This is a genomic window from Chryseobacterium pyrolae (genome assembly GCF_025153485.1).
Taxonomy (GTDB): domain Bacteria; phylum Bacteroidota; class Bacteroidia; order Flavobacteriales; family Weeksellaceae; genus Chryseobacterium; species Chryseobacterium antibioticum.
The window spans coordinates 1-115343 of the sequence record NZ_JANZQH010000003.1 but is presented as its reverse complement, the minus strand read 5'-3'; the positions used below and the strand labels follow the sequence as shown (position 1 = coordinate 115343).

Sequence of the window (115343 nt, the reverse complement as noted above, 5' to 3'; positions counted from 1 at the left end):
AGTCCATTTTTTAAGTTTCTTAACTACACGAATTGCTTCACTGTTGAAGTCGCCATTTGGAGATTTCTCTTCAATGGTAACTCCGGAAACAGTTCCGTCTCTTTCTACAACGAACTTCAGTTTCGCCTTAAGTGTACCTTCACCTCCTTCCATTAGAGAAGTATCAAAATTTTCCCCTAGGAACTTTCTCAATGAAGCCATACCTCCAGGATATTCTGCAGACTGGTCTACATCTTTGTAGATCTCATTAGGGTTATTTGTTTTTACTTCCGCTGTACTGGCTTTGTTACCAGTAGACGGTGGTGGTGGCGGTGGTGTATAAGCCGGAGCTTTAACCCCCTCCTGATTATTCAAACCAGTCGTCGTTTCTAACTGCTTAGAAATTGGTGGCGGTGGTGTTTCAATCTTCGGAGCTTTAACAGGCTCAGGAACTACGTTCTGAATAACCTCAATTTTTTCCTCTTCTTTTGGAGGAGGTGGTGGAGGTGGTTCTTCTTCTTTTGGCTGCTCAATGATTGGATCTTCTTCAATAATGTTTACTAAATCTGCCTTCACTTCTTGCTTAGGTGGTTCAGTAAGTCTCTTAATGGTAAGATAAATAAAAGGAGACAAAGCCGCAACGAGGAATAATGCTGTTCCAAGAACAAAAGATTTTGTCAAAAGTCTTGGATACTGATGTCTAAGATCATAGGCACCATATTCCTTGTTTCTATTTTCAAATACAATCTCATCTAAAGTAAGATTCTGATTGTATACATTTTCATCTGCCATAGATTTACAGTTTTATGGTTAAATTACTTTGTAGCTGGTGTAGCCGCAGCTCCATTATTCCCAACTCTCTTATCATAAATAGCTTTTTCCCAAGGCTTCACATCGGTTACCCCGTACTGCTCACTTTTGGTAATGGCCATTTCGTCAAGAATATCTACAAAGTTCTTATATACAGCATCGTCAGTCGGCTTGATAATAACAGTAAATTTTGTTTTATCTGCTGCGCCTGCTTTTGCTTTCTCAATTATTTTTCTAATCCCTTCTCTATCGAAAGTAGTCTCATTAAGATTCTGATCAGTTAAAGATGTAGGATCTTGCTGATGCCAAAAAATCTTATTGTCTTTACCCAATAATAAAGAAATTGAGTTAGAAAGTTTAATTTCTGTTGGAGGTGGTTTCGGCTGATCCTCTTTAGGTTTTGCCGGAAGTCCCAAATCCATTACATTCGGTTTGCTAAATGTGGTTGTGAACATAAAGAAGGTAATCAATAGAAAACCCAAGTCCACCATTGGAGTCATATCTACTCTGGTATTCTGCTTCTTGGAACGTACCTTGCCGCCTTTGCCGCCTTTTTCCTGTACTTGTACTTCTGCCATTTCTAAATGATATTATTATGGTTTACCTTCTTGTGATGTAATCAACCAGAATTTAAGAAAATCAATATCTCTTAAACCTTCAAACAGGCTTTTAACTTTAGGGTACTCCGTTGTAACGTCTCCTTTGATCGCTAATTTGTAATCAGGATTTACGCTTAAACTTTGTTTTACCCATTCTACTAACTGCTTATTTGTACTATCCATAGGAATCCCGGTAGGACTCTTAAAACTTTTCTGCTCCTCATCTGACAAATCGAGATAGCCTTTCAGTTGGTTCATAGGAACCCCAATTGCTTGTACTTTTTGAAATGCAGCTTTTTCCTGGTTGGTAAAAGTCATATTATACTTTTGACCCATTTTTTCTAAAAGCTGTAATCTCTCTGATGCATTCTCTACTGGTTGGAAATAAAATTTCCCATCCGGAGTAGCGTTGATGGTCATCAAACTCGCATCAGGAAGTAACTTCTCTGATATTGAAGATGGCGGTTTAATCTGCTCCACGTCAGGTTTTTTAAACTGAGTGGTCAATATAAAGAACGTAAGTAGTAGGAAGGCAACGTCACACATTGCCGTCATATCCGTCACTACTCCATGTCTTTTTGGTTTGACTCTCGCCATGTTTTGAATTATTTTTTAATTAAACTTCACTTCTTTTATTGCTAATGCAAATATCTTGCTAAAATTCTTAGTTGAATTCAGCGAAAGACTGCTGGATGCTCATTGCGATCTCATCGATCTTGTAAGTCAGTCCATCAATTCTAGATGTAAAGTAGTTGTAAAGGATAATTGCAATAGCAGAAGTACCAATACCTAATGCAGTGTTGATCAATGCTTCAGAAATACCTGTAGAAAGTGCAGCAGCATCTGGAGTACCACCACCTGAACCTAATGCAAAGAATGCTTTGATCATCCCGATTACTGTTCCTAAAAGTGCGATCAATGTAGCTACAGTACCTAAAGTAGAAAGAATCATCATGTTCTTTTCAAGCATTGGCATCTCAAGAGTTGTAGCCTCTTCGATAGCTTTGTTAAGAGCTACCATTTTTTGCTCTTTATTTAATGTAGTATCGTGAGAAAGTGCTTTGTAAGTAGTAAGACCTTCTTTCACTACGTTACCTACAGATCCTTGTTGTCTGTCACACTCTTCTAAAGCTTCATCAACCTTGTTTTGGTTTAGTAAGCTTCTTACCTGTACTACGAAGTTGTCTAAGTTTCCTTTTCCTGCAGCCTTACCTAGTACGAAATGTCTTTCAAAAGAGAAAACGATTACAGTAATCATGAAAGTAATCAAGATTGGTACGATAACCCCTCCTTTGTAGATAATCCCTAAAAACGATTCCGGGTGAATGTCTTTTCCATCAACACTAGAGAAAGCTACAGAACCACTACCTAGTTTTTCTGCGTCTTTAAAGTTTCCTGGGCTCCCAAGAACAAATAAATAAATACAAACTCCTATAACGAATAAAATAGGAATAATAACAGCCGGGTTTAAACCTCCTGCTTTTCTAGCAACTACTTGCTCATCATTTTTTGAAACATTCATTTCCATATTTAACTAAATTATATTGTTTTAAAATTTTACAGGGTGTAAATTAAAGGCAAAATTAATTAAAATGCAAGAGTCTTAAATAAACATTTTGCATTTTTATGATAAAGAAATTTTAATACGATTTCGATATAGTAATTTTTTTTAATTATTTTATTTATTTTTCCCAATTTTAACATTTGTGTTAGAAATTTAAAAAAATAAGACCTCCATTTTTTTTAATTTGCCAATGTTAAGTTTCTTTTAAATTACGATATTCACAATACGGTGATGCACGACGATGATTTTTTTAGGTGTTTTACCTTCCAAAATAGGCTGCACCTTTTCATCTGAAATCACCAAATCCTCTACCTCCTTCGCTGATAATTGAGCAGAAAGTGAAATTTTGAACTTCATTTTACCGTTTACACTTACCGGATACTCGATTTCATCCTCTACCAGGTAATCTTCATTTAATATAGGAAATTTTTCAAATTCAACAGATTCCTTATTTCCCAGTAGGCTCCAAAGCTCTTCACAGATATGGGGTGCATACGGAGAGATGATAACGGCTAATGGTTCTAAAATATTGCGTTTGTTGCATTTTATTTTTTGAAGCTCATTCACAGCGATCATAAATGAAGACACAGAGGTATTGAATGAGAAGTTCTCAATGTCATAAACCACCTTCTTTATTAGGGTATGCAAAACTTTGTATTCTGCTTTTGTAGGTTCTTCATCAGAAACTTCAAAAGTATCTCCGTTGAAATACAGGTTCCAGAATTTTTTAAGGAAACCATAGACTCCACTTAATCCTTGTGTATTCCAAGGCTTGGACTGTTCCAATGGACCTAAGAACATTTCATATAGTCTTAATCCGTCTGCTCCGTATTCTTCACAGATATCATCAGGATTTACAACGTTGTATTTAGACTTGGACATTTTCTCTACTTCACGGTCTGTGATGTATTTTCCGTCCTCCAAAATAAATTCCGCGTTCGCATAATCAGGTCTCCAGGCTTTGAAAGCTTCCGTATCCAATTCATCAGAGGTTCCTTTTAATAAGGATACGTCAACATGGATCTTCTGTGTCTGATGATCACCAGACAGGTTTTTAGAAACATATTGATTGGTACCATCGATTCTGTATACAAATGCACTCATCCCCAAAATCATCCCCTGATTGATCAGTTTCTGGAAAGGTTCATCTTGATTAATATACCCTCTGTCTTTTAAGAACATGTTCCAGAAACGTGAATATAATAAATGACCTGTCGCGTGCTCACTTCCTCCGATGTATAAATCTACCTGTCCCCAATAATCACTTAATTTTTTATCCGCAAAAACCTCATCATTGGAAGGATCCATATATCTCAGGAAATACCATGAGCTTCCTGCCCAACCCGGCATCGTAGATAATTCTAACGGGAATATGGTTGTGTCATCAATAAGATCTGTAGAAACAACTTTCTGATTCGCCTCATCCCATGCAAACTCTTTTGCATTCCCTAATGGCGGATCACCATCTTCGGTAGGAAGGTATTTTTCAACTTCAGGAAGTTCCAGCGGTAAAGCCGAAACCGGAAGCGTATAAGGCATTCCTTCTTTATAATAAATAGGAACCGGCTCTCCCCAATAACGCTGTCTTGAGAAAATAGCATCACGCTGTCTGTAGTTCGTAGTTCCGTGGCCAATTCCTTTGTTTTCGATTTCAGAAATTATTTTTGACTTGGCATCATTATAATGTAATCCATTTAAAAAATCAGAGTTCACACAAACTGAGTCTTTAGAGTCGAAAGATTTTTCCTGAACATCTTCATCGGTATCCACTACCTTTTTAATATCAAGGTTAAATTTCTTAGCAAATCTATGGTCACGTTCGTCATGCGCAGGAACTGCCATTACAGCACCTGTTCCATACCCCATCAATACATAATCTGAAATATAAATCGGCATTTTCCCGCCACTGAAAGGATTGATTGCATAACTTCCGGTAAAAGCACCGCTCACGTTTTTTACGTCAGCCATCCTGTCTCTTTCTGTTTTTTTGGAAGTTTCTTCAATATAAGAATCTACTTCTGCTTTCTGAGCTTCTGTAGTAATAGTATCTACCAAAGGATTCTCAGGAGCCAATACCATAAATGTTGCTCCAAAAATAGTGTCAGGTCTTGTTGTAAATACCTCAACGGTCTCATCATGACCTTCCACCTGAAACTGAACCTGTGCTCCCTGAGATTTTCCGATCCAGTATTCCTGAGCATCTTTAAGAGGCTGTGGCCAGTCTAATGTATTGAGTCCCTGCAACAATCTTTCAGAGTAGGCAGATATTCTCATACTCCACTGCATCATTTTCTTTTGGAATACAGGGAATCCTCCTCTTTCAGATTTTCCGTCTTTTACCTCATCATTCGCCAATACGGTTCCCAAAGCCGGACACCAGTTTACGGTAGTCTCTGCTCTGAAAGCCAGACGGTAATTTAACAGGATATCTTCTTTGTCAAGGTCTGAAGAATCTTTCCATTCTTCTGCCGTGAAATTTAATTCGTCGTTTTGATTGGCATTTAGTCCTTCTGTCCCTTTTTCTTCAAAATGCTGAATCAGGGTGTTGATAGATTCTGCCTTATCTGTATCTTTATTATACCATGAATGATACAGCTCGATAAAGATCCACTGGGTCCATTTATAATATGATGCATCTGAAGTTCTCACTTCCCTGCTCCAGTCGAATGAAAAACCGATTTTTTTCAGCTGTTCTTCATATCTGTTGATATTTTCCTCAGTAGTGATCGCCGGATGCTGTCCTGTCTGGATCGCATACTGCTCAGCAGGAAGCCCGAAGCTGTCATAACCTACAGGATGGAGGACATTAAAACCCTGATGCCTTTTATATCTCGCATAAATATCTGATGCAATATATCCCAGCGGGTGCCCCACGTGAAGCCCTGCTCCGGATGGATACGGAAACATATCAAGAACATAAAATTTAGGTTTGTCCGTGTTATTGGAGGTTTTGTAGGTCTGGTTTTCTTCCCAGTACTTCTGCCACTTTTTTTCTATCTGCTGATGATCGTAAAACACTTTTTATAATAGATGTTAGATGTTAGACTTTAGATATTAGAGTTAATTCTTATCATTAATTCCAAATCAAGATTCACAAAAATAATGATTTTAAAAGAAATGGAAATTTTAATTTTAATTAATTCAGAAATACCTTGTAACAAAAAAAATCTCATCCGGAGATGAGATCTATGATAAGGTATGAAATGTCTTTTATTGAGGAATTCTTTTCATGGTATATGTTCTTGTTTTATATACCGTCGGATCCTGAGTCTCTTCTCTAATAGATAGGTTCAAGGTCGTATCGTTAAGGGTAATGATTTTACCATTGGCCGGTTCTACAGTTCCCTGATATTTTAGCACTATCGTTTTTGCACTTCTGTCATAAGTGTAGGTAAAGTTCACATCTGATACGATTGTACACTGCGGTGTGGTACCAATCTCTCCATTCTTAGTTTTTTTCCCGCTTGCTTCAGTATTGAATCTCCATCTGGATTCTTTTTCACAATCGGTATAGGTAATAAGATCGGAAACAGGTTCTTCACCCACTTCCACGGTGGTCACCACTTCTTTCAGCGGCTGCCAAACCCCTACAAGAGGATATTCCATCGTTTTATCGTCATCATCATTACATCCTGTAGCTAAAAATAAGGATAAACCTGCAAATAGTAATGCTAATTTCTTCATATATAAAATTTTCAAGGGCTAAAATTATAATTTTTTTGATTTATAACATCATTTTTTGTGAAAAATTATTTCGATAATCGATATTTCTGAAAACTTTAGAACATTAATCCTCATAATAGCCGATATTTAACAAATATTGAATCCAAGGTTCGCTCGCTATTTTATTAAAAAAACTATTTTTGCAGAAAGAAAATAAAAATGCAGGATATAACGAAAAATAATTTTGACTTCATCCGTCTTCTCCTAGCCTTCATTGTCTTTGTGGGACACCTGGGAGCTTTAAGTGACGCGAGCCAGCTTGAATTCTTAACAAACAGCCCGGTGGAAGTTGCCGTTTTTTCGTTTTTTATTGTCAGTGGATTCCTTATTGCAAGGAGTTATGAAAGGTCTTCCAGCCTGAAAAGCTACATAAAGAAAAGAATCAACAGAATTGTTCCCGCTTATTTACTGGTTGTTTTTCTCTGTACTGTACTTCTGAGTCTGGTAAGTACTTTGCCTTTTTCTGATTATTTCGGAAATGTGCAGGTTTATAAATATTTCTTCTGGAATTCTATATTCATGAACTTCATCGCCCCTTCCCTTCCCGGAGTATTTGGGAATCAAGCTGTCAACGGTGCTTTATGGACGCTTAAGATTGAAATGTGCTTTTATTTCGCTGTTCCCCTTATTTTTTTATTATTCGGGAAAAACAATAAGTACAGGAACATCAGCCTAATCGTACTGTATTTGCTTTCTCTAGTGTTTCTTAATTATTTTGAAATGACTGGAAAGTCACCTATTGCAAGGCAGTTACCCGGCTCGCTATGTTATTTCATTGGAGGAATGCTGATTTATTTTCATTTTGACAAATTCATCAAATACAAAAATATCCTTTTCCTTATAGCGATCATTACCGTTTGGATAGACTTGATTCTGCACATCAAATTATTCTCGCCCATTATGATCAGTATTATTGTACTGTATATTGCCTATTCGCTGAAATTCCTGAATAATTTCGGAAAATATGGAGATTTCACATATGGTATTTATATCTTCCACTTCCCTATTATCAGGGTATTTGCTACACTTGGACTATTTGCCAATTACAATCCTTTTTTCATGAGTTTTGTATGCATGCTGGTAGTCATTGGAGTAGGAATTGCATCGTGGCATCTTTATGAGAAAAAATTTTTATAATTTTACCCAAGTAAATACACAAATGAAAGACCTGGTCTCCATCATCACTCCCTGCTACAATTCTGCTGAATTCATCGAAGAAACGATACAGTCCGTTCTCAACCAAACCTATGAAAACTGGGAATGGCTGATCACTGATGATCTTTCTAAAGACCATACGGTAGATATTATAAGAAAATACAATGACCCAAGGATAAAACTGCAGGTCCTTGCAAAAAACGGCGGCGCTGGAAATGCCAGAAACAATAGTCTGGAAAGAGCTACGGGACGCTATATAGCCTTTCTTGATTCTGATGATTTCTGGTATCCTGAATATCTGGAAACCATGACAGACTATATGCAGGAAAACAATGCAGAACTCGTCTACTGTAATTATTCGAGGTGTAATGAGCAATTGCAGCCTGTTTTAAAGGATTTCTTAGCAGACAAAGTCGTGACCTTTTCCAACCTTCTGAAGACCTGCAGACTGGCTCCGGTCTCTACGATGTACGATACCAAAAGAGTCGGAAAGTTTTTATTCCCGGTAAAAAGCAAACGCGAAGACCACGTTATGTGGCTGAATCTTTTAAAAGTAATTCCGGAAGGAATGCCTATCAATAAAACATTGGCCAAATACAGGATGCGTGAGAACAGCGTTTCACGAAAGAAAAAGAACATCATCAAAGACCAATATCTGGTATACAAAGACTTTATGGGATTCTCTACTGTAAAATCTCTTTATTATACAGCCAATTGGGCTCTCAACGGATTTTTAAAATATTCTAAAATTTTCAATTAATGGAGTACTCAAAAGAGTTCAAAGCAGCATTGAGTGCTTTTTCCAATGTAGAAAAAGACCGTCTTATTTTCAGACTTCTGAAAAAGGATAAGCTTTTATCTAAAAAACTGTATTTCGAACTTATCGATCAGGAAACAACTGATGATAAAAGAAATGCAATGGAAGAAAATGTTGCAGAACAGGTTCTTTTGGCCTCAAAATATGTTGGAAACGCCAAATATTTTCTGACCATTATCCGAAAACTGAGCGCAGAAATAACGGAACATATCAAAATAACAACGGATAGATTTGGGGAAGTTTCGCTGAACCTTTTGCTCGTGAACAGAATTTTAGATTCCAACAGCGACTTCAGCAGACAGCGATTTGACAATGTTTACAAACTCTATATCTATATCATTAATAAAGTATTCAAAGCACTGGTATTAACGAAAAAACTGGATGAAGATTACTGGATGGAGATTGATGAGCTTCTGAGAGAAACCCAAACCAAAATCTCTGAAAATCATTACCTGCAGAAACTCTGTATCAACAATGGTCTGGACTTCAACTGGTTTGAATCTGAAAATATTCCGGATAATATAGATCAGATCATGAAAGACACTAAAAGTCAGGGATTTTTAAGATAAAATTTTCTGAAGAATCAGATGGGTAGCATTCGGTTTTTCAGCAACAAAGTTTTCGGCATTTTCAGACATTCCCTTTAATTCTTCTTCATTATTAAGGAGAAACAGCACAAAATCTGCTGCTGCAGATTCTTCGGTAAAAGATTTTCCTCCATTAGCAGCAATCAGGTCATCTGCCTCAGGATTTTTTCTGTAATGATTTCCAAAGATCACTGGCATACCGAATGTTGCCGCCTCCAAAATATTGTGTAATCCTGCATCATGAAAACCTCCGCCTACAACAGCTACATCTGCATAGGAATATAGTTTTGACAGCAAACCGATACTGTCGATGATTAAAAGTTGTTCACTGAAATTTGAAGACTGAATATTTTTAATTTCACTGTATAAGAGAGCATCAGGAAAAGTCTGTTTTAGATGAGCCACCCTTTTCAGATCATGGGGAGCCATAATTATTTTCACGTCTCTATTCTTCTGCGAAATGACTGCTGCCATTTTTTCCTCTGCCTGCCATGAACTTCCAAATACTATCGTTTGATGATCGCCTATAAACTCTGAAATACATTCAACATGATTATCCCGGGATCTCAGTTGTTTTACTCTGTCAAATCTTGTATCTCCTGTTACTGAAGAATTACTCAGCCCAACACTTTTAGCCAGTGCAAAAGAAAATTCTGTCTGGTGAAAAAACCAGTCAACATTTTTCCTGAGCTGCTTTACAAACCATTTTCCATAAGAGGTAAAGAAGGCTTGTCTTTCATAAAACAAAGCTGAGATCACATAAATTTTAGCACCACGATTTTTAAGCTCAGCCAGAAGATGATACCAATAATCGTATTTAACAGTAAAAAATAATTCGGTATTAAACTGGGAAATAAATTCTTTTACGGTACTTTTTTTATCAAAGGGAAGATAACAGATCACATCAGCAATATGTTTCTTTTTAACAACATTTTCATAGCCTGATGGAGAAAAGAAGGTCACCAGGATTTTATGATCCGGATATTTCTCTTTCAGTTTTTCCAAAACAGGAAGTCCCTGCTCATATTCGCCCAGACTGGCCGCATGCATCCAAATCACCTTATCAGATGGCAAAAATGCGGCTTTTATCTTATCTAAAGACTGTCTTCTTCCTTCAACTCCTTTTTTAGTTTTATCATTAAACAAGGAAAAGACTTTCATTCCGAAAATGAGAAGGCTGATAAATATGTTGTATAGGAAGGACATCTTAATTATTTTTCAATTTCAATTCGATCATTATGGGTAGACGGGCTGGAGATGACAAGAAATTCAACCTCATCCTGAGATTCATTGGAAATAAAATGTTTTGATCCAGGCTGAACGGAAATACTTTCTCCTGCCTTTACTAAAAACCGTTCATCATTAATATCCAATACAGCTTCTCCTTTTAAAATGTAAAAAACCTGCTCTGCCGTGTTATGGAAATGCAGTTTTTCAGCGGTTCCGGGGGGCATTTTCTCCTGTTTGATAGAAAGATTGCCGGAATCATTCAGAATCCAGCTGTCACAACCGTTTCCCCAGATATAATGCTTTGAATTATCTTTAGATTGAATCATTTGAATATAGCTACAAAAATAAAAACGGTTATCAAGCTTCCGATCACGGATAAAATAGCCGTAGATAATGGAACTTTAGGCTTTACATTTTCATCAAAGGAATACCTGAACATATAATCCTGGCCATTCATAAAAATAAGTATTACCAATACAAACAGCCATCTTAAAAATGTTTCCATAATCAGAAACTGAGCATCTTTGTTTTGACCTGTGATTTCTACGGGAAAATTAGCCGTTTCAGGATGTCTTAATGCATATACAAAGAAACCATATAAAACTGTTCCCAGAAGCGGGGTCAAAAAAGAATATCTTTTGCTTCCAAAGTTGTCTGCTTTTCCATCAAAATCGAAATGGACAGGAATTCTCTTAGGAAGGGTTCTGTAATGCTTTAGGGTAAACCACCAGAAAAAAATCAACAATCCGAAATTAAAAATATCAAAAATTGTAAAAATAACATTCTCCATTCCGACTGTATTTTAGGCTAGAGTAAGTTTTTGATCACTCTCAGTTTATGGGTATGCTTATTCATTTCTTTGTTAAAGATCCCGGTTGAATCAAGAATATCTATCCTCACTTTTCCTGAAGCATGAATAATTCTTTGGTTATCCAGCATGATTCCTACGTGAATAATTTTTCCTTCAGGATTCTCGAAGAACGCTAAATCTCCGGGCTGGCTTTCTTCAACAAAAGTTAAAGGTACACCAATTTCTGCCTGCTGATAGGTGTCTCTCGGCAATTTAATATCATGGATTTTGTAGACCAGCTGTGTAAAACCTGAGCAGTCCACGGCAAAAAAGCTTTTGCCACCCCACAGGTAAGGTACATTAAGGAATTCTTTGGCAGCTAAAGCAATACTTTCACGGAGATCATGGCTCCTTCTTGAGGCCACTACCGGAAACTCTACTTCAGACCCGATTGAAAGAAGCGTTTTGCCATCTTTCATCAACACTGAAGAGAAATCTTCAGTCACCACGGTAACTTTTCTTTTAGTCAGATCCTCCTCTGTTACAAATCTTAATTGTTTGGTATCTATCCACCCTTCATATTCATCATAATGCATTTTTATTTTGGTCCAGTTTTTATTCACTTCCAAAATATCTGCACTTTCGCCAAACAACATTTCCGTAACAATTTCCGCCTTGTCAGAATTCTCTGCACGGACTGGTGCTACTGTAACGTTACAAATTCCTTTATTCATAATTTTATAGATGATAGATTTCAGACAACAGATATCAGATTTACTTGAGATTGATGTCTTATGTTTTATTTCCTTCTCAGAAAATTCACTCCATCACGCAAAGGTAAAATAAGATTTTCAAAATCGTCGTCTTTTGCGATCAAATCATTCAGTTCTTTGATGACTTGGGTAGATTTCTGTTTCGGATTTTCCTCAAGCACTTTCCCGTACCATAAGACATTATCAAACAGAACGACAGAACCGGATTGTGTTCTTGGCTTAATCAGCCTGAAATATTCTGCATAGTTTTCTTTGTCGGCATCTATAAACACAAGATCAAAAATCTGATCTGTTTCTCTTAAAAATTCTTTGGCATCCTGAAGTTTAAAATCAATCTGTCCGGCATATTCACTTTCTTCAAAATATTTTTTTGGCAGATAAGCCAGATCTTCATTAACGTCCAGTGTGGTGATTTTTCCGTCTTTAGCCAGCCCCGAGGTCAGGCAAAGCGTCGCATAGCCTGTAAAAGTTCCTATTTCCAGCACATTTTTAGGCTGTAACATTTGCGAAACAATCGTTAGAAGCCTCCCTTGCTGATATCCTGATATCATGTGCGGCTGTGTGGTTTTCTGATATGTTTCTCTTCTCAGTTTTTTCAGAATTTCAGGTTCTGAGGAAGCATGTGTTTCCAGGTACCTGTCCATTTCAGGATTTTTTTCTTCAAAAAAGCTCATACTGCAATTCTTTTATAGGGTTCAAAAGTACTTAAATATAAAGAAAAATTATTACTGCCAGGCACTTTTCACAAGTTCTCCCGTAAAAACCCCATTTAAAATACCGGGAAAATACGGATATGTTTGCATCGAACATAGTTATACATTTGCAGAGAACAAGGGGTAAAAACACTAAGAAAAGAAAGACAATGAATGTAGGGGGAAAACTAATTAACAGAGAGAATCAGAAGACCGCAGGGCCAATAGGCAAGGCGGATTCTTCGTCTAAGAAAACTAAGACCGAAATATCCAACTCATTTTTTCAACGAGTTATTTCATTATTGAAAAAAGAAGAATTAATTTGATTAAAAAAATAAATCCCGAATCGCTTCGGGATTTATTTTTATCGGTATGTTTCCATTATTTCTTAGGAGTAATATCCATCAGTTTCATGAACTCATCAAGCTTAGGCATAATGATAATTTCTGTTCTTCTGTTTTCCGCTCTTCCCGAAACACTCATATTCGTTGCTTTAGGATTGTATTCTGAACGTCCTCCTGCCGTAATTCTTGCCGGATCTACCCCAAACTGTGTCTGAAGAACCTTAGCAATAGAAGTCCCTCTCAATGCAGAAAGATCCCAGTTGTCTCTTGGCAGATTAGGAGAACTTAAAGGCGCATTATCTGTATTTCCTTCGATCAGTACAGAATATTTATCATAATCATTGATTACTTTAGCTACTTTTCCTAATACTTCCTGAGCAGCAGGCAGTATATTGTAATCTCCTGTTTTATATAGCATTTTATCTGAAAGTGAGATCATTACCACTCCCTTCAATACTTTCACCTGTACATCATCATCCGTTACGTTATCCAAAGATCTCTTAAGCTTGTTGGATAAAGCCATGTTCAGACTGTCATTTTTAGCATTGTTTGAGATCAGCTGTTTGATATATGAATTTGAAGCATTGATTTCTCCTACCAGTTTATCAATATTTGCTGAACTTTTACCCGTATTTGAAAGACAGGCATCCAAAGATGATTTCAAAGCATCATGCTGACTTTTTAAAAGATTATTCTCTCCTGACAATACAGAATTCTGAGATTTTAAATCCTGGATCTCTCTTTGTCTTTCTCCAATATTTTCAATACACTGCTTATAGTTTGAGCTTAAAGCGTCATATTGCTTTTTGCTGACACAAGAGGTCATTCCCAACGCCATTACAGAAACTCCTAAAATTTTAATAATCTTCATATGTAATCATTTTTAGACGAATCAAAGTTAGGAAAATTGAATTGAATTTTATGGATTATCTTTGCATAAAAGAAATTCTCAACAGACATCTTGGAAAAATTTAGTTTTAAAAATCAGCTTGAAAATCTTGTGCAGAATCCGGAAAATCACAGCTATCTTCTGGCGGTGAGCGGAGGTGCTGACTCTATGGTTTTAGCCTCTCTTTTTCAGGGTTTAAGACTTACCTATGAGGTTGCCCACATCAACTATAAGCTCCGTGGAACAGATTCAGATCTGGATCAAAAAACGGTTCAGGATTTTTGTGAGAAAAATCATATTCAATTTCACCTGTATGAGGTTTCGGAGAAAGACAGAAAACCGGAAAATTCTATTCAGCTTTGGGCCAGGGAGCTCCGTTATCGTTTTTTCAGAGAAATTCAGGAACAGGAAAACCTGAAATTCCTCGTTACTGCCCATCACCTGAATGACCAGCTGGAAACTTTCATCATCAATCTTTCCAAAGCTTCAGGAATCAACGGGCTTAGTGGAATTCCTGCGGGGACCAGCAATACAATCCGCCCACTCCTAAACTTTTCAAAAAAGGAAATTTATGAGTATGCTGAAAAAAACAAGATTGATTTCCGGGAAGACCTTTCCAATAAAAAAAATGATTATCTGAGGAATAAGATCAGAAATGAAATAGTTCCAAAGCTTTTAGAAACGAATGACCACTTTCTGGAGAACTTCAAAAAAAGTTCTTATTATCTGAACCAAACCAAAGATTTTGTCCACAAACAGATCGAAGAGATTGAAAATAAACTTACGGTATTTAACCCGGAGCATAAAATCTTATCAAAAGAAAAGCTGGCTCAGGAAAGTGCTTTCGTCCAGTTTGAGATCTTAAAGAAATACGGGTTCGACTGTGAGGAAGAAATTCCAAAAATCTTTACAGCAGAAAACGGAAGTTCTTTTTTCTCAAAAGAGTACCAGTTAATGATCAACCGGAATGAATTAATTCTCGTAGATAAAGACAAGAAGCAGGAAACAAAAGACGAACTCCTCCTGATCGAAGGTTTTGATTTTTCTGAAAATACAATCAGTATCAGCCTTGAAAACACAATTGACCATATTGATGGAATCAATAACAACTTTGAATGGGAGTTTGATGCTACAAAACTTCAATTTCCACTGCGTTTAAGAAAACAGCAGGACGGCGACGAGTTTTTCCCGGTAGTTTTTCCGGGTAAAAAGAAAGTTTCTAAATTTTTTAGGGACGAAAAATTATCTATTTTAGCGAGGCCAAAAATTTGGATCCTGTGTGATGGCCATAATTCCGTACTTGGAGTTATCCCTTTCAGACAGGACAGACGATATACAAAGGATGAGAAAACGAAAAGTATTCTCAAAATTTTTAATGAAAAGAAAAAATGAAATTTAGAAACTGGTTTTTAGTAGTGCTGCTATTTTTAGCGGCAGGAATGAATGCACAGATTAAAAATCCTGTAAAATTCAAGTTCACAATCAATGATTTAGGGAACAATCAGTATGAAGCTGTTTTAAATGCTACCATGGAAAGCGGCTGGCACATATACTCCAAAGATCTGCCTGAAGACACAGGAATCCCTACTGAATACAAAGTTTCGGGAAAAAATATTGAACTGGTAGGAAAATTTACGGAAGTCGGTAAGAAGCATGAAGAATTCTCGGAAGCTTTTGGCGGAACGATTGTCTTTTATTCCAACGCAGCCGGTTTCAAACAGAAATTCAAATTAAAAGACCCCACAAAACCGGCTGAAGTAACTTCTGAAATTACGTATCAGACATGTGATGACAGAGTATGTCTGGCTCCAAATACTTTAGAATTCAATCAAAAAGTAACGCCAAAAGGGGTTGCTGAAGAAACTACAGAGGAAAAAGCTGAAGCTACAAAAGATTCAGTAAAAACGATAGAAACTGTTGCCACAAGCCCTGAAAAAGGAGCCGTGACGGTTACCCAAACTTCACAACTTGATCCCAAGCAACTAAAAATAGCCACCATTGATTTCCAGAAACCTTTAACGGATTGTGGAACCGCCGTTGAAAAAGTTGGTGAAAACTACTGGACTTATTTATTCCTAGGATTTGCAGGTGGTCTAATCGCCTTACTAACCCCTTGTGTTTTCCCTATGATCCCCCTTACAGTTTCATTCTTTACCAAAGGAAACAGCAATAAGGCAAAGGGTAAAAGAGATGCACTGATCTATGGATTTTTCATCCTTTTGATCTTTGTTCTTTTAAGCGTTCCGTTCCATTTGATTGACGGGATTGCCGGAAATGTTTTCAATGAAATTTCTACAAGCGTCTGGCTGAATATCGCCTTCTTTATCATATTTATATTCTTTGCAGGAAGTTTCTTCGGATATTATGATATCACGCTGCCTAGCGCTATTGCCAATAAATCTTCAAAAGCAGAAGAAGCAGGTGGACTTGTTGGTATTTTCTTCATGGCGCTAACGCTGGTTATTGTCTCTTTCTCATGTACAGGCCCTATTCTGGGAGGTTTGTTAGGAAGCGCAGTGACAGGATCATCTAACGTTCCGATGCTGCTTACCTTTGCGTTGGCAGGATTTGGATTGGCGTGGGCTATCGTTTTCGGATTGCTTGCCTTATTCCCGCAGGCATTAAAGAGTCTTCCAAAATCCGGAGGCTGGATGAATACGGTGAAAGTGGTTCTTGGATTCGTAGAACTGGCTTTAGCTTTGAAATTCTTATCTAAAGCTGATCTGGTTTCTAAAACTTTCTTATTAAAAAGAGAGCTTTTTATTGCGATCTGGATCATTATTGCATTAGGACTGGCTTTATATTTATTCGGAATTATAAGATTTCCGCATGATGATAAAAAACCGAAAATTTCTATCACAAGAAAGATATTGGGAGCATTGGGAATTGGTTTTGTGATTTATCTGATTCAGGGATTAATTCCTGCTGAGCGTCCAAAACTCCAGTTATTAAGCGGAATTTTACCTCCACTGAATGTTAGCTATCTGCATAATGAAAAAGACGGAATTCTGGGAATGCACCCTGAACATGATTTCTTTAAAGCTATAGAACTCGCCAAAAAAGAGAACAAGCCTATTTTGATTGACTTTACAGGCTACGGCTGTGAAAACTGTCGTAAAATGGAGGAATTCGTCTGGAGCGAACCGGATATTCTGCCTATCCTGCAAAATGATGTGGTACTGGCCTCTTTATATGTAGATGATAAGGAAGAGCTTCCTGAAGATCAAAAAACTAAAATCGACCTTGGAGATGGTCAGATCAAAAAAGTAAAAACAATCGGGGACCGATGGAGTTTGTTCCAGCAGGTGAATTTCAATAACAATTCCCAGCCGCACTACGTTCTGATAACACCAGACGGAAAAGTGATCAACACTCCGGTATCAGGATATATGCCGAAAGAAGATTTCAAAAAATTCTTGGAATGCGGTGTTAATTATTACAAAACAACGAAGTAAAATTTAATCCAAACATCATATCAGCCTTATCAATTTATTTTGGTAAGGCTTTTTTATATAATTTATTCAAAAGCAAGTAGTTCCCCAATCATCTTATCAAAAACACACAAACACTTAAACTATCATAAAACCTTATGAAATTAAAACATCATTAGTTTTTTTTATGTTAAATCATAAATTATTTTTAGAAATTTATAACAATTAAGAAATTTAGGTATAAACTTTGCATCGCTTCCATCAAACCACGACAGGTTTTTCAAATTTCATCAAATACCGTTTAACATTTAAAAATATGAATTATGGCTGAAGTAATTGCACAAGAGAAACAGGGAGGCAAACAAAAGAAAAAATTAATCCGTGTAGACATGACTCCGATGGTAGATCTGGGATTTTTATTGATCACTTTCTTTATGTTCACCACCAATTTTACAAAACCTAACGTGATGGACCTTGGACTTCCCGCAAAAGATCCTAATCCCTATCCTATTACTGATAATGTAATCAGAGATAAAAATCAGGTCACATTTATTTTAGGAAAAGACAACAGAGTATTTTATCACCAGAGTAACGAGCAAGATCTGAATGCAGGAAACCTGAAAGAAACTGATTTCAGCGGCGTGAAAATCTCTAAAATCATTTCTGAAGCCTACAAAAACGCACCGATACCGGAAAACTTTACGGTCATTGTAAAACCTACCGATGAAGCCAACTATAAGAATTTCGTAGATATCTTAGACAATATCGCAATCTCTAAAAAAGAAAGATACGGCGTTACTGATATAAAGCCTTGGGAAAAGAAAGTTTACACAGAATTGACGAAATAAGATACAAGAGCATTTTTAGAATGCTCTTTTTTTATTTACATTTGAAGATACAACTGATTGCAGAATCTGACTTTGCCTGCTGAAATATTTTTAACTGTTATAATATTAAGATCATGCTGAATTTTGAAAGAAAAGGAAACGGAAAAGAAACTTTAGTGCTGCTCCACGGCTTTATGGAAAATCTTTCCATCTGGAGCGATATGGAACCTCATCTTTCTAAAGATTTTTCACTGTTGAAAATAGATCTTCCCGGTCATGGACAATCTGATGTTTTAGCGGAAGTGCACACTATGGAACTTATGGCTGATGAAGTAAAAAAAGTCTTGGATCATGAGAAGCTGGAGAAAGTACATCTCCTAGGACATTCTATGGGAGGGTATACTGCATTGGCCTTTGCAGAAAAACACCCGAAAACTCTTAAAAGCCTGACTTTATTTTTCTCAACTTATTTCCCGGATGATGAAGAGAAAAAACAACAGCGAATTAAAAGTTACAGAATCATCAAAGACGCCTTTTCCCATTATGCCAGGGCCGGAATTCCGAATCTGTTTAATCCCAATGAAAGAGATATTCTGGAAGGAAAAATTGAAACCGCTCTTGCTACAGCCCTTTCTACGAATAATCTGGGAGCGCTTGCCTCCGTAAAAGGAATGGTGGAAAGAACTGACAAAAAACACATCATGGAAAATCTTGAGGCTAAAATTTTAATTTTAGCCGGAAAACATGATAATGCCGTAAAAACAGAGATGGTCATCAAACATCTTCCGGACAGAACCAATATAAAATCATATGTCCTGGATTGCGGGCACAACGGGCACTGGGAAAAACCAGGCATTTGTGCTGAAATTATCAACACGGAACTTCTTCATAATCTACCCAAAAAATTAATCCTGTAAAAAAGCAACGACAGGTCTTGGCCAGTGCCTATTAAAATTTCTTGTATATTAGTAGAGATTAATTATCTCAATGGGTTTATTTTCGTTCAAAAAAAAGAAACCGCCGGTCATCGGCCTTACGCTTTCCGGTGGAGGAATGCGCGGAATTGCCCATATCGCAGTACTGAAAGCCCTGGAAGAATACAACCTGAAACCTCATATTATTTCCGGAACCAGTGCCGGTTCTATTGTGGGAGCTTTCTATTCTTTCGGAAAATCACCGGATGAGATGATGGAGATCGTGAAATATACTACGTTCTTTTCAAGATCTTACCTGAAACTCTCTAAGAACGGCCTTTTCAGCCCAAATTTCATCTTAAAACTCTTGACGGATCATTTTCCTGAGAATGATTTTAAGATCCTGAAAATCCCTGTTTACGTTACCGCCACAGAAATGACCCATGGAATTGTGGATTTCTTTTCAGAAGGAGAACTTTTCGGGCCTCTTCTGGCTTCATCAAGCGTTCCGTTCATTCTGCCCCCTGTAAGAATAGGCGAAAAAATATATGTGGACGGAGGTGTTCTGGACAACCTTCCCATAGAACCTATTATTGATAAATGTGATTTTTTAATTGCTTCCCATGTCAATTCCATAAGCTATGATGAACTCAAAAACATGAGTCTTATGAAAGAATTCGACAGGATTCTCCATTTAGCGATCGCCAAATCGGTTTATTCCAAAGCGAAATCCTGTGATATTTTTTTAGATCCTCCTAAAATGACGAAATTCAGTTTATTCAGCAAGAAAAACCTGGATATTATGTTTCAGGAAGTCTATGAATACACCTGTGAAGAACTTGAAAGTAAAGGGTATACCAAGGGCATGACTGTAGGCGAATAAAGGATTGAGTAGGTTTAATGCATTGATGGAATCATTAAACTTTACATTTCAATGCAACCTTTTTTCAATTTCCCTATTCACCAGTTAAACTTCCTCCGCTTCTATTCTTTTTTTAAAGGTTTCGATAGTATCTGACAGAGACTCATCAGATTTCCCACCTGCTGCATTGATATGACCTCCCCCACTGAAATATTTTCTTGAGAACTGGTTCACGTCCACATCATCTTTACTTCTGAAAGATATTTTAATAAAATCATCATACAGATCTTCCATAAAGAAAGCAGCCATTTTTACACCTGCAATGCTCAATCCATAGTTTACAAAACCTTCTGTATCACCTTTCTGAAAACCATATTCTTTAAGCTCATTTCTTGTAAGAGAAAGTACCGCTACTTTGCCATCGTTCACCACCTCTATTCTTCCTAATACCAGAGCAAGAAGATGAAGACGGGAAACCGTGTTCGTATCCCATGTATTTGACGTGATGATGGAAGGATCAGCTCCTTTTTCTATCAGATTGGCGATAATACGGTGGGTAGTCGCACTCGTAGAACGGAAACGGAAACCACCTGTATCTGTCATAATCCCGGTATAAAGGCATTCTGCAATATCCTGATTGACCAGATTTTCATCCTCCATGGCTTCAATAAAATGATAAATCATCTGTGAAGTGGCCGGAATAACGGTATCAGAATACACAAAGTCAAATTTTTCAGGCTGCTGGTGATGGTCAATAAGAATTTTCTTAGCCTTAGCTTTAGTAAGCCATTCACCTAATATTCCTATTCTTGAAGGAGCATTAAAATCAAGACAGAAGATCACATCTGCATTGCTGATCATCTCAAATGCATATTTTCTTTTATACTCTCCGATGATCACCTTTTTAGATTCAGGCATCCATTTCAGAAATTTCGGAAAATCATTCGGTACAATTACTTCTGCAGGAATTCCCTTTGCTCTCAAATAATGTTTCAGCCCCAGACTGGAACCTATAGCATCTCCGTCCGGATTATAATGAGTAAGGATAACGATCTTGTTTTCAGGCGTAAGTAGTGTACTGATATCTAAAAGTTCTGCTGGTGTAAACATCGTGTGTTTATTTTTCTTTAAATTTGAGTTTTCAAAGATAGAGCTTTTAAATAAATCATTTCAATATAATTTCCGCACCCGGATTTCATTTCCACCTGCGGGTTATATAGATTAGGATGAAAAATATTTCAAATATTTTCTAAAAAAGATTATTAAACATTTGTAACTTTTAAAAATTTCTATATCTTTGCAACCTGAAAATTAATAGATTAATTACGATTTAAATATATAGTAATGAGTAAAAGAACATTCCAGCCATCAGAAAGAAAAAAAAGAAACAAACACGGTTTCAGAGAAAGAATGTCTACGCCAAACGGTAGAAGAGTTTTGGCAGCAAGAAGAGCTAAAGGCAGAAAGAGTTTAACTGTTAGTGCTGCGCGCGCTAAGAGATAATATCTCGAATTATCATATACAGATCATGCTTGAAAAGAAGTTTTTCAGGCATTTTTTGTTGTTAAAATTTCCTAAAGTTTAGGTTTTTTAAGCTTCTTTTTTCTATTTTTAAGATCTGAAAAAATATTTTAGAAATAGTACGATAAAATTGAATTATGCCGCATACAAATATCTCCGGAGATAATATTATAAGCTTACAGCACGCAAAAATTGCGCAAAAAAACTTCACTGTTCTTTCTGACGTTAATCTTAACATCAAAAAAGGCAGATTCTGCTACCTTATCGGAAAGACAGGTTCCGGAAAAAGCTCACTTCTGAAAACGCTTTACGGACACATCCCTTTAGCATCAGGACACGGAGCTGTAGTAGGTTTTGAACTGGCTAAACTGAGACCTTCAGACATTCCTAACCTGAGAAGAAAATTAGGAATCGTATTTCAGGATTTTCAACTTCTCTCTGACAGAACCGTTGAGAAAAACCTGAAATTTGTTCTTGAAGCAACAGGCTGGAACGATAAAGTAAAAATGGAGGACCGCATCAACGAAGTGTTGGGAAGCGTAAACATGAAAAGTAAAAAGCACAAGATGCCGCATGAACTTTCCGGAGGAGAGCAGCAGCGTGTCGCTATTGCCAGAGCTTTACTCAACCACCCAGACCTTATCTTAGCCGATGAGCCCACAGGAAACCTTGACCCAGAAACATCCAATGAGATCATGACCCTTCTAAAGCAGGTAGCCCTTGAAAATGGAGCCGCTGTAGTAATGGCAACGCATGACTACCACATGATCCAGAACTTCCCTGGAGAAGCGATCAGATGTGAGGACGGAAAGGTTTCGGTACTGGATACTGCAGAGTTATTCGAATAAGACCAAAGAAGTAAAAGATTGAAGAATTAAGGCGTTCAGACAAACTGAACAGTCACTAACTAACTTCTAATCTCTAGCTTCTAACCTCTATTTTTTAAAGACATGAAACTCCTTTGTGAGTTCAAGATATGGGTCCGAGTATTGTCTCGGACTTTTTTCTATAACAAAATCAGATTCTTCAACCGGTATTTCTGTTGATGAAAATTCAAGAACTACTCTTTTCGTTTTTGAATTTTCAGTTCCTTTAATATAAACTCTCCGCATCAGAAATAAGCTATTTTCTAAAGCCGTTTGAATAAAAACATCTCCAGCCTCAGCAGGAATAATAACCGACAAAACACCATCATCCGACAATAGTTTTACAGAAGACTCAATAAGTTGCTGAAAGTTCAGTTCCACGGTTTGACGTGCAATTTTGTCTTTGTCTGAAGCAGACTCTTCAAAATAAGGAGGATTTGAAACGATAAGATCAAATTTCGTCTTTGTTTCAAAAGTTTTAAGATCCTGATGAATATTTTTCAGCCGTACATGAAAAGGTGAATGTTCAAAATTTCTTTGGGTAAGCAAAGCTGCCTCTTCATTGATATCAAGACCCAGAAAAAATGCCCGGGTATTTCTTTGAGCAAGCATTAATGAGATCAAGCCAGTTCCTGTTCCTACTTCCAAAACTCGCGAAGCATTGACCACATTGGCTAAAACACCAAGCAATACACCATCCGTCCCTACACGGAAGACGTCTTTTGACTGCTGAATTTCAAAATGTTTAAATCTAAAAGGCTTCACTATAAATTGGTAGGCAGTGTAATAGTAAATGTAGACCCCTTCCCTACTTCTGATTTCACAGCAATCTCACCTTTGTAATCCTCTATCATTTTTCTGACCATAGAAAGACCAAGTCCCATTCCACTGTTTTTAGAGGTAAAATTAGGCTCAAATATTCTTTCGTACATATTTTCCGGAATCCCGATTCCATTATCCTGTACAGAAATCATCACCCTTCTCTGATGCTGTTCCACATCTACATTGATGATCAGTTTGCGCTCATCACTTTGCGCCTGTTTTGCATTGGTTACAAGGTTGGTAATGATCCTGGACAGATAAATCCGGTCCATATTGATCATAATGTTCCCTTTATTGGAATGCATAAAAATGCTGTCGTCATTGAAAACACGCAGAATATCTTCAACTTCGGTATTAAGATTAATGACCTCATTATTTTTTTCCGGAAGTTTTGCAAATTCCGAGAAAGCCGAAGCAACAGTAGCAATCAGGTCGATCTGGTCTACCATCGTTTTGCTCATCTGCTTTACTCTTTCTCTGATATTCGGATCTTCAGGATCAAATTTTCTTTCAAAATTCTGAATGGTAAGCTTCATTGGGGTAAGCGGATTCTTCACCTCGTGGGCAACCTGCTTTGCCATTTCCCTCCAGGCTTCTTCAGATGCTTTGAATCTTAGTCTTTCTTTCTGGTCCTGAATCTGTAGGATCATTCTGTTATAAGCTCTAGCCAAGGCATTAAGCTCATCATTTTTATAATATCTGATGGGACGCATCTCATTTTCAAATAATGTAATACGGGTGATCATATCAGAAAATTTAGTAATATTTTTCGCAAGGCTGTTAGAAGTCACCCAGCTTATCCAGATACTAAACAGAATAAGAAAAATATCTACCAAAAGAATATACTTGATATACTGGTGAAGAACATCCAGATAGGCGGATTCATTGTGATACAAAGGAATATATACAATTCCTATAGGTTCAAGCTCATTGTTTTTCAAAAGCAGATAAGATGAAGTACGTCCTGCATCTTTGGTCTTGTCGTATCCTCTGATATCAACTCTGGAATCAGTGGCCAGAATTTTATTAACAATATTGATAGGAATTGTTTTCTGATCGATCAAACTTTCATCTTTATTGGAAAGAAGGTAGCTTCCTTTCAGATCATAGATCACAATATCATGCTGGTTGATATCTGCTATTTCAAAGATCTTATTTCCCAATACGTTTGGCAGATCCTCTGTTTCTACAAGAGTTCGGCTAACCGCATAATCGAGATATCTCATCACAGCATTGGTCTTCTCCTGCATATCAATATTACTCTGCTGCAGAGAATTATTCCTTAAAACAAAATAGGGAACCAGCGATGTGGCAACAACACTTAAAAAACATACGAGTAGGAATCCGAAAAACACGCGGTTCCTTAAGCTGTATCCTTTGTATTTACTTATTGGCATCCTACTTTTTAATTAACCTAGCAATATACTTACCAATGATGTCAAATTCTAAATTTACTTTATCTCCGATTTTCAGATGCTGCATATTGGTAAATTCCCAGGTATACGGAATAATAGCCACGGAAAACTGGGTGTCTTCACTTTTTGCTACAGTAAGACTAATTCCGTTCACCGTAATGGATCCTTGTGGAACAGTTACGAAATTACCGTCGTCTTCATACTTAACTGTAATAAAGTAACTTCCGTCTTTATTTTCTATACCAGCTACTTCCCCGGTCTTGTCAACGTGTCCCTGCACAATATGCCCATCTAACCTTCCATCCATTTTCATACATCGTTCAAGGTTGACGACTGTACCAACATCCCATTTTCCAAGATTGGTCTTTTCTAATGTTTCGTTGATTGCCGTTACTACATATTGATTGTTTTTAATCTCAACAACCGTCAGGCAACATCCGTTATGAGCCAGGCTCTGGTCTATTTTTAATTCGCTGGTAAAAGGACATGTTAAGGTGAAATCTATGTTGCTTCCTTTTTCTTCAATCTTTTCAATAACACCAACTGCTTCAATAATTCCTGTGAACATATTATTTTTTGCTAAATTTGTAAATTATAATCTTCAAAGATAATCAAAATGAGCCCAAAAAACCATAAAGTACGAGTAGGAATTTCAATCGGTGATTTTAACGGCATTGGCCCGGAGATCATCATGAAGTCTCTGAAAGACAAAACCATTACGGACTTTTTCACTCCGGTGATTTTTGGCTCGGGAAAGTTATTTACCTTCCAGAAAAATATTTTCAAGCTGAATCTTAATTTCAACTACGTGAACGAAGCTTCTCTGGCACAGCCAGGAAAACTTAATATGGTGAACCTGACCAAGGACAATGTGAACGTAGAATTAGGAACCCCAACAGAAGAATCTACCCAAATGGCGATTGATTCCCTTGAACTGGCCACTGAAGCTTTAATGAAAGGGGACATTGACGTTCTGGTTACAGCGCCCATCAATAAAGATGAAATGATGAAAATGGGCTTTAAACATGCCGGACACACAGGATATTTTGAAGAAAAATTCAGTAAAAAAGGACTGATGTTTTTAGTTACTGAAGATCTGAAAGTAGCCGTTTCTACCCACCACATCCCGATTGCCAGTGTTGCAGAAAATATTTCCAAAGAAAAAATAAAAAAACAGATCAGAGCCCTGAATCAGACATTGATTGAAGATTTCTGCATTTCGAAACCTAAAATTGCCGTATTGGGATTGAACCCACATGCAGGAGATGGCGGTGTGATTGGAAAAGAAGAAATTGAGATCATTGAACCGGCCATTAAAGAACTTTCAGATAATGGAACACTGGCTTTCGGGCCTTATCCTGCAGACAGTTTCTTCCAGCCAAATAAATATAAAAATTTCGATGCTGTTTTAGCTATGTATCACGACCAGGGGCTGGCTCCATTCAAAACATTAGCTTATGAAGAAGGCGTGAATTATACAGCCGGACTTCCCTTTATCAGAACCTCGCCGGACCACGGTGTTGCCTATGATATTGCTGGGAAAAACATTGCCGATGAACAGAGTTTTACAGAAGCCATCTTCACTGCTATTAAAATCTTCAAGAACAGAAGTGAATATAACGATCTGATGACCAACCGTATGCAACCGAGAAAAGTATCTGTTGATAACGGAGTAGATGAGGATCTGCCGGATGAAAACGAGGCATAATTCGTTAAAACAAATTTTAAATTAATTTGTTATGGATTTTATTTGTTATTATAAAAAAATTGCATATTTTTGCACACTCATTTTATGGACAAGTTAAGAAACTATGACGTAAGCTTTTCCGGACTCAAAAACGGAAAGCACGTGTTCAAATTTGAGATAGATAATACGTTCTTTCAATTATTTGACACTGAACAGGAATTTACAAATCCTAAAATAGTAGCCGATGTTTTTCTTGAAAAGCATACTACCTTTTTAGAATTTGAGATCAAAGTAGACGGGACAGTAGAACTCATTTGTGATCTCACGAATGATGAATTCGAGCATCCTATTGAAAACGAGATTGGAATTTTGGTACATTTTGGTGAAGAATATGACGACAGCAATGAAGATGTCATTACTATTCCAGCCTCAGATCATGCATTCAATGTGGCACAACTGATCTATGAAAATGTACAGCTTTCTATACCGATGAAAAAAATTTCACCGAATGTAAGCGATGAAGATCTTGAGATTCTAAACAGGTTCAGTCCAAAAGATATTGAAGAACCTGCAGAGGAAGAAGAGAAACATGAAAGCGACCCGAGATGGGAAGCTCTGAGAAAGTTAAAAGACAATAATTAAATAAAATAATTTAAATATGATGAGATGATGAATCTCATCGCTCATCAATTAAAAAAGTTATTCAAAATGGCACATCCTAAGAGAAGACAGTCGTCCACAAGAAGAGATAAGAGAAGAACTCATTATAAAGCAGTAGTTCCTCAATTAGCGAAAGATGCAACAACTGGTGAACTTCACCTTTACCACAGAGCTCACTGGCATGAAGGAAAACTTTACTACAGAGGTAAAGTAGTATTGGAAAAAGAAGTAGCAACTACAGAAGAAAACTAAGAGTCGCTTTTCACTGAAAAGCCTCATTTTAATACAAAAACCGCCCAATTTTGATAAAATCGGGCGGTTTTTTGTTGTTTTTTATGTTTTTTTGGTATCTTTGGGACAAAATCAAATATCAAATTTATGGACATTAAAGACATACAAAATCTTATCAAGTTTGTATCTAAGGCTGAAGTTTCAGAAGTAAAATACAAAACTAAAGATTTCGAAATCACTATTAAAACTCCATTAGCCGGTAGCGATGCGGTTTATGCACAACCAGCAGTTTACCATACAGCTCCTCAGGCTGCAGCAGCTCCAGCTCATGTAGCGGCTCCGGCGGCTCCTGCTGAAAAAGCTGAACCCGTATCTGATGACAGCAAATATGTTACGATCAAGTCTCCAATGATTGGTACTTTCTACAGAAAGCCATCTCCGGATAAAGATGTATTCGTAAACGTAGGCGACGAGGTTTCTGTAGGAAAAGTAGTTTGTGTAATCGAAGCAATGAAGTTATTCAACCAGATCGATTCTGAGATCAGCGGAAAAATCGTGAAGATCTTGGTAGATGATGCTACTCCGGTAGAATACGATCAGCCTTTATTCTTAGTAGATCCATCTTAAGGAATTTTAGATGAAAGATTATAAATTTTAGATGAATCCTTTTCATTTAAAATAATTTAAAATTCAAAATTTATAATTTAAAATTTCGGAGAGATGTTCAAAAAAATATTAATAGCCAATCGTGGCGAAATTGCAATGCGTATTTTACGTACATGCAAAGAAATGGGGATCAAAACCGTTGCGGTATATTCTACTGCAGACAAAGATAGTCTTCACGTAAGATTTGCTGATGAAGCAGTTTGTATAGGTCCTCCTATGAGCAAAGACTCATACCTTAAAATCCCTAACATTATTGCGGCGGCAGAAATTACCAATGCTGATGCTATACACCCAGGTTATGGATTCCTGTCTGAAAATGCCAACTTCTCCAGAATCTGTCAGAAAAACAACATCAAGTTTATTGGTGCTTCTCCTGAGCAGATCGAAAAAATGGGAGATAAAGCAAACGCTAAAGCAACCATGAAAGCTGCAGGTGTACCATGTGTACCTGGTTCTGACGGATTGATTGAATCCTACGAGCATGCTGTAAAAGTGGCTGCAGAAACAGGATATCCTGTCATGATCAAGGCTACTGCAGGTGGTGGTGGAAAAGGGATGAGAGCGGTATGGAAAGCCGAAGACCTTAAAGATCACTGGGAGTCTGCTATTCAGGAAGCTGTGGCTGCCTTCGGAAACGGAGGAATGTACATGGAAAAACTGATTGAAGAGCCTAGACATATCGAAATCCAGGTTGCTGGTGATCAGTACGGAAAAGCATGTCACCTTTCTGAAAGAGACTGTTCTGTACAGAGAAGAAACCAGAAACTGACCGAAGAAACTCCTTCTCCGTTCATGACTGACGAACTTCGTGAGAAAATGGGTGAAGCCGCTGTAAAAGCTGCAGAATTCATTGGATATGAAGGAGTAGGTACTATTGAATTCCTTGTAGACAAACATAGAAATTTCTATTTCATGGAAATGAATACAAGAATCCAGGTAGAGCACCCTATCACTGAGCAGGTTATTGATTATGACCTGATCAGAGAGCAGATTCTTCTTGCAGCAGGAACTCCTATTTCAGGAATCAACTATTACCCGAAACTACACTCCATCGAGTGTAGAATCAACGCTGAGGATCCTTATGCAGACTTCAGACCGTCTCCAGGAAAAATCACAGGATTAAATATTCCTGGCGGACACGGAATCAGAGTAGATACTCACGTGTATTCAGGCTATACAATTCCTTCTAACTATGACTCAATGATCGCTAAGCTTATCACAACGGCTCAAACCCGTGAGGAAGCTATAGCTAAAATGAGACGTGCGTTGGAAGAGTTCTATATTGAAGGGGTGAAAACTACCATTCCTTTCCACAGACAGCTGATGGATAATGAAGATTATTTAGCAGGAAACTATACAACAAAATTCATGGAAGATTTTGTAATGGATAGAAAGTATGATAATCACTAAGATTATTGATATATAAATTTCAAACTGCCTCTTTCGGGGCAGTTTTTTTATTTCTATGCCTTTAATATCCATATTTTATTCAAGAACTACTGGAACTCTTTTTCTTATCCTCCTTCCACCTCCCCATCAATCGGAAGCTACCAAGCAGTTACTACAGATTCTACAAACGACTGATTAACAACAAACAAAAATCCCTAACAATTGTTAGTCGCAGAATTACGACACTTTTTAAAATTTCTTTAAAATTTTTTTTTTGACACTATAATTACTTTTATTTTTGGTAACATAAGATAACAAAACACATAATTAACAATTAAAATTTACTATCATGGCAGAAAGAAATTCAAGAGGAATTTTAAAATTCAATGGCGGTGAAGGACAAAAGTTATTAAAACTTAACTACACGGTATCCCGCTCTACAGACGTATCCGGAAGAGTAGCCTCAGACCCTTCCAATGCATTAGTCAAAATCACAGTAGAAGCTACTGAAAAATCAGACATCCTGGAAAGTCTTCTTAACGGAAAATATAAACCTACAACGGGAGAGGTAACATTCAACAAGTCTCACGAAGAAGGAACAATGACGACCTTGAAATGGGAGAACGGATATGTGATCCAGCATGAATTGGATTTCGATGCAGTAGACGACAACAGTATGTATATTACTTTCGTTATCAGTGCAGAACAAATTGATCTTGGAACTGCTTCTTATAGAGGAGAGTGGCCATCTTAAAGAGTGTAATTCTACATCAGATAAAAATAACAGACAGAATAGTACACCCAACAAGAGGAATACTATTCTGTTTTTTTTGCGGTACTCTCAATTTATATAAAAAAGTTACAAATACTGCAGAATTGATTAACATAAAACATAATCCTAAAATGATTCTGCTTTTTTTCTTCAAAATCCAAAGAAAAAAAATTCCATTCTTCAAAGATATAAAACCTGCATTGCGTGATTTGTAAAAGAAATATTTTCTAAAACATCGTAATCCAACCCTAAAATACACTTTAATTACTGTCGTGTACCGTATTACGTTTTTGTTCATGCATCTCATTAATAATGCTTAAATTTGTAGAAAACCAGAACATATGTCAACAGCAGCAACAGCAAAAAACTCACAGTATTTTATTGACCTTGAAGACAAACATGGAGCGCACAACTATCACCCACTTCCAGTGGTTCTTGACCGAGGGGAAGGCGTTTTTGTATGGGATGTAGAAGGCAAGAAATATTATGATTTTCTTTCAGCATATTCTGCTGTGAACCAAGGACATTCTCACCCTAAAATTGTAGCAGCATTAGTACATCAGGCGCAAAAACTAGCCCTGACTTCAAGAGCATTCTACAATTCAAATCTTGGCGAATACGAGCAAAAAATCACTACTCTTTTCGGATTCGATAAGGTTCTTCCAATGAACTCCGGAGCTGAAGCCGTAGAAACTGCCGTAAAGTTAGCCAGAAAATGGAGCTATGAAGTAAAAGGAGTTTCAGAAAATGCAGCTAAGATCATCGTTTGTGAAAATAATTTTCACGGAAGAACAACAACGATAGTTTCTTTCTCTAATGATCCTGATGCCAACCTGAACTATGGTCCTTTCACACCTGGATTCATCAAAATTCCTTACAATGATACTGCAGCACTGGAAGAAGTACTCAACAGAGAAGCAGGAAATATCGCGGCATTTTTAGTGGAGCCTATTCAGGGTGAAGCCGGTGTTTATGTTCCGGACGAAGGTTTCCTGAAAACCGCTTCTGAGCTGTGTAAAAAACATAACGTCCTTTTCATTGCTGACGAAGTTCAGACGGGTATTGCAAGAACAGGACAACTCATCGCATGTCACCACGAAAATGTACAGCCGGATATTCTGATCTTAGGAAAAGCCCTTTCCGGAGGAATGTATCCTGTATCAGCCGTATTGGCCAATGACAATATCATGAGTGTAATCAAGCCGGGACAACACGGTTCTACATTCGGAGGAAATCCTATTGCATGCGCAGTAGCAATAGCCGCATTGGATGTGGTTGCTGATGAAAAACTTTCAGAAAGAGCTGAACAGTTAGGCCAGCTTTTCAGATCTGAGATCGAAAAGATTATCGAAAAGAACAGCCTTATTACCAAAGTAAGAGGAAAAGGTCTTTTAAATGCTATTTTGATCAACGACACTCCGGACAGTTCTACAGCATGGAACTTATGTCTTCAGCTGAAAGAAAACGGACTTCTGGCAAAACCAACCCACGGAAATATCATCAGATTGGCTCCGCCTTTGGTTATTACAGAAGAGCAGTTATTAGACTGTGTCAAAATTATTGAAAAAACTATTACAGAATTTCGTTAATGAAGTTATCAGTCTGTTATATTGTTCTAAATGGAGAAAGAATCATAGAGAAAAGTATCAATAGCATTTACGAAATAGCTGATGAGATTATTGTCGTTGATTCTTTTTCCACAGACAAAACGGAGGAGATCTGTACCGGGTTTCCGAAAGTAAAATTTATCAGAAAAAAATTTCTCGGCTTCGGCTGTCAGAAAAACTATACCCTGTCTGAAGCTTCGGGAGAATGGATCTTGTTCCTTGATTCTGACGAAGTTCCGGATGAAACAGCTGTACATGCTATTAAAGAAATTTTAAAAAATTCCAATCCGCCCTATAACGTATATGAGATCCACTTCAACAATATTTTGCTGAAGAAAACCATTAAATACGGAGGTTGGGGCAATGTATGGAGAGAAAGATTCTTCAAAAAAGGTCATGGGAAATATACTGATGATCTGGTACATGAATGCTTTATTACACAGGACAGAAAAGGGAAACTGCCTGGAAACATCAACCATTACACTTACAAAAGTATTGCCCACCATATTGAAAAGATCAACAACTACACCCAGCTGATGGCCGAAAAAAAGGTTTCCAATGGAAAATCAGTATCTCTTTTTAAGGTTATATTTTCTCCTTTTTATGATTTTATGAAGACATATTTTTTCAAGTTTGGTTTTCTGGATGGTGTTGCAGGATTTTATATTTCTATCACGGGTGCATTTTACACTTTCCTGAAATATATAAAGATCAACGAAATTCTCAAATTCAAATAATATCCTTTGGACAGAAATAAAAAACAGCCGGACTGCCATTCTTTTTACAGCAACCGGCTGTTTGTTTTTTATCCCCTAACAGACACATTGCCTCCTTTAACTAAACAATCGGCTATATATAGTCGGATAGCTCCAGTTTGTCCTTTTAAAGCCCCTATTTAGCCCCTCTTTATTAGCTTTGTGTTCAATTGTTCAGTATCTCAAACGTATTTTAATGTATTTTTAAGCTACCGCATTCATTATTTAATTAATTTTGAGTATTGTAACGGATGTCTGTTTATGTAGACTCATACTCTATAAACCAGGCAATAGATTAGTTCATCAATAAAACAGTAGAATTACAGGGACCTAAGTTTTTTTCCAGGAACAAATTTCATGAAAATTACGATCTCAAAATTCATATAACCATGCTCAGATTTGTTAAAAGGACTCTTGGATTTTCAAGTACAGAAAGTGTCCGTATCCTCATGTATCATAAAGTTCTTCCGGAGAAAGAAATCTCCGGTAAAGATTTTCTTACCGTATCGGCAGAAGATCTTGAAAAACAATTCCAATACATTAAAAATCATTATAACACTTTATTTTTTAATGAACTGAGTACCAGTAGCCATCTGAAGGCTAAACTCATCCTGACTTTTGATGACGGCTATCTCAACAATCTTCAATACCTGGTTCCGTTACTGGAAAAATACCAGTTAAAATCTACGATTTTCATCCCAACCGGGCTTATTCAGAATAATGAGACAGATAAAAACCGTGATATGATGACGTTTGAAGAGATTAGATCTCTTAATCCTGAATATGTTGAAATTGCCTTACACAGTCATTCCCACAAGAACTATTCACAGATTTCTCTACAGGAAGCGGCGGATGACCTTCAGGAAAACATCCGTAACCTTGAGGAAAAAAAAATCCGGTTTACAAAGGTCCTCGCCTACCCTTACGGCAAGTTTCCCAAAAAAGGAGAACAGAAAAAGAATTTTTTTACCATGCTTGAAAAAGCCGGAATTACTTCTGCGGTACGTATCGGTAATAATATTGCCTATTATCCCTGGAAGAATAAATTTGAGATCAAAAGAATTGATATTAAAGGGGGCGACAGTTTCAGTGTGTTTAAGTGGAAACTAAGGCTCGGAAAGATTAAGCTTTAATTCAGCAGCTCACCGTAAAGTTTTTCGTAAGCATCAGCCATTTCCCGATACCCAAACTTCAATGCTCTTTCTTTTAATTGTGAAGCGTATTCCTCTGTTTTAGCTCCGTAAGCCTGCATTCCGGATGCATACACATGTTGCATATGCTCTCCCGAGAAATCCTCAAAATAAAAAGCCAGTTCTCCACCAATTTCAGGAAGACTCGTCAATTTACTTAAAAAGACAGGCTTTCCATAATACATTGCTTCTACAGGTGGAATTCCAAAACCTTCGGCCAATGATGGGTGGCAATATGATTCACAGTGCTGCAGCAGAAAATACTTCTCATTATTATCTATATTTTCCAGGATATGGACTCTACTTTCTAATCCTAATGTCTTTATTTTCTCCAGAAACTTCTCTTTATAAGCAGATTTCGCGGAAGAAGTTACGAGCACCAAATCCCTGTCATTCTGTGAAATAAGGTCCAGCAGGACTTCCTGGTTCTTTTTAGGAAAAAGGACTCCAATATTTAAAATGTATTTTTTACCCATGAAACTATAAGTACACTCAGACTTGAATTCTGGAGTTTCAGGAAAAATCAGTCCGTTGTAGATCACTTCTACGCTGACATTATTTTTTAAAGTAAAAAGGTTTCTGTTTTTAAGAAAATCATTTTTCACAAATTCAGAAATACAGACCACAGCATCTGCATTCCCTATATTTTTCTGAACAATTTTTATAGCTTTTTTAATTTTTTGTTCAGAGCTTCCATCGTGGAGAAAATTGAGATCGTGGAGTGTCACTACTTTTTTCTGCCCTTTTTTTACCGTATGAAAATATTTAGAAAGTTGGTGAGCGGTATGGATCAGGGAAAAAGATTGGGTATTGATAGAAAATTTCTTTTGCCAGAACTTCCAGTCGATAATATTAAAGTTTTTTTTCGTCTGTGGAATATTTTTTTTTGGTCCGTAAAAAGTATATTCAAAATCAGACGTTTTCTCGTCCAGACCCTTTATTAATGAAACACATACGTTAGCAATTCCCGACTTCGGATACTTCAATCTTTCGGCATCAATTAAAATTTTCTGTCTCATTATAGCAAGGCTTTGCATCAAAAATATAAATTTAAATATGAAATTTTTATTTTTGCAGTATGAAAATTTGTTTAATCAGCTTCGATTTCTGGCATTATGATGAACACATCGTAGAAAAACTGAGTGATAGAGGCATTCAGGCTTGCCATATCAACATCGGAGCCTTTACCCATAAAAATACCGGAGAGCGTATAAAAAACACTTTCAGTAAAATTTTTCTGGGAAAAAACCCGAAATATCACAAAAGACAAAGTTTCATATTGGAATCTCTGGAAAAAATTGGCAAACAGGATCAGATTTTGGTCATCAATCCTGAAGCTATTGAAGAAAGCATCCATCAAAAAATCAGAGAATATGCAGACCGGAACATCGCATACCTCTATGATAGTATGGCCAGAAATCCTGCCACCCATCTTTTGCATTATTTTGACACTGTATTTTCTTTTGATGATGAGGATGTGAAAAATTTCGGATTTGAAAAGATTACCAATTACAATTATCTTAAACATATTCCTGCAGCGCAGCAGCGCCCAAAACTGGATCTGTTTTACATCACATCTTATGATCAAAAAAGACTCTCTGCTTTGAATCTGCTGATCAACAGACTGTGTCCGATGAAAATAAAATTTGAAGTTTATATTGCCGGAAAAAAAGGCTGGAAAAATAAGCTGAATCAGATCATTGATAAAAAGAATATTGACATTTTAAAATTCGCAAGAAAAAAAATACCTCATCACGCGCTGCCTGTTTATTATAAGAACACGAAAGTCATTCTTGACCTTATGCGTGCTGATCAAACGGGGCTCAGCTTCAGAATATTTGAAGCAATGGCTCTGGAAAAGAAAATCATTACCGATAATCCTACCATCAAAACTTATGATTTTTATAATCCCAACAACATTCTGGTATTGGATAAGAATTTCCGCAATGTGAAAAAAGATTTTTTCACTACGCCATACGAAAAACTGCCTGAGGAAGTTTATTATAAGTATACTCTTGATCATTGGGTAAATACTGTATTTAAACTGAATTCATGAAAGCAATAAAAAATGTACTTATCGTAACCCGTGAGTACAAATGTTCCCGCAACCCCAAAGTAGGTGGCACAGGCGTTTTTTATAAAAATTTATGTACAGAACTTGTAAAAAGAGGGATCTCAGTACACGTTTTCCTGATCTCAAAATACGCATTTGATCTTAAGGAAGATGAAGTGAACATTCATTCTATCAAGGATATTTTCAAAGCTAATCCTCTTCTTGAACTGGTACGATCTTTTACCGGAAAAGTAAAAGCATTTGAGCCGGTTCATTTTAAGACCTATTTGTCCGAGAAAAAAATAATATCAGATAGAATAAGTGCCTGGATTAAAAAAAATGATCTTCACTTTGATATTGCGGAAACCCATGACTTTGACGGTTTGGCTCTTGCTATTCCTAAAGGACTCCCTTACGTGATCAGATGTCACGGCTCATGGTCTGTACTTGAAAAATATTTTGGTTATAAAAAAGTTCATAAGGGAAGGGTTTTCTGTGAGAAAGAAGCTTTTAAAAATTCAAAAAACAATATTACCATCTCCAGGTATAATGAAACGATTAATAAGAGCCTGTTCGCCATCAAAGATCCAAAGCTCATTTACAATGGGATTGATGAAAAATTCTACAAGCCTGAGGAAAATGCTGAAATCATTCACCAATCCGTTTTCTTTTTAGGAAATGTCTCTTTTGAAAAGGGAGCCGAAACGCTGATTAATTCTTTCATCAAACTTAAAAAAAATTATCCTGAAGCATCCCTTCATTTTATAGGAAATCCTAATCATTACCCCACCTATATTACTGAGAATATTCACGATACAGAGACCAGAAATTCGGTTCATTTTTATGGCAGTAAATCCGGTACAGAAATCGTGCATCTCATCGGCAAGGCAGAGGTAGTATGCTTCCCCTCCAAAGGTGAAAATTTTAGCTTATCTTTGCTCGAGGTAATGGCCATGCAGAAACCTGTTGTATGTTCTGCGATAGACTCCTTCAAAGAAATTATACAGGAGCCCGTCAACGGCCTTATTGCTGAGGAAGACAACTTCCATGAAAAGATAGGTCTTATTTTTAAAGACGATGCTCTGAGAAGCAGGTTATCATTGAATGCCCGGAAATTAATAGAATTAAAATTCGGCATTGATAAGATGGTTGATGAAACCATCAATTATTACCAGAAAATCATATAGAAAGACAAGATTTGTATGGCTGGAAATAACGACCGAACTTCTTAGGTGATCTTAAGTTTTAGAATATGAATGCAAAGGAACAAATTGAAAATTTAGAAGAACAGCTTAAAGCACTTAGAAAAAAATATTATATCAAATCTTTTTTCAGAAAAGCTAAGAGGCTTGTTACCGATTTTTTGCCGCTGGATTCTATCCCATCTGAATATTGCACGGAAAAAATTAAAGTTACCGAAAAACAAGAGGCAGAACTTTTTTTGCCTAAGACTTTTGATGCCCCTCAGGTTTCTGTAAAAACGCCTAAAAATGCAATAGAGATCTTTGCACTTCAGGATGTATTCTGCATTCCCAATTCCACCTATTTTTTAAACCTGAAAAAAGACAAGATCTTCTACGAAAGATGGCATGACGATGACAGGATCACCTATGTCTACAATACCAACAATTTAATGCAACATTCAATGACTCTTGCCAAGGTAAAGAATTATAAGAATGTGTATTATGACGAGGAAGCGATTTTTCTGGGTGGAACCTTTACATTCAATTATTATCATTTTCTGGTAGACATCCTTTCTAAAGTTGAGTTCTTCCAGTATATTCCTGATGCGAAGAATAAGCTGATCATTATAGATGAAGATGTACAGAAGGTTGAAAACCTGAAAGATCTCTTACATTTCTTTCTGAAGGATTATAAAATTGTATTCCTAAGTCACGAAAAAAATTATTACCATTTCAAAAAGCTTTGGCATATTACCAGCAACAATTATGCAGTCCCGAATATCATGCCCGGCATGGATTATGAGGCTGGATTTACTAAATTATCAAAATCTTCTTTGCAGTTTCTTAGAAAGACCGCCTTCGATAATTTAGATCTGGCTAAAGTCCACATCGAGCCTGTTAAAAAAATATTCATCTCAAGAAGATCCCAGTATAGAAAATATAACGACGATGAGATCTTTGCAACGGCAAAAAAATATGGTTTTGAAGAAGTATTCTTTGAAGATCTGAATATTCACGAACAAATCTATCTGGTTAACAATGCGGACTATATCATTGGACCGAGTGGCGCAGCCTGGACTAATGTCCTGTTTGCCAACCCTGGAGCAAAAGGTCTCAGCTGGTTCAGTTCTGTATGGGGAGATTTTGCTATTTTCTCTACGTTAGCCAAAGAAGTGAACTTTGATCTTTATTTTTATATCTATCCGCAGGACTATGAGGGCTTCCATGAAGATTACAGACTGGATCCTGAGATTTTCGATAAACAGCTGGAGCAGTTGCTTAACCTACCATCTGCAGCAATTAAAAATCCTTAATCTTTTTACAGCCATCATTTAAGCAATAACTCCCCTTTTGCCGTATTACTACACACCGGCACTAATCACCATTTATCACTATGAAAATCAAACACTTGACTGAAATACATTCATGTATTTTGATAAATTTCATCTATTTGTTTTTGTCCTATTAAAAATAATGTAAATTTCGCGGATCCTATTTAATGAAACTTTTTGAGATGGTAACCAACTCGTTTAAGTTGTATTAAAGGCATAAAACCGAAGTATTATCTGTAAAAAATATAACATGAAATTTATATTTATAGGTCTTTTATTATTCAGTACCTTCTTCTACGGACAGTTTTCTGATAATTTTGACAATTATCCTCTTGCAAAAACTCCGGATAGCTGGGCTATTTTCAGAGGAAAAAATGAGGCTGGAGATGATTTCAATAACTGGAAGTTAGAGAGTCTGAATAAGGATGAGTCGAATAAATGTTTTTTTGTAAGATATGAGAACTCGGGTGAATTAAATGAAGACTGGCTTGTTAGCCCTAAAATAGACCTGCATGGCTATGAAAATAATATATTAACTTTTTCTCAACGAAATTCATTTTCCGGCAATGCTACAAGATACGAGATAAAAGTATCCACAGACTCTCAATGGGATCGGGATAAATTTCAAACCGTCGAATCTTACAGTGATGCCACATTTAACAAAAACTTTAGCCTAAAAAAAATCAATATTTCAAAATATGATAAAAAGGATATCTATATAGCTTTTGTAAAAAAAGATGACGATGGCAATAACTGGTTTATAGATAATGTATTGGTTCAGGGAAAGGCTATATCTGAAAAGAGTAAATCGCTCTTTTTTCCCAACCCTACATCCGGAAAACTTTTTGCCGAAAAAAGCATCAAACATCTTCAGGTTATAAGTATGGATAACAGAGTAGTAAAAACCTATTCGAATACAAGCTCTATTGATATTTCTGATCTACCGGCAGGAATATATCTGCTTAAAGGCAGCTATGAAAATGAGGAAATTTTCGAACAAAAAATTGTAAAAGAGAATTAACGATGTCTACAACTAAAGTGCTGCTTTTTAAAAGTTTTATACTTGTATTTTTGCTTCAGAATTTTATCTCCGGGCAAAACTATTTTGTGGGATTTTCAAAAGAATCTATTAATCCCAACTCTACTATACTGTCATCTCCTCTTGCTGGCTTTGGTGATCCCAGACAAGGACGGTTCAGCATTAATTTCCAGGAAATGGGTGTTGCACAAAATGCCGTTGCCATGTGCTCCTCCGATACAAAATTATACATTGCGACAAGTGACAATAAACTTTGGCAGGCGGATATCAATTCTGGTGCACCCAACTGGGTTCTTATTGGAACGGCTTATTACGTAACAGCATTAACCTATGGAAACGGCAAGCTCTATGGCACAGACAAAAATAATAAGCTGTGGATGAGAGATGCAGTAGAAAATGACAACCCATGGATCAATATTGGGTCCGCATCCAACACCTCCGGGCTCACATTTCTAAACAATAAATTATACGGAACCACGAAAAACAATACTTTATGGGTAAGAAACGCCAGCCCTTTTAGTGCCCCTTGGACTAATATGGGGAAAGCCAATTTTGTACGATCATTAACCAATGATGGGACCAATCTAATCGCTCTGTCTAAATATGACAATGATTTATGGACAAGAAGTACCTCATCCTCTAATGAAAGCTGGTCAAAAATAGGCACTCCCAATAAGACCACTTATAGCACTTATTTATCAAATATTACCTACACTAAAAATAAGTTATACGCTACTTCCAACAGCAACAAATTATATTACTCACAGCACAGCCAAACACCAATCTATGCCTATGCCTCTTATTTTGAAAAAAATTCAAAAAAAGCACTGATCATTACCTTGGATTTATGTGGCATCAATTATTCATTTTCGCGTAAAATAAAAGCTGACATAAAAAATCTGTATAATATCGATGAAAATGCAATTTTAATCAATTGCTCACATACCCATTATGCTCCGGTATCTCAAAGTTATTCCTGTCTTCAGGATTTCTACCAAAATCCCAATCCAAAATATCTTGATATCGTAAAAAATTCTGTTTTAACTGCTACACAAAATGCGATCAACAGTAAAACAAACAACAGTTTAAGTTTTCTTAAAGGCAAAACCAATATAGGATACAACAGAGCCGATATTTCTAAAGAGCTGGATAATAATATTACGATGGTTATTGCGAAGCAGAGCAATACAAATGTCATCAATGGCGCCATTATGAGTGCAAGTACCCATCCCGTATGGCATAGTCAGCCAAAAGATTTTGTCACCATTTCATCCAACTATGTTGGTGCTACAAGAGATAAGCTAGGGGTATTAAAAAATATTAGTAATGTACAGCTTATGCAGGGATGTGCAGGTGATATTAATCCTTACAATTCGGATACTCCGGATCAAACTGCTACTAAACTTACTCAGGATTTTAATCATCTATTTTCGTTATCCTCATCAAATATTAACGGAGAAATTACTGTTAAATTTGACTCTATTACCATACCTCTTAACAATTTCACTTTCAACAGAGCATTAAGTATTAAAAAAGCCAACGCAGGAAAATACAATCAGACCTCTGAGAGGAATGTAAGATGGGCAAATAAAATCATTCATCAGTATACTTCCGGTACTCTTGCCAAATCTGCAACCGTTTACATACAAATTTTAAAAATAGGTGACTGGAATATTATAGCGCTGAGCCGTGAAGCGGTGTCTCAATATGCCATTGATTTATACAATCATTTTCCCGCTCTAAAATTAACCGTATTAGGTTATTCCAACGATGTATCAAGCTACCTTCCTGTACAGTGGCACATTAAAAAACCTGTTCCTAACTATGAGGGTTATGAAAGCTTTTTTATTTACGGACAAAGTGGTATTCCTGTCAATAATGTTGAAGATATTATCTTGACAAAAATTTACAGTATGATGCAATAAATACGATATTATTTGTGTTCAATCATATTTTTTTTTGCATATTTGAAGGGCAAAGCAAAACGACAATGTGGTAGGTTAAAACATCATGATGATAAAAAGCGTACAAAATAATATTTTCTTAACATCTCTATTCTTAGTTCTTAGTTCTCTTCCCTTAATTTATTTCACTTATACTTTAAGAGATACTTTTCTGGATGATGCATACATTACCCTTACCTATTCCAAACATTTTTTTCAGGAGGGAAAGCCATGGTATAATGTGATAGATACCGTTCATGGAAATGGTCAGACAAGTGTACTATGGATGATTATACAAAGTCTGTTTTTCAATTTCGGAGACCTCATTAACCCTATTTATATAAACAAAGGAATCAGTTTAGTATTGATTACTATTGTGCTTTCGTCACTATTCCAAAGTTTTACAAAACAGGAGTCCCTTACGGTAAAAATATTTACACTGGTATTCTCTGTTTTCTTCAGTACTTGGGCAGCTTTTAATATTACCCACGGATTAGAGACCATCCTTTTCAGTACCACCCTGTTCCTTTTTCTAAAATACAGGAATCACGGTAGTGCTTATTACTTAGCATTTCTTCTGCCGTTCATCAGACCCGAAGCCATTATATTTACTTTGTTTTTTATAATAGACACCAGGCTATTCAGTAAAACTTTTTATAAAAGAGTCTTATGCGTCTTGGCCTCAGCATCTGTTTATCTTTTATATACTATCTATTATTATGATGCTTGGATTCCACTTCCTTTCTTGCTGAAAAGCATTAAAGAATTTTCATCTGTAAAAGTTTTGAATTTTATAACGATTATAGTTATTTTTTCTCCGGTCATCATTTTTGTTATAAAAAACTATAGAACTAAATTCATTTTTTACTGTCCTTTATTTTTCTTCATCATTTATTATTCTTTCTTTATCGATGAGATTATGAATTTTTTTGATCGGTACAAGTTCCCTTTATTTGTGTATTATATTTATTTTCTTCGTTATGAAAATACAGAGGTCATCAGCAATAAAAAACTCAATGCTTCTTTATTTATATTAAGCATCGCAGGAATTCTAAATTATTGTACTTATCTGAAGACTCAAGTAACTTTTTACATAGGTCCTTATGAAAAGGCGATGAATGCCGGACCTATATACCTTGGAAAATACCTAAAAAACATATCTATAAAGGAAAACAAAAAATTCAAAATCATTAATTCTGATGCAGGGGCAGTAGCGTATTTTTCAGACTGCTATTTATATGATACCTGGGGATTAAACAATGCTACTTTACTACTGACTAAAAAAAACAAAGACTGGAATGCCTACCTGTCTTACCTGAAAAAGACAGATCCTGATTATATCATTCTTATTTCAAAAGATTATCATACTTTTATTCCCAGACTTGACTTTGAAGAAAAAATATACAAGTATTTTTCCCTTCAAACAAAAAAGCCGGTTTTAGTAAGAAAATCTACAGAAGAATATTACTACTTTATATACCGAAGAAATCATTAACCTTGATTTCCAATACTATAAATCCGATTTTTATACTGAAAATTATTAACTGTTTAAACAATGACTAACCCGCCGCTTGTAAGCCTCATCATCATCACCATGAACCATGAAAAGTTCATTGAGCAGGCATGCATGTCCGCCATTTCGCAGACCTACCCTAATTATGAAATCATTCTGTTGGATAATGCCTCAAAAGATAAGACCTTTGAAAATGCAGAAAAAGTGCTTTCGAAGTTTGACCAGCATTATCAAATGATCAGGAATACAGAAAGTTTTGGGGTGGCTAAAAATATTAACATTGCAGTTTCACATGCTTCAGGAGAATATATTTCCCTGCTTTCCGGAGATGATTGGTATACGGAAGACAGTCTGGCCGAGAAGGTAGCTTATATTCAGGAAAATCCGGTAGATTTTATTCTTTCAGACGGTTATAAATACTACCAGACAGAAGATAAAACAACAGACACCTACACTCCGAAAGAAAAGAAACAAGTCATCGACAGCCTTTCCAATTTTTTCCATGAAAATGTCTCCGAAAACAAAACATCCAACGTAGGAACATTTGTAAAAAGAAAACTTCTGGTAGAATATCCTTTTGATGAAAATATCAATACCGAAGACTGGGATATGAATCTAAGGCTGACATCCAAAGGCTACAAAGTGGGATTTATAGACAAAAAATTATTTCACTACAGAATACTTTCCACCAGCCTTTCGAGAAACTGGAAGCTGATGAAGGATTCTTACGAAAAGGTCACCCACAAATACATGGATTATATAAAAGCTGACCAGAAGCTTTATAAAAAATACAGGCTGAAGCTGATTCATTTCAACTACGAGATCCTGTTATCAGAAACAGATTCAGAATCTGAAAAAGAAAGACTGCAGATGGAATGGAAAAAAGAAAAGTACAGAATCAAATACAAAAATCCTGTCTTATTCTTTAAACTGCTGATGCTTAAAAAATAATTAAAAGGATGAGGTCAATTTTAACTTCATCCTTTTTTAATCTCTGAAATCAAAAAAAGCCAACAACCAAACTGTAAATAATCCTTAAAACATATAATTTTAAGTAAATTTGCACCAAAATTTTAATTGAAATGGAGAAAGTAAGAGTTCGTTTTGCTCCAAGTCCTACCGGACCTTTGCATTTGGGAGGCGTAAGAACCGCATTATATGATTATCTTTTTGCCAAAAACCAGGGTGGTGAATTTGTACTTCGAATAGAAGATACAGATACGGCAAGATATGTAGAAGGAGCTGAAGAATACATCGAGGAAGCTTTAGAATGGTGCGGAATCATTCCTGATGAAAGTCCGAAGAAAGGAGGAAAATTTGCACCTTACAGACAGTCTGAGAGAAGAGATATCTATGACAGATATACTGAGCAGATCCTGAAAACAGACTATGCCTACATCGCTTTTGACACTCCTGAAGAACTGGACGCCATCCGTGCTGAGTTCGAAGCGAAAGGAGATGTTTTCTCGTATGACAACCAAACCAGAAACCGACTGAGAAACAGTATTGCACTTTCTGAAGAGGAAGTTCAGCAACTGCTTGATCAAAAAACACCTTATGTGGTGAGATTCAAGATGCCGATTGACAGAATTCTGAATCTTGAAGATATCATCCGTGGAACATCTGCGGTAAATACCAATACATTAGACGACAAAGTTCTTGTAAAGAATGATGGAATGCCTACCTACCATTTCGCCAACATCATCGATGACCACGAAATGGAAATTTCCCACGTGATTCGTGGTGAAGAATGGCTGCCTTCTTTAGGACTTCACAAATTATTATACGAAGCAATGGGTTGGGAAGCGCCTCAGTTTGCTCACCTTTCATTGATCTTAAAACCTGAAGGAAAAGGGAAATTAAGCAAAAGAGACGGTGACAAATTCGGGTTCCCCGTATTTCCATTGGATTTCAAAGATCCTGCAACGGGTATTGTTTCTAAAGGATACAGAGAAAACGGATATCTTCCGGATGCATTTATCAATATGGTAGCCCTTTTAGGATGGTCGCCGGCAGATGATAAAGAAATTTTGACCCTGGAAGATATGTGCAAAGAATTTGATCTTCATAAAGTACATAAAGCGGGAGCCAGATTCAGCAAAGAAAAATCTGAATGGTTCAACCACCAGTATATTCAGTTGAAATCCAACGAAGAGCTTCTTCAGATTCTAAAAAATGCAGACCTTGACCTGTCTGCAGTCTCTGATGAAAAACTGGTGAAGATCATCGGTTTAATGAAAGAAAGAGCAACTTTCCCAAAAGACATCTACGAAAACGGAAAATTTTTCTTTGAAGCTCCGGTTTCTTATGAAGAGAAAGCATCGAAAAAAGCATGGAACGAAGAAACATCTGCTGTTTTAGGTGAATTGGCAGAAAATCTTACGACCACTGAATTTACATCAGAAAACCTAAAGCAGGCTATTCACGATTTTGCGGAAAACAAAGGCCTGGGGATGGGAAAAGTGATGATGCCACTGCGATTATCTTTAGTAGGAGAACTGAAAGGTCCGGATGTTCCAGATATCATGGAACTTATTGGAAAAGAGGAGACTATCTCCAGAATAAACAATGCTATCAATAATTTTAAATAGTTTTTCATAATTTTTCATAAATTTGAAAGATTTAATTTACTTCAAGAAATGGAATATTTAAGTTTCGAACTTCCTATAAAAGATCTAATGGATCAACTTCAGACTTGTTCTTTAGTAGGAGAAGAAAGTGGTGTTGATGTAAAATTAGCATGCAGCCAGATTGAGGATAAGATTTTAGAAAAGAAAAAAGAAATCTACGAAAACCTTACCCCTTGGCAGAGAGTACAACTATCCCGTCATCCGGATCGTCCTTATACAATTGACTATATCAACGGAATGGTAGATAAAGGAAGTTTTCTGGAACTTCACGGAGACAGAAATTTCGCAGACGACCCTGCAATGATCGGCGGTTTAGCGACATTGGATGGTCAGAAAGTAATGATTATCGGAACCCAAAAAGGGAGAACCACCAAAGAAAGACAGTACAGAAGATTCGGAATGCCGAATCCTGAAGGATACAGAAAAGCTTTACGACTCATGAAGCTTGCTGAAAAATTCAAAATCCCTGTAGTGACTTTAGTAGATACTCCAGGAGCTTATCCCGGATTGGAAGCTGAAGAAAGAGGACAGGGTGAAGCGATCGCCAGAAATATTTTTGAAATGGTTCAGCTTAAAACGCCTATTTTCACTTATATCATTGGTGAAGGAGCCAGCGGTGGAGCTTTAGGAATAGGTGTAGGAAACAAAGTGTATATGCTTGAAAACACTTGGTATACGGTAATTGCACCAGAAAGCTGTTCTTCTATTTTATGGAGAAACTGGGATCATAAGGAAGATGCAGCCAATGCATTGAATCTTACCCCGAAAGATGCGTTAAGAGAGAAATTCATTGACGGTGTCATTGAAGAGCCACTAGGAGGTGCTCAATATGATCCGGAAGTAGCTTATCTGAATCTTAAACATTCTATTTTACAGAATATCAAAGCTTTTTCAAAATTCTCAGGACAAGAACTTGAAACCCAAAGGCAGGAGAAATTCATTGCGATGGGACAGTTTAAAGGATAAAAAAATAAAAACGGTTAAGAAATTTCTTAACCGTTTTTGCTTATCGTTTTCTTGTTGTTATTCTCCTACTCAGATATATTGAGTGCGATCTCAATATCTTTATCGATCTTTTTCAATGATGAATATTTTGCATCACACACCATAGTGGTCAGTATATATTCTCCTTTATCGATCAGAATAAAATTCTGCCCTTTTGCAGGAACAGTCAGATTATAATATTTTTTTCCGCTTATTTTCACGATCAGGTTACAGCTTGATCTGTTTTTGATATTGATATAAGCTTCATTTTTATTCGTATCGTTATTAAAAAGATGGGTAAGCATCGCTGCCGTTCTTTTGGCATCCGCGCTAGGTTCTGCTTTACTGCTTGTCCCTGCACTTTTCGCAGAGCCTACAGAGGCGTAGCTCACAGTTCTTTCTGGTTTTGCTGTTGCAGCAACCGTTGTAGCAGTATTGGAAGCTATTGTTTTTCCGCTGTTCAGCTCGTTATTCTGAACAATCTTTTCAATTTTCTCCTTGCTGATTGGTTTAATGGTAGGTTTTGCTTCAGGAGAATTATCAGCCATGATCATATCGATCAGTTTTCTTTTAAAATAATCAGATTTGGCATGTCCGGGATTTTGTTTAAGGAAACCGGCAATGACTCTTGCCTCTTTTGAAGCCTCTGCATCCTGCTCTGTATAGATGATTACTGTCTCTTTTTCTACAACAGCCTTAGATTTCGATTTCTTCTTTTTTTGGGAAAAACCTAGTGTAAAAATGCATAGAAATATAAGTAGAAAGATTTTTTTCATTAATCAAGTCTTTAAAATAGTATTAAATATATCAATAACGTGAAAAGTCATTTTTTAGTTTATCATTAAAATCATTATCTTTGCCCTGCTCTAAAATTAAGCTAAAAATTAATACTAATCTTAAATAAAATAAATAATAGATATTATGTCTTATACACCAGTTGCTGCAGACGTAGCGAAATTAAGAAACCAAACAGGTGCAGGTATGATGGACTGCAAGAAAGCTCTAGTTGAAGCTGAAGGAGACTTCGAAAAAGCAGTAGATATCCTTAGAAAAAAAGGACAGAAAGTAGCTGCTAACAGAGCTGACAGAGAATCTGCTGAAGGTGCGGTAATCGCTAGAGTAAACGAGGACAACACTTTAGGTGTGGTAATCTCTCTAAACTGCGAGACTGACTTCGTTGCAAAAAATGAAGCTTTCATCGAGCTAGCTTACGAATTTGCTGAAATGGCTATCTTCGCGGCTACTAAAGAAGAGCTTTTAGCTACAGACTTCCACGGAATGACTGTTGCTGAAAAATTAATTGAGCAAACAGGAGTTATCGGTGAGAAAATCGAGATCGGAGCTTTCGAAAGAATCGAAGGACCATTCTTGGGAGCTTACATCCACGCTGGAAACAAAATTGCTGCTATCACTGCGCTTTCTGCTAAAGCAGACGGAGCTGACGAAGCTGCTAAATCTGTTTCTATGCAGGTTGCTGCGATGAACCCTATCGCTTTAGACGAAACCAGAGTGTCTCAGGAAACGATCGATAAAGAATTAGAGATCGAAAGAGAACTTCTTATCAAAGAAGGTAAGCCTGAAAACATTATCGAAAACATCCTTAAAGGTAAAATGCAGAAATTCTACAAGGACAACACATTGGTACACCAGTCTTTCATTAAAGACCCAAGCCTTTCTGTTGCTGACTATGTAAAATCTGTAAACGGAGACCTTAAAGTAACAGGATTTGTAAGAATAAGCCTGGCTTAATCATCTTTCAAAAAATAATACGGATCCCGGTGAATATTTCACCGGGATTTTTTATGGGATCATGCGCCGCTGTTAACCCAATATGAAGTGAATCTTAAATATTCAACAATAAAGCCCTAAGTGCCTATTGGTGACATATTTTAAGGTAGAAATAGATTATTAATGTTTAAATTTGCTGCCCCTTATAATAAAGCATGAAAAAATTTCTACTAGCTATTTGCACCTTTCTTTGTTTATTCGTTAATGCACAGTTAGATACTGAACATTGGTTTGCTCCAATGTCTGCAAGTTCTCTTCAGGGAGCTCCACAATGTTATTTATACCTGTCGACCAACGAAACTGTCCCGTTTTCCGTACAGGTTTCTAATAACAATACGGTGTTTTCTACCGTACAGGTAAGTAAAGGAAATCCGGTGCAGATGACCGTTCCCACCAATTATATGATTGCTTCAACCGCCAACAACCTGTTTACCCAGAACTCAATGGGGCTTCATGCAAAAGGACCTAAAAAATTCTTCGCCAACTTCAGGTTTTCGGTTCCCAGTCAGGCCGAAATCATTACTTCAAAAGGATTGGCAGGGATCGGAAAAACTTTTTTCATAGGAACAGCGCCTACTACCTATCCAAAAGATTACGTAAGCTCCACCGTGGGCGTCACTGCTACAGAAGATAATACCACCGTAACCTTATCCGGATATAATCCTGACGTTGTTTTCTCCAATGGCAGTGTGATGCCAACCAGGACATTTACCATCAACAAAGGAAAATCTTATATCATTGATGTAATAAGTGATATGGGAGGAACGAGTAACAGAAAAGGATTATTGGGGGCAAAGCTTGTTGCGAATAAACCCGTATCGGTAACGAACGGAAACTTCAACGGTCTTTATACTACCCAAAACAACAGCAATGTAGATATCCTGATGGATCAGGCAGTTCCTGTAGATAGACTAGGAAAGGATTTCGTCATGGTAAAAGGAAACGGACCTGCCACTTCAGGGATGGAAAAAGCCTTAATCATTGCTACAGAAGATAATACAACCCTTATTGTCAACGGAAATCCTGTACCCGGTGTAACCCTGAATGCAGGAGGATACTATATGATAGAAGGGACCAACTATATCAATCAGGGTAACGGAAATTATAATATGAATATTTCCGCCAGCAAAAATGTCTATGTATACCAGCTTCTTGCCGGAACTTCCGGAAATACGGTTTATCAGACAGGAGGTATGAACTTTATCCCGCCTTTAAGCTGCTTCTTACCTAAAGAGATCAATGAAATAGGCTTTATCAATAGAATCGGAACTACTTATTATGATACCAAACTTAATATCATCACACAGGTAGGTGCCGTTGTAACGCTAAATAATAATCCTCTCGCTGCAGCTACCGGCCCTTATCCGGTAACCGGAAATCCAGGTTGGGTTACTTATTCTGTTATGAATGTTTCCGGAAACATTACTGTCAACTCTACAAAACCTGTAACTGCAGGAATTGCAGCAGGGAATGGCGCCGTAGGTTACGGAGGATATTTTGCAGGATTCTCTTCAGTCCCGGCAATCACAAAAACAGGAGATTGCTACGCAGGAATCCGTCTTGAAGTAGACAACAGTTACGATGCATACCAGTGGTATTTCAATGGCGTTGCCATCCCAGGGGCTACTTCTTATTTCATCAACCCTGAATTATACGGAGCAGGAACTTATACCTGTTTTATCACAAAAAACAACTGTGAATCGAGAATGACTTCTGAATACCAGTATACATTATGTCCGCCAATATCTACAACAACATATAATATAGGATCATGTAACACCAAAATGATCACTCCGGTTTTCACGAATTCTACACAGGTCATCGTTCCTTCCCATACCAATATTATTGCTCAGCCAACCAACGGTACGGCCACAGTGGATCCTGCAACCGGACAGATCACGTATACTCCCAATGCAGGACTTACGGCAGATGCTACAGATTCTTTTATCTATTATATTGATGGAAACGGAAATCCAGCTGATTTTGAATATTTCAAAGTGGTTGTGAACATTGATGTTCTTCAGACCCAGAATGCTACGCTATCTTCGTGTGCCAATGCTAACGGAAACGGAACTTTTAACCTTACCTCTGCTGTTTTAAGTCCGGATTCGGGTACAACAGCAACCTATTATACCAATGCTAATTTAACGGGACAAATTACAAGCCCTGCCACTTATTCAGGACCTGCCGGAACGATTTACGCTAACGTGACTTCAGCATTCGGATGTACTAAAACGGCGCAAATCACATTAGCATTGAATCCATCACCTAATGTGAATACCAGTAACTTTAATGCCAGCTTCTGCGATGATAATTTTGATGGGATCATCAGCGTAAACTTCACCACTGTAACCCCTCAGATCGTTGCCAATGCAGCTAATTTTACCGTAAAATATTATCTGGTTCAGGCAGATGCCACTGCAGGGAATAACAACACACTTCCAGCCAACTGGACCTATAATACCAGTACAACGGTTTATGTAAGAGTAACCGCTACCGTTGGTGACTGCCCTCCGGCATTCGGACAGATTAATTTTACAATCGGAAATAAAATTCCGTTAATTACAAATTCCGTGACAACAGATGTCTGTGACAATGACCTCAGCGGATCTGAATCTGCCAATCTTAACGATTATAAAAATTTATTTACTGCAGATCCCTCGGTGATCTTATCATTCCATGCGACTTTGGCTGATGCTCAGGCCGGAACCAATACTATCTCTCCTACTCAGAATATCACTTCTGTACATACTTATTATGTAAGATTCCAGAACAATACAGTATGTCCTGCTACCGGAGTGCTTAAACTTACTTTAAAAACGCCTAAAAAATCTGACATGCTGCATAACCAGGTGGTATGTTCTGATGAAAAGGTAATTTTGGATGCAGGACCAGGGTTCTCATCTTACCTGTGGAGCAACGGTGCAACAACGCAGAGCATCACTGTAGGTGCAGGAAATTATTATGTAGATCTTGGATCAAACGGATGTGTATACCGTCAGACGGTAAGTGTAACAACAGCTCAGGCTCCTACCATTACAAGAATAGAGACCTCCGGTTCTAATGCAACCGTATATGTGACGGGTGGAACTCCACCTTATCAATATTCTCTGGATGGAATCAATTATCAGACTTCTAATGTTTTTATTGGCCTTTCAAGAGGAATCCATAAAGCGTATGTATTGGGCTCAGATGGCTGTTCACCTGTGACCAAAGAATTTCTAGTTCTGAACTTGGTTAATGCCATTACACCGAACGGAGACGGTCTTAATGATGTTCTTAATTATTCTGATTTAAAGATCAAACAAAACGTAAGCATAGAGGTGGCAGATCGTTATGGAGCATCTGTTTACAAGTCGACTGACAAGAATTATGCATGGGATGGAAAAGTAAACGGAAGAAGCCTTCCTACAGGAACCTATTGGTATGTAATTACATGGACCGAGCCTGACACGAAATTGCCAGTTTCATATTCCGGATGGCTTTTAATTAAAAATCGTGATTAATTTTTAACTTTTGTTATATTTATTTAATACTATTTCAAATATTATTTTAAATTTGTAGAAATCCTAATTCCACACACATGAAAAGATTTCTACTCAGTTTAGTATTACTTCTTTTATCAATTAATACAGTCTTTGCCCAAAGGGATACGGAACACTGGTTCGCTCCTATGGCTGCAAAAGGTCTGTCAGGTCCCAAGCAGGCCTTATATTTTTCCACCGATTCGGTCACCCCGTTTCCTGTAGAAATATACAGCAACAATGTATTGCTAGGTACGGTAACTATTATGAAAGGGGATCCTAAAACATTTGATATTACCACAGCTACCATGATTACAATGAATGCTGCTGAAATGTTTTTGCCAATAGGTAAAGGAATTTATACTAAAGGACTAAAACCCTATTACGTTAATTTTAGATTTAGTGTTTTAAGCCATGGAGAAATATTAACCTCTAAGGGAAAAGGAGGGATTGGAAAGAAATTCTATGCTGCTGCTACCCCAATGACCGGCCAGAACCTTAGCCTTTTAAATTTCACGACTGGAGTTTTAGCCACGGAAGACAATACAACGGTTACCGTTTCCGGCTATAATACAGGCGTACAGTTCTCTAACGGAACTACAGGAACTACCAACCCTACACTGACATTTACCCTTAATAAAGGACAGGCATATATTATCGAGGGAAGGGAGGCTAGCGGAACGAATGCCTTCGGTTTCATCGGTGCAAAAATAGAATCCAATAAACCTATATCTGTTACCAACGGTAACTTTAACGGGCAGTTTGCCCTACCTCCGATTGCGGGCTCAGGTGGCTCTGATATCATCATGGACCAGTCTGTCCCTGTAGAAAGATTGGGAAATGAATTCGTACTTGTAAAAGGAAACGGAGATTCAGATGATGGAGATGAAGATGCAATAGTTATCGCCACAGAAAACAATACTGAGGTATTCCTAAACGGATCTACTACTCCTATTCAGGTTCTTAATGAAGGACAATGGCTGAGAGTAGGTCAAGGACCGAACAATACCTATGTATTCCCATACATCGATCAGGGGAGTTCTCATTTCAATATGCACATCAGAACTTCTAAGAATGCATATGTATATCAGCTTCTGGCTGGTATTGCTAACAGTACAGCAACAGAAGGATATAATTATATACCACCTTTGAACTGCTTCTTACCTAGAAAAATTGACGAGATCGGACTGATCAATGAGCTTCCTGAAACCTCATCCAGTGGTACTAAAAATGTAAAACTCAATATCCTTACTGAAACAGGGGCCATCGTTAACGTTACCGTCAATGGAGCACCTGCCCCAACGGTACAGGGACCATTCCCTGTAACAGGAACTTCAGCATGGGTATCTTATACTATTCCCAACGTAACAGGAAACGTTACTGTTGTTTCCTCAAAAGCAGTTACTGCAGGAATTTCTGCAGGAAGTGGTGCTGTAGGATACGGCGGATACTTTGCCGGATTCTCATCAATACCCGTAATTGCTAAACGTTCGGGAGAATGTGCTCCGGGCATTATTCTTGAGGTGGACGACACCTACGAAGGCTACCAGTGGTTCTTAAACGGAACAGCTATCACAGGTGCTACGGCCAATACTTATTCACCTACAACTTCAGGAAACTATACGGTAAAAGTAATCATGGGTACATGTCCACCTGTTACTACACCAATTTATAAGGTATTTACCTGTTTAAAACTGACAACACAGACATTGAATGCATGTGCAACTAAAGTTATCACAGCTGCATTTACATCTTCAACACAAACTGTAGTACCGGGAACTCTGGTTATCATTACACCACCAGCACATGGTACTGCTGTGGTTAATCCAAACGGAACAATCACTTATACACCTACTGCCAACTACTATGGAGCAGATCAGATTGTTTATAAATTTTGTGGTAATGCCACTGAGTTTATTGACTGCGAACAGATTACTTTAAATCTTACGGTAGTTCCTTTTGTTGTAAGAGATGCCATACTAAAGGCTTGTCAGTATGATGTAGATCCGTATGCTCATTTTGATCTTACCAAAGCAAGCATTACTGACTATAACCCGGTAGTAAAAAAATACTACCCTTCAATGGCTGATCTTAATGCAGGAACCAATGAAATCACAGCTCCAGCAACCTATGCATCTGCCGGAGGATTCGTGTATGTAAAAGTAACCACCAACGAGGGATGTACAGCTATTGCAAAAATTGAACTGATTGCTCTTCCAATCAAAAAATCATCAATTCTTGTTGACCAGTTTATTTGTGCAGACAGCAAAACAAATCTGGATGCAGGCCCTGGATATGATTCTTATCTATGGAGTACAGGAGCTACAACAGCTTCTATCCAAAATGTAGGAATTGGAGAATATTCTGTGATTTTAGGCAAAAACGGATGTCTTCTGCCGCAAATAGTGAGAGTAAGAAAAGTTGAAGATCCCGTAATCACTAAGATTGAAATTTCGAATACTACAGCAACCGTTATTGTAAACGGAGGAAAAGCACCTTATAAATATGCGGTAGATACACCGACAAACTGGCAGGATTCTAACATCTTCACAGGATTGACAAGAGGACAACATACCTTCTATGTAAAAGATGCCTATAATTGTGATCCTACTGCAGTGGAAGTAACGATCCCGAATTTGATCAATGCTATCACGCCTAACGGTGACAATAAAAATGATTTTATTGATTACAGCGAATTAGCCTATAAAGAGAATCTTAGTTTTGTAATTTATGACCGATACGGAAACATGATATTCACCGGAAACAAATTCAATAATTACAAGTGGGACGGAAGACATTATGATAAGAAATTGGTAACCGGAACCTATTGGTACCATATCAACTGGAATGAATCCAATAAGGAAAAAACTCCAATTAAATATACAGGATGGATTTTAGTTAAAAACATAGAATAAACCATTCTTAGTAATAAATAATGAACCGCGATTTGAAATCGCGGTTTTTTTTTAATTTAAAATCAACCTTTTTTAACAATTTTACAATTCCACATTAAATATTCTGCTATTTTTGCCAGAATCCTAATTCTCAAATAAATGAAAATATTTTTACTCACTTTTCTTTTGCTATTCACTGCTATTAATCCGCTTTTCGCCCAAAGAGATACAGAGCACTGGTTTGCCCCGATGGCTGCCCGAAGCACCAATGTAAGCACTCCCCAACAGGCACTCTATTTCTCCACAGACTCTACTACCCCATTTCCTATAGAGATCTACAGCAATAATACTCTTCTTGGAACAGTAACGGTTGCTAAAGGAGCTCCCCAGACTTTTCAGATTCCTTTGGGAAGCATTATTACCAGTAACACTTCTGAATTGTTCGTTCCTGTAAACAAGGGACTTTACACAAAAGGTACAAAACCATATTTTGCAACCTTCAGGTTTTCTGTTACCAGTCATGGTGAAATTCTAACCTCCAAGGGAAAAGCCGGAATCGGTAAAAAGTTTTATGCAGTCGTTTCGCCTATAGAAAACCCTGTTACAGCTCTGAACTTCACGGCAGGTATTATGGCTACGGAAGATAATACAGTGGTTACTGTTTCAGATTATTCGGACAACGTTGTATTTACCAATGGATGGACAGGAGTAACCAATCCTACCCTAACATTTACCCTTAATAAAGGACAATCCTATATCATTGAAGGAACCGGTGATAACGCCGGAAATAAGGAAGGATTCATTGGCGCCAAAATAGAAGCTGATAAACCCATTTCTGTGACTAACGGGAATTTTAACGGACAGTTTGCCATCATTCCCCCAGGTTCCATCTTCGACGGATCTGATATTGTCATGGACCAGTCCGTACCCGTGGACAGGTTAGGTAATGAATTCGTTCTTGTAAAAGGAAACGGAGATATCGCTGAAAGAATGGAAGATGCTTTGATTGTCGCTACGGAAAGCGGTACGCAGGTGTTCATTAATAATGGAGCAACCCCGGCCATTACGCTCGGTGAGGGAGAAAGCTACAGGGTAAACAAGCTACTTAACACCAATTACATCAATCAAGGGAATAACCACTATAATATGTACATTAAAACAACCAAAAATGTTTACGTGTACCAGCTGTTGGCAGGTGTTGCAACAAGTAACGCTACCATCGGATTCAATTACATCCCCCCTTTAAACTGCTACCTTCCGAGAAAAATTGATGAAATTGGAAACATTAATATCTTACCTCCTACAATCAATAATGTTAAATTAAATATCCTGACAGAGACAGGTGCTGCTGTTACCGTAAATGGGGTACCTCCTCCTGCAGCTCAGGGACCTTATCAGGTATTAGGAACTTCATCCTGGGTATCCTATTCTGTACCAAACGTGACGGGAAACATGACCATCACCTCTTCAAAAGCTGTAACGGCAGGAATCTCTGGTGGAAGCGGTGTAGTGGGCTACGGTGGATATTTTGCAGGATTCTCCTCCATCCCCGTTATTGCCAAGCAAACCGGTGACTGTATCCCGGGAATTGTACTGGAATTAGATGACAGCTTTGATTCTTATCAATGGTATAAAGATAACACCGCGATTCCCGGAGCGATCAGCAATTCTTATACTCCAACACAATCTGGTGAATATACTGTAAAAATAACAGTAGGCTCTTGTCCTCCAATCATAACTCCGGTATATAAAGTATTTACCTGTCTTACAGAAACCACTTTGAACCAGACCGTATGCGACGGTGTTAAGTTCATTATTCCTACATTTACCAATTCTACACAGGCCGTAGTTCCAGGAACTGTAACAATTATTACTCCTCCTGTTAATGGAACTGCAGTAATTGATCCTACTACCGGTGTTATCAGTTATGCTCCTGTTTTCAATTATGTAGGTCCTGATTCTTTTGTGTATAAATTCTGTGGAAACAATCCTAACTTCACAGACTGTGAGCAGGTAACCCTGAATTTAACTGTTTCAGAAAGCCCTGTTGTCAACAACGCTTCTCTAAGAACTTGCTTTTTGGAAGCTAACCATGCTACAGGCTTGTTTAATTTGACCAATGCTTCCGTTACCATTCAACCTGGAGTCACCAAAAAATATTATCCGTCTCCTACAGATGCTGAAAACAGCACCAATGAGATCTTAAATCCCACCAATTATATTGCTCCTACAGGAGTGGCTTACGTAAAAGTCATCAATGCAAACGGCTGCTACAGAATCGCTGAAGTTACCCTTACTGTTCTTCCACCTGTAACATCTGCTGTTCTCGTAGATAAAATCATCTGTGTAGAAGACAAGACAACACTTGATGCAGGTCCGGGCTTCAATGGCTACGAATGGAGCACAGGTGCAGTTACGCAGTCTATCCAAAATGTCGGTGTCGGTACCTATTGGGTCAAACTGAAAACAGGAGACTGTATTACGTTGCAAACGGTAAAAGTATATGCCTCGGAGCAGCCTGTTGTTTCAAATATTGATATTTCAAACACTACTGTTACGGTGTATGCCATAGGTGGAAATCCTCCCTATCAGTACTCAATGGACAATATTCAGTGGCAGGATTCCAATATATTCACCGATGTAGCCAGAGGTACTCCTGCAGTATATGTAAAAGACAGCTATAACTGTGAACCTCTCAAAGTGGAAATTACCATTCCTAATCTGATTAATGCTATTACCCCGAACGATGACGGTGTAAATGACGTTCTGGATTATTCTTTACTATCAGGTAAAAAAAATCTGGAGTTTACTATTTTCGACCGATATGGAAGCAAAATTTTCCAGGGTGATAAAACCAACGGTTACAAATGGAACGGAACTTTAGGCGGAAGCAAAAGAGTTTCTACCGGAAATTACTGGTTTGAGATCCGATGGAATGAACCTTCCGGCAAACAAACCGCTGTAAAATATACAGGATGGATCCTTGTTAAAGGCAGGGAATAATCCATACAAAACAGAAGTTTAAAAACCGTGATTTTAGCATCACGGTTTTTTTATTACTTTTTCAGAGGATGAATGCATTTTATTATTAAATTTGTGTTAAACCCTTCCACTGAATGAAGAAAACTTTATCTTTTCTATTTATATTTTGTATTTTCACCTTTACCTTTGCCCAGCTGGACAGGGAACATTGGTTTGCTCCCATGATGGACAGGAGCGGAAGTCCAAATCCGTATCAGAAATTATACTTATCTACCAACAGGACAACCTCTTTCCCGGTAAGCATTTATAATAACAATGTGCTTATTGGCACAGTGAACATCAGTAAAAACAATCCCCAGAAATTTGATATACTTAGGAATTATATCATAACCACAAGTCAGGCAGATCTGTTTACGCCTACCTCCAAAGGATTATATTTAAAAGCAGAATTTCCTTTTTATGCCAATTTAAGATTCTCCGTCCTTAATCATGCTGAGATCATCACATCAAAAGGAATACCTTCCACAGGAAAAAACTTTTATGCTGCCCATGCACCTATTACGGTTGACAATGCTATCTTAAATTTCATGGCCAGCGTTCTTGCTACAGAAGACAATACAACAGTTACCATAAGCGGATATAAGCCAACTGCACAGTTTTCAAACGGAACAACAGGAGTTACCAATCCCACGATGACCTTTACCCTCAATAAAGGTCAGTCTTATATTATAGACGGTATTGGTTCGCCCCCCGGAAACTCTGATGTATTTATCGGTGCCAAGATCACCGCTAATAAGCCCGTCAATGTCACCAATGGAAATTTCAATGGCCAGTATGCCGGAAACTACCCTACCAGTTCTGATATTTTAATGGATCAGGCTGTCCCGGTTGAAAGACTGGGTACTGAGTTTGCTCTTGTAAAAGGAAACGGAACTATAGGATCCAATATGGAAGGAGCTATCGTTATTGCTACGGAAGACAATACCCAGATCTTTGTCAACGATGAAATTCCCCCTCTCACCACATTAAATGCAGGACAGTATTTTATCATTCCTGATTCGAAATATAAAATCCAGGGACTCAATCATTATAATCTTTATTTAAAGACCTCTAAGAATGCTTATGTCTACCAGGTCCTTGCCGGAGATTCTGCTTCAGCAATCGAGGTAGCGACAGGTGGGTTTAATTTTATTCCCGCACTGAACTGTTACCTTCCGAAACAAATCAATGAATTAGGCTTTATTAATGAAAACTTTGTTCACTCCAATGCTAACCCATCCGGAATCCTCAATATTCCGACAAAACTAAACCTTATTACAGAAAGAGGAGCCAATGTGACGGTGAATGGAGCTATTCCTCCCGCTACCACGGGCCCATTCGATATGACGGGTACCAACAGCTGGGTTACCTATGGTATTCCCAATGTAACAGGGACCATCACCGTGATTTCTGATAAAGCGATCACTGCGGGGATTAATGCGGGAAGTGATGCCGTAGGATATGGAGGCTTTTTTGCAGGTTTTCCTACGCAACCTGTTATCTTAAGATCGGGAGGAACTTGTGCCCCCGGCATAGTGCTTACCGTAGACCCTATTATTTATGACACCTATCAATGGTATGTGAACGGATCTCTTATCCTGGGAGCTACAGGCTCGTCCATTAGCCCTACACAATCCGGGTTTTACACCTGCTCAGTCACCATGGGAAGATGTGCTCCTCTGGTGACCGAACCATTTAAAGTACTGAACTGTACAAAGCTGACGACAACAACTTATAATGTCTGTAACACACAAACCATCACCCCGGCTTTCACCAGTTCAGCACAGGTTCCGGTTGCTTCTACGGTTGCTATTGTTACTCCACCTGCTTCAGGCACAGTAGCGATAAATCCTGTAACAGGTGTCATTACGTATACCGTCAATACCCCGGGAACTGCGGGAACAGATACCTTTACGTATACATTCTGTGGAAACGATCCTATTTTCCCCGACTGTGAAACGGTAACCGTCAATATCAATATTCTAGCTCTTACGGTTAACAATATCACATTGCATGCGTGTAATATTAACGGGCAGGGAACCTTTAACCTTACTTCTGCCAATGTCACCAATAACTCGCCGGTAACCATTACCTATTACCCTACCCTGGTGGATGCCCAGACGGAAAATCCGGGAGCACTTATCACGACTGCCAATTCATATACAGCTCCTGATGGTACCATTGTATATGCAGTGGTGAAAAATAGTATGGGTTGTAAAAGTATTGCCCAGATCACCCTTTCTTTATACAATCTGGCCATTGTTCTTAATAATTACAACGGTATTTTCTGTGATGATAATATGGACGGAACGGTTACCGTCATATTACCCAATATAACAGGTATTGTGCTGAACAATCCAGGTTATTTTACCAATGTAAGATATTATGCTAACCTTGCTGATGCTAATGCGGGAAATGCCAATACACTTCCCAATAACTGGAGCTATACAGCAACAACGACAATTTATATCAGAGTGGAATCTCCGGACGGATGTGCTGTTGTGGTGAAACCTTTACAATTCAGTATTGGAGCCAGAATTCCTTTGATCACAAAAGCAGCCGTTACTACTGTCTGCGATGATAACCTGGATGGAATAAAAGCAGTCAATCTTGCCCAGTTTATCCCGCAGTTTACCATAGACCCGAATGTTACGTATACCTTCCATTCCACTTTAACTGATGCACAAAATAACAACGCACCCATATCTGGCACAGTCAATGTTACAGGAACACAGACCTTTTATATCAGGTTTGAGAAAAACGGAGTTTGTCCCGAGGTAGGATCTATTAAAATCACCATTAAAATCCCTAAAAAGTCTGACATCTTAAAAGATTTGGTTATTTGTCCTAAAGCTACGACTACGTTAGATGCAGGGCCAGGATTTGAAAAATATTTATGGAGTACTGGAGCCACTTCTCCTTCTATTTCCAATGTTCCTGCCGGGAGCTATTGGGTAGATCTTACATTCAACGGTTGTGTTTACAGACAGAATGTAACTGTTACTGAATCCCCAACACCAATGATTACTTCTATAGAGATCAACGGAACTACAGTGACAGTGGGAGTAAGCGGCGGAACACCCCCTTATGAGTATTCTTTGGATGGAGTAAGCTGGCAGAGTTCAAATGTATTTAATAATGTAACAAGAGGAGCCCACAAAGTTTTTGTGAGAGATTCAAAATTATGTGAGGAAATAACAAGGCCGTTTGCCATCATCAACCTGATCAATACCATCACTCCAAACGGCGACGGACACAATGAACAGATAGATTATTCTGCCCTCATGAGCAATACGAATCTTGAGTTCAGAATATTTGACCGATATGGAGCAGAAATTTTCAGAGGAAGCCCGGACAACCGATATATCTGGGACGGAAGAATGGGCGGAAGACCTGTACCTACAGCCACCTACTGGTATTTTATCAGCTGGGTTGAATATGGTACTTCTACCTCTGTAAAATACACAAGCTGGCTGTTGGTAAAACACAAATAATATGCGGTTATTGCTTTAAATTGATCCATTTTCTTTGTATTTATATAAGTTTATAACATTCATTAACAATTCAGTATTAAAGTTTAATATAACTTTAACCTGAGATGATTATCTTAATCGGTATAAATTGCTGTATTTCTACGTAATTTTGCCCTAATTATATGAAGAAGTTAATTACCCTTTTAATGCTGATTTTTCTAGCCAAAGTCAGTGCACAGATATACAACGGAGAGGTATTTTTAAGAGATAACTCAATTTTGTATCTCAACCAGGTTTATGTAACCAATCTGAATACCCAGAAAACCGTACTTACCGATTATAACGGTACTTATAATATTCCTGCAGCTCCAGGCGACGTGATCCGTTTTACTTCTATTGTTACGGAACGAAAGGATGTAAAGCTGACCCCTCAGATGATGCAGCAGAAAAATTTAATTGAATTAAAAATTGCCTATTACGAGATCCAGGAAATTGTACTTACCCGCTTCAAGCCTACCGGAAACCTTAGGTATGATGTCAATTCTATACGAAAAGTAGATAAAGCACTGGCGATAAAAAAAGTAATCGGGTTACCTGAGCCTAAAGGTGATGGAACATCTCCCGAGCTTCCTGTTGCCGGATTAAGGGACGGTGGACTTACTTTCAGCTTAGAAAGCATCTATGACATCCTTTCTGGAGACAGAAAGAAAAAACAGCGTTATATGGCCTACGAGAGGATGAATAATTCTGTGGCACAAATCAAAAATTATCTTGGAAAAGATTATTTCACGAAGTTTAAGGTTCCGGAAAACCTGATCGATAATTTCCTTCAGTTTGTCTATACGTCAGAAAATATTGAAGCGTATGTACTGGCCGGTAATTTTGAAGCCATAAAAATTCCTATCGAAAAATATCTTCCAATTTACCAGAAAAGGCTTAAAACCTCAAATCTTCAGGAGGTCATTAAATAATTTTATGACATAAAAATCTTTAAAGAAATGTATACAATTTAAAATTTATAGTATACATTTCTTTTTTTGTTTAAAATATGCTTAATTTCATATCACAATTAAGTGTTTAAAATAAAAATAGCAGTGTATCGTTATTATAAAGAAAACTAATTGGCCAAAAACAAATTAAGAGAGAAAACCAACCCCTTACTTACTATTTGTCAATGAAAAAATTACTTTTACTTTTTGCTTCTATTCTATTTTTTAGCCTGTCTGCCCAGAAAAAGGGAAAAGACTATAGCAATATTTTAAAAAGTAAGAATATCTACGAGATCAATGCTTTCTTAAGAGATGCGCACCCTGAAGATCCCCGCAGGTCTGTACTAAAGCCCCGTGTGATGGAGATGATGACGCAATATATTAAAGAGGCTCATCCTGCTGATCAGAAAGTAAAAGACATGCAGGAAATGCTTGCACTCCTGAAAAGAAGACCGTCTACAAAGATCAGTTTTGATGAAATGAATGCCATTATCAAGCAAAAACAGATCGCGAAATACAAAGCAGAACTTGCAGCGAAACAATCCACGGTAGTCTATACGCCAAGCACGGCCCAAAATACTTTCGTGGTCAATACCGCTGCGAACGCTGCAGTTCCCAATGCAGAAGCCGAAGAATTCAATCTGCTGATGGCCGTAAATCCGGTAGAGCACAAGAACAAAACCGTAAAAATATTGAACTCCCTTTTCGACAACGACCCCAACAGCAAGGAAAGCATCATTCTTATCCAGAATAAATCCGACTGTAATATCATTGTAAGGATGGAAGGCGTTGGAACCACCAAATACAGGCTGGCTGTTCCTGCCCACGGCGAAAGCTCCATCGTTATAGAGAAAGGCCAGTATCTTTTCACCAGTCTGGTCTGCGGAGCACAGTATGCTTCGCAAAAAACAATTGAAAAAGCGATTCTGGTAACCTTGGGAAGTTCTGCAACCCCATAAGCCGGATATAAATACACTCAATACATGTCTTTTATGTTTAAAAGACAAGGTAGTCTATGTAAAATTCGCTATTTTTGCGGGATTTTATAAATGACTCGATGGGCAAAAATAAATTAGCAAGATTCGCTGAAAACAAGATTTTACCAAATGTTATCCAACCTACAAGAGAAGAAGCTTTAAGCGGTATTCCCCTGAAAGGAAACTGGAGAAAAGATTTCTTTAAAAATGATAATCCAATCGTACTGGAATTGGGCTGTGGAAAAGGAGAATATTCTGTAGGACTGGCCAAGGCGTTCCCTGAAAAAAACTTCATTGGAATAGATATTAAGGGAGCCAGATTCTGGTTCGGAGCTAAAGAAGCTGTGGATAACGGCATGAATAATGTGGCGTTCCTGAGAACACAGATCGAACTTGTAGATCATTTTTTTGCTGAAAATGAAGTTGATGAAATCTGGATTACTTTCCCTGATCCCCAGATTAAATACAAGCGTACAAAGCACAGATTGACCCATCCTGACTTTTTAGAACGATACAAAAAATTCCTGAAACCAAGTGGAATCATCCACTTAAAAACGGATTCAGAGTTTCTTCACGGCTATACTTTAGGCTATTTGCAAGGAGCAGGTTATGAAATAATTACCGCTCATCATGACATCTATGGTGCCCCTGAATATGATCCCAATACAGAACACCTGAGAGATATAAAAACCTATTACGAAGAACTTTTTTCAGCTAAAGGAAAAACAATCACTTATATTAAATTCCGGATAAGCTAATGAAGTAAAAACAACAAACTGATGAAAAAAACTTTAACGACCCTCCTCTTCCTGCTCCTGATTGCGGGTTCTGCTTCTGCGCAGAAAAAACAAAAAGACATCTTAAAAAGCGTCAATATTAAAGAAATTGAAGAATATCTTAAGAATGCACATCCTGAAGACCCCAAAAGAAGTGTTCTGAAGCCTAAACTTATTGCCCTGAAGAACTCTGAATGGACAAAAGGTGCCCAGACCGCCAAACCTATGGAAGCAAGGCCTGTGATCACCGATATTCCGGACAGGTTTATGAGGAATTCAAATTCCAACGATGCGGAAGAATTTAAAAAACTAATTGCTGAAACCTCTGACCAGCACAAAGAAAAAACAGTAAAGCTTCTCAACGCTATGTTTGATGAAGATATTACAAGAAAAGAGGCTGTTCTTCTGTTTAGAAATAATTCAGATTGCAATATCATTCTGAGAATTGAAGGAAAAGACTTCCATAATCTGGCTGTTCCTGCACATGGTGAGAATTTTATCATCCTCAACAAAGGCTCTTATACCCTGAATAGTAATGTCTGTGATGTAAAGTACTCTTCTCAAAAAGACATAAAAAAAAGTATATTTGTAGTGATTGAAAATCCGGGTGCACCTAAACCTGAAACGGATAAAGATCCGGTAAAAGATAACAAAGAGGCGGCTCCCGTAAAGCCTTCAAAAAAGAAAAGATCGAAAAAATAACTGGTATGAAAAAGCTTTTCGTTTTCTCTGTGATTTCATTGAGTCTTATAAGCTGTAATGTAAACTATGGTAATTATCCAATAAGAACCACTTATCCCTCAGCTTCCGGGACTTCTGCGGCCAACACCGAAAGAGAATATACGGAGCTTCTCAAAACGTACAAGCCCGAAACGGCAGAAGTCTTAACTGATCTTCTTAATGATGATTCTCCTATGAATCCCAGAACATCCATTTCCGTAGAGAATAAATCACCTTGTAACATGGTTCTCACCGTAAGCAGCAGCGGCTTTTTTAAAAAGATCCCCATAGCCTCTGGCAAGGTTGGCTATACCATGGTTCCCAAAAACCAAAATTACAGACTATCGGGGATGCTTTGTAATTCATCTTATCAGTCTACGAAATTTATTTCAACGTCATATGCTATTAAAATTAGTAATTAAATAGAAACCCGCTTTTATAAAGCGGGTTTTATTTTATAGGGATATTGCAGGTTCAATCTAAAAAAATGATTCCTGATTTATCATTCGATAGGATACAGAAATACAAAATTCCATACCAGGTTACAAATAAAAAAACGCTGGACAAGATCCAGCGTTTTTCCTATATTAAAGAAAATCTTTAATTATTCAGCATCGAAATCAGCATCTGTTTCAGCAGATACTTTTTCTCCTTCTTCTTTAGATTTTTCTTTATCAGCTTTTCTTTGAGTCTGACCTTCTTTGATAGAATCAGAAACAATGTTCAAGATCATATCAATAGACTTAGAAGCATCATCGTTTCCTGGGATAACGAAGTCAACTTTTCTTGGATCAGAGTTTGTATCAACAATCCCGAAAACTGGAATACCTAATTTCTTAGCTTCAGTTACAGCGATATGTTCTCTCATAATATCTACAACGAAGATCGCAGAAGGAAGACGAACCATGTCAGAGATAGAACCTAAGTTTTTCTCTAAGTTAGCTCTTTGTCTGTCTACCTGTAATCTTTCTTTTTTAGATAAAGTTTCGAACGTACCGTCTTTTTTCATTTTGTCGATATGGTTCATTTTCTTTACAGCCTTTCTGATTGTAACGAAATTCGTTAACATACCTCCCGGCCATCTTTCTGTAATATAAGGCATATTAAGTTCAGAAGCGTGTTTTGCAACCACTTCTTTCGCTTGCTTCTTAGTCGCTACGAAAAGAACTTTTTTACCTGCAGAAGTTAATTTTTCTAAAGCACTACAAGCCTCATCTAATTTAACTGCTGTTTTATGTAAGTCTACAATGTGAATACCGTTTTTCTCCATAAAAATGTATGGAGCCATATTTGGATTCCACTTTCTAGTCATGTGACCGAAGTGTACGCCAGCCTCTAAAAGGTCTTTTACATTTGCTTTTGCCATGTTTTCTGTTTTTGTTAGTTTACTTTCCGCTTCTTATGCAATCAACGACTTCTTTAGATGGGAGAAGCGTTTGGATGCTAAACGTAACGGGCAATTTTTTGTTTTGATAAATAGATTTTAGACATAAGATAACAGACCAAAAAAATTCTGAAATCTGAAACCTTGTATCTGAAGTCTGAAAATTAACGTTTTGAGAATTGGAATCTCTTTCTTGCTTTTTTCTGACCTGGCTTCTTTCTTTCCACCATTCTTGCATCTCTCGTAAGTAAACCAGCAGGTTTCAAAGCTAATCTGAATTCAGCATTGATTTCGCATAAAGCTCTTGAAATACCTAATCTGATAGCTTCTGCCTGACCTGTATTTCCACCACCGAAAACATTTACGGTAACGTCATACTGACCAACAGTCTCAGAAAGGATAAACGGCTGGTTCAATTTATAAACCATAACGTCTGTAGAGAAATAAGTTGCAGCATCTTTACCGTTTACTGTAATGTTACCAGAACCTGGTCTTACATAAACTCTCGCTACAGAAGTTTTTCTTCTTCCGATTTTGTGAACTATAGACATAATTAATTATTTAAATTCGTTAACATTAATTGTTTTAGGCTGTTGAGCTTCATGTTTGTGCTCAGTTCCTTCATATAAATAAAGGTTCTTTAATAAAGCAGATCCTAATCTATTTTTTGGTAACATACCTTTTACAGATTTTTCCAATACTTTTAAAGAATCTTTCTTCTGAAGTTCAGCCGCAGTCATAGACTTCTGTCCACCAGGGTAACCTGTATGCCAGATGTAAGTCTTATCAGCCCACTTATTTCCGGAAAGCGTAATTTTCCCAGCATTCAAAACGATAACGTTATCACCACAATCTACGTGAGGTGTAAAGTTCGTTTTGTGCTTACCTCTCAAAATCTTTGCAACCGTAGAAGCTAGTCTTCCTAACGGCTGTCCTTCAGCGTCTACCACAACCCATTCTTTATTAGCAGTAGCTTTGTTCGCTGAAACAGTTTTGTAACTTAATGTATTCACACGTTTTAGTTAAAGATTAAACATAATTTTCCCCTAAAAGGGTGTGCAAAGGTACAAATAATTTTCGTAACCCGAAAACATATTTTATTTAATCTATACAAGCCTCCTGTTTTACCTTTTCTTTAATAGATTTAACTACACTGCCTTTTTGGCACAGAACTTGTAAAATGAATGACCGATGAAAAAAAACATTTAGAAGATTCTAAAAACACAAGTGATAAAAGAAAGAGTTTTATTCCTAAACTCTTTCTTTATTAACTTTTCTTAAAACATATCCCTAAAAGCTTATCGATCTATTATTTTATATCGCGAAATATTTATATTTGCGCCAAAACCATACGATCCATGAGCCACGGAAAACCAAGAGAAGATAAAACCTGCCTGAACTGCGGGCATGAGGTTGAAGAAAGATTCTGCCCACACTGCGGACAGGAAAACATCGAAAGCCGTCATCCTTTTTATTATCTCTTCACTCACTTTTTTGAAGATTTCACCCATTATGACGGACAATTCTGGGGAACGATGAAAAATCTGCTTTTTAAGCCGGGAAAACTCACCAAGATTTATCTAGAGGGAAAAAGAGCACAATTCGTACCTCCTGTGAAACTCTATATTTTCATCAGTTTTATAACGTTTCTATTTATTTCATTCCAGATAGCAGATGTAGATTTTGGAAAACAAGGAGTAGAAACAGGGGAAATCACCAAGAAAGAAATTCAAAAAAAAGTTTCTGAAAATGAATCTGTCCGGAAGCTCATTAAAGATTCTAAGGATATTGCCATTGCTGATTCTCTTACAGGCGGCGCCCTGACCCAAGCCCTTGACTCTACCAAAACAGGAAACGAAGCCCAGCTTAAAAACAATGATGTAGACGTCGAGAAAATCCTTAAAAGCAAAAGCATTACACAATCTCTTGAATTACAATCTATGGCTGATTTTGACAGGAAAGAAGAAAAAAACGGACACAAATACGAACTATTCCGCCCATTTCTTGCGAAGATCTTTGAACTGGAAAAAAAAGGTCATGCTCCAAGTGAAATTACCGATATGTTTATAAAGAGTTCTATTCACAATTTACCGAAAGCCCTTTTCCTGTACCTTCCTTTGTTTGCTTTTCTGTTATGGATATTCCACAGTAAAAGAAAATGGTGGTACTTTGACCATGGTGTTTTTACACTCCATTATTTTTCCTTTTTACTGCTTCTTATACTGTTACTTTTTGTAGTGACTAAACTGTTGAGCTATTTTGATGGGAGTACTTTGGCATCGGCAATGAAGGGTCTCATTATTACATCAGCTATTGTCTATGCAGGATGCTACTTTTTTATAGCTCATTACAGAACATACAGAACCCATCCCGCTCTTACGATTATAGTTGGTGCCATCCTGTTTGTCATCAACACCATGTTATTCAGCTTCTTATTGATGGGCTTAGGAATCATCAGCTTTCTGTTTCTGCATTAACGGCGCAGAGATTTGTTTGCTCTGAAACTTGCAATTAAGTAATACGCTACAAAAACGGTAGAAAACTTAAGTATGGAAGGAATCGCCAGCTCCAGGCTAAATAAAAATGTTCCTATCAATACCAAAACTCCCATTGCCACAAAAGAAATACCTAATTTTTGTGGCAGTGTGAAATTGGGGGTATCCAGATAATAAGCAATTCCCCACGCAATCCCAAAAGCCAGTGCATAACATATATCAAGACCGATATTCGTAGAACTGTAAAAAAAATAATTGATCAGGAAACTAAGAACCGTTCCTAACGCAAAGTACATCAAAGCCTTTTTCATACTATATATATTATGGTACAAAAATAGAGAATTTACTTGTCATTATTAAACGAATGATTGTTAAGTTGGGGAAATAACAACCTGTCACATACAAACAACTTTCTTATAATCAATTCATTAAACAAAACCAAAAGGTTCTTATTTTATTATTATATTTGAAAATTCAGAAATTTTCTAGATTTTTTATGGAAACCCAAAAATATACTCCAACTCACAAAGTGAGAATCGTAACTGCGGCGTCATTATTTGACGGGCACGATGCTGCGATTAATATCATGCGCCGTGTGATCCAGGGAACAGGATGTGAAGTCATCCACCTTGGCCACGACAAATCAGCAGAGGAAGTTGTTAACACAGCGATCCAGGAAGATGCCAATGCTATTGCTTTAACCTCATATCAGGGAGGTCACAACGAATATTTTAAATATATCTACGACCTTTTAAGAGAGAAAAACTCTCCGCAAATCAAGATTTTCGGTGGCGGTGGCGGTGTAATTCTGCCTGAGGAAATTGAAGATATCATGTCTTATGGAATCGACAGGATTTATTCTCCGGATGACGGCCGTGAACTTGGTTTACAGGGAATGATCGATGACTTGGTTAAAAGATCAGATTTCGCCACAGGAAAAGAAGTAACAGCAGATGATCTGGATTTAATTAGTTTTGAAAACTCTACCAGCATTGCGAAAATCATTTCTGCGGTAGAAAACTTTTCAGACGAAAAGCCGGAACTGGTAAAAGCCATTGACGAAAAATCGAAAGACTTAAATATTCCAATTATCGGTATCACAGGTACTGGTGGTGCTGGAAAATCTTCATTAACAGACGAATTGGTAAGACGTTTCTTACGTTCCAATACTGATAAAAAAATTGCTATCATCTCAATTGACCCTTCGAAAAAGAAAACCGGAGGAGCCCTTTTGGGAGACAGAATCCGTATGAACGCGATCAATGATCCAAGAGTGTATATGCGTTCGATGGCGACGAGGGAGAATAACGTTTCCGTTTCGCCTTTCATCCATTCTGCGTTGAATGTCTTGAAACTGGCTCATCCGGATGTGATCATTCTGGAAACTTCGGGTATCGGGCAATCCGGTTCAGAAGTTTCAGATTTTGCAGATGTTTCCATGTACGTAATGACTCCTGAATATGGAGCTTCTACTCAGCTGGAAAAAATCGATATGTTGGATTATGCAGATTTGGTTGCTTTAAATAAATCTGACAAACGTGGTGCTTTGGATGCACTTCAGGCTGTAAAAAAACAGTTCCAGAGAAACCATTTGTTGTGGGAAAGTCCATTGGATGACATGCCGGTTTATGCAACAAAAGCATCTCAGTTCAACGATCATGGAACCACTGAGTTATTCAACAGACTGATCGAAAAAGTAAATGAAAAATTCTCAGCATTAAATCTGCAAGGTTTTGTTGAACAGGAAATTACCGAAGAAGTAACAATTATTCCTCCAAAAAGAGTTCGTTATTTATCTGAAATTGTTGAAAACAACAGACAATACGATGCTAACGTTGAAAAACAGGCTGCATTAGCCAGAAAAATGTACCATATAGAAGGCGTGAAAAGCTTCCTTACTAATGAAGTTTTAGACGCTGAATACCAAAAAGCTGAAAAAGACCTTCAGCAGGAGAATATCGACTTCCTGAAAACATGGGATGACACGAAAGACGCTTTCAAAGCTGAGTTTTATTCCTATTTTGTACGTGGAAAAGAGATCAAAGTTGAGACTTCAACAGAATCTTTATCGCACTTAAGAATTCCTAAAATTTCTTTACCAAAATATAAGGACTGGGGTGACCTGATCAAGTGGAAAGGCCAGGAAAATCTTCCGGGAGGCTTCCCTTATACAGCGGGAATTTATCCGTTCAAAAGAACCGGTGAAGATCCCACAAGGATGTTTGCAGGAGAAGGAGGTCCGGAAAGAACCAACAGAAGATTCCACTATGTGTCTGCAGAAATGGATGCCAAACGTTTGTCAACAGCGTTTGACTCTGTAACATTATATGGTCAGGATCCTGCTTTACCACCGGATATTTACGGTAAAATTGGAAATGCAGGGGTTTCTATTGCCACATTAGATGATGCTAAAAAGCTGTATTCAGGTTTTGACTTGGTGAATGCGATGACTTCGGTTTCTATGACCATCAACGGACCTGCTCCAATGTTGCTGGCTTTCTTTATGAATGCTGCCATTGATCAGAATGTTGAAAAATATATTGCTGAAAACAAGCTTGAGTCTAAAGTTGAAGCTGTTTTAAAAGCAAAATTTGATGACAGAGGCTTAGAAAGACCTAAATATAACGGAGAATTACCTCCTTCCAATAATGGTTTAGGATTAAAACTATTAGGAATCACAGGAGATGAAGTTATTCCTGCTGAAGCTTACGCAGAAATTAAGGCTAAAACAATTGCTACGGTTCGTGGTACGGTTCAGGCAGACATTTTAAAAGAAGATCAGGCTCAAAATACCTGTATTTTCTCTACTGAATTTGCTTTAAGACTGATGGGTGACGTTCAGGAGTTCTTCATTACAGAAAAAGTAAGAAACTTCTATTCCGTATCGATTTCAGGGTATCATATTGCTGAAGCTGGTGCCAATCCGGTTTCCCAGCTGGCGTTTACTTTGGCCAACGGTTTCACTTATGTGGAATATTATCTGAGCCGTGGAATGGATATCAATGATTTTGCTCCGAATTTATCTTTCTTCTTCTCTAACGGTATCGACCCTGAATATTCAGTGATCGGGCGTGTAGCCAGAAGAATCTGGGCAAAAGCTATGAAATTAAAATATGGAGCAGACGAAAGAAGCCAGATGTTGAAATACCACATCCAGACTTCAGGACGTTCGCTTCACGCTCAGGAAATTGATTTCAACGATATCAGAACGACCCTTCAGGCGCTTTATGCTATTTATGATAACTGTAATTCTCTTCACACGAATGCGTATGACGAAGCCATCACCACTCCTACTGAGCAGTCTGTAAGAAGAGCAATGGCAATTCAGCTAATTATCAATAAGGAATTAGGGTTAGCCAAAAACGAAAATCCATTACAAGGTTCATTCATTATTGAAGAATTAACGGATCTTGTGGAAGAAGCTGTCTATACAGAATTCGACAGAATTACGGAAAGAGGCGGTGTTCTTGGTGCTATGGAAACCATGTACCAGCGTTCTAAGATCCAGGAAGAATCTATGCATTACGAATGGTTGAAGCATACAGGAGAATATCCTATCATCGGGGTGAATACTTTCCTTGGAAAAGACGGTTCGCCAACGGTTCGTCCGGGAGAAGTGATCCGTTCTACTGAAGAAGAAAAGCAGGTTCAGATTGAAACGCTTCATAATTTCCAGAAATCAAACGAAGATAAATCTGAGGAAGCTCTTAGAAAGCTACAGTATGCGGCCATCAACCAGCAGAACTTATTTGCCGTGATGATGGATGCGGTGAAATACTGTTCTCTTGGACAGATCACCAACGCTCTATTTGAAGTGGGTGGTAAGTACAGAAGAAATATGTAAGCCCGTGTCGGGCAGACAGTTTATACTACTGTTTTAAATTATAAATCAAACCTCAAAGAAAATTTATTTGAGGTTTTTTTTGTATTTTTATTCTAAAGTTGACCATGATGAAAAAAGAATTTCAAATTAAAGAACCATGTTCTGTAGGCCGTGAAAATATGCAAGAGATTAGCGGAGGAAGTTTCTGTGATCTTTGTTCAAAAAAAGTACATGATCTCACCGATAAAACAGATGAGGAAATTAAATCAATATTAAAATCAAATGAATCTGTATGCGGAAGAATACAGGCTTCAAGATTATATTTTACAGAAGAAAAAACAAAAACAACTTATAATTTCTTTGAATTTCCCTTTAGAAAAATAGCCGGCGGAGTTTTTCTTGCTGCTATGTTTTCATCCAATCTCAATGCACAGCAAAAAATAAGTGACACTTTAAGGAATGAAGTCTTAGATGGACTCATCGTTTATGCACAACGTTCTGATGATGATTCTGACAGGGACTCTTATTATACCCCGGTAAACAAAACAATAAATATTAAATTTTCAAGTGATAAAAGTGCTTTAGGAAACTATACCATCAGCCTTCTTACCCTTTCAAAAAAATACAGCTCTGAGGGTCATTACGACAACATTAGTATTCCCGAAGATAATCTCAGTTTCCAAAATATCTTCGTAGTTGAAACTGCACCCAATTACAATTATAAAGATGTAGAACACAATCAGTTCTACTTTTCGGTCAATAATAGAAGAATAAAAGAACATTCAGCTTTAATCCTGAATATGAATGAAGCAAAGAAAGTAGAATTTAACCCGAAGAACAGAAACACCTTATACTTTCTGGATGGAGAGGAAATTTCCAAAGAAGAATATGAAAAAAACAAAAAAAATAAGGACATTGACTCCTATTTTTTATCCGAAATCTTTGCTGAAGAGCTTTTAGGAAAAGAATATGACCTGGAAGATGGAATTGTGGTTTCATATCGCAGAAATGATTAATTCAATTAAAAAATAGTAAAACGGAACTTCATCGCAAACCAGCTTTGAAGTTTTTTATTTTGAATATTTACTATGTTTGTGGGATGAAACCAAAAGCCGTATTCAACTGGAGCAGCGGAAAAGACTCTGCTCTTGCCCTTTATCATGTTTTACAGGAAAACCGTATCGAAGTAACCTCTCTGTTAACCAGCATCAACGAAGAGTTTCAGAGAATTTCTATGCACGGTGTTCATGTTTCGCTTTTGGAAAAGCAGGCCGAAAGTCTGGGATTTCCTTTAATTAAAATGGAGCTCCCAAAAGAACCGTCTATGGATGAATACCGGGATCTGATGAACAAGACCATGTCGAAAATCCAGGCCATGGGAATCACCCAATCTGTCTTTGGAGATATTTTCCTGGAAGACCTCAGAAAGTACCGTGAAGAGCAGCTGCAATCTATCGGAATGGAAGCTCTATTTCCTCTTTGGAAACAAAATACCACTGATCTTATCCACGAGTTTCTTGATCTTGGTTTTAAAACGATTGTTACCTGTGTAAATGAAACTTATCTTGATAAAAGTTTTGCAGGAAGAATCATTGATAAAGATTTCATTAATGATTTGCCTGAAAACGTTGATCCTTGTGGAGAAAACGGAGAATTTCATACGTTTACTTTCGACGGGCCTATCTTCAAAGAACCCGTGCAGTTTGAAATCGGGGAAACAGTAAAGAAAACCTATCCTAAGCCTAAAACCGATGCAGAAGATAAGGAAGGAGCCTATGTTTTCTGGTTCTGTGATCTGATCCTTAAATAAAGTCCAGGGAAACTTTCTTTCTACCCGAACTAACCAGAAACCCTTTTTTAAGAACAAAAATGACGTTTATTATATTTCAATAGATTTTGTGAAGTTTCCCCCAACTGATGAAAGTCGTAATGATCTGTTCATTGCTTTGTAAAAAAGGAGTAACAGATTATAGTGTTTTCCGTTTATCACCAATAATATTTCATCACTCCTGTCCTTCTACATTGAGCGGTTTTTCTTATTTTTGATAGACAATGCTGTAAAAATTTATTTCCCATCACAAAATGACAAAAAAAATCTCTTCCTTTCTTTTATTTATTTTTCTCGTATCTGGTTTAATTTCATGTAAAAATGAATTGGTTTCTGCTCCTAAACCCATTAACAAAAATGAGGTCATCGATTCCACGATTACCGCTTTTCAGACCACTCTTTTGGAGCAGCAGATTGATTCTGTTTTCAAAAAATACAATTTTAACGGAAGTATCGCCGTATTTAAAGATTCGCTGCAGCTGTACAGAAAAGAAAACGGCTATTCAGATTTTAAGGCTAAAACAAAAATGGACAGCAGTACTGTTTTTGCTATCGGTTCTGTAAGCAAGCAGTTCACTGCAGTACTTATCCTTCTTCAGATGGAACAGGGGAAATTGAATATTACCGATAAAGCCTCCAGATACCTTAAGGAATTTCAGACCAAAGAGTATGAAAATATCACCATTCACCAGCTTTTAAACCATACTTCAGGGCTCAATATGTTCGGAGGAAAACTGATGTTTAAAAGTGGTTCTGATTTTTTCTATTCTAATGACGGTTTTAATGCATTAGGAAAAATTGTAGAAGCCGTTTCTGGGAAATCGTATGATGAAAATGCTCAGGAATTGTTCAAAAAAGTAGGGATGACCAGTTCTTCTACCGCAAGTCTTTTTGAAGGCTCCAATTTTGCCAGCGCTTATCTGGGTAATGGAAAAAACGCTGAAGCAGTTCCCAATATGCCGAAACGACTGGCAGGAAAAGATATAGGAACTCCAGCAGGTGGCGTTCTTTCTACAATAGACGATCTTCACCTTTGGAACAATGCCCTATATGGCGGAAAGATCCTGAAACCTGAAACGTTAAAGCAGTTTAGTTCTAAAAGCGCAGAAAGACATCATGCTATTCTGGGTAAAATGGGTTATGGCTACGGAATTATGATGAATATTGGAAAACCTGAATGCTTTTTTCACAGTGGCTACGTCAAAGGCTCTCCGTCTCTGAATATTTATTATCCGCAAACCAAAACATCGGTGATTATTTTATCCAATATTGCGGATGAAGAAAAAGGGAAGAGTTTAACCTTCCGACCGCATGTTGAATTTAAAAAGATCACAGACAATCTTGAAAATACGATTCTTCAACTTAAAGCAAAACATTAATCCTTGCTGTATGAAAAAAATGTATTTCATTGCGGTTTATCCTCCTCAGGAAATCATTGAAGAGGTAAAAACATTTAAAAAAGATCTGGCTCTGAATTACGAAAATTCAAAGGCATTGACAAATGATGCACACATCACTTTATTCCCTCCTTTCTCCAGAGAGCTTGAGTTGGAAAGCGATATTCATGTGGCTTTTCAAAAAATAGATACGGCTCTCCCTCCTTTTGAAATTACACTGAATGGTTTTGGAAGTTTCCCCAATCCCAAAAATCCGGTTCTTTTTGTACATCCCGAACCCAATGAAAATTTAAATATTCTTCACCAAAGAGTAAGACAATATTTCAATTTCATCAAATATTCCTTCACGCCTCACATGACTGTTGGATACAGGAATCTTAGTTATGATAATTATCTGAAAGCGTGGGAGATTTATAAGCATAAAGAATTTAAAACTAAATTTACAGTTGACAAAATCACACTTCTCCGCCATGATCAGAAATGGGTTCCCATTGCGGAAAAGAGGCTGACAGGAAACGTCAACGAACAATGAATGCCGCCTTATACAAGCGGCACTCTATTTTGAATTTTACTAATTTATTCTTTAATGATTTTCTGGGAAATGATCATTCCTTCATTTTCATAAACATTCACAAGATAGGTTCCAGCCGGAAGGTCCTTAATATCTACCCAAATCGTTGAACGATCTTTAAGCTCTGACCTTCCTTGGATAAGTTTTCCGGAAACATCATAAAGTTCAACCTTTGGATTTCCTGAAAAATCCTGTTTTCCTCTGATAAAAAATTCACCATCTGAAGGATTTGGATATATACTGTATCTTCTTTCTTCTGCCTTGATGTCGGTCATTTTTCTGGCTGCTGATTTATTCAGGGTCCAGGTGACATTGGTAAAATGAACGGTACTGTGGTTATTCACCTTAAGCAGCGGATTATTATCGTTAACAGAAAAGATCAGGGTATTATTTCCGGCATTCAGCTGGGAAGGAGAAATAGTAATTGCATTGGCCGTTGATGCCAGTAGTGTCCCGTTCAGTTTCCAGGAATTGACCAATGTATTTGGAATCGGAAGAATTTCATTAACGGTAAATGTTACATTAGAATTGGCATTAACCGCTGAAGTATTGGCAGGTGTATAAGAATCCACCGGAGATACCAATGAGTGAATTTTTTCAATAATAGCTTCTTTACAGACGGAACAGAACTGTTGATTCAGATACCTCATCTCACAACTCTGATGGGGACGGAACCATGAAGGGCTCTCAGTATAGGAATAAACACCAACTGCATTTGTTCCTACCCAGTTTTTCCACTTTACTGTAGCAGGATTGGATGTCTGGGTTTTGTTGGGAGATTCTCCTGAACCGGAAAACCAGTATTCATCAGCCAGCTTTCCGAACGAGTGTCCCAATTCATGAACTACAATTTCATTGGATGATCCATTGAGTGAAGCAAATGCATAGGCACCACCACATCCTCCATACTCAGTTGAGTTCCCTAACACATAGGTAATATCATAATCCGGAACATTAGCGGCAAGAACCTGACCTACTTTATTGGTGGTGTTACTATACATACAGCGATGAACCCCGAAATCAAAGGAAGATCCAAGGTAATTACTGGGATTAGAAACAGGAATTACAGGCTCTGCCACATCAGTGGCTGTTCCCGGATGCTTTACTCCGGAAGCTGTAGAAACTACTTTGACCGCATAAGCGTTAAAATAATTTTTATATTCCGTGTAGGGACTTTTTGTAAAGAGATAATTAACGGTAGCCTGCGCTGATGAAACGAAGGAAGTTTGCTGAGCAGTGGTAAAACCATCGCCTAACACTGCAATAATGATCCGTTTGTCATTTGTCCCGCTCTGAAGAAGGGGAACAGTCTGAAAAGTCTGTGCAGCAAAGCAGCTGCCTATCAAGAGGGCTAATAAAGTTTTTTTCATAGTTAAAGTTTTTGGGTGAATAAAAGCTGTGTTCCTGATTCAGTTACTTTTTCAATTTTTACCATCTGAATCTGTTCAGAATAAGCATATCTTACACTGAATTCTGCATTTTCAAGAGGTATTTTCTTTCTGCTGACTCCTTCTTTTTCATAGACTTCCATTTCCGGATGCAACGGATTTTTCACCAACTGTTTGCTTACTTCTTTTCCCCCAGAATCAGATAGAATCACAATTAGATCTCCGGGTTCAACTTCACTTCTGTCAAATGAAGGGGTAAATTTCAGTCTTCCTTCGGTAATTTTCTTTTCCTGCAGGATAATTCTTTCTTTTCCGCCAGCTTCTTTATCGGTCTGAAAAAACAGATAAACTATATTGCCTTCTTTCCGGATCTCAGCACCGGAAACCTTATCCCGGAAATAGCCTAACGTGCTGCTTTTCTGAAAACTGCATAACAACAGTACGGGAACCATCAAAAGATTAAGTAAATTTTTCATGACATTTTTATTTTAAAGTTATGAATATTTCCCAATATGTTGAATATTTAAAATGATATTTTCTCAAATAAAAAAGTTTAGAATACCCTATCTTTGAGCCATGATTTCAGAGAAGATAATTTTAGGTATTGACCCGGGAACGGCCATTATGGGTTTCGGCATTATTTCCATTAAAAAAGGTAAAATGGAAATGATTTCCATTCATGAGCTTATCCTAAAAAAATACCCGAACCATGAAACGAAGCTGAAATATATTTTTGACAAAACATTAGCCCTGATCGATGAATACCATCCTGATGAAGTTGCTCTTGAAGCTCCGTTTTTTGGGAAAAATGTACAGAGTATGCTTAAACTGGGGCGTGCCCAGGGAGTAGCTATGGCCGCAAGCCTTCACCGGAATATTCCGATTACAGAATATTCGCCCAAAAAGATCAAGATGGCCATTACGGGAAACGGAAATGCCAGCAAGGAACAGGTTGCAGGAATGCTTCAGAATCTTTTAAACTTAAAAGAATTTCCTACAAAATATTTGGATGCCTCAGATGGTCTGGCAGTTGCGGTTTGTCATCATTTTAATTCCGGAACCGTAACCGGCACAAAATCATTCAGCGGCTGGGATAGTTTTCTTAAGCAGAACCCGGATAGGCTGAAATAGCATAAACGAAAAAAGCCCCTAAACTGGGGCTTTTTTTTGAATAGTCCAGAATTAATTGTTTAAAAACTTCTTCGATCCGTTTTTGTTCTTATTGGAGCAATTGATAATAAGTGCTACATCCATATTCCTGGGATATGTATTTTTTCTATGTTAAAAACAAATAAAGCCATTATATAACCATTAATATCAGGTTATACTATTTCTTCAATAATTACATTCCAGCCTAAATCTCCAACAATCAAAATAATACAATGTAAATCAATCAATTAAATAAAAACACTCAATTACTTGGCAAAACATAATACTATCTTTTACATTGGTATGATTTTTAGTACTACATTTGTATAAATTTTCAGGTATGAAAACAAACCAACAAACTATAAATCAAGCGAATCATAAAATAAATTGGTTCCAGAAGTTTCTGATGGTATGCTCCGGAGGAAACATTCATATTTTAAGAAAGACTCCAAGTGAATGGAATAAATTTTCTGGAATTGGAGGAATTGTATTGTTTACCGCAGTCTTTGCAACCCTATCTGCTGGATACGCCATGTATACGGTATTTGATAATGTCTGGACTTCCGTAGGATTTGGTATTCTTTGGGGATTAATGATCTTCAATCTGGATCGTTATATTGTTTCCTCTATCAAAAAAACAGGAACATGGTGGAATCAGATTTTGATGGCTGTTCCGCGTCTGATTTTAGCGACGTTTTTAGGAATCATTATTTCAAAACCTTTAGAGCTTAAAATTTTTGAAAAAGAAGTCAATAAGCAGTTAAATACCATTATTCAACGAAATAAAAAACAACTTCAGGGTGAAATGAGCGGCAGAATTTTACAGCAAAGCGGACCGTTTGAAACAGAAAAAAAGCAGATTGCTGAAAAGACAGTACAATATCAAAAGGCATATGACTCAGCTGCTGTAGAACTTGAAAAAGAAATCCTTGGAAAACAGTCAGGGTTAACGAGTGGAAAAGAGGGTTATGGTCCCAACGCAAAACGTAAGCAGGAATTAAAGGAACAGCGACGTCTGGATCTGGAAAATTTCCAGAAGCAAAATGCACCGAGAGTTGAATATTTAGATAAAGAAATCTCTAAAGTTTATACGAATCTGGAAACTGAAAGGAAATCGTCAGAAACTTTTGAGGATAAATTTAACGGATTTGCGGCAAGGCTGCAGGCCTTGGATGAACTTGGAAAAAACTCAGCAATCATTGGATTGGCAGCAGCTTTTATCATGGGACTTTTTATCTGTCTTGAGATTTCTCCGGTCCTGGTGAAATTAATTTCCCATGTAGGACCTTATGATCACCTGTTAGAAAAGACAGAAAATGATTTCAGGCTTTATTCTAAAGAAAAAATTGAAAAAGGAAATGCCCTGACTGATTTCAGAATTGACGATTTTAAGGATAATTTAAAAAAATAGCGTATTTTTCACGCATGATTATTGATAAAGAAGAGATCCAGAAGAAAAAGAAAAAGCTGGACGACTGCAAAGCATTCCTGAAAAAAGAATTCATCGGAATCGATAAGATTATTGATGATTTAATGGAATATATCCAGATCTGGTACCTGATGCCTGAAATCCTGACACGTCCCGTGGTGATCAATCTATGGGGAATGACAGGCGTAGGAAAAACAGATTTGGTAAGAAAAACCGTCCGGTTCCTGGAATTTCAAAACCGTTTTGTAGAGATAGAACTGAGCAACAATGATGAGACCACATGGAGCAAAAGTGTATCGGATATTTTCCAAAGCAACCGTCTCAATGATGAAAAACCCAGCATTGTACTCTTTGACGAAATCCAGCGTTTTAATACGATTGATCCTGATGGTACACCGGTACCACAGACAAAATTCACAGATTTCTGGGAACTTTTAAGCGATGGCAGATTAAGCAAAAGAGAACGTGATGATCTTGAGCACTATCTGTTCTCCTATCTTTTACGCAAAAAGGAAAACGACCGACGCAAAAAGAACGGTGAGGCAGAAATGGATGAAAATCCATATCTGAACCTTTGGGACGCGAAAGAACTGAAGAAATACCTCAGCATGGAAGATGATGTGATGAGCATCATAGACATGAAAGAGGAAGATATGATCAAGCTTATCCTTAAGAAGCAAAAGGAAAAGAAGATTTATGAGCCGATAGACTATAGCAAAATGCTGATCATCATCAGTGGAAATCTGGATGAAGCTTTTCAGATGTCCCGGGAAACGAGCGAGGCAGATATAGACGCCAATATCTATCATGCCTTTACAAAGAAAATTACCGTTGTTGATATAAAAAATGCGCTGTCGAGGAAATTTCGTCCGGAACAGGTAGCCAGATTCGGAAATATCCATCTGATTTATTTTTCATTAAAAACAGAAGATTTCCAACAACTGGTTCAAAGGGAAATAAATAACCTCAAAACGAAAACAAAGTCAAAATTCGGGATCAGTTTGAAGGTCAGTAAAAATATCAATGAACTGATTTACAGAAATGGAGTTTTTCCTGTTCAGGGAGTACGCCCCGTATTCAGTAGTGTTGTTGATATTCTGGATACGAACCTCAGCAAATTTCTCTTTGAAGCAATCATCAATGATGACAAAACCATAGAAATCGACTATCTGGTAAAAGAGAAAACCATTTCGGGAAAAGTGGGAAAACGTATCATCAGCATTCCTTATACAGGAAGGATCGACAGTATACGCCAGTCCAACCAACAGGATGCGGTGGCCAACATCAGCGTTCATGAATGCGGACATGCTATTTCGTATATGTTACACACAGGTTTTGCACCGCTACAGCTAAAGAGCAAAGTTGCCAGCAGCTATGCCGCAGGATTTACTTTTCCTCACCAGATTCATGATACCAAGGAAAGCCTTCTGGATAAAATTAAAATCTATCTGGCAGGAGGTATTGCTGAAGAAATTGTCTTTGGTGAAAATAACGCAAGTATAGGAAGAAGCCATGACAGAGAGCAGGCAACAGCTCTGGCCGCTGATTATATCAGAAAGTATGGATTCGATGAAGAGTATCAGGCCGCTTATAGCCTGGAAGATTATCCGCACCGTATGCAACATGATATCACGGATAAGAAAATAGAAAAACTGATACAGGATCTGGCCAAAAAGACAAGAGAAGATCTGATTCTTCATTTGGACCTGTTGAAAGACATGAGTATTGAGCTCAGTAAAAAAGGAAGCATGCTGCCTAAAGAGATTTATGAAACCGCCAGAAAGCATCAATTGGAGGTAAGCATAAAAGAGGAAGGTTATCTCCACATTGCAGAGTACCATAAAATGCTGAATCCATAGATTAAAAATCCAACAGAACATAAACACGCATTAATAAAATACTACCTTTCAGTTAATTATGAAAGGTTTTTTGTTTATATAATTATTTTATATAAAATATTTTATAATTTTACATTACTTAAACTAATCATCATGAAAAACTTAATTTTAGCATTTACTCTGCTTGTAAGTGGGGCATTTACGCCTTCTTTAAAAGCACAAATGGATCCTTATCTTGGACAAATAATTTTTGTTCCTTATAACAGAACTCCCGTTGGATGGGCAGACTGCAACGGCCAACTCCTGTCTATCAACCAAAACCAAGCTCTTTTCTCCTTATTAGGAACAACCTTCGGAGGAAACGGGACCACTAATTTTGCATTACCGGACATGAGGGGAAGAGCACCTATCTCCCTGGGATTGGGTATCGGTAGCACTAATAACTATGTAGTAGGCCAGACCGGAGGCAGCGAATCCGTTACTTTAACTCAACAGGAAATGCCTGCCCACTCTCATACGGTAAACGCTGTAACGAGTGAAGGAAATCAGAATACCCCAACCAACAACCTTCCTGCAGATACGAAACTTTTAGACAAGGAATATTCTGATGCAGCAGCGAATACTACCATGAAGGCTACCATGATCAACCCGGCAGGAGGAAATCAGCCTCATGAAAACAGATCTCCTTTCCTTACTCTGAGATGCATTATTGCAACGCAGGGTATTTATCCATCTTTTAATTAATAAGTTATGAAAACTCTATACTTATTAGCCTTAGCTCTTGGAAGTTCAATGGCAGCACAGACCATTACTTTCAATGGATGCCATAATTTGTTTGACAATCAGAACTTTGTTTTCACGAAAAGCGGAGTTGATGCGTACAATAAAAACATTTATATCACCACCCCCGTTGACGGACAGCCTTGTAGCGGATTAGGAAGCTGCGAGTTTAAGATCCAGTGGAACAATACCCTTACCAGATGGGAATTTCTGGCTGACTTGGGTAATGGAACTTTCGTCAATCCCAATTTGATTTATCATAATTCAACGGGAAACGGCGCCAGCTCAAAACCGCCAAGCAATACATTTGGACTATGGGTAGAAAATACGGCGATAACAAATGGTCAGTGCGGTGGTAACCTTACAGCCACTAACTCTACAATGACTGGAGATGTTAGCAGTTCTCCACTTGCAACAGCGGATGTTACAAAATCTAAAATCCAGATCTTTCCAAATCCTGTTTCAGATGTGATTCGTATTTCAGGGATCGACAACGGACAGACTGTTCAGATCTATAATGTAGACGGAAGACTTGTAAAATCTGAAGCATTTGATCAAAAGATTGATATTTCTCAGCTTTCTGCGGGAGTTTATGTTTTAAAAGTAACGACTAAAAGTTTTCAATCTCATGAATTCAAATTCGTTAAAAAATAAAAGTATAATGTTTTTATAGCATTAATTGATTATTGATATAGCCTTCAGGAATTCTGAAGGCTATTTTTTAGGAATATTTTTTGTTAGTTAAATGATATGCCATCAAGTGTTGTCTACAGTTATATTTATTTTCCGGAGACTGAGATCTTAAGAATTATCTATCAGTCCGGAGCTGTTTATGACTATCTCAAAGTACCGCTTTCTATTTCTGAAAAATTCAGAGAGGCCAGATCAAAAGGCCAGTTTTTGAACAACGTAATTAAGCGGAGGTACAGATTTATTAAAGTCAGCTGAAAACACTTCAATAAAAAATGCCCCCATGTTGGAGGCATTGAAATTTTTCTATGATAAAAAAGTTATTTAATGATCAGTTTAGAAGTTTTCACTTCTTTTCCATTGGAAATCTGAAACATATACACTCCTTTTTCAAGCTGTTGGTTTATTTTGTAAATTCCGTTTCCTTCATCAGATAAAGATGGGTTGGACACCAATCTTCCAGACATATCGGAAATAGAAACTTTTAAATCCTTACCGTTCTTAGCTTTAATAAATACGTTATCACCTGTTGCAACCGGATTAGGATAAACAACAAGATCATTATTATCTGCCTTCACCTCATTGGTTCCTAAAACGCTAACAAATTTAACTGTATAATCTTCAGCCTGTCCATATTTCAATTGCCCACAAGGAGTAATATTCAAATTCTCATCATCTACAGTTACTCTCATTCTTAATGGAGTATTAAGTACTGTAGAAGCTGGAGCCGTAAAGCTTACGTTAAAAGTACCTATTAGTGTAGTAGGATCTGCAATGATATTATCAGCTGAACCTACAAGTTCAGAAGCTTCAAAAGTTCCGTTATTATTAAAATCAATCCATGCTCTCACTTCATTATTTGAATCTGATACATTGACCTGAAGGTTATGGGTGGCCGTTGCCAGAAGCTGAGTTGATGTAGCTCTCAGACAGCTTGCTCCTGTATAGTCTTCGTAGAAATTAGCAGCATTCTGCCAATACCCCGTTGAAGCATTATTAATATTTCCTAATTTCACCAATGTTGGTCCTACAAAGTAATTACTTGGAGTTGCCAAACCACTTGGAGCACATGCAGGAATAGGTGTTCCTATAGAAGAAGCTGCAGAAGGTGCTGTCCCTCCTAGTGAAGTACTCAATGCGCCTTTCATTAAAAAGTAATAAAGAGCTGCTCTGTCATGCTGTCCATTGGTAAATTTAAATGCTTTTGGATTCGTATAATTCATCATATTATACTGTACTCCCTGATAATTGGCACCTGTACAAAGATTCATACTGTTATTGGTTGGAGCCGGATCATTAAGTAAACTTCTTGATCTTTCTGTATCGCAAACCTGATCATCATCTTTAGTACAGTCATTGTTAGTTTGTGCAGGACAGTAAGCTACATCAGTAGTTCCCTGTGGGGCATCAGCATTGGCATTACCGAAAGTATGAAGCAATCCCATACTGTGTCCAAATTCATGGGCTAAAGTAATATCATCCTGTAAAGTAACTACAAAAGATTTCATAAAAGATTCATAGGAAGAATCTGGATTTTGAGGTAATCCTGCCCATCCCATAATTCCGTACTGACCACCACCATCTACTTTATTCATAATATAGATGTTAAAATAAGAAGCTTCCGGCCAATGGGGAGCAATTGTTTTCACCTGTGCAGTTGTAACACCGTCAGTTCCTTGACGTTTTACTCCAAAACTGTCATATCCGGTAAGGGTTCCTCCATTATATCTAATAATACCGGTAGTTGCATTACAACTAGGATCTCTTTTAGCCAAAACTAATTTGATTGGCATTGTAGCTGCTACTCCAAAATCAGCAGGAACTCCCTGAGACCACTGATAAGTACCAGCATACATTGCATTACAGCGATCTAGCCATGCTTGAATTTGGACATCACTCTTATTATATGCAGATCCTATTGCAGCTCCCGTAGGTGCTATTACATGTACTACTACAGGAATTTCGTAAACTCCATTCACTGTTTTAAAAGCACTCCCATTTTTAGCAGTACTGTTCTGATTGGAGCTAACGATACGATTACGGATATTACGAATCATTTCGTCAATTTCCTGATTCTCTTTTTGGTGTCCTCGCTGTTCAGCATCAAAGTCGCACCAGTCTTTTTTTTGTTGCGCCGATACTGAAAGAGAAAACAATACAACTCCACAAAGGAAAATTTTCTTCATACTTCTACTTTTTAAATTATATATTTTATTAACGCTTTATTATTACTCTAAACAAAGTAATCACAAATACATTACACATTAGTAGGTAAAAATCATTTTTGTTACAAATATTTAATAGTTTTTTTAAAAAAAAATAACATTACAATTAAAAAACGCAACATTTAAACAAAAAAAAATAAATTAATATTAAAAATAATTAGAATAAAACTTCAAAACAAAACAGAAAACGAGAATTAAACGACAACATCCCCGCAACATGTTAAAAATTTACAGTTAGTTTAAAATAAGTATGATCTGAATATAAAAATAGGCTGCACAGATTTGTACAGCCTATTTATATATTGAGTTTTAAAATTCTAAAAAGAATAATTGGGAGCTTCCTGAGTGATGATTACATCATGCGGGTGAGACTCTTTCAATCCACTTCCGGTAATCATAACCATTTTGGTGTCTTTCTGTAAAGCTTCAATATCTTTAGCGCCACAGTATCCCATACCTGCTCTAAGACCTCCTGTAAGCTGGAAAATCACATCTTCCAATTTTCCTTTGTGTGGTACTCTTCCTTCAATTCCTTCCGGAACGAATTTTTTAGCCTCACTCTGGAAATATCTTTCTTTCCCTCCTCTTTTCATAGCGGAAAGGCTTCCCATTCCCTGATAAGACTTGAACTTTCTTCCCTGGAAAATAATTTCTTCTCCCGGAGCTTCGTCTGTTCCGGCTAAAAGTGAACCCAGCATTACTGCTCCAGCTCCACTTGCAATAGCTTTTACGATATCTCCTGAAAGCTTGATTCCTCCATCAGCAATTACGGTTACATTCTTGGAAGCTGCATATTCGTAAACATTATAAATAGCAGATAGCTGAGGAACCCCGACTCCTGCAACTACTCTCGTTGTACAGATAGAACCTGGTCCTACTCCTACTTTAAGAACATTAGCTCCAGCTTCAATAAGATCTTTCGCCGCTTCTGCTGTTACAATATTTCCTCCTACGATATCCAGATCCGGATAGGTTCTTCTGATTTCTGAAATTTTATCCAGAACTCCTTTAGAATGACCATGAGCAGAATCAATAGCTACAATGTCAACACCAGCATTAACCAATGCTGCAATTCTGTCCATTGTATCTTCTCCTACTCCTACGCCGGCTCCTACGATAAGACGTCCTTTGTGATCTTTATTCGAATTCGGATATTCCAGTTGATTGTCAATATCTTTAATCGTAATTAATCCTACAAGTTTATTGTCCTGATCTACGATCGGAAGCTTTTCAACTCTGCTTTTCAGAAGAATTTCTTTTGCTTTCTCAAGGTTGGTATTTTTATCAGAAGTGATCAGATTTTCTTTCGTCATGATCTCTTCCACCTTCATTTCAAGGTTTTCCTGATATTTTACATCTCTGTTGGTAATGATCCCAATCAGTACATTATCAGCATCTACTACAGGAAGACCGGAAATTTTATATTTAGCCATTGTTTCCTTAGCCTCGGCCAAAGTATGATCTTTTGAAAGGGTAACAGGATCAGAGATCATTCCGTTTTCGGAACGCTTTACACGATTCACCTGGGCAGCCTGCTCAGCAATCGTCATGTTTTTGTGGATGAAACCTAAACCACCAACTCTTGCCAAAGCAATCGCTAAATCTCCTTCAGTAACGGTGTCCATCGCAGCGGAAACTATCGGAACATTCAGCGTGATTTTGTCGGTAAGTCTTGATTTTAATAGTACCTGGTTAGGTAAAACTTCTGAATAAGAAGGGACTAGAAGAACGTCATCGAAAGTGATGGCTGTCTCTACAATTTTGTTATGAATAGACATCTTTACTTTCTTTGCAAAATTAGGTTATTTCGACGAGATATGAAAATCCTTTTCAATAGTTTAAATAAAATTTAATAATCAATAACTTAAATCGAAAAACCGGTCTTATAAAGAACGGTCTTTCTGTACAAAATAATTAGTGTAGTATATGAAACTACTTGTTATATCTTTGATGCAGCTTTAATCAGGAATAGAGATTACTTGTCCGTAGCTGCATTGATTACTTTTGAAATATCATCAGCTGTAAAGTTCCCTCTCACATCAACGAACACCAATTCTTTATCCGAATTGACCGTGATCATCATATTTTTGATGCTTTCGCCGTTCTGCTTGACTCTTACATTAACGTTTTCCCCATCATGTTTAATGGTTGCCCAGTCTTCAAAATCATTATCATTTAGATATTTGGAATAATCATTCAGCATGGCTTTACTCCCGTTATCTACCGTCATTACTTTTATCTTTGAGATTTTTTTGATTAATGCAATGACTTCCTCACTTTCGCCATCTTCCCTTAATGCCTTTTTGATAAACGGTTTTGCGAGAAACACCGGTACGTTGAAACTTGCAAATTTCGCCTCTTTGTAATTAAATCCTGACTGTTTAAAGAATTCCATATTAGGTCTCCCTGAAACAATGCACGACTGAAGGATAAACAAGGCTAAGATTCCTATAAAAAAGTGTATTAAAGTTTTCATGGCTGTTAATTTTTAATCTATCGGTTTCAGAGTCCCTCCGGATATTTTGCTGATATTGGCTTCAATTTCAGGTCTTCCTTTATATTTTACCAATCCTCCTGAAGAAGCTCTTACTTTAAGTCTTCTGGAAACATTCACAGAAAGGTTGGCTCCGGAGGTAGCCTCCGCTTCAAGTTCGTCTAGTTTTAGTTCATCTGCTTTACACAATGCACCGCTGCTGATGTCTATTATTCCGGAATTCGCTTTTCCTTCAATGGTTGCATTAGATCCGCTGGAAGCTTTTACCATTACAGATCCTGCCGTAACACCCAGTCTTATATTCGATCCTGAAGAAACTGCAATATCCACTGCGTTGGTGATTTTAAAGTCTCCCTTTACATTAGCTCCGGATGATGCATCAATGCTCATGCTGTTTTCCTTTATAGAATTCACCACTCTGAAATTAGCTCCAGAAGACACTTTAATGTTGTCCATTCTTGGTGAAGAAATATTAACACTTAAGTTTCTAAATTTTATATTTTTTTGCCCTTTATTATCTATATATACCTTAAGGACTCCATTTTCCACCCTTGTAATTACGTACTGAAGTTTATCGGCGTCGGCAATTACCTTCACATTCGTAGGGCTTTCCTGGTTGAAAACGACATTAACACCTGTGCTTACATTAATTCCTGAAAACTCGCTTACATTTCTAGCTTCTCCGTTTAGGTACGAAGAATTATTCTCGGTGGTAAAGCTAGTTCTTGTATTGGTTCTAGTATTAGTTTTCGTTTCGCTGGAATTGATGATCTTATTCACATCATCCATAGACAGTTTTCCATCCAGCATCACCAGGATATTCTCTCCTTTCCCTCCATCAATACTTAACAGCAGATCATCCAGTATTCCGTCTTTTGCTTCCGCAGAAAGAAATTTTATTTTTGCTCCGGAATTATTGACAGACATGATCTCGTTGTAATTCAGTGTTTTTAAATAGGATGCCACATCTTTATTGAGTTGCGACAGATGAGTCTGAACCTGAATTCCTTCTTTGGTGTTGGCTTTCTCCGGATTTTCGGTGATAAGAATTTTTAATCCGTTAATTTTAGACAGCAGCGGCTTGATCTGATCCAATTGGGAATCATCAATATTAAGACTGCTGAGCATGCCAAACATGGGTTTAGCAATTTTAATAGAGGTTACCCCTTCCACTTCCTGATATTTCTCAAAAAGCCTGTCGAACTTATCACTTTGCCCAGACACTGTAAAGAAATGGGAAAAGGCAAGTGCGAATAGTATGCATATTTTTTTCATGAGTCAATTTTTATTTTTTAAAGCTGATTACTATTGCCTGATCAGGTGCATAATCTATTTTTTTATTAATAATCGTCATCTACGACGGTTGGCTGAGCTAATTTTTCACTCACATTATTGGCAAATATCTGGAATGAATACTTAGTCACATTGATGGCTTCTTCTACATTATCGATTCTTTTGCCATTTACAATAACATAGGAATTCTGGTAGCCTGTAGAGTCTTTTGAAGCTTTATGATTAAGAGAGGAATTGTTTACAAATCTCGGCTTCACTTCTTTTTTAAGCCTTCCTCTTTTCGGCAGAATCTCATCCATAACATCTTTTTCCGCTACAGAATTCTCCTGAAATATAGAGTCTTTCTTTGCCCCGGAAATAGAATCGGTATGATTCACAGCGACCTGCTCCTGGTGGTCATTATTCTCTTCTATAAATTTTGATTTCTGTTTTAAAACCTCATTTTTCACGAATTGCTCCTTTTCAATAACCCCTGTACGGTAATCATTAATGAAAAAGCCTACGCTGAAAAGAAGGATTAAACCTGCCGCCATCCAAAACCATTTCGGGAAAGAAGGTTTATTCTTCTGGATGGGAACAATGGGAGCGTCATGACTTTCAGAGTCTCTTCCTCCACCTTCTGCTTTCTGGAGAAAATCTTCAAAGCTCCAGTCCATTTTCTCTTCCTTTATATCTTGGAAGATCTCGTTGTATTTATTCTGAAATTGATCTTTGTTCATAGCTCATCAGTTGTGATATTTGTTCTTTTACTTTTTGTCTCGCCCGCATCAGATTCACTCTTACTGCGTTTTCTTCCATTTCCAGCATTTCGGAAATTTCCGAGACTTCATATTCTTCTACATCTTTCAGATGGATAACCATTTTCTGTTTTTCCGGGAGCTGATTGATAAATCCTATAATATACTCCTTCAGATTATTGATATCCATGCTGTATAATTCTGAGCGGTGAAGCTGCAAATCTGCAAATCCCAACTTTACATCATGGTGCTTCAGCCGGTTCAGGCATTCGTTCCGGACAGACTTCAAAGCATAGGATTTTAAATTTCCAAACTTCTCCAGCTCCTCCTTCTTCTGCCAGAACTTGATCATCAGGTCCTGCACCACATCCTCTGCCTCATCACTGCTCATCACAAATCTTTTCGCAAAACGATACATCTCGTCTTTGAGAATAAACACCGTATTCTTGAAAGTTTCTTGGGTCATGAGTTTTGTTTCTATTAGTAAGACAATTAAAATCTTAATTCTATTACATGATATTATAAAAAATTGAATCTTTTTGTATTTTGCCTCCTCTGCATATTCATAAAACCCTTCTATAAAAGCGTTTCAATGATTTTTATAAAAATACCTATTTTTTTCTTTTTCTGAAAGATAATTTGAAATCTATAATCTTTCTGTTATTTTTCAGCAAAATAAATTTGAAAATTCTCAAATAGATTAAACCTTTGAGATTAATTGAAAGGATATTTTTTTCTATCCCATGGATTTCACAGACAGTACAGATTTTTTAGATTTAATGGAGCTAAAACATGAATAGTAGCGCATCATTGTCTGTGAAGATCTGTGTTATCTGTAGGAAAATAAACAAGTTTTCACATCATCAGTATCGGATAACATAAAAGCCTCCGAAATGGAGGCTTTCAATATTAATAGGTATTAAAAATATGTTTCAGTATAGACTTGTCTTCGTCCGTTAAGGGCACTTTTCTTCTTGCCATTGCCCTTTCTGCTACTTCATAGGCTTTATCCAGTTTAAATCTTTCATCATCTTTACATCCACCCCATGAGAAGTTCTCCACAAGGTTGGGTGGAAAACCCGGTTTAAATATATTGGAAGCAACGCCAATTACCGTTCCGGTATTCAATTGCGTATTGATTGCTGTTTTAGAGTGGTCTCCCATAATAAGACCGGCAAACTGAAGCCCTGTATCTTCAAAGGCTTTTGTTCTGTAATTCCATAATTTGACATGACTGTAATTATTTTTAAGGTTAGAAGAGTTGGTATCTGCCCCCAAATTACACCATTCGCCAATCACTGAGTTTCCGACAAAACCTTCGTGACCTTTGCTTGAGTAGCCAAATATGATAATGTTATTCACCTCACCACCTACTTTACAATGAGGGCCTATCGTAGTCGCTCCGTAAATTTTCGAACCTAAATTAAACTTTGAATCTTCTCCTAATGAAATAGGTCCGCGAAGATTGCAACCTTCCATCACCTCAGCATTTTTTCCGATGTAAATCTTGCCTGTTTTTGTATTAATAGTAGAAAATTCGATCTGAGCTCCTTCTTCAATAAAGAGATCTTTTTTATCACCCAAAAATCCGTTGGTAGGAGACAACTCCTGAGAGACTCTCCCTTCTGTAAGCAAGGCAAAATCAAAATCGATGGCCAGATGATTATACGTAAATAAGTCTGTAGGTTTTTTAAAAAAGACGAGTTCTTCTTTGATATCCGTCATCTTTTCGATCTGATTCAAAGAAAAACCTTTCATATTAATTTTGGCAGCGACCAGTTCATCCTCATAAACGAGTGCTTCCCCCAGCTTAAGATCCCTAATCTGTTGAATCACAGTTTCTGTAGGCAGGAAATTAGTAACCAGAAAAAGGCTTTCTTTATCTTCGGGACTTTTAAACTTATTCTGAAGATAATTTTCAGTAAAGTAAGAAACTTCGGTATTACCCAGGATTTTTTGCCATCGCTCAGAAAAAGTCAGGATTCCGCATCGCATGGCAGCAACAGGACGGGTAAAGGTAAGCGGAAGGAAATCTTCCCAATACTGGGCATCTGAAAATACTAATTGCATTGTAATAAAGAAGTTAGAGATTAGAGATTAGAAGTTAGAGACTGGAAGATGGAAGTCTTGTACTTTACATCTAATGTACAGGATCTAATTTCTGTTCAGAACAAAAATACAAAAATAGCTTGAAATAGAAATTAGATATTAGAAGTTAGAAGTTAGTTTATAAAAACCCTGATAAAAATATCTGTCTTTCTATTTTGAAAACACTCTATTTCCATTTATAAAATAAAGTATAAAATACACCCAACTAACTTCTATAACAAAAAAAAGTCTCCCAATGTATTGGGAGACTTCAATATGTTTGATAACAAAAAATTACTTAGTGAATTTTTTGTATTTGTTCATAAACTTATCAACTCTACCTGCAGTGTCAACTAGTTTCACTTTACCAGTGTAGAAAGGGTGAGAAGTTGAAGAGATTTCCATTTTGATCAATGGGTATTCTTGTCCTTCAAATTCGATGCTATCTTTTGTTTCTGCAGTAGACTTACAAAGAAACACGTCGTCGTTACTCATATCTTTGAAAACAACAAGTCTATAATTTTCTGGGTGGATTCCTTTTTTCATAATACAATTTTTAAAAAATTAAAGTTTGCTTTCGAAATAGTAATGGTATTTCTCTGCTAATTTTAGGCTGCAAAAATACAACATTTTTTTAAATATCCAAATACTGTATCCAATTTTTTTTATTGATAAGAAATTCAAAGTATTTTCGTTAAATTTGGAATCTATTTAAACTTTAATTTCGATGAAATTCAAACTATTACTGGCTTTTTCTTTCTGGATGCTTCTTGTGACAGTATCATGTAATAAGGACGATATTACTTTTGATGCACCTTCGCAACAGTTAAGTTTTTCAAGAGATACGGTATTCTGTGACACCGTTTATCATCAGGTACGTTCTGAAACGTATATGGTAAAAGTATATAATAATGAAGACAAAGATGTTTTGATTCCCAGGATCAATCTTGAAAAGGGAAGTGCATCATTATATAGGATCAATGTAGACGGAAAACCTGGATACGATTTCAAGGATGTGCCTTTGAGAAAGAAAGACAGTATGTATATTTTTGTTGAAATTGCACCTGAAGCTACCGGTCCGCAGGCTATCGCCGAAGATAAGATTCTTTTCAACAGTGGTGCAGGACAACAGCATGTGACTTTATTTTCAGTCGTTCAGGATGCGGAGTTCTTTATCCAGACTCCTACCAATCCTAATTTGATCACCGCCCACACCGTCTGGAACAAAAACAAGGCTAAGATCATTTATGGAGACCTTACGGTGAATCCTAATATAACACTGGATATCCAGCCGGGGACTAAAGTATATTTCCATACCAACAGTGGTATGAAAGTGTCAACTGGCGCTACATTAAATATCAACGGAGCTTTGAACGATGAAGTCATTCTCCGTGGAGACCGAAATGACCTGGATCATGATACACTTCCTAAAAACTGGAACTCCATCCGTATGGAAGCTAATTCTAATCTTAATATGAATTTTGCCAGACTTTTCGGAGGAACGAGAGGACTGGATATGAAACAGAATACAGCAAATATCAGCAATTCATTTATCCATACCTTTTTTGAATATGGTATTTACGCAGTAGGCTCAACGGTTACTGCAAATAATTTAGTCATGAATAACTGTGGTGAATCATGTATTGGGATCTTCAGAGGAGGAAACCATAGCTACACCCATGCTACCATCGCCAATTATTCCAGAACAATGGGATCATTCAACAGAAACGGAATTACCGCAGCCAATGAATGGAAAAACGCTGCGGGAACCACAGAACAGGGAGCTCTTCAGCGTCTTGACATCAAGAACAGCATCGTGTATTCAGACAGGGACAACTCTGTTAATTTTGAGCAGACTCCGGGACAGCAGTTTGAATTCCTGATCCAGAACTCGCTAATCAAATACTCAGGGGTACCTGAAGCCGGTTTCCCTTTTGATAATAATGTAAGAGTAGTACAGAGTATCAAGAACGAAGATCCGCAATTCCTTAATTATTTTGCAGCGAAGATGAATTTAAGAGTAAAAACTACATCTCCGGCAAGAGGAAAAGGAAATATAACGGTAGCAGGAACTGTACCTCTTGATATAGTGAATGTATCGAGAACCACTAACCCTACTCTTGGAGCTTATCAATAATGGAGATCACACAACTGCAGCAGCAAGTCGATGAATGGATCAAAACCATTGGCGTCCGCTATTTCAATGAACTAACCAATATGGCCATGCTGACCGAAGAAGTGGGCGAAGTAGCCAGAATCATAGCCAGAAGATATGGCGAGCAGAGCGAAAAAGAAAGCGACAAAAGCAAAGACCTTGGAGAAGAACTGGCAGATGTACTGTTTGTCACTTTATGCTTAGCCAATCAAACCGGAGTGAATCTCCAGGAAGCTTTCGACAAAAAAATGAAGATCAAAACTGACCGAGATAAAGACCGGCATCAGAATAATGAAAAATTAAAATAGAAATAGATTTCAGATATGAGACACCAGATATTAGACTTTAAACCATCTGATATCTGATGTCTGCCATCTGATGTCTCTAATTTGAAGAAATAATGAAGTTAGAAAAATCAAAATTATCAGCAGATAAAACAGTTCAAATCAGCGGTTCGAAAAGTATTTCGAATCGTTTGTTGATTTTGGAAAGTTTATTCAAAAACATACAGATCGGGAATTTATCCAATTCCCAGGATACACAGCTACTGAAAAAGGCACTGTCTGAAAATACTGAAACCGTAGACATCCACCACGCAGGGACAGCGATGCGTTTCCTTACCTCCTATTACTCCATTTTTGAAGGAAAGACGACCGTTCTTACCGGATCTAAAAGAATGAAGGAAAGACCGATCAAAAACCTGGTAAGTGCGTTAAAAGATCTGGGTGTTGAGATTGAGTATTTAGAAAATGAAGGTTTTCCGCCTTTAAAAATTACAGGAAAGAAGATCACCCAAAAGCAAGTGAATGTTCCGGCTAATATATCAAGCCAATTCATTACTTCTCTCCTTCTTATTGCGGGTAAACTGGAAAACGGACTGGAAATTAATCTGGTTGGTGAAGTTACTTCAAGATCATATATAGAAATGACGCTGGATATTCTGACCAAATTCGGAATTAAAAACAGTTTTGAAGGAAATACTATTAAAGTGGAACCTTTTCTTGTAAATGATGAAGTGTCAACAGTGAGCTATGAGGTGGAAAGTGACTGGAGTTCGGCTTCATACTTCTACTCTATCTGTGCACTGGGAAGAGAAACCATCCATCTGAAAAGCTTTTATAAGGACTCTACTCAGGGAGATTCTGCGATTGCTAAGATCTATGAAGACTTTTTCGGTATTAAAACGACATTCACAGAAGAAGAACATAAACTCACCTTACAACCGGACCCTGATTTTTCTTTCCCGGAAAAAATCATCCTGGATATGAACAACTGTCCTGATATTGCCCAAACATTGTGCGTAACAGCTGCAGCATTAAAAATTCCGTTTGAAATTTCCGGACTGGGAACTTTAAGAGTAAAGGAAACCGACAGACTTCAGGCCTTATATAATGAACTGAAAAAACTGGGAACAGAAACAGAGATCACAGACCTTACGATCAAGTCCGTAAGTTTTGGAGAACCGGAAGAGAATATTTCTATCAGAACCTACCAGGATCATAGAATGGCCATGAGTTTTGCACCTTTCTGCCTTATTAAGGAACTCAATATTGAGGAGGAAGATGTAGTGGAGAAATCCTATCCTATGTTTTGGAAAGATCTTGATGACGTTATGATTCGTTGATCGGACGATTTGTTAATATGATAATGTAGTAATTTGAAAATATACCGCTCTTATGAGAAATTCTTTTCTGTTTTTTGCTTTGATGATCCCGCTGGCTTTTTCGGCGCAATATCTTTTACCCAATGAGGAAACTATTTTTTCGTTTAATACAAAAAACGGGAAGACAATGTCTTTGGTGAAAGATAAAAAGAATGCTTATATTCAATATAGATTTGGAAGCAAAGACCATGTAGAAATGGAGTTTCCCGCTTCTAGAACAAAGGAAAGCTGGAAGCAGTTTACATACAATTCTTACCACAGAGGAGGCGGAAAGCAGAATGCAGGTATGGATCTCAACTATTTATCATTTTCAAATAATAACTACAAATATCAATTGTTCAGGACCTATTATGCAGAAGATGAATCGTTGTCTACAGGCATCACAGTAACTGACAGTAAAGGAAAAGAAACTGATATTAAAGGAATTTATAAAACGATTAAAGGCTGCATGTGCAATCTGGAAGACACAGAAGTAAAGAAAGAAGATTTTGGATTATAATTTTAAAATGCTCCAATGAAAAAGCTTTTTTCTCTTATCGTCTCACTGTTAATCGCGGGATTACAGGCTCAAAGCCTGAAAGATTTCTCTGTTCCGAAAGGTTATCAAAAAATAGCTGAAGCCCAAGGAGATCTGGACAAAGACGGAAAAGATGAAACAGTGATCATCTTCAATACGGATAAAAAAAACAATCTGGATGATCGTGATGATTTCCTCAGATCATTTTTTATCTTAAAAAATATAGACGGAAAACTGAAAATATGGAAGGAGAACAACACCGTTCTTTTTTCCAGCGGAATGGGGTTTTATCCGGAAGACAATGCTCCTCCTGAAATATCCATTAAAAATAACAGTTTTTCCATCACGCAGATATTCAATACCAATTCGAGGCATACACAGACTTACAAACATACGTTCCGTTTTCAGAACGGAGATTTCTACCTCATCGGTTCCCATGACAGATTTGAAGATACTTGCGATTTCAATTATCTGAACGAGATCAATTTCTCAACGGGAAAAGTAATTGTTGATGAAGAACATTCTTCCTGTGATGAGGAGGAAAGAGTTATCCCCAAAGATATTCACAAAGAATTGACCCATCCGTTTAAGACTTTAATCAGAATGAACAATTTCACAATTGGGGAAAAAAAATTTAAAATCCCCGGTTTAAAAAGAGAAATTTATTATTGATTATCAATAATATAAATGAGCAGAATAAAAATTCTGCTCATTTCTTTTTTACGTTGTCCACACACTTATCCACAGAGTTATCCACAATTTATGAACGCCCTTTTTACTTGCGGATTCCATAGGCTTCCAATATCTTACTGAAGATCTCAGTATTTTCAAACAGCCCGGTGAATTCCTGAGAATTGGGTCCATACGCAAATACGCTGGATGGAACTGAGGTATGATCATTGGTACTGAAATTCCCAAATACCCAACCTTCTTTAAGACTTCCATCCAAAAGCGTCAAGCCTCCGGTTTCATGATCCCCTACAACGATAACGAGTGTTTCTTTATTTTCATCGGCAAACTTCATTGCTTTTCCAACCACATGATCAAAATCCAATAATTCAGTTACCAGCTGCTCCAGGTTATTGCTGTGTCCTCCTCCATCGGTCTGGGAAGCTTCCACCATCATAAAGAAGCCTTTTTTATTTTCCTTTAAATCATTTAAGGTAAGATCAAAAGCATCAGCCAGCCAGTTTCCTCTTCCGTTGGTTATTCTCTGTGAAGCCAAAGGATCAATCACCAATGTACGGCTCTTTATCTTCCTGACCGATTTCAGATCCTGGTAAAAATCGATTTGAGCATCTTTGATCTTCTGCACATTCTCCCGGCTCAATCCGCTCGTAGGTCCTCCAATTAAAATCTTAGTTTTAGAACTCACAAAATCCTTCAGGATAGGTTCCGAGCTGTTCCTGTTGTCCGAATGCGCATAGAAATCTGCCGGCGTTGCATCGGTAACGTCTCCTGTGGAAATTAATCCTGAAACCATTCCTTTAGCCGCAATAATATCCGGAATCTGAGCCAGGGCTTTTCCCTGATCATCAACCCCTACAAATGTATTTTTGGTTTTAATGCCTGTAGCAAATGCCGTTGATCCAGGTGCGGAATCTGTAATGTAGGCATTCGAAGAATTGGTTTTGGATAATCCGGTGGATTTCATATTAAAAACATTCAACTTTCCTTTGTTGGCTGTAAAAGCAGCATAATATTGAGGCAAAGAAGTACCGTCTGGAATCAGGAGAATAACGTTTTTGACTTTCTTGTTAGTTTTATCCGTTTTATAAGTCGGTTTGTACACTTCATACTCCTTTGTATTCTTATAAAAATTTTTAGGAATGGTATTGATGAACTTTTTAAGATCAGGAATATGATCCGTATTGATATAATCCACACCAAGATCCATTAAATTCACCCAGGCGTTGGTAAAATCCGGAGCTCCGTAAAAGCGGATCTGCCTGTGTTGGGCATGCGCTTTTTCTACAGCTCTTCTGATCTTTTCCGTTTCTTCGTCTCTTGGAATCCCTTTTCCGTTCCATTTGACCAGATCCTGAAAATCTGCACTGAATATTCCAACCCTTTTAAGTTGATCTTCGGAATAATTTGTATCAAGATCCCCGTCAAAAAAGAGATAATTTGGATAGTTCTTAAAATCACCAGGCTGAGGTCGTCCTCCGGTTATCACAATTTTAACGCCCGGACAGCTCGTAATTTCAGGATATTTCCTCAAAGCGCTCACCAAAGCACTTAGAGACGTTTTATAATCCTGTTTAATGTCAATGAGCAGCTGTAGTTTTTTATTAGCATCAGAATAAATATTTCCCTGATTCAGTTTGATCTGCTTCGAAATCGGATCAAGGTAGAGACTTTCAAGTGTTCGGTTTGGTAGCAGTTCTTTTTCGGTATGTGCCACCCACAATTTCCCTTTTACCAGGAAAACATCCACTTCAATGGAACCAAAGTTGGCATAATAGGCCTGCCAGAAAGGTATTTCTTGTTGATAATCATTATGGGAATGGGCATTACCTACAGTATATTTCAGATAATTTTGAGCCTGGTTTTTGGCAAACAGACCAAAAGCCAGTACAGCTGCTATTTTTTTTGATAATTTCATCATACGACTTAAATCCGGATCTTATATTTCCAATTCTATTTTTCGGCAGACAAAATTATAAAAGCTCTGGACACTCCTTCATTAAGGTTTTCTTATGTTTTCATTAAAAAACTGGTTTCATAGCATAACGAAACATAACCCTCAGACAATCAAAATGATTCTTACAACACAAATCAAAAACTAATAATTTAGTTTAAAAATAGATCATTTCACCCCCCCCATTTTTCACCATCGAAGATTCGGGCAGTGTAATTATAAAGACTGAAACAATGTTAAGAAGTAAATAAATAAATAACAGAGTTCATTATTCTTTTTTTACATTTGCTGAAAATACGGTTTACGCTGAGACAGTTGATAAAAAACAGTTCACCAGCATCCGGAATAAAAATTTAAAAGTCTAAAAAATTATATAATTCAATGACTATTATCATCACTGGAACCTCATCAGGAATAGGTTTTGTACTGGCTGAATATTTTGGAAAGAAAGGTCATCAAGTATATGGTTTAAGCCGGAAACATACAGAAAGTCCATATTTCAGGTCTATTCCTACGGATGTTACCGATAACACTGCGGTTCAGAATGCCATTGCTGAAGTTTTAAAAACAGAATCAAGGATTGATGTTCTGATCAACAATGCCGGAATGGGAATGGTGGGCGCTGTAGAAGATTCTACGAAAGAAGATATTTTAAAACTATTCAACCTGAATCTTGTAGGTTCTGTTCAGATGATGAGCGCTGTTCTTCCGAAAATGCGTGAACACAAATTCGGAAAGATCATCAATATTTCAAGTATCGGTAGCGAAATGGGACTTCCATTCCGTGGTTTTTACTCTGCATCAAAATCTGCGCTGGACAAAGTAACGGAAGCGATGAGGTATGAAGTCTATCCCTGGAATATTGATGTCTGCTCGCTCCACCTTGGTGACATCAAAACAAATATTGCAGAGAACCGCGTGAAAACGCAAGTTTCCGAACCGTACAAAAGAGTATTCGACAAAGTGTATGCTTTGATGAATTCACATGTAGGCGATGGAACTGAGCCTCTTGAGGTCGCAACCTATGCTGAAAATCTTTTGAATAAGAAAAAATGGAAAGCCCATTATTATTTTGGTAAATTCGGACAGAAGATTGGAGTTCCGTTGAAATGGATCCTACCTCAGGGAACATATGAGAATTTAATGAAAAAGTATAATAAACTGGACTAAATTCAGTTATTAAAAAAAATTATTTAATAGTAGTTTGAACCATTAAGTTCTATTAAGTGGTTAAGAATGATTAAGTGAGCTTTGCTTTTTTAAGTTTAATACGAAAGTGAACTTCAATTAATTCTTAAAGTATAAGGTAATGGTTTAAATAAATTGAGCATTGAAATTATTTCTAAAAATATTTTTTATCCTGTTCTGCGTTTTTGTACAAGCGCAGAAGAAACAGTATTGGCTCATCGATACGGAAACGAATGTCAGAAAAAAAGTAAAAGATTCTGTTTCAGCCGTGAAATTTCTGGACTCTCTATCGCAAAGCAATTATTTCTTCACCCAACTGAAGGACGTAAAAGTAAAAGGTGACAGCACGGAAATTTTTTACGATAAAGGAAAGAATTTTAACGAAACATATGTAGAACTTTCGGATTCCATTACACAGAAATTAAAAATTCAGAAAGATTTTTATACTAAAAATTTAGATTCCACGAAGAAGAGCATCAACAAAAGATATATTGATGACGGCTACTCTTTCAGCCGGCTTAAATCTAAATATAAAGGTCAAAAAAACGGCTATCCCGTGATAGAACTGGATATCAACAAAAATGACAAAAGAAAGATCGATGCTTTCGTAGTCAAAGGTTACGAAAGGGTTCCCAAAAGGTTTATGAAGAACCTCGAAAAGGAATTCAAAGGGAAAAACTACGACGACAAAAATCTTTTAGCCATCAGTAAAAATTTCCAGAATCATGCTTTCGTAACGCTCGAACGACCTCCCCAAACATTATTCACCAAAGATTCCACCAGCATTTACCTGTTTATGGAAAAGAAAAAAACGAATACTTTTGATGGGATGATCGGTTTCGGGAACGATAAAACAGAAAAATTCACACTGAACGGAACTCTGAATGTGAACTTCAGGAATATGTTCAATGGTTTTGAAACAGTCAATCTTTACTGGCAGAGAAACCCTGATAAAGGGCAGACTTTTGACCTTCAGACTGATATTCCGTATTTGCTTAAATCCAATGTAGGAATGAATCTGAAAGTCAATATTTTCAGGCAGGATTCTACTTTTGCGAACGTAAAATTCCTTCCTGCTTTCTATTATCATATCAATAACCGTAACAAAATCGGACTTAGGGGAACACTTGAATCTTCCAGTATCATTGATACTTTATATGTTCAGGGAAAAGATTACAATAAAAGGGGAATTGGGATCTGGTTTGAAATGACGGAACCTACGGATATTGATCTTTTTCTATACAAAACAAGGATCAATGCCGGTTACGATTATCTGACAACAACATATACCAAAGATAATATCAAGGCTACCCAAAACCAGTTCTATTTCTTTGGGGAACACAATTACCATATTTCAGGTAACCACTTCCTGAATATTAAAGCTGAAGGCGCCATGATGGATTCTAAGATTGAATTCTCTGCGAATGAATTATACCGTTTCGGGGGCTGGAATTCTATGAGGGGTTTCAATGAAAAATCTCTTGCCGCCGACTTTTATTATTATGCAGGTTTGGAGTACCGATATCTCATTGGTAATCAGGCATTCTTTGACTTCTTTGGACAATACGGTCAGCTCAATAACAAATCTTTAAATGTGAAACCTAAACTCTACAGTGTCGGGCTCGGATTTAACTTTTTTATTCCTATCGGGTTGATGAGTTTCCAGCTTTCGAATGGTAATGAATTCGGGAATCCTTTTAAATTTAATGATATCAAGATCCACTGGGGTATCCTGAGTAGATTCTAAAAAAGAAGATTTTATTTCCCTTTCACCATTAATTATACTTACCCTATCCTAAAAATTGTCTAAATTTTTAACGCAAAGGTTCAAGGCAATATGTTTTAGCTTTAAGATGAGCAAAGAGAGGTGGCTATGCCACTGAATAAGCTGACGCTTTAACCACACGCTTCATAGAATCAATTAAAATTGATTCTTTACTTTGCATCACTAAATATAACAGCATTATATTCAAACTTTGCGTTAAAAAAAAATAAACCTTCAGTGCAGAAATTCGATTCTACCATTATCAATTGAATTATTTCTTTCTGCAGAATGAGAAAATTCTTTTTTCATGAAAAATCATGCTTTTATAGGATATAATATACAGTATAATAAAAACAAATATCCAGACATAACAACTTCTTCAGTTTTATTATTATGTTAAATGTTTTTGTTAAAAAATATTAAATAGTATTTTTCTTTTAATACCACATTAAAATTCAGGTAACAGTACACCGCTAAATTTGTCCTCAAAAAAAATGAAGAAGACTTTAGCTACTTTTGCTGTTTTTTTACTCCCCCTTTATCTTACTGCCCAAGAAATTAACATTTCCGGAAATGTAAAATCCGAAAACGGCTCCAGCGTATCCGGAGTAAGCATTACCGACAAAAATACCGGAAAAACTACGGTAACTGATGAAAGTGGTAATTTTACGATCTCTGCGAACCCAAAAGATATCCTTGAGTTTTATGCTCCGGATTTCTCCATGTATACGGTGGAAGTTTCTTCCAAAAGACAATATTCTGTTGTCTTAACAAAAGCGAATGAGAAACAGATCGAAGGCGTAGTGATTACGGCTTTGGGAATCGCCAAAAAGAAAGAAAAAATCGGTTATTCTACCCAGGAAGTGGGAACGAAACAGTTTGAAACCATCACCACTCCAAGTATAGGAAATTTATTCTCAGGACAGGTAGCAGGACTGAATGTTTCCAACCCTACGGGAATGCAGCAAGCCCCGCAGTTTACCTTGAGAGGAAATTCCAATCTGGTCTTTGTCATTGATGGAGTGATTGTAGAAAAAGAAGTTTTCCAGAATCTGGATCCTAACAATATTGCCAACATCAACGTTCTGAAAGGTGCAACGGCTTCTGCATTGTATGGCTCAAGAGGAAGATACGGAGCCGTTCTGATCACCACAAAAAGTGCTAAAAAGAATGGTTTTTCTGTAGAGTTTTCACAAAACACCATGGTGACCACAGGATTTACCAATCTTCCGAAAACCCAAACCGAATACGGAAACGGATCACACGGAAAGTACGAATTCTGGGACGGAGCGGATGGCGGCGTGAACGACGGTGATATGATCTGGGGACCCAAATTTACTCCCGGACTGAAAGTTGCCCAATGGAACAGCCCGATCAGGGATAAAATGACAGGACAGGTGATTCCGTGGTATGGTGCAGTATCAGGAACGCTATATAATGATAAATCAAGATACGAAAGGGTTCCGATTGACTGGAGATATCATGATAATTTAGATACCTTCCTAAAGCCTGCGGTGATCAACAATAACAGTTTCGCCGTAAGCTATAAAAACAATAAAGATATTTACAGGCTTTCCGGAAATTTCATGAATTATGATGACAGAGTTCCCGGTTCTTACCTGCAGCGTTATGGTGTAAATTTCTCTTCTGAAAACCATTTGGGAGAAAAACTGACTTTTGACACCAAATTCAATTTCAATCAAACTTTTACGCCTAATATTCCTAACTACGATTACAACCCGAGCGGGCATATGTATACCATTCTGATCTGGATGGGAGCAGACGTAGACGGAAGAGATCTTAAAAACCACATGTGGGTTCCGGGAAAAGAAGGTACGGCACAGGCCAACTGGAATTATGCCTGGTACAACAATCCATGGTTCGGATCTGAATATTATAAAAATAAAAACAGAACCAATGTGATCAACGCACAAACCGGTCTGGAATATAAAGCAACCGAGGACTTCTCTGTAAAAGGTAAGATATCCATTGTTGAAAATCACAACAAGCAGGAAATACTAAGTCCTTATTCGTATTTCAACTACAGCGCTCCAAGAAGCGGCGGTTATCTTCTGAATGACTCCAAAACATGGAACCTGAACTCTGATGTATTAGCTACCTACAAGAAAAAATTCTCTGACAATTTTGACTTTACCATCAATGCCGGAGGTTCCACATTTTATTACAAAAATAACATCGACAATGCTTCAACAGACGGGCTGAAAATCCCTGAACTGTATTCTCTGGAAAATTCTACAGGCGCTGTAAAATATTATGATTATCTGAAAGAAAAGTTGATCTACAGTGCGTATTCAACGATCGATATCGGATTGTATAATGCCTTTTTCATCAATGTATCCGGACGTAACGACTGGTCTTCCACGCTTCCAAAAGCCAACAGGTCTTACTTCTACCCTTCTGCGTCGGTAAGTGCCGTGATTTCAAATTTAGTCAAAATGCCGGAAGCCGTAAGTCTTTTAAAACTTTCAGCTTCGTGGGCTAAAGTGGCGTATGATTTCAAACCGTATTCAACCAGAAACTATTACTTTAACAATAAAGGAGCTACGTTCAACGGAAATCCGATGTTCAATTATCCTACGATCCTGAACATTGAAAATTCTTTAAAACCAGAACAGACCAACTCTTATGAATTGGGATTAAGTGCGGGATTATTCAAGAACAGGCTGACACTGGATGTGACGTATTTCAGAACATTAGACTATAATAACATTCTTGAATTCCCTACTGCCCCTTCATCCGGATTCACTTCTCAATATGTGAACGGCAACGAATACACAACGAAAGGTTTGGAAATCTCTTTAGGCTTGGTTCCAGTAAAAACAGCCAATTTCACATGGAGATCTTTAATTAACTGGAGCACGTATGAGCAGAAACTGACTTCTATCTATGACAATAGGTCGAACTACAACAACATCAAGGTCGGTGAAAGAATGGACAGTTTTTACGATTATACCTGGAAGAAATCACCTGACGGAAAAGTAATTCTGGATGCTAAAACAGGAATGCCTACAAGAGCAGATGCGCCAAGTAATCTGGGTCATTTTAATCCGGACTGGACTTTCGGTTTCAACAACACTTTCAAATATAAAAAGTTCACGTTGAATATCGGAATCGACGGAAGCATAGGTGGCGTCATGAGATCCCAGGTCGTAGAAAAAATGTGGTGGGGCGGAAAACATCCGAACTCAACCGCTTACAGAGATCTTGAATATGCGAATCCGGGAACTTATTATTTCGTACCGGATGGTGTTAATTACAACGCTACTACAGGAATGTACACTCCTCATACGAAACCAATCAGCTTCCAGGATTGGGCACAGAACTATCCTTATCAGGCAAGAGTAACGGAAGACGAAAGTGAGTTATTTGCGAATGTTTTCGACAGAACTTTTATCAAGCTGAGATCTGTAGTCCTGGAATATGACTTCTCTTATCTCCTGAATCCGAAAGGAATGATCAAAAACTTCACCGCCAATATTTCGGCTTATAACCTGGCCATGTGGAAAAAGTCGAAAAACCTGTATTCTGATCCTGACTACCAGATTGGTACAAAAGAAGTGAATGACATCCAGGATCCTTCCAGCAGATGGATCGGAGTCGGATTTAATCTTAAATTTTAATTAATAAGTATCCTGAACAATGAAAAACAATATCAATATAATAGCGAAATCGCAGAATGGTACAACGGTAAAATGGCTAAGAAGATTCAGTATAAAATCGGCTGCTTTTGCAGGCCTCATGCTGTTGGCTTCATGCGAATCTGATCTCGACAAAATTAATGAAAACCCTAATGATCAGGCCAGCGTAGATCCTAAAGTTCTTCTGACCTATGTTTCAAAAGATGCTTTCCAGGTCAATGGAGAAAATATGTACGCTTCCAGAATGATGATTGGAACAGATGGTGAAAACGTTTATCAGTACATGAAATGGAATGATGCCTCTTTCAATGTATATACCACCGGACTTTTGAATACAGGAAAAATGATGCAGGAAGCCGAGAAGATCAGCAATAAAAATTATGCTGCCATCGGAAAATTCTACAGAGCTTATTATTTCTTTAATTTAAGTTTAAAATTCGGAAGCATTCCTTACACAGAAGCCGTAAAAGGTGAATCAGGAATTACCCAGCCAAAATACGACAGCCAGGAAACGGTGATGGCCGGAATTTTATCCGAACTGAAAGAAGCCAATGATCTGATCAATACCAATGATAAAATTGAAGGCGACATTATTTATAGCGGGGATGCTTCAAAATGGAAAAAGCTGATCAATTCCTTCCGTCTGAAAGTTTTAATCAGTATGTCTAAAAAAACGACATTGGGAAGCTATAATGTAGCCAATGAATTTGCTTCTATTGCCAATAATCAGGCTTTAATGACCTCCATTTCAGATAATGGACAGCTTAAGTTTGCCGATGCAGCAGACAGCAGATATACTATGTTCAACAACAGCGGTTATGGCTCAAGTTTATACATGGCAGATTATTTTATCAATTTGTTTAAAGTCAGACAGGATCCTCGTCTGTTCACTTTTGCAGCACAGACGACAGCAGCGAAAGAAGCAGGAAAACCAGTTACAGATTTTACAGGATACAACGGAGGAGATCCCAATTCTTCTTATTCTGACAACGCGGCTTTGATCACGGCAAAAAATATTTCTAAAGTGAACGACCGTTTTTATAAAGATGCAACTAATGAGCCTTCATCCGTACTAAGTTATTCGGAACTTGAATTTATTTTGGCAGAAGCTGCGGCCAGAGGATGGATCTCAGGATCAGCAAAAACGCATTATGATAATGCAATTAAAGCTAGTTTCAGTTTTTATCAGACCTATGTAAAAAATCCGGGGCAATATTTTTCAGGATTTGATGTGAATCAATATCTGGCGTCTCCGTTAGTAATTTACAATGATTCGGATCTTCCTGAAACGCGTTTGGAAAAAATTATGACTCAAAAATATATGACGATGTTCCACCAGAGTCAGTGGACCTCATATTATGATTATCTGAGAACAGGATTCCCAAAATATCCACTTAAAGATGGAGTCCCTGCTCCCTTCAGATTCAGATATCCACAGGCTGAATACAACTATAACAACACCAACCTAAAAGCTGCATTGGCCACCCAGTACGGAGGAAATGACAATATTAATTCTAAACCATGGTGGCTTCAGTAAGAACCTAAATATTTATATAAAACAGATAAACCGCAGGAAAATCCAATTAACTTGCGGTTTATTTCTTATTTTGATTGATCATGAATAGAAGAGAATTTTTAGAAAAATCAAGCCTTTTGATGGCCGGACTGGGAACTTCAAGCGTTCTTCATCCAGCTATTTTAAAAGCACTGGCTATAGAGCCTGCGGCACTTTCCACCTTTTATGATGCAGAACATGTGGTGATCCTGATGCAGGAAAACCGTTCTTTTGATCATGCTTTCGGATCGCTAAAAGGCGTAAGGGGATTTCTGGACAAAAGAGCTTTTGTGAAGCAGGACGGACATTCCGTTTTCTTTCAAAAAGATGATTCTGGAAAATATGCTTCGCCTGCCAGACTCGATCTCAGAAATACTAAATCTACATGGATGAGTTCGTTACCGCACTCATGGTCTGACCAGCAAAAAGCTTTAAATAAGAGAAAATATGACCAGTGGCTTCAGTTTAAAGCCTCCGGAAACAAAGACTATAAAAATATTCCGCTTACTTTAGGATATTATAACAGGGAAGATCTTCCGTTTTATTATCAGCTGGCGGATGCGTTTACGATATTTGACCAATATTTTTGTTCTTCCCTTACCGGAACAACTCCCAACAGACTTTTCCATTGGTCGGGAACGCTAAGGGAGCAGCAGAACGGTAAAGTAAAAGCGAATGTTTACAATGAAAATATTGATTACGACAAAGCCAGACAGGCCCACTGGAAAAGCTTTCCTGAAATTTTAGAGGAACAGAATGTTTCGTGGAAGATCTATCAGAATGAGATCAGTCTTCCGAAGGGAATGTCTGGTGAGCAGGAAGCCTGGCTAAGTAATTTCACAGATAATCCTATTGAATGGTTTTCAAAGTTCAATGTCAAATTTTCAAAAGGGTATCATGAAAATATTCCTAAGATCATCGCTTACCTGAAAGAAGAGATGGCTAAAAAACCGGATCAGAAGAAAAGGTTTGAAACGCTGATCGCTGAACTTGAAGAAGATCAGACTCAATATACTCCTGAACATTATGCCCAACTTTCGCAGTTGGAAAAAAACCTTCACGAAAAAGCCTTTACAACAAACATCAATGATCCCGACTACTGGAATCTGGAGATCGGAAAGGATGAAAATGGAGAAAAACTGGTCGTGCCGAAAGGAGATGTCCTTTTTCAGTTCAGGAAAGATGTAGAAGAAAAAAAACTTCCGCTGGTTTCCTGGCTGGTGGCTCCTGAACATTTTTCTGACCACCCGGGATCTCCGTGGTATGGAGCGTGGTATATTTCAGAAGTTCTCAATATTCTGACCAAAGATCCTGAGACCTGGAAAAAAACCATTTTTATCATCAATTATGATGAGAATGATGGTTATTTTGACCATGTTCTTCCATTCGCCCCACCTGTTAATCCCAGCCAGCCTGTGGATCTGAATGGTAAAGAAGGTGTGGAATATGTGGATCAATCCCAGGAATATATGTCTGTCCTCCCGTTGAAAGATCACGAGAGAATAGAAGGTACCGTTGGTCTGGGCTACAGAGTTCCGATGATCATCGCATCGCCCTGGACGAAAGGAGGTTTTGTTAATTCTGAAGTTTCGGATCACACTTCCGTTCTACAGTTCCTTGAGAAATTCATACAGAAAAAGTATAAGAAAGACGTTACGGTTAACAATATCAGTGACTGGAGAAGAGCGATCTGTGGAGATCTGACTTCATCTTTCAATGCTTCCAATACAAAAGCTCCGCATATGGATTATCTTGATCAGAAAGATTATGCGAAAACCATCAATGCTGCCAAAAGCAAGCCTGTCCCAAACTTGAAATGGTATGCTGAAAATGAAATCAGCGATCGTCTTCTTGAGATTCAGGAAAGAGGAGTCAAACCTTCTAACGCGCTTCCCTATCATTTCCATGTCAATCTGGAAAACGGAAAGATTAAAATGACGAATTTAAAAGAAGCCGGGGTTCCTCTGTTAATGTATGACAGGACCCAATTTAACAGCAGTCAATATCATTTCTCCTATGCATTATATTCAAAGCAAGAGCTTTTCCATGCCGTGAATCCTGAAAAGTATGATTATGAAGTTTTCGGACCCAATGGCTTCTTCCGGAAATTTAGTGGAAATAAAACTCCTGAAATAGAAGTACAGCTAATTAGCAATGGTTCAAAAAATGAGGTGGAACTGATTTTCAAAAAACAAAAAGGAAATATCTCCTTAATTGTGGAAAATCTGTACGAGAAAAATAAAAAGACAGTCTCTTTGCACCAGTCAGAAGAGAAAATGGTAATTGATCTCAACAAAAATAAGGGCTGGTATGATTTAAAAGTAGTCTTTGACGATTATATCTGGCATTTTGCAGGAAGAATAGAAACCGGAAAAGTTTCCATTTCAGATCCCCACTGGGCATAAATCCATACATCATAAAAAATCAAGGCCTTACACGATTTGTGTAAGGCTTTTTCTTATGATTACGATCATAGCTTAATAGGGTACTTTTACATAATTTGCATATAAATATCATAACACATAATGTAATACTATAAAAGAATATATAATAATATTTAAAAAATAAGATTTTATTACCATTATTTGTCTATTTTTATTAAATTCACGTAACTAATTAATTAAGATCATGAAAAAATTAAACATCAGCCTTGCCGTATGCTTTATGGCTGCCGCACTGTCCGGTAACTTACAGGCACAAGACACCAACACAGATAATCACACAGTGACTATTTCAATTCCTGAAGTTGCACTGGTAGATATTGAACCTTCAGCAACGAAAAACATCACATTAGGATTTACAGCACCTACAGAAGCGGGGAACCCAGTTACAGCCAGTACTTCTAATAATACGCTATGGCTGAATTATTCTTCCATTAAATCTGTGGCAGATCCTACCCGTAATGTATCTGTAAAGGTAAATGCTCTGATTCCGGGAGTTGACATCCATGTAACGGCCGCAGCAGCTACCGGTAGTGGTGGTGGTACATTAGGTACACCAGCAGCCCAGATCACACTGAGCGCTGCAGACCAGACCATTATTTCAGGAATCGGAAGTGCTTATACCGGAAACGGAACCAATAACGGACACAATCTTACCTATGCTCTGGCAGCAGGAAGCGGACCTGGAGGAGTAGCTGCGTATGCAGACTTACAGGCAACAGCGAGTACGGTAGCTACAGTAACGTATACGATTTCAGATAACTAGTACCAACCTTAATTTTAAAATAAAACAAGAAGAAACCGCCTGTCAGTTTCTTCCTGGTTTTATATGGTCAATGATTTAATTCCAAACTTTAAATGATTATAATAAAGCGTATTCTCTTTTTGATGTTTCTGATAATGCAGTTCAGCTTTCTACATGCGGGTATTGTCGTCCTGAACGGCCTTACCCATACCTACAAGGTAGAAAATGGAAAGGTATATAAAGGGAAAATTGCTATTGAAAATACAGACAACAAACCGCAAAACGTAAAATTATTTCTACAGGATTTTACCTACCAGGCGGACGGTTCCATAAGCTATACCACCATACGCACCAACAGCAGAACTAATGGTGACTGGATTAAGCTTAATACGAATCTGATCACCTTAAAGGGAAAGGAAAAAACCGAAGTATTCTATGAAATTACTGTTCCTAACACGCCTGTAAATCCGGGAAGCTATTGGAGTGTAATCATTGTAGAACCTGTAGATGATATAAAACCCAGCAATGATAAAGCAGGCGTAAATATCACCTCTGTGGTGCGTTATGCCATTCAGGTGATTACCGATTATGAGCCGGAAAAAGCAAAGCCGGACCTTAAATTTGAAAGTGTAAAAATAGAAAAGGAAGAGGGAAAACAGCTAGCAAAAATTGCGATAGCCAACAACGGTAATCTTTACTGTAAACCAACAGCAACTATTGAAATCTACAACCGTAAAACCGGAGAGCGTCTCGGAAGTTACACGAGCATTGCCATGGGATTATTACCACAGACCTCCAAATCATTTCATATTGACATCAGCAAAGTTCCGCCAGCTCAATACAAGGCTGTCATTATAGCCACCGATGAAGACGAAAATGCCTTTGCGCTCAATGTGGAATTAGAAGTAAAGAATGATTAAAACTTGGATTTTATATATCGTCCTATTATCACTATTCCCGGTACTTATTTTTTCTCAACAGCAGTCCAGTCAATTGCCCAGTAAAAAAGATAGTCTAATGCCGGGAATGTCTACTTCTATTTCCTTTTCATTAGAAAACACTTCGGCTGAAGACAAAACTTATGATCTCACCGTTACCTCTTCAAGCCCGTTTCTCAAACCTATTTTAGAAAAAGCAGAATTTAAGATCACTGCGCACGAAAAAACCGTGTATATTGTTCCGATCCGTATTGCAGCAGAAGCAGGACAGGGTGTTTATTCGGTTATCCTGAACGGAACGGACCGCTACGATGGAACTCATTTTACAAAAACTTCACAGGTCACGATTTCCGGAAGCCGTAAACTTAGTCTTACTTCATTAAATTCACCAGAATTTATCAGAGCGGGTGAAACTATCCGTGCTTCGTTTCTTTTAAAAAACAGTGGGAATGTTACCGAAAAACTGATTTTAGAGAGTAAGAATGCGGTCGTAGATCAAGATGCTTCTATAACATTGGCTCCTAACGAATCAAAAGTGATCGGTATCTATAAAGTCACTAATGCAGAGCTCGGTCAAAATGAATTTCAGAATCTCAACTTATCCGTTTACTCCCTGGATAATCCAAAGGAAAATCAAGTAGCTTATGTAAGTGTAAAAGTTATATCGGTAAAGCCGGTAGAAGACGATATCTATCATAGACTTCCGGTTTCTGCTTCAATCTCTTTTATAGGGATGCAAAATATGGGAATCTACCAGGACGGATTTCAGGGGGAAGTATATGGTAAGGGAAGTTTAGATAAAGAAAATAAAAACCAGATTGAGTTTCATGCAGTAACTGCCAATCCTGTTGAATTCAATTCTTTTACTCAATATGAAGAGTATTTCGTTAATTATAAAAGAGATAATTTCTTTGTTCATCTTGGAGATAAAACATATTCTGCTTCTTACTTAACTGAATTTGCAAGATACGGCCGGGGGGCAGAGGTTCGTTACGATTTTAAAAGATTCAGTGTGGGTGGATTTTATAACCATCCCCGGTTTTTCCGGGATATTAAAGATGAGTTCAATGTGTATTCAACATTCAAGATCCGCAAAGAGTCAGAGATCACAGCAGGATATCTTTATAAAGTTCCAAGAAAGGGAGAAATGAACTTCGGAAATATCAGATTAGACACTGAAGCTCACCTTCCGTACACTGCAGGAAAATTCAAGATCTCAAAAAATATAGTCCTTTCGGGAGAAGCTGCCTACAGTAAAACTGAACAAATGCAGGGAACAGCCTATATGGCGCAAGCTCAAGCCACTTTTGAAAGGTTCAACGGAAATCTAATGTATATGAGAGCGAGTCCTAAATTTGCCGGCTATTTTACCAATACCAGCACATTTAACGGAAGTCTTCAATACAGGATTTCAAAAAAACTGAATGTATTTGGAAATTACACCCAGGATGCAAGGAATTTTCAGCGGGATACTCTATTCTATGCAGCACCCTACAGAAGATTTTTGCAATATGGAATACAGTACAAATATATTCCGAGCGGTTTTATCACCTTCTATAATGGCTTTCAAAAATACCAGGATCGTTTGGAACCCAAACAGTTTGATTATTATGAGCAGTACTTTAAAGTGAGTGTCGATCAGCAGATAGGGAAATTTCTGGTGAACCTGCAGGGACAGTTTGGGAAAACAAATAACTATCTGAGTGGATTTAATGGAAATTCCAGTTTCTATACCACCAATATATCTTTTGAGAAATTGAAGACCGCTTTCAGTATTTATGCCAGCTACGCTATTACTTCAAGATATCAGATGCAGAATGAGAAGCAGGTTTATTATGGAGCGAGAATCTTCAGCAGGTTTTCTGACAAGACAAGCTTAAGTCTTTTTTATCAGAACAATTATATGCCTGAGGAATATTTCAGAGACCGGAATCTTTTTGAAGTTTTATTTCATCAACAATTATTTCAGGACAGTGAACTTGATGTGTCAGGCAGATACTCGTTGCAACGTGGCGAGCTGGGCAATAAAGATTTTATATTTTCTTTACGCTATACACTTCGGCTTAATGTACCTGTCCAAAAAACAGCAGAATATACTTCTCTGTCAGGAAATATCAATAATCTGGGTGTAAAAAAAACAGAAGGGATCAAATTAATGCTGGGCAGTCATTTATCTATTACCGACAAAGATGGAAATTACATGTTTAAAAATATTGTTCCCGGAGACTATTTTCTGGAGATAGACCGATCTACAGCTGATATCAATGATATAACAGATGTTTCTTTACCGGCATCTTTACATCTAGCCAACAAAGAAAATACTTTCAATTTTGGATTAACCACAGCATCTACGATCAAGGGAAGTATTCAACTTTCTGAAAATGAAGATAAAGACCAATACCGTTTTGCCCAATATCAGCTTAAAACTGAAAAAAACAAAAAACAAAGTATTATTATAGAGGCATCCAATGGTGAACAGACTTACCGTAAAATAGCATTTATCAGTGAAAGCTTTGACTTCACTTATTTGCGACCGGGAGAATGGAAAGTTAAACTTTACAGGAACGGTCTTGACAAAAGATATAAAATAGCAATGGACTCTTTTCAATGCAGCCTTAAACCATCGGAAACACAGAACATCATCGTTCACATTGTAAAACAACAGAGTGAAATGAAATACCAGCAGGAAATGATAAAAGTAGGATACAACGAAGTAAAAAAGAAAAAATGAAACTGAAAGAACCTATAGTGTGTATAATTTTTTGTCTGATGGCTAGCCCTATATTCTCACAGAGTACTATTGCTGTCACGCTTCCTGTGGTAACCTTAATAGATATCGAACCTGCAGGCACTTTTACGTTGAATTTTACGGCTCCTACTGAAGCCGGGCAGGCTTTAACGGCTCCTTCTGCCAATACCACAAAATGGGTCAATTATACTTCAGCCATTGCTTTGGGAGGACTTACGAGAAGAATTACAGCTTCTGTCAATCAGGTTATTCCGGGTGTTGATATAAAAGTACAAGCAGCCGCAGCTGCTGGTTCCGGCGGTGGCACATTAGGCACATCATCAGGGTTGATTACCCTGTCTACAACAGCAGCAAATATCATAACCGGGATAGGTGGCGCTTTTACGGGAAATGGAGCTAATAATGGTCATAGACTAACGATTAGCCTTGTCGTAAATACTTATGCCAATCTTTCCGCCCGAACCAATACACCTGTTGTTATAACCTATACTATTACCGAATAAATAGAAAAGAAATGAAACATACTGACGCTATTATTCACCATAAAATATTTTCTGTAAAGTATATCTGTCTTGCTCTTTTTATCATGTTCAGTTATCACAGTAAAGCGCAATCTGTAACCGTTCCCGTTACCAACTGGAATGCGTCTATTACGGCCATTACAGAAGCTGGGAATAACTATACAGGAACTTATGCCAGTCCGACTAACCAAGCTAGTATTAATGTTGGCTTGCCAGCATTACTTGGAAGTGTAAAAGTTTATGTACACTATGAAGCTAATCCGACATGGAACAGCTCTTTAATTTTATCAGCTAAGCGAACCAGCAACGGCTCCACTCTATGTGTGGGATGTAGTATATCGGGAGGAACTTCCTATATCACTGTACCTCTAACTGCTGTTGAATTATTCAGAATATCAACTATTCTATCGGTTACATCTTATACCGGGATCAATATACAGTATCAGGTAAGTGGAGTATCAGTAACCATTCCTGCAGCAACTTATAACAGCAGAATAGTTTTTACAGTAAGTAATTAGTATCACTTATCAATCAGCGGTGCAGTCATTATGTTCATGAGTCTAAACCAAAAAAGTCCCACACATGATTGTATGAGACTTGATGCTTATTAAAGATGAATGATGAATGATGAATGATTTGTGGCCTCGCCCTATTCTTCATTTTTCATTCTTCATTCTTCGTTCTTCATTCCCTATTTCCTTGGTTTGGGGTATAAACAAAAAAAGTCTCATACAAATACATGTATGAGACTTTTTAATAAAAACTGGCGGCGGCCTACTCTCCCGCTTTCG

98 protein-coding genes (1 of these 98 running past the window's edge) are annotated in these 115343 nt (G+C 37.5%); 65 read left to right on the top strand and 33 right to left on the bottom strand.

Features of this window, described 5'->3' with window-relative positions:
- The 6 genes from NZD88_RS07295 to NZD88_RS07270 form a co-directional block, all read right to left on the bottom strand.
- Positions 1-771: the 5' portion of an energy transducer TonB gene (locus NZD88_RS07295; protein WP_259828463.1), read on the bottom strand. 69 nt of this gene lie to the left of the window's left edge; 771 of the gene's 840 nt are visible here — the first part of the coding sequence; it begins with the start codon at positions 769-771; the stop codon falls past the left edge of the window.
- Between the two features lie 23 nt (positions 772-794).
- Complete coding sequence (locus NZD88_RS07290; RefSeq protein ID WP_259828462.1) at positions 795-1367, bottom strand: ExbD/TolR family protein; 573 nt, start codon at positions 1365-1367, stop codon at positions 795-797.
- A 15-nt stretch (positions 1368-1382) separates the two neighbouring features.
- The gene (locus tag NZD88_RS07285; RefSeq protein ID WP_034701908.1) at positions 1383-1985 is read right to left on the bottom strand and encodes an ExbD/TolR family protein; all 603 of its coding nucleotides are present in this window, start codon (positions 1983-1985) and stop codon (positions 1383-1385) included.
- A 67-nt stretch (positions 1986-2052) separates the two neighbouring features.
- Positions 2053-2916, bottom strand: a complete 864-nt coding sequence (locus NZD88_RS07280) for a MotA/TolQ/ExbB proton channel family protein (RefSeq protein WP_259828461.1) — start codon at positions 2914-2916, stop codon at positions 2053-2055.
- Positions 2917-3156: 240 nt separating this feature from the next.
- Positions 3157-5970, bottom strand: coding sequence for a leucine--tRNA ligase (leuS, locus tag NZD88_RS07275; protein ID WP_259828460.1), 2814 nt, complete (start codon positions 5968-5970; stop codon positions 3157-3159).
- Between the two features lie 192 nt (positions 5971-6162).
- Positions 6163-6636, bottom strand: coding sequence for a lipocalin-like domain-containing protein (locus NZD88_RS07270; protein ID WP_259828459.1), 474 nt, complete (start codon positions 6634-6636; stop codon positions 6163-6165).
- A gap of 198 nt (positions 6637-6834) precedes the next feature.
- On the opposite strand from NZD88_RS07270, the gene NZD88_RS07265 reads away from it, so the two are divergent.
- The 3 genes from NZD88_RS07265 to NZD88_RS07255 are packed head-to-tail and all read left to right on the top strand — an operon-like array spanning position 6835 to position 9216.
- On the top strand, positions 6835-7812 hold the full coding sequence (locus tag NZD88_RS07265) for an acyltransferase family protein (protein ID WP_259828458.1): 978 nt from the start codon (positions 6835-6837) through the stop codon (positions 7810-7812).
- Positions 7813-7834: 22 nt separating this feature from the next.
- Entirely contained in the window at positions 7835-8590 is a 756-nt protein-coding gene (locus tag NZD88_RS07260) for a glycosyltransferase family 2 protein (protein WP_259828457.1), read from the top strand.
- Entirely contained in the window at positions 8590-9216 is a 627-nt protein-coding gene (locus NZD88_RS07255) for a deoxyuridine 5'-triphosphate nucleotidohydrolase (RefSeq protein ID WP_259828456.1), read from the top strand. The genes NZD88_RS07260 and NZD88_RS07255 overlap by 1 nt, the downstream gene beginning before the upstream one ends.
- Here NZD88_RS07255 and NZD88_RS07250 read toward each other — a convergent pair.
- The 6 genes from NZD88_RS07250 to NZD88_RS07225 form a co-directional block, all read right to left on the bottom strand.
- On the bottom strand, positions 9208-10440 hold the full coding sequence (locus tag NZD88_RS07250) for a 3-deoxy-D-manno-octulosonic acid transferase (RefSeq protein ID WP_259828455.1): 1233 nt from the start codon (positions 10438-10440) through the stop codon (positions 9208-9210). The genes NZD88_RS07255 and NZD88_RS07250 overlap by 9 nt on opposite strands.
- A gap of 5 nt (positions 10441-10445) precedes the next feature.
- Positions 10446-10790 carry a cupin domain-containing protein gene (locus tag NZD88_RS07245; RefSeq protein ID WP_259828454.1) on the bottom strand — a complete coding sequence of 115 codons (345 nt, stop codon included), beginning with the start codon at positions 10788-10790 and terminating at the stop codon, positions 10446-10448.
- Entirely contained in the window at positions 10787-11254 is a 468-nt protein-coding gene (locus NZD88_RS07240) for a DUF1648 domain-containing protein (protein WP_259828453.1), read from the bottom strand. The genes NZD88_RS07245 and NZD88_RS07240 overlap by 4 nt, the downstream gene beginning before the upstream one ends.
- A 17-nt stretch (positions 11255-11271) precedes the next feature.
- Positions 11272-11988, bottom strand: a complete 717-nt coding sequence (locus NZD88_RS07235) for a C40 family peptidase (protein ID WP_259828452.1) — start codon at positions 11986-11988, stop codon at positions 11272-11274.
- A 65-nt stretch (positions 11989-12053) separates the two neighbouring features.
- Positions 12054-12701, bottom strand: coding sequence for an O-methyltransferase (locus tag NZD88_RS07230; protein ID WP_259828451.1), 648 nt, complete (start codon positions 12699-12701; stop codon positions 12054-12056).
- Between the two features lie 399 nt (positions 12702-13100).
- Positions 13101-13934, bottom strand: a complete 834-nt coding sequence (locus NZD88_RS07225) for an OmpA family protein (RefSeq protein ID WP_259828450.1) — start codon at positions 13932-13934, stop codon at positions 13101-13103.
- Between the two features lie 90 nt (positions 13935-14024).
- Between NZD88_RS07225 and tilS the strand changes: the two genes are divergently transcribed.
- The 5 genes from tilS (at position 14025) to NZD88_RS07200 (ending at position 20007) form a co-directional block, all read left to right on the top strand.
- A complete protein-coding gene (gene tilS / locus NZD88_RS07220; RefSeq protein WP_279324409.1) occupies positions 14025-15344 on the top strand; it encodes a tRNA lysidine(34) synthetase TilS in 1320 nt (439 codons plus the stop codon).
- A complete protein-coding gene (locus NZD88_RS07215) occupies positions 15341-17407 on the top strand; it encodes a protein-disulfide reductase DsbD family protein (RefSeq protein ID WP_259828449.1) in 2067 nt (688 codons plus the stop codon). Before tilS ends, NZD88_RS07215 begins: the two co-directional genes overlap by 4 nt.
- Positions 17408-17706: 299 nt before the next feature.
- Complete coding sequence (locus NZD88_RS07210) at positions 17707-18231, top strand: biopolymer transporter ExbD (protein ID WP_259828448.1); 525 nt, start codon at positions 17707-17709, stop codon at positions 18229-18231.
- Between the two features lie 113 nt (positions 18232-18344).
- Positions 18345-19127, top strand: coding sequence for an alpha/beta fold hydrolase (locus NZD88_RS07205; protein ID WP_259828447.1), 783 nt, complete (start codon positions 18345-18347; stop codon positions 19125-19127).
- Positions 19128-19197: 70 nt separating this feature from the next.
- Positions 19198-20007, top strand: a complete 810-nt coding sequence (locus tag NZD88_RS07200) for a patatin-like phospholipase family protein (RefSeq protein ID WP_259828446.1) — start codon at positions 19198-19200, stop codon at positions 20005-20007.
- Between the two features lie 84 nt (positions 20008-20091).
- Here NZD88_RS07200 and NZD88_RS07195 read toward each other — a convergent pair whose 3' ends face one another.
- The gene (locus NZD88_RS07195) at positions 20092-21096 is read right to left on the bottom strand and encodes a DHH family phosphoesterase (protein WP_259828445.1); all 1005 of its coding nucleotides are present in this window, start codon (positions 21094-21096) and stop codon (positions 20092-20094) included.
- Positions 21097-21330: 234 nt separating this feature from the next.
- Here NZD88_RS07195 and rpmH point away from each other — a divergent pair, with 234 nt between their 5' ends.
- Positions 21331-21489 carry a 50S ribosomal protein L34 gene (rpmH, locus tag NZD88_RS07190; RefSeq protein ID WP_034701860.1) on the top strand — a complete coding sequence of 53 codons (159 nt, stop codon included), beginning with the start codon at positions 21331-21333 and terminating at the stop codon, positions 21487-21489.
- Positions 21490-21644: 155 nt separating this feature from the next.
- Positions 21645-22355: a cell division ATP-binding protein FtsE gene (locus tag NZD88_RS07185; RefSeq protein ID WP_034746623.1), complete on the top strand. Its 711-nt coding sequence runs from the start codon at positions 21645-21647 to the stop codon at positions 22353-22355.
- An 87-nt stretch (positions 22356-22442) separates the two neighbouring features.
- On the opposite strand, the gene NZD88_RS07180 is transcribed toward NZD88_RS07185, so the two are convergent.
- Genes NZD88_RS07180 through NZD88_RS07170 form a run of 3 tightly spaced genes read right to left on the bottom strand, consistent with a single transcriptional unit; the run spans position 22443 to position 25178 of the window.
- Positions 22443-23138, bottom strand: coding sequence for a tRNA1(Val) (adenine(37)-N6)-methyltransferase (locus NZD88_RS07180; protein ID WP_259828444.1), 696 nt, complete (start codon positions 23136-23138; stop codon positions 22443-22445).
- Positions 23138-24592 carry a sensor histidine kinase gene (locus NZD88_RS07175; protein WP_169232991.1) on the bottom strand — a complete coding sequence of 485 codons (1455 nt, stop codon included), beginning with the start codon at positions 24590-24592 and terminating at the stop codon, positions 23138-23140. The genes NZD88_RS07180 and NZD88_RS07175 overlap by 1 nt, the downstream gene beginning before the upstream one ends.
- Position 24593: 1 nt before the next feature.
- Positions 24594-25178, bottom strand: a complete 585-nt coding sequence (locus NZD88_RS07170; RefSeq protein ID WP_169232992.1) for a riboflavin synthase — start codon at positions 25176-25178, stop codon at positions 24594-24596.
- A gap of 48 nt (positions 25179-25226) precedes the next feature.
- Here NZD88_RS07170 and pdxA point away from each other — a divergent pair, with 48 nt between their 5' ends.
- The 9 genes from pdxA (at position 25227) to NZD88_RS07125 (ending at position 33510) form a co-directional block, all read left to right on the top strand.
- Positions 25227-26318, top strand: a complete 1092-nt coding sequence (gene pdxA, locus NZD88_RS07165) for a 4-hydroxythreonine-4-phosphate dehydrogenase PdxA (RefSeq protein ID WP_259828443.1) — start codon at positions 25227-25229, stop codon at positions 26316-26318.
- 84 nt (positions 26319-26402) lie between these two features.
- Positions 26403-26939 (top strand): YceD family protein, encoded by a 537-nt coding sequence (locus NZD88_RS07160; RefSeq protein WP_259828442.1) that lies wholly within the window; start codon positions 26403-26405, stop codon positions 26937-26939.
- A 66-nt stretch (positions 26940-27005) separates the two neighbouring features.
- Positions 27006-27209: a 50S ribosomal protein L32 gene (gene rpmF / locus NZD88_RS07155; RefSeq protein ID WP_007843326.1), complete on the top strand. Its 204-nt coding sequence runs from the start codon at positions 27006-27008 to the stop codon at positions 27207-27209.
- 126 nt (positions 27210-27335) lie between these two features.
- Positions 27336-27815 carry an acetyl-CoA carboxylase biotin carboxyl carrier protein gene (gene accB / locus NZD88_RS07150; protein ID WP_259828441.1) on the top strand — a complete coding sequence of 160 codons (480 nt, stop codon included), beginning with the start codon at positions 27336-27338 and terminating at the stop codon, positions 27813-27815.
- A gap of 93 nt (positions 27816-27908) precedes the next feature.
- On the top strand, positions 27909-29264 hold the full coding sequence (gene accC, locus NZD88_RS07145) for an acetyl-CoA carboxylase biotin carboxylase subunit (protein WP_076508879.1): 1356 nt from the start codon (positions 27909-27911) through the stop codon (positions 29262-29264).
- Between the two features lie 328 nt (positions 29265-29592).
- Entirely contained in the window at positions 29593-29997 is a 405-nt protein-coding gene (gene tssD / locus NZD88_RS07140; RefSeq protein WP_259828440.1) for a type VI secretion system tube protein TssD, read from the top strand.
- Positions 29998-30356: 359 nt separating this feature from the next.
- Positions 30357-31604: an ornithine--oxo-acid transaminase gene (gene rocD, locus NZD88_RS07135; protein ID WP_259828439.1), complete on the top strand. Its 1248-nt coding sequence runs from the start codon at positions 30357-30359 to the stop codon at positions 31602-31604.
- The gene (locus NZD88_RS07130) at positions 31604-32359 is read left to right on the top strand and encodes a glycosyltransferase family 2 protein (RefSeq protein ID WP_259828438.1); all 756 of its coding nucleotides are present in this window, start codon (positions 31604-31606) and stop codon (positions 32357-32359) included. The genes rocD and NZD88_RS07130 overlap by 1 nt, the downstream gene beginning before the upstream one ends.
- Before the next feature lie 407 nt (positions 32360-32766).
- Complete coding sequence (locus NZD88_RS07125; protein WP_259828437.1) at positions 32767-33510, top strand: polysaccharide deacetylase family protein; 744 nt, start codon at positions 32767-32769, stop codon at positions 33508-33510.
- Here the strand turns inward: NZD88_RS07125 and NZD88_RS07120 are convergent.
- Entirely contained in the window at positions 33507-34586 is a 1080-nt protein-coding gene (locus NZD88_RS07120; protein ID WP_259828436.1) for a glycosyltransferase family 4 protein, read from the bottom strand. The genes NZD88_RS07125 and NZD88_RS07120 overlap by 4 nt on opposite strands.
- A 59-nt stretch (positions 34587-34645) precedes the next feature.
- On the opposite strand from NZD88_RS07120, the gene NZD88_RS07115 reads away from it, so the two are divergent.
- The 9 genes from NZD88_RS07115 to NZD88_RS07075 all read left to right on the top strand — a co-directional run bounded on the left by NZD88_RS07115 (position 34646) and on the right by NZD88_RS07075 (position 46226).
- Entirely contained in the window at positions 34646-35623 is a 978-nt protein-coding gene (locus tag NZD88_RS07115; protein WP_259828435.1) for a WaaS/CpsH family glycosyltransferase, read from the top strand.
- On the top strand, positions 35620-36807 hold the full coding sequence (locus tag NZD88_RS07110; protein ID WP_259828434.1) for a glycosyltransferase family 4 protein: 1188 nt from the start codon (positions 35620-35622) through the stop codon (positions 36805-36807). Before NZD88_RS07115 ends, NZD88_RS07110 begins: the two co-directional genes overlap by 4 nt.
- Before the next feature lie 65 nt (positions 36808-36872).
- A complete protein-coding gene (locus tag NZD88_RS07105) occupies positions 36873-38117 on the top strand; it encodes a glycosyltransferase family 61 protein (protein ID WP_259828433.1) in 1245 nt (414 codons plus the stop codon).
- Between the two features lie 268 nt (positions 38118-38385).
- Positions 38386-39156 carry a T9SS-dependent choice-of-anchor J family protein gene (locus tag NZD88_RS07100; protein WP_259828432.1) on the top strand — a complete coding sequence of 257 codons (771 nt, stop codon included), beginning with the start codon at positions 38386-38388 and terminating at the stop codon, positions 39154-39156.
- 2 nt (positions 39157-39158) lie between these two features.
- Positions 39159-41099: a hypothetical protein gene (locus NZD88_RS07095; protein WP_259828431.1), complete on the top strand. Its 1941-nt coding sequence runs from the start codon at positions 39159-39161 to the stop codon at positions 41097-41099.
- 88 nt (positions 41100-41187) lie between these two features.
- The gene (locus NZD88_RS07090) at positions 41188-42612 is read left to right on the top strand and encodes a hypothetical protein (protein ID WP_259828430.1); all 1425 of its coding nucleotides are present in this window, start codon (positions 41188-41190) and stop codon (positions 42610-42612) included.
- 60 nt (positions 42613-42672) lie between these two features.
- Positions 42673-43581, top strand: coding sequence for a glycosyltransferase family 2 protein (locus NZD88_RS07085; protein WP_259828429.1), 909 nt, complete (start codon positions 42673-42675; stop codon positions 43579-43581).
- 131 nt (positions 43582-43712) lie between these two features.
- Positions 43713-45221 carry a glutamate--tRNA ligase gene (gltX, locus tag NZD88_RS07080; protein WP_259828428.1) on the top strand — a complete coding sequence of 503 codons (1509 nt, stop codon included), beginning with the start codon at positions 43713-43715 and terminating at the stop codon, positions 45219-45221.
- Between the two features lie 48 nt (positions 45222-45269).
- Complete coding sequence (locus NZD88_RS07075; protein ID WP_169233008.1) at positions 45270-46226, top strand: acetyl-CoA carboxylase carboxyltransferase subunit alpha; 957 nt, start codon at positions 45270-45272, stop codon at positions 46224-46226.
- A gap of 65 nt (positions 46227-46291) precedes the next feature.
- On the opposite strand, the gene NZD88_RS07070 is transcribed toward NZD88_RS07075, so the two are convergent.
- Positions 46292-47020 (bottom strand): DUF6759 domain-containing protein, encoded by a 729-nt coding sequence (locus NZD88_RS07070; protein WP_259828427.1) that lies wholly within the window; start codon positions 47018-47020, stop codon positions 46292-46294.
- A gap of 145 nt (positions 47021-47165) precedes the next feature.
- On the opposite strand from NZD88_RS07070, the gene tsf reads away from it, so the two are divergent.
- The 10 genes from tsf to NZD88_RS07020 all read left to right on the top strand — a co-directional run bounded on the left by tsf (position 47166) and on the right by NZD88_RS07020 (position 64828).
- Entirely contained in the window at positions 47166-47993 is an 828-nt protein-coding gene (gene tsf, locus NZD88_RS07065) for a translation elongation factor Ts (RefSeq protein ID WP_169233010.1), read from the top strand.
- 194 nt (positions 47994-48187) lie between these two features.
- A complete protein-coding gene (locus tag NZD88_RS07060; protein ID WP_259828426.1) occupies positions 48188-51538 on the top strand; it encodes a T9SS type B sorting domain-containing protein in 3351 nt (1116 codons plus the stop codon).
- A gap of 77 nt (positions 51539-51615) precedes the next feature.
- Positions 51616-54471 carry a T9SS type B sorting domain-containing protein gene (locus NZD88_RS07055; protein WP_259828425.1) on the top strand — a complete coding sequence of 952 codons (2856 nt, stop codon included), beginning with the start codon at positions 51616-51618 and terminating at the stop codon, positions 54469-54471.
- Between the two features lie 138 nt (positions 54472-54609).
- The gene (locus NZD88_RS07050) at positions 54610-57453 is read left to right on the top strand and encodes a T9SS type B sorting domain-containing protein (RefSeq protein ID WP_259828424.1); all 2844 of its coding nucleotides are present in this window, start codon (positions 54610-54612) and stop codon (positions 57451-57453) included.
- Positions 57454-57566: 113 nt separating this feature from the next.
- A complete protein-coding gene (locus tag NZD88_RS07045; RefSeq protein ID WP_259828423.1) occupies positions 57567-60965 on the top strand; it encodes a T9SS type B sorting domain-containing protein in 3399 nt (1132 codons plus the stop codon).
- Between the two features lie 161 nt (positions 60966-61126).
- Positions 61127-61915 carry a hypothetical protein gene (locus tag NZD88_RS07040; RefSeq protein WP_185194843.1) on the top strand — a complete coding sequence of 263 codons (789 nt, stop codon included), beginning with the start codon at positions 61127-61129 and terminating at the stop codon, positions 61913-61915.
- A gap of 203 nt (positions 61916-62118) precedes the next feature.
- On the top strand, positions 62119-62892 hold the full coding sequence (locus NZD88_RS07035) for a DUF6759 domain-containing protein (RefSeq protein ID WP_259828422.1): 774 nt from the start codon (positions 62119-62121) through the stop codon (positions 62890-62892).
- 98 nt (positions 62893-62990) lie between these two features.
- Entirely contained in the window at positions 62991-63668 is a 678-nt protein-coding gene (gene trmB, locus NZD88_RS07030; protein ID WP_259828421.1) for a tRNA (guanosine(46)-N7)-methyltransferase TrmB, read from the top strand.
- A gap of 21 nt (positions 63669-63689) precedes the next feature.
- On the top strand, positions 63690-64388 hold the full coding sequence (locus NZD88_RS07025; RefSeq protein WP_259828420.1) for a DUF6759 domain-containing protein: 699 nt from the start codon (positions 63690-63692) through the stop codon (positions 64386-64388).
- A gap of 5 nt (positions 64389-64393) precedes the next feature.
- On the top strand, positions 64394-64828 hold the full coding sequence (locus NZD88_RS07020) for a DUF6759 domain-containing protein (protein ID WP_259828419.1): 435 nt from the start codon (positions 64394-64396) through the stop codon (positions 64826-64828).
- Between the two features lie 182 nt (positions 64829-65010).
- On the opposite strand, the gene rpsB is transcribed toward NZD88_RS07020, so the two are convergent.
- The 3 genes from rpsB to rplM form a co-directional block, all read right to left on the bottom strand.
- The gene (gene rpsB, locus NZD88_RS07015; protein WP_169233020.1) at positions 65011-65772 is read right to left on the bottom strand and encodes a 30S ribosomal protein S2; all 762 of its coding nucleotides are present in this window, start codon (positions 65770-65772) and stop codon (positions 65011-65013) included.
- 182 nt (positions 65773-65954) lie between these two features.
- Positions 65955-66341 (bottom strand): 30S ribosomal protein S9, encoded by a 387-nt coding sequence (gene rpsI / locus NZD88_RS07010; RefSeq protein WP_042722891.1) that lies wholly within the window; start codon positions 66339-66341, stop codon positions 65955-65957.
- Between the two features lie 6 nt (positions 66342-66347).
- On the bottom strand, positions 66348-66803 hold the full coding sequence (rplM, locus tag NZD88_RS07005; RefSeq protein WP_034706094.1) for a 50S ribosomal protein L13: 456 nt from the start codon (positions 66801-66803) through the stop codon (positions 66348-66350).
- 345 nt (positions 66804-67148) lie between these two features.
- Here rplM and NZD88_RS07000 point away from each other — a divergent pair, with 345 nt between their 5' ends.
- Positions 67149-68267, top strand: a complete 1119-nt coding sequence (locus NZD88_RS07000; protein ID WP_259828418.1) for a DUF3667 domain-containing protein — start codon at positions 67149-67151, stop codon at positions 68265-68267.
- Here the strand turns inward: NZD88_RS07000 and NZD88_RS06995 are convergent.
- Complete coding sequence (locus tag NZD88_RS06995) at positions 68264-68596, bottom strand: hypothetical protein (protein WP_259828417.1); 333 nt, start codon at positions 68594-68596, stop codon at positions 68264-68266. The two genes, NZD88_RS07000 and NZD88_RS06995, sit on opposite strands and share 4 nt — an antisense overlap.
- 185 nt (positions 68597-68781) lie before the next feature.
- Between NZD88_RS06995 and NZD88_RS06990 the strand changes: the two genes are divergently transcribed.
- The 5 genes from NZD88_RS06990 to NZD88_RS06970 all read left to right on the top strand — a co-directional run bounded on the left by NZD88_RS06990 (position 68782) and on the right by NZD88_RS06970 (position 75865).
- Positions 68782-72129: a methylmalonyl-CoA mutase family protein gene (locus tag NZD88_RS06990; protein WP_259828416.1), complete on the top strand. Its 3348-nt coding sequence runs from the start codon at positions 68782-68784 to the stop codon at positions 72127-72129.
- A 107-nt stretch (positions 72130-72236) separates the two neighbouring features.
- Positions 72237-73124 (top strand): hypothetical protein, encoded by an 888-nt coding sequence (locus tag NZD88_RS06985; protein WP_259828415.1) that lies wholly within the window; start codon positions 72237-72239, stop codon positions 73122-73124.
- A gap of 83 nt (positions 73125-73207) precedes the next feature.
- A complete protein-coding gene (locus tag NZD88_RS06980; protein ID WP_259828414.1) occupies positions 73208-73918 on the top strand; it encodes a Dph6-related ATP pyrophosphatase in 711 nt (236 codons plus the stop codon).
- 272 nt (positions 73919-74190) lie between these two features.
- Positions 74191-75315, top strand: coding sequence for a serine hydrolase domain-containing protein (locus NZD88_RS06975; RefSeq protein WP_259828413.1), 1125 nt, complete (start codon positions 74191-74193; stop codon positions 75313-75315).
- 10 nt (positions 75316-75325) lie between these two features.
- Positions 75326-75865: a 2'-5' RNA ligase family protein gene (locus NZD88_RS06970; RefSeq protein ID WP_259828412.1), complete on the top strand. Its 540-nt coding sequence runs from the start codon at positions 75326-75328 to the stop codon at positions 75863-75865.
- A gap of 44 nt (positions 75866-75909) precedes the next feature.
- On the opposite strand, the gene NZD88_RS06965 is transcribed toward NZD88_RS06970, so the two are convergent.
- Positions 75910-77274: a T9SS type A sorting domain-containing protein gene (locus NZD88_RS06965; RefSeq protein WP_259828411.1), complete on the bottom strand. Its 1365-nt coding sequence runs from the start codon at positions 77272-77274 to the stop codon at positions 75910-75912.
- A 2-nt stretch (positions 77275-77276) separates the two neighbouring features.
- Positions 77277-77768: a hypothetical protein gene (locus NZD88_RS06960; protein WP_259828410.1), complete on the bottom strand. Its 492-nt coding sequence runs from the start codon at positions 77766-77768 to the stop codon at positions 77277-77279.
- 100 nt (positions 77769-77868) lie between these two features.
- Here NZD88_RS06960 and ruvC point away from each other — a divergent pair, with 100 nt between their 5' ends.
- The 6 genes from ruvC (at position 77869) to NZD88_RS06930 (ending at position 83436) form a co-directional block, all read left to right on the top strand.
- Positions 77869-78423, top strand: a complete 555-nt coding sequence (ruvC, locus tag NZD88_RS06955) for a crossover junction endodeoxyribonuclease RuvC (protein WP_259828409.1) — start codon at positions 77869-77871, stop codon at positions 78421-78423.
- Positions 78424-78781: 358 nt separating this feature from the next.
- A complete protein-coding gene (locus NZD88_RS06950) occupies positions 78782-79852 on the top strand; it encodes a DUF4407 domain-containing protein (RefSeq protein ID WP_169233033.1) in 1071 nt (356 codons plus the stop codon).
- Between the two features lie 14 nt (positions 79853-79866).
- Positions 79867-81729 carry an AAA family ATPase gene (locus NZD88_RS06945; RefSeq protein ID WP_259828408.1) on the top strand — a complete coding sequence of 621 codons (1863 nt, stop codon included), beginning with the start codon at positions 79867-79869 and terminating at the stop codon, positions 81727-81729.
- Positions 81730-81861: 132 nt separating this feature from the next.
- Positions 81862-82452, top strand: coding sequence for a phage tail protein (locus tag NZD88_RS06940; protein WP_259828407.1), 591 nt, complete (start codon positions 81862-81864; stop codon positions 82450-82452).
- Between the two features lie 6 nt (positions 82453-82458).
- Complete coding sequence (locus tag NZD88_RS06935; RefSeq protein ID WP_259828406.1) at positions 82459-83142, top strand: T9SS type A sorting domain-containing protein; 684 nt, start codon at positions 82459-82461, stop codon at positions 83140-83142.
- A gap of 96 nt (positions 83143-83238) precedes the next feature.
- Positions 83239-83436, top strand: coding sequence for a KTSC domain-containing protein (locus tag NZD88_RS06930; protein WP_259828405.1), 198 nt, complete (start codon positions 83239-83241; stop codon positions 83434-83436).
- A 62-nt stretch (positions 83437-83498) separates the two neighbouring features.
- On the opposite strand, the gene NZD88_RS06925 is transcribed toward NZD88_RS06930, so the two are convergent.
- From NZD88_RS06925 to NZD88_RS06890, 8 genes are all read right to left on the bottom strand, one after another.
- Positions 83499-85364 (bottom strand): zinc-dependent metalloprotease, encoded by a 1866-nt coding sequence (locus tag NZD88_RS06925; RefSeq protein WP_259828404.1) that lies wholly within the window; start codon positions 85362-85364, stop codon positions 83499-83501.
- A 356-nt stretch (positions 85365-85720) separates the two neighbouring features.
- Positions 85721-87181 carry an IMP dehydrogenase gene (guaB, locus tag NZD88_RS06920; protein WP_169233038.1) on the bottom strand — a complete coding sequence of 487 codons (1461 nt, stop codon included), beginning with the start codon at positions 87179-87181 and terminating at the stop codon, positions 85721-85723.
- A gap of 197 nt (positions 87182-87378) precedes the next feature.
- Positions 87379-87879, bottom strand: a complete 501-nt coding sequence (locus NZD88_RS06915) for a DUF4252 domain-containing protein (protein ID WP_169233039.1) — start codon at positions 87877-87879, stop codon at positions 87379-87381.
- Positions 87880-87891: 12 nt separating this feature from the next.
- Positions 87892-89172 (bottom strand): DUF4252 domain-containing protein, encoded by a 1281-nt coding sequence (locus NZD88_RS06910; protein ID WP_259828403.1) that lies wholly within the window; start codon positions 89170-89172, stop codon positions 87892-87894.
- Between the two features lie 65 nt (positions 89173-89237).
- Entirely contained in the window at positions 89238-89909 is a 672-nt protein-coding gene (locus NZD88_RS06905) for a hypothetical protein (RefSeq protein ID WP_259828402.1), read from the bottom strand.
- A complete protein-coding gene (locus NZD88_RS06900; protein ID WP_169233041.1) occupies positions 89884-90393 on the bottom strand; it encodes an RNA polymerase sigma factor in 510 nt (169 codons plus the stop codon). The genes NZD88_RS06905 and NZD88_RS06900 overlap by 26 nt, the downstream gene beginning before the upstream one ends.
- Before the next feature lie 443 nt (positions 90394-90836).
- A complete protein-coding gene (locus NZD88_RS06895) occupies positions 90837-91997 on the bottom strand; it encodes a GlmU family protein (protein WP_259828401.1) in 1161 nt (386 codons plus the stop codon).
- A gap of 312 nt (positions 91998-92309) precedes the next feature.
- Positions 92310-92561, bottom strand: coding sequence for a type B 50S ribosomal protein L31 (locus tag NZD88_RS06890; RefSeq protein WP_076510703.1), 252 nt, complete (start codon positions 92559-92561; stop codon positions 92310-92312).
- Between the two features lie 181 nt (positions 92562-92742).
- Here NZD88_RS06890 and NZD88_RS06885 point away from each other — a divergent pair, with 181 nt between their 5' ends.
- The 5 genes from NZD88_RS06885 (at position 92743) to NZD88_RS06865 (ending at position 97022) form a co-directional block, all read left to right on the top strand.
- Positions 92743-94152 (top strand): hypothetical protein, encoded by a 1410-nt coding sequence (locus NZD88_RS06885; RefSeq protein WP_259828400.1) that lies wholly within the window; start codon positions 92743-92745, stop codon positions 94150-94152.
- A complete protein-coding gene (locus NZD88_RS06880; protein WP_040997695.1) occupies positions 94152-94478 on the top strand; it encodes a nucleotide pyrophosphohydrolase in 327 nt (108 codons plus the stop codon). The genes NZD88_RS06885 and NZD88_RS06880 overlap by 1 nt, the downstream gene beginning before the upstream one ends.
- A gap of 92 nt (positions 94479-94570) precedes the next feature.
- Positions 94571-95794 (top strand): 3-phosphoshikimate 1-carboxyvinyltransferase, encoded by a 1224-nt coding sequence (locus tag NZD88_RS06875; RefSeq protein ID WP_259828399.1) that lies wholly within the window; start codon positions 94571-94573, stop codon positions 95792-95794.
- Between the two features lie 52 nt (positions 95795-95846).
- Entirely contained in the window at positions 95847-96332 is a 486-nt protein-coding gene (locus NZD88_RS06870) for a hypothetical protein (RefSeq protein WP_259828398.1), read from the top strand.
- A 15-nt stretch (positions 96333-96347) separates the two neighbouring features.
- Positions 96348-97022, top strand: coding sequence for a hypothetical protein (locus tag NZD88_RS06865; RefSeq protein ID WP_259828397.1), 675 nt, complete (start codon positions 96348-96350; stop codon positions 97020-97022).
- 103 nt (positions 97023-97125) lie between these two features.
- Here NZD88_RS06865 and NZD88_RS06860 read toward each other — a convergent pair whose 3' ends face one another.
- Complete coding sequence (locus NZD88_RS06860) at positions 97126-98958, bottom strand: alkaline phosphatase (protein ID WP_259828396.1); 1833 nt, start codon at positions 98956-98958, stop codon at positions 97126-97128.
- Between the two features lie 414 nt (positions 98959-99372).
- Between NZD88_RS06860 and NZD88_RS06855 the strand changes: the two genes are divergently transcribed.
- The 10 genes from NZD88_RS06855 (at position 99373) to NZD88_RS06810 (ending at position 115070) form a co-directional block, all read left to right on the top strand.
- Positions 99373-100161, top strand: coding sequence for an SDR family oxidoreductase (locus tag NZD88_RS06855; protein ID WP_259828395.1), 789 nt, complete (start codon positions 99373-99375; stop codon positions 100159-100161).
- Positions 100162-100321: 160 nt separating this feature from the next.
- Positions 100322-101926: a BamA/TamA family outer membrane protein gene (locus NZD88_RS06850; protein ID WP_259828394.1), complete on the top strand. Its 1605-nt coding sequence runs from the start codon at positions 100322-100324 to the stop codon at positions 101924-101926.
- 512 nt (positions 101927-102438) lie between these two features.
- The gene (locus NZD88_RS06845; RefSeq protein ID WP_259828393.1) at positions 102439-105585 is read left to right on the top strand and encodes a SusC/RagA family TonB-linked outer membrane protein; all 3147 of its coding nucleotides are present in this window, start codon (positions 102439-102441) and stop codon (positions 105583-105585) included.
- A 19-nt stretch (positions 105586-105604) separates the two neighbouring features.
- The gene (locus NZD88_RS06840; protein ID WP_259828392.1) at positions 105605-107140 is read left to right on the top strand and encodes a SusD/RagB family nutrient-binding outer membrane lipoprotein; all 1536 of its coding nucleotides are present in this window, start codon (positions 105605-105607) and stop codon (positions 107138-107140) included.
- An 80-nt stretch (positions 107141-107220) separates the two neighbouring features.
- Positions 107221-109563: a phosphocholine-specific phospholipase C gene (locus NZD88_RS06835; RefSeq protein WP_259828390.1), complete on the top strand. Its 2343-nt coding sequence runs from the start codon at positions 107221-107223 to the stop codon at positions 109561-109563.
- Between the two features lie 223 nt (positions 109564-109786).
- Entirely contained in the window at positions 109787-110365 is a 579-nt protein-coding gene (locus NZD88_RS06830; protein WP_259828386.1) for a hypothetical protein, read from the top strand.
- A gap of 122 nt (positions 110366-110487) precedes the next feature.
- The gene (locus tag NZD88_RS06825) at positions 110488-111264 is read left to right on the top strand and encodes a WxL protein host-binding domain-containing protein (protein WP_259828928.1); all 777 of its coding nucleotides are present in this window, start codon (positions 110488-110490) and stop codon (positions 111262-111264) included.
- A 97-nt stretch (positions 111265-111361) separates the two neighbouring features.
- Positions 111362-114013, top strand: a complete 2652-nt coding sequence (locus tag NZD88_RS06820; RefSeq protein ID WP_259828385.1) for a COG1470 family protein — start codon at positions 111362-111364, stop codon at positions 114011-114013.
- Positions 114014-114051: 38 nt separating this feature from the next.
- Complete coding sequence (locus NZD88_RS06815; RefSeq protein ID WP_259828384.1) at positions 114052-114534, top strand: hypothetical protein; 483 nt, start codon at positions 114052-114054, stop codon at positions 114532-114534.
- An 11-nt stretch (positions 114535-114545) separates the two neighbouring features.
- Positions 114546-115070 (top strand): hypothetical protein, encoded by a 525-nt coding sequence (locus tag NZD88_RS06810; RefSeq protein WP_259828383.1) that lies wholly within the window; start codon positions 114546-114548, stop codon positions 115068-115070.
- Positions 115071-115343: the final 273 nt, after the last annotated feature.

Bases quoted from the DNA above. Each gene is read 5' to 3' on its own strand.
- NZD88_RS07290 (WP_259828462.1), bottom strand. From the start codon at position 1,367: ATGGCAGAAGTACAAGTACAGGAAAAAGGCGGCAAAGGCGGCAAGGTA.
- NZD88_RS07285 (WP_034701908.1), bottom strand. From the start codon at position 1,985: ATGGCGAGAGTCAAACCAAAAAGACATGGAGTAGTGACGGATATGACG.
- NZD88_RS07280 (WP_259828461.1), bottom strand. From the start codon at position 2,916: ATGGAAATGAATGTTTCAAAAAATGATGAGCAAGTAGTTGCTAGAAAA.
- NZD88_RS07270 (WP_259828459.1), bottom strand. From the start codon at position 6,636: ATGAAGAAATTAGCATTACTATTTGCAGGTTTATCCTTATTTTTAGCT.
- NZD88_RS07265 (WP_259828458.1), top strand. From the start codon at position 6,835: ATGCAGGATATAACGAAAAATAATTTTGACTTCATCCGTCTTCTCCTA.
- NZD88_RS07260 (WP_259828457.1), top strand. From the start codon at position 7,835: ATGAAAGACCTGGTCTCCATCATCACTCCCTGCTACAATTCTGCTGAA.
- NZD88_RS07255 (WP_259828456.1), top strand. From the start codon at position 8,590: ATGGAGTACTCAAAAGAGTTCAAAGCAGCATTGAGTGCTTTTTCCAAT.
- NZD88_RS07250 (WP_259828455.1), bottom strand. From the start codon at position 10,440: ATGTCCTTCCTATACAACATATTTATCAGCCTTCTCATTTTCGGAATG.
- NZD88_RS07245 (WP_259828454.1), bottom strand. From the start codon at position 10,790: ATGATTCAATCTAAAGATAATTCAAAGCATTATATCTGGGGAAACGGT.
- NZD88_RS07240 (WP_259828453.1), bottom strand. From the start codon at position 11,254: ATGGAGAATGTTATTTTTACAATTTTTGATATTTTTAATTTCGGATTG.
- NZD88_RS07235 (WP_259828452.1), bottom strand. From the start codon at position 11,988: ATGAATAAAGGAATTTGTAACGTTACAGTAGCACCAGTCCGTGCAGAG.
- NZD88_RS07230 (WP_259828451.1), bottom strand. From the start codon at position 12,701: ATGAGCTTTTTTGAAGAAAAAAATCCTGAAATGGACAGGTACCTGGAA.
- NZD88_RS07225 (WP_259828450.1), bottom strand. From the start codon at position 13,934: ATGAAGATTATTAAAATTTTAGGAGTTTCTGTAATGGCGTTGGGAATG.
- NZD88_RS07215 (WP_259828449.1), top strand. From the start codon at position 15,341: ATGAAATTTAGAAACTGGTTTTTAGTAGTGCTGCTATTTTTAGCGGCA.
- NZD88_RS07210 (WP_259828448.1), top strand. From the start codon at position 17,707: ATGGCTGAAGTAATTGCACAAGAGAAACAGGGAGGCAAACAAAAGAAA.
- NZD88_RS07205 (WP_259828447.1), top strand. From the start codon at position 18,345: ATGCTGAATTTTGAAAGAAAAGGAAACGGAAAAGAAACTTTAGTGCTG.
- NZD88_RS07200 (WP_259828446.1), top strand. From the start codon at position 19,198: ATGGGTTTATTTTCGTTCAAAAAAAAGAAACCGCCGGTCATCGGCCTT.
- NZD88_RS07195 (WP_259828445.1), bottom strand. From the start codon at position 21,096: ATGTTTACACCAGCAGAACTTTTAGATATCAGTACACTACTTACGCCT.
- rpmH (WP_034701860.1), top strand. From the start codon at position 21,331: ATGAGTAAAAGAACATTCCAGCCATCAGAAAGAAAAAAAAGAAACAAA.
- NZD88_RS07185 (WP_034746623.1), top strand. From the start codon at position 21,645: ATGCCGCATACAAATATCTCCGGAGATAATATTATAAGCTTACAGCAC.
- NZD88_RS07175 (WP_169232991.1), bottom strand. From the start codon at position 24,592: ATGCCAATAAGTAAATACAAAGGATACAGCTTAAGGAACCGCGTGTTT.
- NZD88_RS07170 (WP_169232992.1), bottom strand. From the start codon at position 25,178: ATGTTCACAGGAATTATTGAAGCAGTTGGTGTTATTGAAAAGATTGAA.
- pdxA (WP_259828443.1), top strand. From the start codon at position 25,227: ATGAGCCCAAAAAACCATAAAGTACGAGTAGGAATTTCAATCGGTGAT.
- NZD88_RS07160 (WP_259828442.1), top strand. From the start codon at position 26,403: ATGGACAAGTTAAGAAACTATGACGTAAGCTTTTCCGGACTCAAAAAC.
- rpmF (WP_007843326.1), top strand. From the start codon at position 27,006: ATGGCACATCCTAAGAGAAGACAGTCGTCCACAAGAAGAGATAAGAGA.
- accB (WP_259828441.1), top strand. From the start codon at position 27,336: ATGGACATTAAAGACATACAAAATCTTATCAAGTTTGTATCTAAGGCT.
- accC (WP_076508879.1), top strand. From the start codon at position 27,909: ATGTTCAAAAAAATATTAATAGCCAATCGTGGCGAAATTGCAATGCGT.
- tssD (WP_259828440.1), top strand. From the start codon at position 29,593: ATGGCAGAAAGAAATTCAAGAGGAATTTTAAAATTCAATGGCGGTGAA.
- rocD (WP_259828439.1), top strand. From the start codon at position 30,357: ATGTCAACAGCAGCAACAGCAAAAAACTCACAGTATTTTATTGACCTT.
- NZD88_RS07130 (WP_259828438.1), top strand. From the start codon at position 31,604: ATGAAGTTATCAGTCTGTTATATTGTTCTAAATGGAGAAAGAATCATA.
- NZD88_RS07125 (WP_259828437.1), top strand. From the start codon at position 32,767: ATGCTCAGATTTGTTAAAAGGACTCTTGGATTTTCAAGTACAGAAAGT.
- NZD88_RS07120 (WP_259828436.1), bottom strand. From the start codon at position 34,586: ATGAGACAGAAAATTTTAATTGATGCCGAAAGATTGAAGTATCCGAAG.
- NZD88_RS07115 (WP_259828435.1), top strand. From the start codon at position 34,646: ATGAAAATTTGTTTAATCAGCTTCGATTTCTGGCATTATGATGAACAC.
- NZD88_RS07110 (WP_259828434.1), top strand. From the start codon at position 35,620: ATGAAAGCAATAAAAAATGTACTTATCGTAACCCGTGAGTACAAATGT.
- NZD88_RS07105 (WP_259828433.1), top strand. From the start codon at position 36,873: ATGAATGCAAAGGAACAAATTGAAAATTTAGAAGAACAGCTTAAAGCA.
- NZD88_RS07100 (WP_259828432.1), top strand. From the start codon at position 38,386: ATGAAATTTATATTTATAGGTCTTTTATTATTCAGTACCTTCTTCTAC.
- NZD88_RS07095 (WP_259828431.1), top strand. From the start codon at position 39,159: ATGTCTACAACTAAAGTGCTGCTTTTTAAAAGTTTTATACTTGTATTT.
- NZD88_RS07090 (WP_259828430.1), top strand. From the start codon at position 41,188: ATGATAAAAAGCGTACAAAATAATATTTTCTTAACATCTCTATTCTTA.
- NZD88_RS07085 (WP_259828429.1), top strand. From the start codon at position 42,673: ATGACTAACCCGCCGCTTGTAAGCCTCATCATCATCACCATGAACCAT.
- gltX (WP_259828428.1), top strand. From the start codon at position 43,713: ATGGAGAAAGTAAGAGTTCGTTTTGCTCCAAGTCCTACCGGACCTTTG.
- NZD88_RS07075 (WP_169233008.1), top strand. From the start codon at position 45,270: ATGGAATATTTAAGTTTCGAACTTCCTATAAAAGATCTAATGGATCAA.
- NZD88_RS07070 (WP_259828427.1), bottom strand. From the start codon at position 47,020: ATGAAAAAAATCTTTCTACTTATATTTCTATGCATTTTTACACTAGGT.
- tsf (WP_169233010.1), top strand. From the start codon at position 47,166: ATGTCTTATACACCAGTTGCTGCAGACGTAGCGAAATTAAGAAACCAA.
- NZD88_RS07060 (WP_259828426.1), top strand. From the start codon at position 48,188: ATGAAAAAATTTCTACTAGCTATTTGCACCTTTCTTTGTTTATTCGTT.
- NZD88_RS07055 (WP_259828425.1), top strand. From the start codon at position 51,616: ATGAAAAGATTTCTACTCAGTTTAGTATTACTTCTTTTATCAATTAAT.
- NZD88_RS07050 (WP_259828424.1), top strand. From the start codon at position 54,610: ATGAAAATATTTTTACTCACTTTTCTTTTGCTATTCACTGCTATTAAT.
- NZD88_RS07045 (WP_259828423.1), top strand. From the start codon at position 57,567: ATGAAGAAAACTTTATCTTTTCTATTTATATTTTGTATTTTCACCTTT.
- NZD88_RS07040 (WP_185194843.1), top strand. From the start codon at position 61,127: ATGAAGAAGTTAATTACCCTTTTAATGCTGATTTTTCTAGCCAAAGTC.
- NZD88_RS07035 (WP_259828422.1), top strand. From the start codon at position 62,119: ATGAAAAAATTACTTTTACTTTTTGCTTCTATTCTATTTTTTAGCCTG.
- trmB (WP_259828421.1), top strand. From the start codon at position 62,991: ATGGGCAAAAATAAATTAGCAAGATTCGCTGAAAACAAGATTTTACCA.
- NZD88_RS07025 (WP_259828420.1), top strand. From the start codon at position 63,690: ATGAAAAAAACTTTAACGACCCTCCTCTTCCTGCTCCTGATTGCGGGT.
- NZD88_RS07020 (WP_259828419.1), top strand. From the start codon at position 64,394: ATGAAAAAGCTTTTCGTTTTCTCTGTGATTTCATTGAGTCTTATAAGC.
- rpsB (WP_169233020.1), bottom strand. From the start codon at position 65,772: ATGGCAAAAGCAAATGTAAAAGACCTTTTAGAGGCTGGCGTACACTTC.
- rpsI (WP_042722891.1), bottom strand. From the start codon at position 66,341: ATGTCTATAGTTCACAAAATCGGAAGAAGAAAAACTTCTGTAGCGAGA.
- NZD88_RS07000 (WP_259828418.1), top strand. From the start codon at position 67,149: ATGAGCCACGGAAAACCAAGAGAAGATAAAACCTGCCTGAACTGCGGG.
- NZD88_RS06995 (WP_259828417.1), bottom strand. From the start codon at position 68,596: ATGAAAAAGGCTTTGATGTACTTTGCGTTAGGAACGGTTCTTAGTTTC.
- NZD88_RS06990 (WP_259828416.1), top strand. From the start codon at position 68,782: ATGGAAACCCAAAAATATACTCCAACTCACAAAGTGAGAATCGTAACT.
- NZD88_RS06985 (WP_259828415.1), top strand. From the start codon at position 72,237: ATGAAAAAAGAATTTCAAATTAAAGAACCATGTTCTGTAGGCCGTGAA.
- NZD88_RS06980 (WP_259828414.1), top strand. From the start codon at position 73,208: ATGAAACCAAAAGCCGTATTCAACTGGAGCAGCGGAAAAGACTCTGCT.
- NZD88_RS06975 (WP_259828413.1), top strand. From the start codon at position 74,191: ATGACAAAAAAAATCTCTTCCTTTCTTTTATTTATTTTTCTCGTATCT.
- NZD88_RS06970 (WP_259828412.1), top strand. From the start codon at position 75,326: ATGAAAAAAATGTATTTCATTGCGGTTTATCCTCCTCAGGAAATCATT.
- NZD88_RS06965 (WP_259828411.1), bottom strand. From the start codon at position 77,274: ATGAAAAAAACTTTATTAGCCCTCTTGATAGGCAGCTGCTTTGCTGCA.
- NZD88_RS06960 (WP_259828410.1), bottom strand. From the start codon at position 77,768: ATGAAAAATTTACTTAATCTTTTGATGGTTCCCGTACTGTTGTTATGC.
- ruvC (WP_259828409.1), top strand. From the start codon at position 77,869: ATGATTTCAGAGAAGATAATTTTAGGTATTGACCCGGGAACGGCCATT.
- NZD88_RS06950 (WP_169233033.1), top strand. From the start codon at position 78,782: ATGAAAACAAACCAACAAACTATAAATCAAGCGAATCATAAAATAAAT.
- NZD88_RS06945 (WP_259828408.1), top strand. From the start codon at position 79,867: ATGATTATTGATAAAGAAGAGATCCAGAAGAAAAAGAAAAAGCTGGAC.
- NZD88_RS06940 (WP_259828407.1), top strand. From the start codon at position 81,862: ATGAAAAACTTAATTTTAGCATTTACTCTGCTTGTAAGTGGGGCATTT.
- NZD88_RS06935 (WP_259828406.1), top strand. From the start codon at position 82,459: ATGAAAACTCTATACTTATTAGCCTTAGCTCTTGGAAGTTCAATGGCA.
- NZD88_RS06930 (WP_259828405.1), top strand. From the start codon at position 83,239: ATGCCATCAAGTGTTGTCTACAGTTATATTTATTTTCCGGAGACTGAG.
- NZD88_RS06925 (WP_259828404.1), bottom strand. From the start codon at position 85,364: ATGAAGAAAATTTTCCTTTGTGGAGTTGTATTGTTTTCTCTTTCAGTA.
- guaB (WP_169233038.1), bottom strand. From the start codon at position 87,181: ATGTCTATTCATAACAAAATTGTAGAGACAGCCATCACTTTCGATGAC.
- NZD88_RS06915 (WP_169233039.1), bottom strand. From the start codon at position 87,879: ATGAAAACTTTAATACACTTTTTTATAGGAATCTTAGCCTTGTTTATC.
- NZD88_RS06910 (WP_259828403.1), bottom strand. From the start codon at position 89,172: ATGAAAAAAATATGCATACTATTCGCACTTGCCTTTTCCCATTTCTTT.
- NZD88_RS06905 (WP_259828402.1), bottom strand. From the start codon at position 89,909: ATGAACAAAGATCAATTTCAGAATAAATACAACGAGATCTTCCAAGAT.
- NZD88_RS06900 (WP_169233041.1), bottom strand. From the start codon at position 90,393: ATGACCCAAGAAACTTTCAAGAATACGGTGTTTATTCTCAAAGACGAG.
- NZD88_RS06895 (WP_259828401.1), bottom strand. From the start codon at position 91,997: ATGCAATTAGTATTTTCAGATGCCCAGTATTGGGAAGATTTCCTTCCG.
- NZD88_RS06890 (WP_076510703.1), bottom strand. From the start codon at position 92,561: ATGAAAAAAGGAATCCACCCAGAAAATTATAGACTTGTTGTTTTCAAA.
- NZD88_RS06885 (WP_259828400.1), top strand. From the start codon at position 92,743: ATGAAATTCAAACTATTACTGGCTTTTTCTTTCTGGATGCTTCTTGTG.
- NZD88_RS06880 (WP_040997695.1), top strand. From the start codon at position 94,152: ATGGAGATCACACAACTGCAGCAGCAAGTCGATGAATGGATCAAAACC.
- NZD88_RS06875 (WP_259828399.1), top strand. From the start codon at position 94,571: ATGAAGTTAGAAAAATCAAAATTATCAGCAGATAAAACAGTTCAAATC.
- NZD88_RS06870 (WP_259828398.1), top strand. From the start codon at position 95,847: ATGAGAAATTCTTTTCTGTTTTTTGCTTTGATGATCCCGCTGGCTTTT.
- NZD88_RS06865 (WP_259828397.1), top strand. From the start codon at position 96,348: ATGAAAAAGCTTTTTTCTCTTATCGTCTCACTGTTAATCGCGGGATTA.
- NZD88_RS06860 (WP_259828396.1), bottom strand. From the start codon at position 98,958: ATGATGAAATTATCAAAAAAAATAGCAGCTGTACTGGCTTTTGGTCTG.
- NZD88_RS06855 (WP_259828395.1), top strand. From the start codon at position 99,373: ATGACTATTATCATCACTGGAACCTCATCAGGAATAGGTTTTGTACTG.
- NZD88_RS06845 (WP_259828393.1), top strand. From the start codon at position 102,439: ATGAAGAAGACTTTAGCTACTTTTGCTGTTTTTTTACTCCCCCTTTAT.
- NZD88_RS06840 (WP_259828392.1), top strand. From the start codon at position 105,605: ATGAAAAACAATATCAATATAATAGCGAAATCGCAGAATGGTACAACG.
- NZD88_RS06835 (WP_259828390.1), top strand. From the start codon at position 107,221: ATGAATAGAAGAGAATTTTTAGAAAAATCAAGCCTTTTGATGGCCGGA.
- NZD88_RS06830 (WP_259828386.1), top strand. From the start codon at position 109,787: ATGAAAAAATTAAACATCAGCCTTGCCGTATGCTTTATGGCTGCCGCA.
- NZD88_RS06825 (WP_259828928.1), top strand. From the start codon at position 110,488: ATGTTTCTGATAATGCAGTTCAGCTTTCTACATGCGGGTATTGTCGTC.
- NZD88_RS06820 (WP_259828385.1), top strand. From the start codon at position 111,362: ATGCCGGGAATGTCTACTTCTATTTCCTTTTCATTAGAAAACACTTCG.
- NZD88_RS06815 (WP_259828384.1), top strand. From the start codon at position 114,052: ATGGCTAGCCCTATATTCTCACAGAGTACTATTGCTGTCACGCTTCCT.
- NZD88_RS06810 (WP_259828383.1), top strand. From the start codon at position 114,546: ATGAAACATACTGACGCTATTATTCACCATAAAATATTTTCTGTAAAG.